Genomic DNA, 115,343 nt, shown 5'->3' with positions numbered 1-115,343 from the left:
GTAGAACTCGGTAACAATACCGTCGAAGGGCGCTTCGATGGTGTATTCCATCTTCATCGCTTCCATCACCAGTAGTCCTTGTCCCGCCTTCACCTCTGCACCGACTTCCACTAAGTGGGTCACAACTGTGCCGTTCATCGGCGCTTTGAGCTTATCTTCATTGCTGGATTCGGCCTCAACCACTTGGGTTTTAACCGCCCTGAAGTGATAACTGCCTGAGGGTAAAAACAGCGTAAAATCATCGCCCTGGGCGCTAACGGGCACTTTGCTCTTATGGCCGTTGATTTCGGCTAACAGTAAATCCTGCTTAAGCTCACCACTAAGGGACTTGCTGATATGACCTTCTTCCGTTGGCAGAGATAACTGATAGTGGTCGCCAAAGTCTAATAGCACCAATTGTTGTAACTCGTGGGCATCGTCGAGCAGGGCAATGGTATGCTGACTGACGCTGTTGAGTCTAAAGCCACTGACTTGGCCCCAAGGCGAGTAAGGATCGGCGCTATTAATTGCCTGTGCCTTGGCGGCTTCTTTACGGGCAAGCACTTGATACAGCGCGGCAAAAGCGATAGCCGTATCGGTTTCGCTCGAAGCACTGCCAATCAGCGCATCGCCGTAACGGTTGATAAAGTCAGTGCTAAAATCCGCCTTGGCGAAGGCGGGATGCTCAGCAATATTGGCCAAAAATTCAATATTGTGCTTAAGCCCGCTGATTTGATAGGACTCGAGGGCATGCACTAGGCGTTGCAGCGCGCGTGGACGCGATTCATCCCACACAATCAGTTTGGCGATCATAGGATCGTAGAAATTACTGATCACATCGTTTTCACGGATGCCGGAGTCGATACGCACGTATTTGCTTTGCTCGGGCTCGCGCAGAAAGTTGAGCTTACCGCTGGCGGGTAAAAACTCATTTTGCGGATCTTCGGCGTAAATACGCACCTCAAAGGCGTGGCCGTGGATACGCACTTCGTTCTGTTTGAGCGGTAAAGGCTGACCACTGGCGACCATTAACTGCCATCTGACTAAGTCTTGGCCCGTCACCATTTCGGTCACCGGATGCTCTACCTGTAGGCGAGTATTCATCTCCATAAAGTAGAAGCTATTGTCGGTATCTAACAGGAATTCAACGGTTCCCGCGCCAACATAATCGATGGCCTTGGCGGCGGCCACGGCGGCTTCACCCATTTGGGCGCGCAGTTCATCACTTAAACCGGGTGCTGGCGCTTCTTCGACCACTTTTTGATGGCGGCGCTGAATCGAGCAGTCGCGATCCGATAAGTAAATCGCATTGCCAAAGGTATCGGCAAACACTTGCACTTCGACATGGCGGGGCTGGCGTAAATAACGCTCCAGCAATAATTTATCGTTACCGAAGGAGGAGGCCGCTTCACGGCGCGCCGAGTTGATGGCGTCCATGATTTCGCCTTCATGCTCAACGATACGCATACCTTTGCCACCGCCACCGTAGGCGGCTTTAATCAGCATCGGGAAGCCGATTTTTAAGGCTTCGGCCTTGAGGGTGGCATCGGTTTGATCGTCGCCATGGTAGCCCGGCACTAAAGGCACTTGCGCCGCCGTCATAATGGCTTTGGCTGCACTCTTGCTACCCATGGCATAGATGGCATCGCTGCCTGGGCCAACAAACACGATTCCTGCTGCCTCACACTTGCGGGCAAAGTCGGCGTTTTCCGATAAAAAACCATAGCCTGGGTGAATGGCTTGCGCCTGAGCTTTTTTGGCGATTTCAATAATCAAGTCGCCCTTCAGGTAAGAATCCGCTGGGGCGCTGGCACCTAAGTAAAACGATTCGTCGGCCATGGCAACATGGCGGGCGTTTTTATCGGCATCGGAATATAAGGCTACGGTGCGAACGCCCATGGCCTGCGCGGTTTTGATAATGCGGCAGGCAATTTCACCACGGTTAGCAATTAAAAGCTTAGTGAACATGCTGTTAGTCAACATCAAAGAACTCCTTGAGTATCTGTTGGCGTGTGCCAGTTCGGCTGACGTTTTTCAAAAAAGGCGTTTAAACCTTCTTGGCCTTCATCAGATACCCGAATGCGGGCGATGCGCTCGCTGGTGTAATCAATCGTATCTTGGTCTATCACGCCGTCTTCGAGGCGGGCGAGTAGGGTCTTTACCCATGCCATGCCCTGCGGACTGTTGGCGAGCAGTGCGGTGATAATGGGCTGCGCTGCGGTCGCTAAATCGTCGTTTATCTCATGGATAACATTGAGTTTTAGCGCCGTTTGCGCATCAAAACGTTCCGCGGTCAGCATATAGCGGCGTGAGGCGCGATTGCCCATGGCGCGGGCAACGTAGGGGCTAATCACCGCAGGGATCAGCCCGAGTTTAACTTCGCTTAAGCAGAAGCTTGCGCGCTCGGTGGCGATGGCAATATCACTGGCGCAGATTAACCCAAGCGCGCCGCCAAAGGCTGCCCCTTGGACTAAGGCGATAGTGGGTTTTGGAAAGGTATCTAAATCCTGCATCAGCTTGGCCAGCGCCTTGGCGTCATTCAGGTTTTGCTCAAAATCCATCTTGGCTTGTTTGCGCATCCAGTTTAAGTCGGCGCCTGCGCTGAAGTTTTTGCCATTGGCTTTTAATACCAATAGTTTGCAGTCTTTGTGCTCGGCAAAATAACCGAGGACAGCGATCATTTCGCTGATCATCACCTCATCGAAGGCGTTGTGCACTTCTGCTCGGTTAAGGATTAACTCGCCTACGCCGTTATTCAGCGCATAGCTGACGTGCTGCAAATTAGCTAAGGATTGAGTGCTAGTGTTCTGGTGTTGTGTGTCAGTCATTATTATTCCCGTCATAGTAATTCCCTCTATGAGTGATACGTAAGGCATCGCAAGATGCGTTACATACGGAAGACGCCGAAGCGGGTGTCTTCGATAGGGGCATTTAATGCGGCTGACAGGGCAAGGCCCACCACATCACGGGTTTGCGCCGGGTCGATAATGCCGTCATCCCACAGGCGGGCACTGGCATGGTAGGGATGACCCTCTTTATCGTATTGGGCAATAATCGGTGCTTTAAAGGCTTTTTCATCCTCAGCAGACCATTCTTCACCTTTACGGGCTAAACCGTCGCGGCGCACTGTCGCTAATACGCCAGCGGCTTGTTCGCCACCCATCACAGAGATGCGCGCATTGGGCCACATCCACATCATGGTCGGCTCGAACGCGCGGCCACACATACCGTAGTTACCCGCGCCGTAGCTGCCACCGATAATCACAGTGAATTTAGGCACATTGGCGCAGGACACTGCGGTCACCATCTTGGCGCCGTGCTTAGCGATACCTTCGTGTTCGTACTTTTTACCCACCATAAAGCCGGTGATGTTTTGCAGGAACAGCAGCGGGATCTTGCGCTGGCAGCACAGCTCGATAAAGTGCGCGCCTTTTTGCGCCGATTCGGAGAATAAAATGCCGTTGTTGGCCACAATCCCCACGGGATAGCCGTGAATGCGGGCAAAACCACAAACTAGGGTTGCGCCATAGTTGGCCTTAAACTCATCGAAATCCGAGTCGTCGACGATGCGAGCGATCACTTCTTTCACATCGAAGGGCTTTTTCAGATCGGTGCCGACAATGCCGTAGAGTTCGTTGATATCAAACTTCGGTGGCTTAACCGGGCTTAGCAGACTGTTGATTTGTTTTTGATGATTCAGACGCAGCACTGCGCGGCGGGCAAGCTCTAATGCATGCTCATCGTTTTGGGCTAAGTGATCCGCCACACCTGAAATTTTAGTGTGTACATCGGCGCCGCCAAGTTCTTCAGCGCTGACTTCTTCACCGGTCGCGGCTTTCACTAACGGCGGTCCAGCTAGGAAGATAGTGCCTTGTTCTTTAACGATAATCGATTCATCGGCCATGGCAGGAACATAGGCGCCGCCCGCGGTACACAGACCCATCACCACCGCAATTTGTGGAATGCCCTTGGCGGACATTTGCGCTTGATTGTAGAAAATCCGGCCGAAATGGTCGCGGTCTGGAAAAACTTCATCCTGACGGGGCAAGTTAGCACCGCCCGAGTCGACTAAATAGATACAGGGCAGATGGCAGCGACTGGCAATCTCTTGTGCCCTTAAGTGTTTTTTGACTGTGATAGGGTAGTAAGTGCCGCCTTTGACCGTGGCATCGTTGGCGATAATCATGCACTCTACGCCGCTCACGCGGCCAATGCCTGCAATGATGCCTGCGGCGGGCACTTCTTCGTCATAGACTTCAAATGCCGCAAATTGCGACAATTCTAAAAAGGGCGAACCTGCGTCGAGGAGTTTCTCAACCCGTTGACGAGGAAGGAGTTTACCGCGGGCCAAATGGCGCTCTAGGGCAACGGGGCCACCGCCGAGTTCAATTTTGGCGAGCTTGGTTTTGAGATCGGCCACGAGGGCGGCCATATCGTCGGATTTGGCTTTAAATTCATCGCTACGGGCGTTGATACGACTGCTTAATTGCGTCACGTTGATTGTCCTTATAAAGCGGTAACTCAGTATCCGTTGGCTCGGTGGGCGAGGGGCATGAAAGGCTAAAGCTCGTCATGCACCATTCGCCCTGAGCTGCTTATTTCGATTCGTTAAAGAGCTCGCGGCCAATCAGCATACGGCGAATTTCTGAGGTGCCGGCGCCAATCTCATAGAGTTTGGCATCGCGCAGTAAGCGGCCAGTGGCATACTCGTTGACGTAACCGTTACCGCCGAGTAATTGGATGGCATCCAGTGCCATTTTGGTGGCCAGCTCCGCGCTGTAGAGAATGGCGCCCGCGGCGTCTTTGCGGGTGGTTTCACCACGATCGCAGGATTTCGCCACGCTATACACATAGGCCTTAGCGGCGTTCATACCGGTGTACATATCGGCTAATTTGCCTTGTACTAATTGGAATTCACCGATGGATTTACCAAATTGCTCACGCTCGTGGATATAAGGTACGACGATGTCCATACAGGCGTTCATAATCCCAAGCGGGCCGCCTGAGAGCACGACGCGTTCGTAATCTAAGCCGCTCATCAGCACTTTGACACCATTGTTGAGGCCGCCGAGAATGTTTTCCTCTGGCACTTCGACATCTTCAAACACCAGTTCACAGGTGTTTGAACCGCGCATGCCCAGTTTGTCGAGTTTTTGCGCTTGGCTGAAACCTTTAAAGCCACGCTCAACGATAAAGGCGGTGATACCGTGGGCGCCTTTGGTTAAGTCGGTTTTGGCATAAATCACATAGGTATTGGCATCGGGACCGTTGGTGATCCACATTTTGTTGCCGTTGAGGATATAACGATCGCCTTCTTTACGGGCGTGTAGCTTCATTGAAACCACATCTGACCCTGCATTGGGCTCACTCATTGCCAGTGCGCCGATATGCTCACCGCTCACTAGTTTGGGTAAATATTTGGCTTTTTGTGCAGCATTACCGTTACGGTTAATTTGGTTGACGCACAGGTTAGAGTGGGCGCCGTAACTTAAGCCGATAGAGGCCGAGGCGCGGGAAATCTCTTCCATGGCGACCACGTGGGCAAGATAGCCCATATTTGCGCCGCCGTATTCCTCAGGCACAGTCACACCTAAAAGCCCCATCCCACCCAGCACGGGCCAAAGTTCATTGGGAAAGGCATTGTCGTGATCCACTTTCGCAGCAATCGGTGCGATTTCATTCGCGGCAAAATCCTGCACCGCATCGCGCAGCATATCGACATCTTCGCCTAGGCCAAAATTAAGACTGGTGTAGAGTGAGTTCATTGCTTGTGTCCTTTCTGATGTTCTAATTTATATTTTTATGATTATTAGGTGCTTGAGTCTTTAAATCTGTCTTGCTTTGCGTGATGTATCCCTGTCACGCGGTCGTACCAACTGATGTGCTCGTTAATGTTATGCTCGCAAGCCTCGAAGGCATTAGGCCTTAGCCTTGCTTTCTTCTAGGGCGAGGCGGCATTGCTGCTCGGCTGAATTTAGCTCCATCAGGACCACTTTAATGTCGTCCATTTGCTGTTGCAGGGCGGATTTTTTCTCTTCCACTAGGGCGAGCATGGTATTGAGCTGGGTGGTGCTGCTCTTATCGGCGTCGTAAAGTTCGAATAGGCGACGAGTTTCTGCGAGAGAGAACCCAAGGCGCTTGCCGCGCAGGATTAGTTTGAGTCGCACCCTGTCCTTAAGACTGTAAATACGGGTTTGACCGCGACGTTTAGGTTTTAGTAAACCTTGGTCTTCGTAAAAACGAATGCTTCGGGTCGTGATATCAAACTCTTTGGAGAGATCACTGATCGAATAAGTCGTTTGTGGCGTGTTAGTTGCGCTCATTCAGGCACCTTAGTTAATCATTTTTAAGCAAGATATATGAAGTTTACGTAAAGGTAAAGATTGTGGTATGGTTAGTCGATTTTTTTTGTCAATTCTTGTTGCCACTTGGCTCAAGCTGTGTTGTTTAACATGTTGATAAATATTACGTTAGCTTGAACTCAAACAAGTGTTTTTTTAGGTGAGTCCCCCCATATTGCCTTAAGGCTCCACGGGGGAAGAGAACTTATTAAGTGGTGGCGTTAAGGCAGGCGTGTAAGCCGTTATTCCAACGTATTGAGCAAACCATCATCGGCTAACACACTCTCATAGGTTGGGCGATTTAATGCTTCGATAAGTACCGGGTCACGTGTGTATATATCATTGTAAAATTTAATTTTTCCGTTTTTGATGGTCACGGTCCAATACATAATCAAAATATCTAAGGGCTGATCTAAAAACAGGTTTTCTGTTTTTCCCTCTGCAAGTTTGCGATTGAGCGTTTCGCTGGACCAATTCGCATTGGCGCTCAGCAGTTTATCGGCGAGCACGAGAGGATCTTTCACTCGAATACAACCGTGACTGAAGGCTCTATTGGTTTGCTCGAATAGATTTTTCGATGGCGTATCATGCAGATAAATTGAATATTGGTTTGGGAAGATAAATTTAACTAAACCAAGGGAGTTATCTTCCCCTGGCCCCTGCACAAACCAGTAGGGAAAGTTTTTGCGGGTCATACTGTGCCAATCGATGCCGCGAGCATCGACGGGCGTGCCCGAGGCTTCGACGACTTTAAAGTGCTTTTTTTGCAGATAATCGGGATCTTTACGTAAGTGGTTGATGATCTCCGTGGAGATACTGCGGGGCACGGTCCAAGTGGGATTCACAACCACATATTTTAATTTGGATTTAAACAATGGCGTCTTTGCGTCGATTTTGCCGATGATAATGTCGGTGCGCCAGTTTAAGTTATTGTCTTTAAATAGTAATAATTCGTAGCCAGCCAAATTAACCAGCAGATAGTTTGCCGGCAAGTTGGCTGATAGCCAGCGGGCACGCTCGAGGTTAATGCGGATCTGCTCGACCCTTTGTGTATAGGGAACATTTAACGCCGCCATTGTGCCTGCGCCTATCACCCCATCGGCCTTAAGGCTGTGGTCAGTTTGAAATTGACGTACCGCAGCTTCAAGCGTGCTGTCATAAGTTAATGGCTCGTTCACGGCGGCGCTATTCTCCGCTGGCGAGCTTGCTGCTAAGTAACCTAACTCTTTTAGCCGTGTGGCAATGCCTGGTACCGAGGGGGAAGTGCTGCCGGGTTTAATGACTTCCGTATAAGGAATCGTGGTAAAGGGATAGCGAGCGGCCAAGTCTTTGTACTGGGCAAGATACTGTTTAAGCTGGTGATATGGCGCAATCTTAGGCGCTAAGCCTGTAATCGCCTCGGCCACAGTGTGCGCTTTAATGTGTTCTTCAAGCTGTTTTAATGTGGTATCAAAATCCAGATGAGCTTCATCATAGTTCCAAGTTTTGCCGAGCATACTGGGATTGACTTTGCCATTAAGTAAATGAATAGCATAGGTAATAATTCCATCGGTTAGCAGCACTTCAAATACACTACTGCGATACTCATCTTGCCAATTCGATGCTCTCAGTTGTTGGTAAAGTTCGACCAACTTGGGATAGTGGTAATCTTCCTTCGCAAGACCCTCTTCATCGGCACTTTTAATTACATCGAGTAGCGTGCCTGCATAGTCTTTATCCTCCCAGAGTGCTTGATATTGGCGCACTTGATAGACCCGTGAGAGTAACTTAGCGCTGATGATCTGAGTGTTATCTACGTTAGCCCGCTCACCGATAGACAGGGGTTCGAGTAATGCTTCAAGTTGTTGTGTCGAAGCAAAACAAGCGGTACTGACGAGATTGATGAATAGGAGTAGACCGAGTTTGACTTGGCTGAAGCGGCGCATAATGAGTATTTCTTTCCGTGAAAAATCCATTAAAGACATAAGATTATGTGGAAGTCTTCTACACGGCAAGTGTTAGATGGTCTATCTCTTCGGATTTATTTTTTAACCCCAGTATATCCCTTAGTCTAATGGGGGAATAATGCGTGGCAGGTCATAATCAACCTCGGAAGGAAGGGGAGAGTTTCATCTGTGTTGACACGGATGAGTGTCATGATGGGAGGCCTTATGACAGATGTTGGACAACAATTACATCAGACATCTATTGCGAACAAACAGGCATTTTGGCAACAAGCAGCCAAGGCCTTAGATTGGGTTACGCCAAGCAAACAAATATTAGATGAAAGCGAGGCACCATTTTACCATTGGTTTAGCGATGGTGAGTTAAACACGTGTTATAACGCCATAGACCGACATGTGTTAGCGGGACGTGGTGAGCAGATTGCGATTCATTACGTTAGCCCGGTAACCGAAACCGAATACAGTATTACCTATCACGAACTGCAGGCTCAGGTAGCAAGGCTTGCAGGGTATTTGCGTACTATAGGGGTGACAAAGGGTGATCGGGTGGTTATTTACATGCCGATGGTACCCGAAACGGCCTATGCCATGCTTGCCTGCGCGCGCATTGGCGCCATTCATTCGGTGGTATTTGGTGGCTTTGCGGCCAATGAACTTGCCACCCGTATCAATGATGCCAAACCTAAGTTGGTAATGTCTGCCTCCTGCGGGATTGAACCTTCAGGGGTGGTGCCCTATAAGCCCTTACTAGATAAAGCATTAAATGAAGCGGTGCACAAGGTTGAGCATTGCTTGATTTTAAACCGCCCTCAATATGAAGCGCAGATGCAAACTGGTCGAGACGCCGATTGGCAGACCGCGCTTAAAGGATGCGAAAGCGTTGACTGCGTCACGGTAAATGCTACCGATCCTTTATATGTGCTCTATACCTCTGGCACTACAGGCCAACCTAAAGGGGTGGTGCGTGACAATGGCGGTCATGCGGTCGCATTAGCTTGGTCGATGGCCAATATTTATGATATTCATCAAGGCGATGTGTTTTGGGCGGCATCGGATGTGGGTTGGGTTGTTGGTCATTCCTATATTGTTTATGGTCCGTTACTCGTGGGGGCGACCACGCTGTTATATGAAGGCAAACCCGTTGGTACACCCGACCCCGGCGCCTTTTGGCGTACGATTGCCAAGTATCAAGTCAAAAGCTTTTTCACCGCGCCCACGGCGATTCGCGCTATTAAGCGTGAAGATCCCGACGGCGAATTTATTCAAGGTGTTGATTTAAGCTGCTTGAAGAATGTCTTTTTAGCTGGGGAGCGCTGCGATCCCGACACCCTGCATTGGGCTGAAGACAAGTTGCATAAGCCGGTTATTGATCATTGGTGGCAAACTGAAACAGGTTGGCCAGTAGCCGCAAATCTAATGGGGGTGGCGCCGATTGCCGTTAAAGCCGGCTCACCGGGGCGACCCGTGCCTGGATACGAAGTTGATGTCGTCGATGAGCTAGGGGTTAAAGTGGCGGCGAATGTCTCTGGCAATGTGGTGATAAAATTACCCTTGCCACCGGGCACGCTCACAACGCTCTGGCAAAATAATAAACGTTATCAGGATAGTTACTTATCCATGTACCCAGGCTATTACCTTACGGGTGATGCGGGCTACATGGATGAAGAGGGTTATCTCTACATTATGAGCCGCATCGATGACATTATTAACGTTGCGGGTCATCGTCTCTCTACTGGGCGGTTTGAAGAGGTGCTGTGCCAGCATCCCGATGTGGCCGAAGCCGCAGTGATTGGTGTTGATGACAAATTAAAGGGCCAAGTGCCATTAGGCTTAGTGGTACTTAAAAAGGGCGTGACTATTACGGATGAGGAGCTGCATAAGCAGTTAATTGCCCTCGTTCGCCAAGAAATTGGTCCCGTTGCGTCCTTTAGGTTGGTGAGCGCGATTCAAAAGCTGCCGAAAACCCGCTTGGGTAAAATCCTGCGCGGCACTATGCGTAAAATTGCTGATAATCAGCAATATACGGCGCCAGCGACCATTGAAGATCCGCAGACCCTCGATTTAGTCCGCACGACCTTAACCCGCATGGGCTATGCCGATGCTTTAGTGGGCTAGAGTGAGCGGCTCAAGTTAACGACTTAAAAAGTTAAGATCGTCAAACAAAAGAGCAAGCGATAGTCTTTTTAGATTATCGCTTTCTTATTTAGATTTAGACGAATGCTTAGATCACTTGCCCTTATTCGTCACATTTTGGTAGTCTAGCCAGCATTCTTAATAGAGCTTTGCGTCGACAGTGCACTATTAAGGCGCCGGATCTTAAGCGGTACTGCGGACATTCATTATCCTTATTGCTTTTGACCCATTAACATTTCACAACGGCTTAGGGACGACCCTAAATACGCCGATATCAATTTGGGGACGACCCCGTATGGGAGTTCTCTATGAGCTGGTTACTGTTAATTCTTGCTGGACTTTTTGAAATTGGTTGGGCCATCGGACTCAAATACACCGATGGTTTTACTCGCTTGTGGCCGAGTGTGTTTACTTTGCTCTCCATGGCGTTCAGTGTGTTGCTACTGGGCCTCGCCGTTAAGCAATTGCCGATAGGCACGGCTTATGGGGTGTGGGTTGGCATAGGTGCCATGGGCACGGCAATTGCGGGCATTATTCTCTTAGGCGAGGGAGTGAGCTTGCTGAAAATCGCCAGCTTAATCCTCATTTTGCTTGGCGTACTCGGCTTAAAACTCGCTCATTAATCAATTTACTTCCCCAAGGAAGAACTTGCCCAAGATGTATACGATTGGTAAAGATGTTTATGAGATTTGGGAATATTCTCCTGAAAAAACAACACATCTTGATTTGCAATCGAGTTTGCCAATCGTATGCATCGTCTCTTCTCTCTGGTAATTAAGTTACAAAGGCCGATATAATTACTGCTCCAAATTGGTTATTTCTAACCTCTGTGACCCGTGGGAATTATATAATGCAAAACCACAGCAATCTTAATGACATTGGCGTGATAGGCCTTGGCGTAATGGGTAAAAACCTTGCGCTAAACATCGCCGACAATCAATATCGCGTCAGTGCCTTCGATCTCGATCCTGTTAAAGTCAACGGGGTTTTACAACAAGAAAAACAAGAACGTGTAGGACAGGATCTGCGTATTACAGGCTGTGCTAATCTTTCAGAAATGTTAGCCAGCCTCACTCATCCCCGTATTCTCGTGCTATCTGTCCCTGCGGGTGCACCTGTGGATGGGGTATGTCATGCCCTGATTTCTGCTGGTATCGAAGCGGACGACATCGTAATCGATACGGGCAATAGTCTTTGGACTGACACCGTTGAACGCGAAAAGCGTTATCAAGGCAAATTTATCTTCTTCAGCTCAGCCGTTTCGGGCGGTGAGGTTGGTGCCCGTTTTGGGCCTTCATTAATGCCAAGTGGCGATCTTGGTGCATGGCAACATGTTGCGCCGATTTGGAAGGCTATTGCCGCTAAGGTTGACCCTAAAACGGGGCTGCCGATTGAGCGTTTTGAGCCGGGAAATCCGGTGACCGAAGGCGAACCTTGCACGACCTATATTGGGCCTGCGGGTGCTGGGCATTATGTGAAAATGGTGCATAACGGCATTGAATACGCCGATATGCAACTGATTTGCGAAGCCTATCAGTTAATGCACGATGGCTTAGGCATGAGCGCAGCACAGGTAGGTGAGGTGTTTGAACGCTGGAATAAGGGCAGTTTAAACAGTTATCTGATGGGGATCAGCGCCGAGGTGCTCAAACAGGCGGATCCGCTAACGGGTAAACCGTTAGTTGAGATGATCCTCGATAAAGCAGGGCAGAAGGGCACTGGACTTTGGACTGCGGTCAGCAGTTTACAAATAGGTTGTCCGGCTCCCACTATTGCCGAAGCGGTTTATGCGCGCGCGGTGAGCACCCAAAAATCCCTTCGTGTTGAGCTCAGTAAAAAGCTTGCGGGCCCCTTATCTCCTGCGATGGATGAAAACCAAAAAGCCGTCTTAATCGATGCCTTAGAGAGTGCGCTCTATTGCGCTAAGGTCTGTTGCTACGCTCAAGGTTTCCAACTGATGGCGATGACGGCGCAGGAGCAAAAATGGCAACTCGATTTTGCTGAGATCGCGAAAATCTGGCGTGCGGGTTGTATTATTCGTGCCACCTTCTTGCAATCGATAACCCAAGCTTATCAAGCGGATGCTGACTTAAGTTGTTTGTTAATGGCAGACACCTTTGCAACTACCTTATCAGAAAAACAAACAGCGTGGCGCAGTGCTGTGGCGGCGGCGGTTATGCAAGGGATCCCTGTGCCTTGCATTAGCTCGGCACTGGCCTATTACGACAGTTATCGCAGTGAGACCTTGCCAGCTAATTTGCTCCAAGGACAACGGGACTTTTTTGGTGCCCATACTTTTGAGCGTTTAGATAAGCCAGCCGGTGAGAAATACCATTTAGATTGGAGTGCCACAAACAGAGTTTTAATTAAACTCTAGATAGAATAATTTGAATAGCCCCTAGAAATAGGGGCTTTTTTATTGGTCGTATCTGTTTAATAACTCAAACTTGTTTTATAAATGTTAATAACCTGACGCTTTAACCGTTTGCCATTCTATATTTTGGGACGGTTTAATTTTGCTGTTTTAATATTTTTAAAGAATTTGAAGATTCAAAATGTAAAAATTTATGTAATTTAAACGGTTTGTTGTCTTGTAATTTTAAAAAACATATAAATTTATCATGTTTTTGTTTTCAATATGTTTTTTGATGTCTTATTTATTATCAGTCTTTATCTGTTCTTAATTTCATCTGCTGCTAAAATAATCGAATAAACCTATTCAGTCTTTCATTCTGTTTATATTTGTTTTCATAATTATTTCCTTTGTGTTAAATCTTTGCTTCCCATTTGATGCTTGTATTTTATAAGAGTTCATAGGGTATAACTAAAATAACAGAACTTAATGCGGAATAATGTTAATCAACATTATCACGCCAAATTAAGTTGTAATAAGTAATGAGAAGAAGGAATGTCTATTATGCGTATGTCCATTGTTGCATTAAGCATCACGGCGGCCTTATTGGCTGGCTGTGGGAGCGATGATAAGAAGACTCCGGCACCTGTGCCTAAAGTGAATACTGCCCCGACCACAGCGGATATGACTGTTGATGTGTCACAGTCGATTCTTTTTACTGGAAAACTTGAGGGGACGGATGTCGAAGGTGGTTTAACTTATTCTTTAGTGGACCCTGCTGATCTCAAACTCGGCACCTTTACGCTAGTCAATAAAAGCACGGGTGAATTTACCTATGCATCTGATGCCAATGAAGGGACAGAGGTGGTTCGGTTCAAAGTCTCCGATGGCCAATTACAGGCTGAAGCCAATCTGACAATCAATATTAAGCATGGCGATCCACTCTTTACCTACCAATGGCATTTAAAAAATACTGGGCAGAATGCTTTTGCGGCTAACCGCGGTGTTGCCGGTGAAGATATGAATGTGAGCGGTGCAATTTCAGATAATGCTATGGGACAAGGTGTGATTGTCGCGGTGGTCGATAGCGGCTTAGAAATTGCTCACCCAGATCTAACAAATAACACTGTAAATGGTGGTTCATACAATTTAATTACAGGTACTGTTGATCCAACACCTTTCTCTGGGTCTGCTACAGCAGCTCATGGTACAGCAGTAGGAGGGATTATTGCTGCAGAAGGTTGGAACGGTATTGGTGGTCGCGGTGTGGCACCTAAGGCAAAATTAATTGGCTTTAACTTTTTAGATGAAGATCCAACGGGTAAAGTGACAAACGTACAAACATTTGAAAACTTTGCTAAATCCCACGGTGCCAGTGCCTATAGCGATAGTGCACGCGTTTTTAACCAAAGCTATGGTTACAGCGTGCCATTCCCTCATGGGTTTGATGAGGATGAAACCGAAGTTTATCAAGATATTGCAACGCAAAGCTTCGATGGCAAAGGCAGTATTTTCGTTAAGTCCGCGGGTAATGGGTATGACTACTATCGTTTCCGTACTTTCTGGTTACCGGGAGATTACTTCACGGCAACGACGGAAAATCCCGCTAACCACGGCTTACCTTTCCATAATTCCAACATGTCCTCTGACAATGCTAACGTTTATAACTTAGTTGTTAGTGCAATTAATGCTAAGGGTAAACTTTCTAGCTATTCATCCGTGGGCTCGAATATTTTTGTCACAGCACCTGGTGGTGAGTATGGTGATAATGATCCTGCGATTGTTACAACCGACTTTATGGGATGTGTGAAGGGCTCTGCAATCGCAGAAGATAGACCAAGCACGCCATTCCACGGTGGTTTAAACCCGTTAAACCCCAATTGTGATTACACATCGACAATGAATGGTACCTCGTCTGCGGCACCTAACACTTCGGGAGCTGTCGCTGTCATTATGAGTGCTAATCCAGATCTCACTTGGCGTGATATTCGCTATATTTTGGCGAAGACAGCTACCAAAGTTGATGCGGATATTGCGCCTAAAACCGTGACCATTGGTGAGGGTGAAGGTGCGCCAGTGTATGCGGCTATCCCTAGTTGGTTACAAAACGCGGCGGGTTTTTCATTCCATAACCTCTATGGTTTTGGTCGAGTGAATTTAACTGAAGCCGTTAAGCTCGCCAAATCCTATGCACAGGACTTAGGCGACTATGTCGTAACCGAGTGGCAAGCAAGCGCAGCGCTCACCAAAGCGATTCCCGATGCTGATATTAATGGCGTGACGGATACCCAAGTAGTCGCTGACGATTTAGTGATTGAAGCCGTGCAAATTGAGCTGACTGCCGATCACCTGCGTCTACCTGATTTAGCGGTAGAGCTGATTTCGCCTGCAGGTACTAAGAGTGTGTTGATGACACCTTATAACGGTTTAGTTTACCAAGGGGTGATGGATAAGAATGATCCGGATGATCTTGTTAAAGGCTATGATGCAACACCTATGTTATCAAATGCCTTCTATGGCGAATCATCAAAAGGTGAATGGACAATCAAGCTAATTGATGTGAATAGCGGTAGCTATCGATTTGTTAAATACGATCAAGGCTATATCTCAATCCCTAACGAAGCCGATGGCAAACTGAAAGGTTGGTCAATTCGTTTCCATGGCCATGCCGCCAAGTCTGCATCTTAAGGAGTAACCAATGAAAGCGTTAAATTTATCATTAGTAGCTGTTGCACTTTCACTGTCAGTTCAAGCAATGGCACATGACAAGATCGAACTCACTGAACCTCAAGCTGAGTCTAAAGGTGTTCAAGTGAGCCGTGCCGAGTTTCTCGGTTTAGATACACCCTACTTTGTTAAAACTGAGACTGGGATTAAACAGGCTAAGCAATTGGTTAAAGGGCAGAAAGTAGTGACTCAATCGGGTAAACCCTTTGCCGAAATGACCGGAAAGTTAGTGGTTAAACTAAAACCAGGTGTATCAGCCGATGATTTTGCTAAGACTCACGGTTTAAAAGTTGATTGGCAGAATGACAATAACTTATTGCTGCTGGCCGCCGAAGAAGGTACTGATTTAATTGGCTTAATTCAAGCGGTTAAAGCCTCGCCTGAAGTGGAGCGTGCTAAGTTAGATCGCGCACTCGCCAAGCAAGAAATTCAGTAAGCCATTTAGCGAAGTTAAAAGGTGAATAAAGGGCCGCAAGGCCCTTTATTATGAGTTAATTATTAATATGAGCCTATTAATATCAGAGGCTTTATCGTAAAACGACCAATAATATAACCGCTTAGCGCTAAACTATCTGGTTCACCATGGGTTTAGAGATTACAATCTGCTTCTATGCCTTGGGGCCGTGCTTCACTCGGCTTTAGCGCATGATTAACATGGACCATGTTTGCATTATTCCATGTACTTTTCCATACGAGTGGTTGCATTGTTCAGCCCGAAGGTCTCACCAACTCAAGTCTCAATATGAACTACTGGAATAGCGATAACTTTGAAGGATTAAAGTCGATAGGGACTCAGTATTCGGCTCTGAAGGGGTATGAACTTTTTGGCCAATATTGCCTGCAAAAAGAGCAAGGACTAAAGAAGCAAGCGATTGCGACGGTGAACACATTTGTGTCGCACTGCAAGAGCCAATCCTTGACTAAACAAAGGCAAATAGCTGAAGAACTATCATCCTTAGGTTATTGGCAGCGTGAAACACACCAGTTACTCGCTTACCCCCTCACCGTATTGCTCAAAAATGTGCTGGCCCAATGGGCGGTAGATGAGCCCAATAATCCCATTCCCCACAAATGGTTAGGCTATATTGGTGAGGATATCGCCTCCTATGAAAGGGCGCTGACGCTCGAGCCGGCCGATGAAATTTGCCTCACTCAAGTCGCGTTGTCCCATTTAAGCAGTGTCGATTTTCAGACTCACCATCTATCTGAATCTGTGTTGCTGGGGGATATATCGCGGGCAAAAGATTCGTTAGCGTCAGCACACACATTAATCGAGCGATTACAAACGCAGGAGAGTAAATCAAGGCTGCAAAACAGGCATGATTATTACCAGTCAATGATAAATTGCTGGGAGGAGTATTCCACTCATACTGTGGCTGAGTCGTTTCCGGATTGGTGCGCCGCTAAAGGCGAGCAGTTTGATTTTTGGTCAATTATTTATTATCGGCGCTGAGTTAATTGCTAGTTGGATTGCATGACTGAGTAATATGTGAAGCAAATTGCGTCATCGCGGCTGCAAATTACGCGATAAAACAACAATAGGCTTTTACTGAATAAGCATGATGAAAAGCGCATCAGAGTGTCACGCGCATTTATTTAAGTGCTCCTTTAGGCTGAACTGTTAGCTTCTATCAAGGCAGCCAGCCTTCAAAATATGACTGATTAACGAATGTCATATTCAGATTACATATACAGATTACATATACAGATAGTGTGATATCAAAAGAGGTCAATTATCAGCTTGGCTTAACGGCTAGTTGCACTAAATTGTCCCATAGCGCCTGTGCCACAGGGCCTAGTGGTGAGTGGGGCGGCCGCATCACATAGTAATCGAGTTGGATCAGGTTTTGTCTTTCTTGTAGTTCAAGCTGTTGTAAGCTTCCTTCTGCGATGGCTTCTTCGACCATATAATGGGGAAGTTTTCCCCATCCCATCCCTCCTTGAATAAGCATTTTCTTCGTATAAAAATCATTCACATACCAACGGCGCTGCCCAGCTTGCACCCCAAATTCGATATTGGCGGTGCCAGTGCCAGTATCTTGGATCACAATTTGGTACTCGTTCACCAATTGCCTTACATGACTTAGATTGGGATAACGGCTCAGTAAACGGGGGGAAGCAACATCCAATAAACTCCCTGAAAATAAATAACCAAGCTCATAATGGCTTGAGCGAAGCAGCTCAATACCGCCAGCTGAAATCGCAATATCGGCTTTGCCTTGATTTAGGGCTTCGAGTGCCCCAGTTAAATACTCTTGTTTAAGAATAATTTGTGTATGTGGAAACTCATTTTGTGTGCGCTCTAACATCGGCAAGATTCGAGCAAGATTAAAGGAGGCCTCAAAGGCTAAGGTGATACTGGCCTCGTTACCTTTGGCTAAATGCTTGGCCACTTGGCGCATTTCCTGCGCTTCATTCAGTACGCGCTGGGCGTATTGCAATAGCTTTCGTCCCTCTTGGGTCAGTGCTAACCGATAACCTTGGCGGTCGAACAACACTACATCTAGCTGGGATTCCAATTGTTTAATGCTCTGACTGATCGCAGGCTGGGTCTTATGGAGTTTGTCACTGGCGGCCTTTAGCGAGCCAGCGAGGGCGACGGTATTGAACATCAGCAGCTGTTCTAAGGTCATGGCAATACTCTTAAACAGATAAAGAATTATTTTAAAAGATGTTAGATATTATTCCATATTTATTTATTTTTTGTGGGCGCATAATCTCGCCATATGACAGTAGTGAGCACAAAATACGAGCCCACTACTTTGCGTTTAGAGTACTGTTTAACCTGAACTCGGGATAACGAGTGTCGAAAAATCTAAATTTAACAAACAAAATCAATGCTATAAATGATTTCTTTGAAAAGAGGAATCTTTTTTCTGACTGAATGCGCAGATTTTTGCGCATATCAAGGCGCTCTGTCGTATGCCATAGCGAGCTATGGTTAGACAGAGCAACGCAGAGAGGCCCGAAAAGATGCCTATTCAGCGGCTCTACTTATCCCGAGCTCAGGTTGTTTAGCAAGAGTTTATACGGAATTAGGTCTAAAAGTGATGAGCAATGAGGTCGTTATGTCTATCAATCAATTATGTTTTGCCAAAAGTGAAAACAAAACCGCGGCTGAGGCTGACCCTCAAAAACTCTTTGTCTGTGCCAATACCTTAAATCGTGCGGCGGCTTTGGTAACGCTCGCCATGAGCATAGTGTTTTTATTCTCGGGCATGGGTAAGTTACTCAGCGTGCCGTTTTTCCATGCGCCCTTTAGCGTGATGAATTTACCAACGGGTTTTGGCTACTTTATCGGTGTGATTGAAGTGCTGGGCGCCATTGGTATTGGCTGGCGTGAATCTCGAGTCCTGTCGGCAACAGCATTACTGTCGGTGATGATGGGAGCCATTTATTACCACTTTAATTTTGAAGCTACCCTTAACGCGCTACCCGCATTGTTATTATCTGCCTTGCTTTTTTTAATCATCAAGTTAGATGAAACCGTCGATAGATTAGTGCGTTTTCAACGTCAGCTGGTGGACATAAAAGCGGTTTTCTGATTTTGGCCGCCGCGCAGACAAGTTTCAATTTACAAGTGACAACTCACTGTTTAATCAAGAGACATTTACTATGACGTACGCGAACTCGGCTCAAATGCCAGTGCTGTTTGTTCCCCATGGTGGCGGGCCTTTACCATTACTCAATGATGCAAATCATCGGGAATTACGGTCATATTTATCCAAGGTGGCAGAGACTATTCCCACGCCCAAGGCGATTGTTTTAGTTACCGCCCACTGGGAAGAGGCGCAGGTGACAGTGTCGAGCCATTCTCATCCTGGTATGCTGTTCGATTACTATGGTTTTCCCCCTGAGGCTTATACGCTTTCTTATCCTGCACCCGGTGAGCCGCAGCTTGCCGAAACCATTGCCAGTTTACTTAAGGCAAGCGGCATTGAGGTACGGTTGGATAATCAACGTGCCTTCGATCACGGCACCTTTGTGCCACTTAAGTTGATGTATCCTGAGGCCAACATTCCTGTGGTGCAAATGTCCTTAGTGCAGCATCTAGACTCGAGTGCCCATATTGCTATCGGTGAAGCATTGGCATCATTACGTACCCAAGGGGTGCTGATTGTGGGGTCTGGCATGTCGTTTCACAATATGCGCGCGTTTTTCTCCGGCGATCCTAAGGTGTTGCCTCGCAGCCAAGCGTTTGATACTTGGTTAACCGATGTAGTGACATCAGGCGATAACCACGCCAAGGCACAATTAATCGATTGGCAATCGGCGCCAGAGGCGCGTTTTAGTCACCCAAGGGAAGAGCATTTAATTCCTTTACATGTGTGTTTTGGGGCGGCGCATTTACAGACGCCAAAAGCCACGCATCAATTTAGTGGCGTGTTATTTAACACGGCAATCTCGGCTTATCTCTGGTCTTAATTTGTCCCTAAAAGCAAAAGGTTCATCATGTTGTGCGTTTGGCGCATCATGACGAACCTTTTTGTACTTTAACCTAGCTAATTGGTGGCTGGCTCTTACTCAGTAATGGGGACAACTCTGAGATGTTGGTATTCCAGCTTAAGCGGTAAACACCAGTCCCACACTGAATAGGGTACTGAAAATCATAGTAAGTTTTGCTGTGCGTCCCAATAGTGGATTAAGCGCCTCACCCGATACAGCATAGAAATCGCTACTGAGTTTACGGGCGATAAGCAGAGATAAACCCGCCAACAATACCGGTAATCCAGGCAGAATGCCCAGTAAGAATCCCGCGATCACTAAACCAAAGGGTAAGTAAATTAAGGCTTGATACAAGACTTTGGCCTGTGCCTCGCCAATCCTCACGGCTAGGGTATGTTTGCCCGCTTGGGTGTCGGTGCGAATATCGCGGGTGTTGTTAACTAACATAATGGCGGCGTTAAATAAGCCAATCGCACAGCCAAGTAGCCACGCATTCAAATTAGTATCACCTGCCTGCAAATAATAACTGCCGACCACAGCCACTAAGCCAAAAAACACAAAGGCGGCAACTTCGCCTAGCCCGTGTGAGGCTAAAGGATAAGGTCCGCCGCTGTAGCCGAGGGCGCCTAAAATCGCCGCCGCCGCTAAAATCGCTATTGGCCAACCACCGTGCCAAATCAAATAGGAACCTACTGTTAACGCGAGTAATAAGCAGAAGATCATCGCATTACGTACTTTATAGGCTGGGATCATCCCGCTTTGCGTCACGCGAACTGGGCCAATACGTTCGGCAGTATCGATACCATTTTTAAAATCAAAATAGTCATTGGCGAGGTTGACAGCGATCTGCAATAAAATCGCGCACAACATCGATGTCACGGCAATTAACCAACTGAAACGCTCAAGGTGCAGCGCCAGAATATTACCAATTAACAGGGGACCGATTGCCGCGGGTAAGGTGCGAGGTCTGATGGCTAAAATCCAAGGATTCATGATGTCTAGTCGTTATCTAAAAAGGAATGAGTAGTGAACAGCGCCATAGCATAACAAGAAATTACCCTAAAGTGAGTACTATCTAATACACGCATGTAATAGAGTTTGAATTGGCGCACAGATGTTTCGCGGTTAGGGAAAAGATTTGCCGCCAATGTCAAAGAAAATCCACATTGTCTGTGCTTTTATAGTTTATGCCGTTTACCCGTATGTCATTGGTAAAGCCAGTAACTTAACGCTGATAGAGCTTTGAGTGTAAGGCAAGTCATCGGGCTTAGCTGCCGGAGAATGAGCACGTCACCTTTATGTCAATGATAAGGATTCGATAGGATGCGTTTCGATAACCAAGTGGCGTTGATCACCGGAGCTGGCGCTGGGCTTGGGAGAGCCTATGCCATTATGTTGGCAGAGCGGGGCGCCAAAGTGGTGCTTGTCGACCAACCTAAGGTGTCCTCTAAACGCCCAAAACACCCAGATGCTGACTATAGCAATGATGAATTGCGCCAAACCCATGAGACGATTTTAAAACTCGGGGCCGAGTGCCTTTGCTTTGAGGTGGATGTCAGTCAACAGATGGATGTTAAGACTATGGTGAATAGCTTGCTTCAATGTTGGCAGGGCGTGGATATATTAATCAATAATGCCGGTGTTTATGGTGCTCGTCCTTTTGAGCATATTCAACAAGCTGAGTGGCAGCGGCAGTTTGACGTTGATGTTAATGGCAGTTTTTATCTGACTCAAGCAATATGGCCAGCGATGAAAGCACAGGGTTATGGCCGCATTTTGATGACAACGGGGGTTTCGGCACTCTTTGGTGATTTACACCAAGTCGCATTCAGTGCCGCCAAGATGGCTTTAGTGGGAATAGTAAACAGCCTATCGATAGAGGGCGAGCAATATAACATTTATATCAATAGCTTATGCCCTCAGGCATTAACGGCTATGACTCGAAAGCATTTAGCTCCTGCGATTCAACCGCTATTTTGCTTTGATACGCTGACTGCGACCGTGGCGTTTTTAGTGAGTCCAAAGGCCCCTAATGGTCAGCATTTATTGGCGGGCGCTGGCAGTGTCAGCCACGGCAGATTCGCTGAGTTTCAGTCTATCTACTTTAGTGAGGGACAATGTACGCCCGATAAACTCGTGAAATATTGGTCAGAACTTCACAATGCCTTTCCGGTTAATTTACATTCCTGTGGTGAGGATAAAGTGTTGGCTTGGTCAAAGCAGAGCGCTCTTGAGCATCATATAAAAATTGAGTAGTTCGGCGTGCGTTTTGTTAAATCGTTAACAAACACCATGCCAAGTGACTCCCTACTGGTCAGCCCTAGTCGAACTGGGTTACCCTTGGGTATTCATTGCTAATTTTCCGTAGGATCCCATGAGTCAGGTATTAGACGATCTCTTATCATTATTATCCCTTGAGCAAATCGAAATCGGGCTGTTTCGCGGTCAAAGTCAAGACCTAGGATTTGGGCATGTGTTTGGTGGGCAAGTCATGGGACAGGCCTTGAGCGCGGCTAAGCAAACCGTACTAGCAGAGCGGCAAGTGCATTCGCTCCACTCTTATTTTTTACGCGCAGGCGATGAGAAGTTACCCATAGTGTATGAAGTTGAAAATATGCGCGATGGAGGCAGCTTTAGTGCTAGGCGGGTGAGTGCAATACAAAAGGGACGGCCGATTTTTCATATGACCTGTTCCTTCCAAGAACCCGAGGTGGGTTTTGAACATCAAGCACAGATGCCGCAGGTGCCTGGCCCTGAAGGTTTATTAAATCAAAATGAGTTGGCTATGACCTTAAGGGATAAAGTCCCTGCAAGGATCCTTGAAAAGTTTATGGAAGACGCGCCAATTGAGATGCGCTTAGTCAACCCTCTGCATCCCTTCGCACCTAAAGAAACTGAGCCATATCGCTATGTGTGGTTAAGGGCGAATGGTGCAATGCCAACAGATAGTCATATCCATGAATATTTACTAGCCTATGCTTCCGACTTTAATTTTTTAGTCACGGCGGCTCAGCCCCATGGCGTGTCGTTTTTAACCCCGGGCATCCGCATGGCAACCATAGATCATGCGATGTGGTTCCACCGACCCATTAATATGGGAGAATGGTTGCTCTATAGTATCGATAGCCCAAATGCCAGTGGTGGGCGTGGGTATGTCCGAGGACAATTTTTTAATCAGCAGGGCGAGCTTGTCGCATCGACGACCCAAGAGGGGCTGATCCGTATGGTAAAAGGAAGCTAATATGTTACTGAAATTAAAAATATTTATTCTATTCTGTTTAAGCTCATTGACGATGACTGGTTGCGTAACGGTACAACCTGAACCTCCCATTATCATCAATGGTGCGGCGGGTTATTTAGAGAAAATTATCTTGCCACAAGGCAGTGAAATTACTATTGCCATTATCGATTTGAATACTCCGGGGGCCATTATTGCTCAAAAAAGCTTTAATATCGCCCGAGCACCTGTGCCATTTAAGTTCTTATTACCCGCGCAATCAATCGATAAACGTATTAATTATGGCGTAGTGGCTATGATCAAGTACCAGGACAAGGTGATTTTCCAGACCTATGATCGTTTCCCTGTGATTAATAATGGTAAATACACCACTGAAGTATTGATGAAGGCGGTGATGATTAATCAGTAAAGCATGTGTTATTTTAAAAAGCCCTTTTCGTAAGGGCTTTTTGTTTGGTAAATCGCGATTATTTTTTATTTCCTATCTCGAGCTTAATATCATTCATCTTGTTTGGTGTAGGGGTATTCGGTAACGTTGATGGCATAATGCGATTATTTATTGCGTTTATCATATGTAATTTTTAGCTATTTGAAATTATTTCATCTATAAATTTAAGTTGTTTTCTTATCTTTTAATCAGAATGCGTAACCGTTAATTCTCTCTTGATTCTCTATGCTACTTAATGGCGATAGATAACTTGTCTTTTATTTTTAAGTAGTTGCTAAAATTCCTTTTGTTTAAGTAAACAGTTTACCATTCGCTTATGTTTTAAAAATCGATTTTTTATTGAGTATGGCATGCTTATTAACTGTTTTTATGGGTAATTGTTCCGTTAATAAGGTGTTTCAATATGTATCACTCCGTGTTAAAACGCTGAGCTGAAGTTCTATTGGTAACAGAAATTTAATCGATTCCTGTACTGAATAAATATTAAAAATTGAACTTTATAGAAATAAATCGATATAGCGAAGGAAGCGACAATGAAAACAAAAATTGCACTAGCAGTGTCTATGGCACTGTTGTCATCTGCAGCAAATGCACAGACAGTATTATCTCCAACGGGTGAAACAATACAGTTAGATATTCCAGCCGAATTATCAAATGACTCAACTCGAGGCAGATTAACCGCAGTTAATAACCAAGATGTAAAATTTATTCCTGAACCAGAATTTGCCGAAGGTGAGCATACTTATATTGTTCGCTTACGTGACAGTGCTGTCGCGAATTATCAAGGGGAGATTCCTGGCTTCAAAGCAACTAGCCCACAACATATACAGTCGACCTCACAGGCAAAAGGCACAGGAAAGACTGGCAATGTTAAACTTAACGCCGCGGCTCCTGAGGTGAAAAACTACGTTAGTTTCCTTAAGGTTAAGCAAGAGCGCTTTTTGACGAGTGCCAGCGCAGCGATTGGTACACCGCTAGAGCCATTAACCACCTACCAATATGCACTCAATGGTATCGCTGTGCGTATGACGCAGGCGCAAGCGATAAAAATGGCTGAACTACCAGAGGTGATTTATATCGAACGTGAGCGTATTGAGCAGCTTGAGACCGATGTGAGTCAGGCACTGATCGGCTCCCCAAAGGTGTGGGACGGTAGTGCTACTGGTACCAAGGCAATGGGTGAGGGCGTGGTTGTGGCGATCATCGACTCAGGGATTAACTCTGATCATGCCTCGTTTGCCGATATTGGCGGGGATGGTTATGACCATACAAACCCCTTAGGCCAAGGGATTTATATTGGTGATTGTAAAACCGATTTTGCCAGCATGTGTAACGATAAGCTGATTGGTGTGCGTAGTTACCCCGAAATCACCGATATCTATGACGACGAAAAGATTTTTGGTGCGACGCCTCCCGCTAAAAATGGTGAAGACTACGGTGGTCATGGCTCGCATGTGGCCAGCACCGCGGCAGGGAATATCTTGCTTGATGTGCCTTATGTTGATGGAGAGGTTGGTAAGCTAGAAGGTGATGGTATCGCAACTGGCTTAAAGTTTGCGCAAATCTCTGGTGTGGCTCCCCATGCAAACATTATTGCATATCAAATCTGTAGACCTGGGGATGCGGGTGACAAGTATTCAGGTTGCCCGACTGTACCGATTCTGAAAGCCATAGATGATGCGATTAAAGATGGCGTGGATGTGATTAACTTCTCCATCAGTGGTGGCGGTAATCCATGGAATAGCGCCACTGAGCAGGGGTTTTTAGCGGCGCGTAATGCGGGCATTTTTGCTGCAGTCGCTGCTGGGAATACTCGTCCAGCAACCGCAACCAGTGCCGCAATCACCCAGTCACCTTATTCGACTCCCAAAAATGCCCCATGGTATACCTCGGTGGCTAACTCGACTCACAATCGTGAAGTGGTACATGAGCTGGAATTTAATGGTAAGACATTTGAATTCACCCCTGGCTCTGGCCCTGTGCAAACCGAAGTGGTTAAAGGACTTCCAGTGTTTGCTGGCTCTGTCGATGCGACCAATGTGGAAGGTTGTAAAGTCTTCCCCGCCGATGCCTTTAAAGACAAAATAGCGGTCATTAAACGGGGAACATGCGATTTTGCGACTAAAGTATCGGGTGCGTTAACTGCGGGTGCTAAAGCGGTGATCGTGTATAACCGTGATGGTGAAGGTAATGCGCGTTTTACCATGTCAGCATTAGAGAAATTAAATGTACCTGCGGTATTTATTGGTAACACCGATGGCGTAGCCTTAATCGAGGCCATGGCCGCCAATCCTGCTGTAGAGTTAACTTTAACCCCGACACCGCAAGCGATTAGCCGTGAGGCCGATGTGTTATCGGCTGGCTCACTGATTGGCCCAAATGCGACCAATGATGTGATTGTGCCTTCGGTGGCCGCGCCTGGTTCGGATATTTACGCTGCTTATTCTGATCAACAATTTGGTCACGATAAATCGGGCACAAATCCTGCCGACTTTACCCTCATGTCGGGCACTTCAATGGCAAGTCCCCATGTTGCGGGTGCTGGCGCACTGTTAAAGTCGCTGCATAAAGATTGGACGCCGGACAATATCCGCTCCGCATTAATGCTGACTGCAACGACCGCTCAGGCGATGAAAAAAGCCGATGCTAAAACCGTTGCCGATCCGTTTGACGTGGGCGCTGGCCGAATTCGCGTGGATTTAGCCGCTAAAGCCGGTTTAGTGATGGATGAAAGCGCACTGAACTATGAAATTGCAAATCCCTTATTGAACGGCGATCCTCGTAAGCTCAACGTGCCTAGTATGGCTGATTCTCGTTGTGTGAATACCTGTACTTGGACCCGTACCGTAACCGCAACCCAAGATGGTAGCTGGACGGCGAAGGGCCAAGCGGTGACTGATAAGCTGGCACTAACGGTATCGCCTGAAAGCTTTACCCTGAAAAAAGGTGCGAGCCAAACCATTACTGTCACCGCCGATGTAACGCAAGTGGGCGCAGATTGGGGCTTTGGCAACTTAGTGCTCGAGTCAGCTAACTACCCTACGGCGACTATGCCGATTGCGGCTAAGATTGGTAAGCGTAACCTGCCAAACTTGGTGAGCATTCAAGCGACTCGTAATGCGGATGAGATCACTCTTGAAGGCTTAAAGGCGGTGGATTTTGCTAGCGTTGGCGCCGAAGTGACAGGCCTCAAGCTAAGCCAAATCATGGAGTCAAGCGTGAAGCAAGACTCGAATAATGCTTCATATACAGATGATCTTGAAGATGGCGTCAAAGTGTTTAAGTTTGACGTTAATGAAAATGCACTGTATTTCCGAACCTCAATTAGCTACACCACATCGCCCGATCTTGATATGTATGTGCTACTCGATAAAAACGATGGCAGCAAACTTGCGCGAGCGGGCTCATCAGCCAGAGATGGTTCACAGGAAAGTGTCTTACTCAATAATCCGGTTAAGGGCACTTATTACGTCATTGTACAAAACTATACTGCTTCAACAGCCACGGCTGATGATGTGTTTGGTTTAAAACAATTGACCCTCTATGACACGGCTGAGGATAACCTCACTGCGACGCTTTCTGGCGATACCAATGACTTTGACGTTAAGCTGACGTGGAAGGATGCGCTCAAAGTCGGTGACGATGGTTTAGCTATGCTGACCTTCACCACTGGCGATGACAAAGTGGCACCAGTGAAGCTCCCCGTCGTCTTTGAACGTGTCGGTGATGATGTGCTGTCGCCTCTGGGCAATACGCTGAGCGGTCAGTTAACACCGGGCGTGGCTAAGATGATGAAAACCCGTATCGAAGCCAATAAAACCCAAGTAACACGTGTTTATAACTTAGAAGCTATGCTGCCTGAAGGCCATGAAGTGGCTAACATCAGCCATGACGGTAAGCAAGATGGCAATAAGATCACTTGGACGATCGAGATGCCATCGGGCGCTGAAGCGAAAGACATCAGTTTTGAGCTGGTTCCACGTAAGGCAGGTGTTGATAATGAGTTAAGCCTGTCGAACAAGGTCAATAACGCGTCGTCAGAAACCTTGACTCAGAGCTATCAGTTTGATGTTGCGGAAGTGGCGCCTGTGGCTAAGGTTGAAGCGCCAACCGCAGTCCAAGAAGGTAAGCCGCTGTTTATCGATGCCAGTAAATCATCGGATGCGAATAATGATCCGCTGACCTACAAGTGGACTCAGTTAGGTGGCGCAAGCTTTAATTTTGACCCCGCAGCGGCCAAATTAAACTTAGTGGCGCCAAGTGTGAATGGCGCGGCACAAACCGTATCATTCCAACTGACGGTATCCGATAACCACGGCAATAGCGATTCGAGCTTAGTATCTGTCTCTATTACCGATACTCCGCCGAAGAAGGATGACGGTGGTGCTTTAGGCTGGTTAAGTTTATTACTGCTGCCATTTGCCTTTGGTCGCCGTAAACTGCGCTAAGTGGTTCGAGCTGAAACCGGTTAACCTTAGCATGTTTAAGGGTTAACCTTGATGAGGGCCGAGATTATCGGCCCTTTTTTATTGCCCGTTTATTATCGATTTTTCATTAAAAATTCCACAAAGGCGCGGTCGGCTTGGCTGACGGGGCGCTGTTTTTTCCACGCAATATGCAGATTTAAAAACACTGGCGGATCAAAGGGTTTCGCGAGGATGTCATCCTTAGGACTGATAGCCATTTCGAGTACGCTAGTGATACCAAATCCCTGTGACACAATTTGTTTGATCAAGTTAATCAGATTGGTCTCAAAGGCAATATTGGGCTTTTTACCCAAGTCTTTTGCCTGAGAGAGGATCCACTCGCGGTGAAAATAGCCGGTTTTGAACATTACCAGTTCATGGTCAAAGAAGTCGTTTAAGCTCACGGCAGAATGCTCGGCAAGTGGATGCTCGGCGCCCATGGCTATCACCATCTGCTCACGGATCAGTAATTGGCTATCAAAATCACTCTGCAGATCTTGGGCAGTAATGATAGCAATATCCACTTCTTCCTGTTGTAACATCCGCAGTGCGTCACGGGTACCGCCTTCGAACAGTGACAGCTTTAACTCGGGATATTGATGACGAAACGCCATAAGGCGTGAGGGCAGATAGAAGGAGCCCAGCATACCCGGCACCGCAATCCGAACTTCCCCCAAAGTGAGATTCGCCATGGCACGGATTTGTGCTTCCGCCTGCTTGATTTGTTTTAGGATCAACGTGGCATGTTGATGCAGCACTAAGCCTTCGGCGGTGAGCGCGAGGTGCTTGTCATTCTTATTACTGGTGCGATTAATCAGTGTCACTCCAAGTGACTGCTCAAGCCGTTTAATACTTTGACTCAGGGCAGGCTGCGCCATATTGAGCTTCTTGGCCGCGGCGGTAAAACTGCCAGTATTTGCAAGTGCATCTAAGTGTTTAAGTTGGCGTATATCCATGGTGTGAGCCTTTTGCTTGTGATGCACGCTTACGCGCGACAATTTGCGATAACCATGTCAGTTATAAAAATTTGCCATAACAAAAATCAATAATGTCGATATAAATTATCTATTATTGTTATGTTATGCCCAGTGCTAACCTTTGTCTATTCTTAGAGTGAGGCGTTATCGAGGCTAAAAGTGCAAGCCGTGTTAGACACTATTATCGACAATAAACAACGTGATACCCGACTGATGTGGGCACTGTGTGTGGCTTCCGTGGTGGTATATATCAATCTGTATTTGATGCAGGGCATGTTACCGCTGATCGCTGAGCATTTTGCCGTATCGGGATCGCAGGCTACGCTCATTCTCTCTGTGACCAGTTTTTCATTGGCATTTTCCCTATTAATTTATGCGGTTGTGTCCGACAGAATTGGCCGGCATACGCCGATTGTGGTGAGTCTTTGGTTATTGGCATTGTCGAACCTGCTGCTGATTTGGGCTGGGGACTTTAATGCGCTTGTGTATGTGCGTTTTTTACAAGGCGTATTGCTCGCTGCGGTGCCTGCCATTGCCATGGCTTATTTTAAGGAGCAACTCTCGCCAAGCACTATGCTCAAAGCCGCGGGCATTTACATTATGGCCAATAGTATCGGCGGGATTGTTGGGCGTCTGCTGGGCGGGTTGATGTCGCAGTTTTTATCTTGGCAGGAGTCCATGTGGCTGCTGTTTTTAGTGACCCTAGCAGGTGTTGCCTTGACCAGTTTTTTATTGCCATCTGGCGCGGATGCTAAGGCGATATCTGGCGGGCAAACCTCGGCGCCTTCAGTCTCAAAACGGGCTCGGTTACTTCAAGATTTTTACGGCTTTAGTCACCATCTAACCGATCCACAAATGCGGTTAGCCTATGCCATCGGTGGGATCACTTTTATGATGATGGTGAATCAATTTAGCTTTATTCAACTGCATTTGATGGCCTCGCCCTACGAGTGGAGCCGCTTTCAAGCGACCTTGATTTTTTTGTGTTACTCCAGTGGTACTGTGGCCTCCTATTTTACCGCTAAGTGGCTGGCAAAATTTGGTCAGCACAAGTTATATCAATGGTCTTGGTGTTTGATGCTGTTGGGCAGTTTATTGACCCTGTTTGATACCACCGCCACCATTTGCATGGGCTTTTTGATGACGGCATGTGGATTCTTCTTAACCCACAGTTGTTGCAACTCTTTTGTGGCGATGCGCGCAAGCCGCGATCGCGCCAAGGCCACTTCGCTGTATCTGTGTTGCTATTACTTAGGCGCCGCTTTGGGCGGACCTTACTTGATGTTATTTTGGCATAAAGCCGAATGGCAAGGGGTGGTGATGGGGTCGTTAACGCTGCTTGCGTTAATTGCATTGTCAATCAGTCGTCTGCGTTATCACCAAACGAAGATGAGCCCAATTGCGGCATAAGCTGCTTTAGTGCTTGACCTAAATACCCATAGATGACTATAAAAGCAAAGGCCAACAATTCAGTGTTGGCCTTTGCTTTTGCAATTAATAAGGTAAAACACCCCCATGACCCAAGCTAAGTTTGTTGAAGGTTCAATTCTTCGCCATATTCTCGTGATGAGTTCAACCGCTGCGGTGGGGATTTCTGCGTTATTTGTAGTCGATTTACTGGATATATTTTTCTTAAGCTTATTGGGCGAACATGAATTAGCCGCGGCTGTAGGTTATGCGGGCAGTATTTCATTTTTTACCACATCAATTGGCATAGGTCTCTCCATTGCGCTCGGGGCCTTGGTGTCTCGCTCTATCGGCGCTAAGGATATCGAATTAGCGAAACGCCTATTACTTAACAGTGCGGTGGTGACCACGATCATTAGTGTGTTGGTCAGCATTGTGGTCACGACTTTTATTCCTGAGTTAGTCACGCTTGTGGGGGCCAGCGGTCATACTGCCGAGCTTGCAGAGAGTTATCTGTATATTTTGGTGCCGTCGCTGCCGTTCATCTGTCTCGCAATGGCCCTTGGCGGTGCGCTGCGTGCCGTGGGAGATGCAAAACTTTCGATGATGTCGACCTTAGCGGGGGGCGGCGTGAATGCTGTGCTGGATCCTATTTTTATTTTCCTGTTTGCGATGGGGATTGAAGGGGCTGCACTGGCATCTGTATTGGCTCGTATTGCGGTATTTATCATCGCGGGTCGGGGTGTTGTGGTCAAACATCAACTCCTTGGCAGGTTTAATCTTCACTATTTTAAAGCCGATCTTAAACCGATTTTCGCCATTGCAGGACCAGCCATACTGACCAACATTGCCACACCAATTGGTAATGCGTTTGTGACCCGGGCAATTGCGGATTTTGGTGATGCTTATGTTGCGGGTTGGGCGGTACTCGGCAGGTTAGTGCCTGTCACTTTTGGGATGATTTTTGCCTTATCCGGCGCTATTGGGCCTATTGTTGGGCAAAACTTTGGAGCAGGACGATTCGATCGGGTGCGCGAAAGTTTAACGAAGGCGATTCAATTTTGTACCTTGTATGTGGTGGTGATGTCGTTACTTTTGTTTTTACTTAAAGCGCAGATCGTCAGTTTGTTTGATATGAAGGGCGATAGTGCGGCACTTATTGAATTTTTCTGCAGCTATATTGCGGTGTTTTTTATCTTCTCTGGGATTTTATTTGTCGCAAACGCCTCCTTTAATAATTTGGGTAAGGCCAAATATTCCACCTTATTTAATGTGGGCAAGGCGACTTTAGGCACTGTTCCCTTTGTGTATATGGGCGCGCAGTGGGGCGGGGTTTATGGGGTACTTATCGGCCAAGTAATAGGCTCAATTCTTTTTGGTGTTTTAGGGGTTTGGGTTGCCTATCGTTTAGTTGATAAGGTCGCGTTGACATCGACCGGACATGGTGTTGCTGGCTTAGCAGCCGATGTGGACGAATTGATGACGAATGAGGTGGCACAGAATCTACCGAGTGCAACTAGCCCTCTTTCATCCTCCTGCGCGCAGATGGCACAATTGACGGAAGAGCAAGAAATGGAGCCTGTTATACCCTTTATTGAGCAACAGGATAATGCTAAGCGTTAATGTATGTAGTGACTAGGGCGTGTTGATGTTTCGAGATTAGATTTTGTTCGTTCTGGCAAGCACGTGCTCGCGAAACGAGGAATGATGTATAGTTATTCTACTCAAATGACGAGTGACAAAGAGCAAGGGCTTGCCAGACGAACCCTTCGGGCAGCATTTGGCTGGCTTTTCTGCCGCGTTATCGTCCGTTTATGTAGAATAACTACACTGCACGGACTTTGCCTTGCATAAAAGCCAGCCACATTGCTGCAAAAATAACCCTGAAACGTCAACAGGCCCTAATAACTGACTATTTAAAATAAAAATGCCACAGTCTGGTGTGGCATTACATATTGGTCTTATTAGCGCATAAGTTTGTTTTTATTAAACAATATTATTGCTCAGTTGTTGCCTCTTGTGGCTCACTTGCTGCTGATTCTATTTCTGCAGCCGCAGCAAGTGCTGCGATCTTGGCGCGTTCAGCCTTAGAGATATAGCCAGATTTTGCGGGTGCGCCAATGGTGGCTGGATCGACTTTATTCAGTCTGGCTTTAGCACGTTTCGCAATTTTTTTGATGATCTTTTGTTTCTTGTTCATAAAGTCTCTAATGTCGTTCGCACCCGCTAAGCGCAGGAATATGAGGCCAATGGCTCAATTGAGGTCGAATTCTAACTTAAATCGCGCAAACTGACCATGTTTTGCTGTATTTTGTGCCGTACTATCGGCATTTTGACTGGATAAATAGAGGGATTAACCTTGTTAACTGACATCACTTTTTTTGAACGCTTTGAACACGATATTTTGATGGGCAAGAAAACGATTACGTTACGTAATGAAGCTGAATCCCATGTGATACCAGGGCAAATCCTCCCTGTGTCGACCTTTGAAACTCATCGTTGGTTTTGTGACATCCAAGTGTTGGAGGTAATGCCAATAACATTGTCTGGACTCACAACACTGCACGCCCAACAAGAAAATATGACCTTACCCGAACTGCACCAGGTGATTGCCGAGATTTATCCCGGCCTTGAACAGTTATATATGATCCGTTTTAAGGTGCTAACAAAATAATAAAGGCTGCGATGCAGCCTTTTTAATGAGTGATGTCAAGCTATCCCGTCATATCATGCTTTGGCTGTCCACGGTAAGAGTTTTTGGGCGATACGATTCGATTCGCCAAGTCGGACTGCGGCGCGGTAACGCATTCTATAGAGGAGTTGATAACACAATGGCACCAAATATAGGCTAGTTACGGTTGAGAAAGACAAGCCGCCAATAATGGCAATTGCCATCGGATAATATGGCGGGCCGCCGCCACCAATTTGGGTATCGCCCATCGCCAGTGGCACTAAACCTAGTACGGTTGTTCCTACTGTCATCAGTACCGGGCGCAAACGGGTAATACACACTTCGCGAATGGTGTCCGACAGCTTATCGAGATCGGGTGTCATTTGGTTGATTTGATCGACCAAGACGATACCGTTATTTACCACGATGCCCATTAAAATCAGGATACCGATCATCGCCATGACCGACATAGGCGTGCCTGTGAGCAGCAACGCCCAAAACACACCCGTTATCGAGAAGAGGATTGAGGTAATAATGGCCGTCGGTAATAACAAGGACTCAAATAGTGCCGCCATCACGATGTAAATCATAGCGATAGCAAGTAACATATTGATTGCCATGATACTTTGGTCTTCATCTTGGCGTTCAAAACCGCCCCGTAGCGAATAGTTATAGCCATCAGGAAAACGCACATTCTCCATCACTTGTTTGATCTTAGTTTGGGCTTCCTCTGTGGTGAGATTATCTAAGTTCGCCCCGATAGAAAGCGAAGTTTGGCGATTATAGTGCTTGATGGTATCGAACCTAGGTTGGATCTCGATACTGGCAAGGTTATCAAGGGTATACAAACGTTGGTCGATACGCACGATCGGCAGTTGTTTTAGCTTCTCGAGGGATTTTTGCCATTCCTTCTCATAGGCCATTTCGATACGCAGTTCCCCATTAGGATCGTGCCTAAATGAGCGTAGCGGTGAGCCGCGCAATGCCATTGAGATGCTAGAAGCTACTTCGTTGAGTTTTAAATCCAGTCGTGCCGCCATCTGACGATTTATGCGGATCACGACTTCCTGCTGCGCGCCGTTTACTTCGGAGCGCACATCCACTAACCCTTTAATATTGGAGAGTAAGGGTAATACTTGCTCACTCAAATGGATAAGCTCTGAAGTGGAGCGACCAGTGAGCGTGACGCGTACGCCCGAGTTATCATTGCCCCAGCCAAATTGAGGCTTAGCAATAGAGAATTTAGGAAAACCGCTGCGGATTTTCTTCTTTAATTCATCCAGTGGCATGGGCAAGTCTTTTTTCAGCAAAATCACCGAAGAGGCATCGTCGGGCGCATAGTAGCTATACACTGAGTCGATATGGAATTCCTCTTTATTATTATAAAGATACTCTTCCATTTGGCTCACCATTGCCTCGGTCACATTGAGGTTATGGCGACCCTCCACTTGGTAGTTGACGTAAATGCGCTCCTTGCTTTGGCTGTCCTCCTGATCCTGCTTAACCATCGATAGCGGCAGGGCGGTGGATACTAAAATCGCCACCGAAATTAGACCTGAACGCCAAGGACGCAGTAGCACCCAATTGAGGCTACGGTTGTAGAAGTTTTGCAACTTACCTGGCGCTTTCTCTGGCGTGATATCGAAGTGGAACTTAGTTAACATCAATGGAATTAATGTTTTAGCCACTAACAGTGAGGCCGCCAGCGAAATACAAATCGCAATCGCCACATGCTCAAGGAAGATGGTGAGCTCGACTTTAACCCCAAAGATGTTGGGTAAAAATACGATAGCCGTGGTCATAGTGCCCGCAAGTACGGCAAGACTGACCTTATCGACCCCTGTCATGACCGCATTTTCATTGTCTTGAACACTCTTAGTATTTTTGCCTTGTTTCTCCTGCAGCACACTCTCGGTGACCACGACCGCATTATCGATAAGCATACCGACCGCCAATAACAGTCCCATCATCGACAGAATGTTTAAGCTGTAACCCAGCAGATACATGGCGGCCAGTGTCATACCTATCGAAATCGGCACAGATGACACCACAATCAAGGTCATCTTGAAGTTTCTCAGGAATAAATACAGGACGATAAAAGACAGCAAGGCGCCGATTAATCCCGACAGCAGCAGATCCGAGAGAGAGGATTTTACCCCAGAGGCTTGATCTTCCATGATAAACAAGCGGATACCTTGGAATTGTTGATCTTGCTTGGCAAGCTCAATCACCTTTAATACCCGATCAGACACTTCCACTAAGTTGGCGCCGGATTCTTTAAACACATCCAGACCCACGGCGTAATGCTTATCTAAGTGACGACCTTCGACCCGTTCAGGTAGCGCAAATTGCACATCGGCAACGTCACCTAAGGTCAGCCCTGGTAATAATACTAGGGCTTTAATGTCCTCTAAATTACGAAATTCGCCCTTAGGAGACACCTGATAAACCAGATTACTTTCCCTTAAGGTGCCAGCGCTGAGTACAAAGTTTTCGCGGCCGAGACGTGTCTGTAACTCGGTTGCCGAATAACCACTAGCGGCAAGACGGTTGGCATTGATCCTGACCTCAATCTGCTTTTGCTCAACCCCATAGAGATTGACTTTAGACACCCCTTCGACCCGCTCCAGCGGGCGCTTAAGCTGCTTATCAAGCAAGTCGAATGCGCCAGAAAGCTCGCGGTCGCTCGAAATCCGTATGGTCAATACTGGCATATCGGCGGTGGAGAATTGGCGGATAAACACCCGCTCAACATCCTTGGGCAATAAGTGCCGCACCGCATCGATTTTTTCCCGCGCTTCTAAGCTCTTAGTGGCAACGTTTTCGCCCCATTTCATATTGATTTCGATTTCCGCCCCCTCTTGGGAGGATTCGGATTCGAGCTCATCGATACCGCCCATAGTGGCGAGGGACTCTTCGAGCACCTTAGTGATATCGCGCTCGACTTCCGCTGGGGTTGAGCCTTTGTAAGGCACTTGCACTACGATTTGCGGAATATCGATGCCAGGGAACATTTCGAGCGGCAGTAGGCGGCTAGAAGCCAGACCAAACAGCAAGATAGCAAAGAAAAACATGCTGGTGGTGACTGGGCGTTTTATCGCTAAACGGGTGAGGTTCATAGGCGAGCCTCCGCGGTTTCTGCCGTGTTGTCTTGCGCTGTGGCGGTATGTTCAAACTTTTTACGGTCAAACAGGGCGTAGAGCACTGGGATAACAATCAGGGTCAACAGGGTCGAGAGGCTCAGACCAAAGATCACGGTAATCGCCATCGGTGCACGGACTTCTGAGCCATCGCCTAGCCCTAATGCCATAGGGAGCAGACCTAGTACAGTGGTGAGCGTTGTCATCATAATCGGGCGAAGACGGGATTTCGCTGCGACTTTTATGGCTTCAAGCTTCTGCACGCCCTCAGCACGTAGTTGATTTATTCTATCCACTAATACAATGGCATTATTGACGACGATCCCCGCCAGCATGATAAGGCCAATAAAGACCACCACGCTTAGATGGGTTTGGGTGATATAAAGACCAAGCACACTTCCAGCCAGTGCCATTGGTACAGCGAATAAAATGAGCAATGGATGCAGCAGTGACTCAAATTGGCTTGCCATCACGAGGTATACCAAGAACACAGCTAGGATCAATGCAATTTTTAGTGATTGGAATGAATGCTCCATTTCCTCATTCTGGCCACCGAAACGGGCTTGCACCGACGCTGGCAATACCTGCGTAGACAGGATTTGCTGTGCCTGGGCTACGGCATCACTTAAGTCGCCGTAGGCAAGGTTTGCCGATACCAAGGCCACCCTTTGTTGACTGATACGGTTAATCGCCGATGGGCCTAATTGCAGTGATACTTCTGCTACTGCACTAAGGGCTATGGGTTGGGAGCTGTCAGGGTTGATAATTAACCTCAGATCTGGTTAAGCCAGCACTAAATTAGAGCTATCTAACAGTTCAAGCTCCTGAGCTGTTAGATTTAACGATGGCTTTTCTTCTTTTAAACAATATGCAATCAATCCACCAAGTAGATTGAGCATGAACCCATGCTCGCTGCGGTGTCTTGAGTGTTCAATATAGGAAATGTTCTTCAATTGGTCATTCACTGTTTCAATGATGAATCGCTTTTTTAAGATTGCTCTATCCCATAGAGAAATAAACTTTTTCTTCATGTTCTTACGAACTGTGGTGATTAACTCAACGCCCTTTTCCAAAAGCTCACCTGTTAGGGCTTGGCTAATATAGCCTTTATCACCATAAAGCTTACCAAAAAGAGACTCAGCCATTTCACTGACAGGTTGCCTGTCATCGACATTACCTTTCGTCAGTTTTAACGCTACAATTTCACCCAAGTGATTGATAATAAGATGCAGTTTAAATCCAAACGACCAGCCCATAGTTCCCTTTCCATGTTCGGCAATGCCTTCAAAAACCTTATTTCGCTTCGCTCGAATAATATGACAGACTTCAATTTTAGTGGAGTCGACAAACTGAATTCCCGTTGGCTTTCCAAGCTTTGAAGTCAGATAGCTACACATAGGGACAACGACGCTAGGCATTAATGCAAGGAAACGAGTGTAGCTCAACAACTCTGGAAAATAGGGTTTTAGCTGGCGACAAACATAGTGCAGATAATAATTTTTGAAATCTCGGTAATGTGATTGATGGAAATGAATGATAATGGTCATCACTTCTGCGGGAGAAAGGCGACAAGGTCTATTACGCTTCATTTCACCATTATCAAGCAATAAGCGTTGCCAATGTGGGATAAATAACTGACAGAAATCATCGACATCACAGTAAGTTTCAACTAGTTTGTTCATGCTCGTTCCTTTTTCTAATCACTCTTGGTCGAATGATCGGATCAGGGAACGAGCATTTAGTTCCTTTTGGGAGCTAAATTCTTATCCGAAGCTCAGGTTAATTAAGGTATCGATGTCGCTAATTTGATCCCGCTCATCCAGTTGACTCCGAACGAGAATATCAATCTTGCGATCACGAACCGTATATTGACTGGCGACAGTGCCACCAACACGTTGGGCAATGCGATTGGCAACCGTCGGGGCATCCATTCCTAATGCGGCTAAACGAGCATGATCGAAACGGATGCTCAATTCTGGCTGACCATCACGCAGGCTAGTATTTACATCGGCAAAGCGATCAGATGCTGACAACGCCTTAACAAGGTTATCGGCACTGCGTTTTAGTAAGGTTAAATCGTAGCCTGTTAGCTCAATCTCCAATGGCGTCTTAAAGCTAAAGAGTTCAGGTTGCTCGATTTTTGCCTCAAGCTCGGGGATGCGGCGCGCCGTGTCTCGTAGCACTTGCGTCACCTGATGATAGGCGTTGTGATCTCCAAGTACGACCTGTAATCTGCCCCAGTTTTCGCCGCCACGAGCGGTATCTGAGGTCATTAACCCTCCGCTGCCCGCTTGGCTGTAGGCATGTTTCACTTCTGGTCTGTCTTTAATCGACATCGCCAGTTGTTGCAAAACCCTATCGGTTTCACCCACAGCTGTGCCAGGTGGTAGCAGTATTTCAACATAGAATTCCCCTTGGTTCATCGGTGGAATTAATTCCATTCCTAAACGGGGAAGCAAGCTAATACAGGCACCCGTGATCCCAATCGTCAGTAGTAACGTCATGATTTGCTTACGCAGCGCCAAAGCCAGTAGCTTATGGTAAATAGACTCGATACTATGGTACACAACATTAAAGCCATTGCTCAGCGGGCGCATCACTAAGCCAAACAACCACGAAAAGAAGCGGCCAATAATCAACACTAAGGTGAGTAAGGCACTCGGCAAGTAACTAAATAGCAACACAATCGGGAAGGAGAACACCGTCGCACTATAGTGTTTTAATTTGCCAAGTTTAGTGGTCGGTTTTTCCTTCGGCGTTTTATTCATGAGCTCCGGCAAAGCTTTAAATCCTTCCCGTGAGGCCAGCATCGGAATCGAGGTTAAGGCAACTAGCAAGGAGGCCAAGAGCGCAAAGGTCACCGTTAAGGCTTGATCTGAAAAGAGGGCGCCAGCAATCCCATCGACAAAAACTAAGGGAACAAACACCGCGAGCGTCGTCATTGTCGAGGCGAAAATCGCGCCAGCGACCTCCTTAGTACCCGTGACCGCAGCATCCAATTTACTCATGCCTTCACTGCGACAGCGGTCGATGTTTTCGAGTACCACAATCGCGTTGTCAACCAACAGACCAATCGCCAGCGCAATACCACCTAATGACATGATGTTTAAGCTGATATCGGCAAAGTACATCATGTTAAAGGTAGCGATCACCGAGAAGGGGATTGAGATAGAGATAATCAGCGTCGGGATAATATTGCGCAGGAACAGATAAATCACCAGCATGGACAAAATGCTGCCTATTAACGCTGAAGAGGTCACTTCACTGACGGCACTTTCGATAAATTCTGATTGATCGTAAATCACTTCCAGTTTGTTCTGCTGAGGATCTTTGTTGATCTTCAATAGCTCATCGCGCAATTTTTTGGCAACGGCGACCGTGTTTGCATCACCTTCCTTATAAATAGCCAGTTCTATCGATTCTTGGCTACCGATACGGGTGATATCGCTGCGCTCTTTAAAGGCATCGGTAATCGTAGCGACTTCAAATAGACGTACTAAGGTTTGTGCGTCGCGATAGACGATCACATGCCCTAGTTCTTCCAATGAATTGAATTGGTTAAGGGTTCGTACCAGATATTCGCGGTCGCCTTGGATCACTTTGCCCGCAGATAAGTTGATGTTTTCCTCGTTGATGCGACGCTTAATGTCATCGGCATTTAAATTGAGTTGGGATAATTTTTCCTGATTGAGCTGAATATGCACTTCCTGTTCTAAACCGCCGGATAAACGCACAGCGGCAACCCCAGAAAGAGCCTCTAGGCGGCGCTTAAGCTCTTCTTCTGCGTAGGTGCGCATCTGTTTGAGCTCTGTCTCAGTGGCATTTGGTACAGACAGCGCTAGGCGCATGATAGGATCAAGGTTGGGGTTAAAGCGCAGTAGTAATGGCTTTTTAACATCAAGCGGCAGGGCGATAGTGTCGAGTTTTTCACGCACATCGAGACTTGCCATATCCATAGTAGTGCCCCATTCAAACTCGAGTACCACATCGGACATGCCTGAGCGAGAAATAGAGCTGATCTTACGTAAGCCTTTCACCACACCGACGGCTTCTTCAATGGGTTTTGAGACCAGCTGCTCCACTTCAACGGGCGCAGCACCGTCGTACATGGTGCGGATCGTCAGGGTAGGATAGCTTAAATCGGGCAGGAGTTTTACCGCTAAGCGCGAAAACCCGACCATACCGAATAACATAATGGCCAGCATGAACATCCATACCGTGACTGGCCGTTTAACTGAGGTGCTAATGATTGACATGAAAGACTCCTATCAGTTCTTCGCTGAGGCCAAATCGAGTGGGGTAATGACTTCAACTAAGGACTGGTCTTTCAAATTTTGCTGACCACGGGTAACGACGAGTTCGCCAGGCTTGATACCAGAAACAATTTCAATTAAATCACCTTCGCGGTATCCGATTTGAACTTCGCGACGGTTAGCATTGGTGCCGTCAATGACGTACAAGGCTTGCTTATTATCTTGATTGATTAAGGCGCTGTAGGGCACGGTAATCACATTTTCATGGGTGTCATATTTTAATTCGACCCGAGTGAACATCCCCGCTTTTAGGCGGGCGTCTTGATTTGGTACGGCCAAGGTGACTTTAAATGTGCCGCTTTGTGGATCCACCACAGGGCTGATACGTAGCACAGTTGCATGGATAGCATTTTTACTCTGTTGATTGCTAAATACTTGAGCCTCTTGGCCTAAGCGCAAACTGGTTAATTGCTGCTCTGGTAGATGCACAATGCCGTGCAATTCATCTTGGTTAACGATATAAAACAATTCGCCATACTCTTTAGCCATATTGCCCGCTTTTACATACCGCTTGGCAATAATGCCATCAATGGGCGAAACCACATGGCTTTCCTTCACTTGTAGTTCGGCAAGATCCCGTCTAGCAATAGCTGCTTGCAAGTTGTATTCAAGCTTGGCCATAGAGTCAGCGCTAACAAATTCTTTATTATTCATTTTCTTTAAGCGGTTTAACTCTTGCTCAATGATTTTAACTTCCGCTTCGGAACGATCTAAATCATATTGCTGACGTTTGGCATCAATAACCGCTAGTATTTGTCCTTTTTTAACGCGGTCGCCTTCTTCCACATTAATGGCTTCGATTAGGCCAGCGATTCGACTGACAACATTCGCCTCCTGTGGGGCTTCAAGGGTGGCCGTAGTACTGTAAAAAGAAGAGACATTACCCTGAATCACGGTCGTCGTTTCAACGGGAATAGCATATTTTTCTTCTTTTTTAGCTACTTCCTCTTCACCACAAGCCGCCAACATTGACACTAATAAAACGGGTAGGGCGAACTTAATCATTTTAGACTTTTCCATAAGAACTGTTACCTATTGTTTGAATATAATGATGCTAATAAGCATAAAACGTGCCATTTATTAAGTTACTGTTTTTATTTGTTAATTATTATTTTTGACGATTTTGCGCTAAGATGAATACGCCAGATGTAGCTAAAAAGTTTAAAAAGTGATGAAAAATGCTAAATAAGTTTTCATCGTGGGGCAAGAAGCATGTCATCGGGTGAGGGGCTACTGACTTAGTAGAACATGCCTAGAGTTAGAGTGAGATAAATGGCAATAAAAAAGCGCCCTTGAGGGCGCTTTGAATCGATAAATGCAGTGTTTAGCGTTTATCTAGGTCGATGAAGTCACGCGCAGTCTCGCCAGTATAAAGCTGACGTGGACGGCTGATCTTGTGACCAGGTTGATCCAACATTTCTTTCCAGTGAGCAATCCAACCCACAGTACGCGCTAATGCGAACAGTACAGTGAACATGCTGGTAGGAATACCAATGGCTTTCATGATGATGCCTGAGTAGAAGTCGACGTTTGGATAGAGTTTCTTCGAAATGAAGTACTCATCTTCCAGCGCAATACGCTCAAGTTCCATGGCGACATCTAATAATGGATCTTGTACTTTTAGCTCTTTTAACACTTCGTGACAGGTTTCACGCATCACTTTGGCACGTGGGTCAAAGTTTTTGTAAACACGGTGACCAAAGCCCATCAGACGGAATGGGTCGTTCTTGTCTTTCGCACGGGCAATGAATTCAGGAATACGGTCTACTGAACCGATTTCCTCTAACATTTGTAGACAAGCTTCGTTCGCGCCGCCGTGTGCAGGGCCCCATAGAGAAGCAATACCCGCAGCGATACACGCGAATGGATTCGCGCCTGAAGAACCGGCTAAACGTACGGTTGACGTTGACGCGTTTTGTTCGTGATCCGCATGAAGAATGAAGATACGGTCCATAGCACGTTCAACAATTGGGTTTACCTTGTACTCTTCACAAGGAACGGCAAACATCATGCTTAAGAAGTTGCCTGCATAGCTTAAGTCATTACGTGGATAAACGAATGGCTGGCCTGAAGAGTACTTGTAGCACATAGCAGCAATCGTTGGCATTTTGGAGACTAGGCGATAAGCGGCGATTTCGCGGTGGCGAGGATCGTTGACATCGAGTGAGTCTTGATAAAATGCAGACAATGCACCAGTAACACCACACAACATCGCCATAGGATGAGCATCACGACGGAAGCCTCTAAAGAAGAAGGCGATTTGCTCATGCACCATAGTGTGGGTTTTGACTGTGTGTACAAATTCAGCATATTGCTCTTTTGTCGGCAGTTCACCGTAAAGCAGCAGATAACACAGGTCTAGGTAATCGGAGTCAACGGCAAGTTGCTCGATTGGATAGCCGCGGTGTAACAATATACCTTGATCACCATCAATATAGGTAATTGCAGATTCGCAGGAGGCTGTCGCAAGAAAACCCGGATCAAAGGTGAAGTAACCTTTGCTGCCAAGTTTACTGATGTCGATTACGTCAAAACCAGCGGATCCTTGCTTTACTGGCAACTCTATCGAGTCATTCCCTGGTAATTCTAATTTGGCTTTTAAATCAGCCATACCCCGTTCTCCTTACTTCGTTCTTATCTGTGAGTGCGGCATGTCAAACCGCCATTACTTTACAGCCATTGTAGATCACATTTCAATTTAAATAAGCGTTTAAATTTGTTAGACCATGGTATAAAACGCTTTACTTTCCTTGCTACAGCTGGCACTTACGCGAAAATTTTCCTAAAAAAACAAAATTTGCATTCTGTGATGTTTGTATTTGACATTTCCCGCGAGTATACTTGCCTCCGCCTAATAATGGCTGCAAACGATGATGTTAAAGCACCCTTTGTTTACATGTTAAATGAGTGAGTGTTCAAATAGTTATCTGTTTGTTTAAACTTTGCTTTTGTGTTTACTTTTGCGGTGATTAATCACTCAGTTTAAAGTTTGTACAAAAGCGGTTCACATAACAAAAAAAATGCTCAATGGAGCTGAGTGAGCAGAACGTGAAAAAGCAAAGACCTGTCCATTTAGATCTGCAGACCATTCGCTTTCCTGCAACAGCGATTGTGTCAATTCTTCACCGTGTATCCGGTGTCATCATGCTGTTCGCTGTTGGCATTCTTATTTGGTTGCTAAATTCATCTTTAGCCTCCGCTGAAAGTTTCGCAGGCGTTCAATCTCTGTTTGATAACTTTGTTGTGAAGTTCATCATTTGGGGCATTTTGACTGCTTTGACCTTCCATTTATTCGGTGGCCTGCGCCACTTAGTGATGGATACTGGTCGTTGGGAAGAGTTGGCTTCGGGCACCGCCTCAGCGAAAGCTGTATTTGTGTTAACGGTAGCCTTTTCAATTTTAGCGGGGTTATGGGTATGGTAACCAATGCAGCAAGTTTTGGACGCAGTGGTGTTCATGACTTTATTCTACTACGCGCTAGTGCAGTAATCCTCGCCTGTTACACCATTTTCATGGTTGGCTTTATTGCATGTAGTTCCCCTCTCACCTATGACGTGTGGCATGGCCTCTTCAGTGCTCTGCCAATGAAAGTGTTTACACTGCTCGCGTTAGTTGCATTGCTTGTTCACGCTTGGATTGGTGTATGGCAAGTATTGACGGATTACGTCAAGTGCACATCGTTACGCGGTGTTTTACAGTTCACCTTTGTCGTTACCGTTTTCTGCTATTTAGCGGCCGGCATTGTTATTGTGTGGGGTGTCTAAGTGAGTATTCCAGTACGCGAATTTGATGCTGTAGTGATAGGCGCCGGTGGTGCAGGTATGCGTGCAGCACTACAGATTTCTAAAGAAGGTAAGAGCTGTGCGCTTTTATCTAAAGTATTCCCAACCCGTTCTCATACTGTGTCTGCGCAGGGTGGTATCACCGTTGCGCTGGGTAACGCCCATGAAGACCATTGGGAACAACACATGTACGATACCGTAAAAGGTTCCGACTTTATCGGCGACCAAGACGCTATCGAATTTATGTGTCAAACCGGCCCAGAAGCCATTATTGAACTTGAGCACATGGGGTTACCATTCTCTCGTTTCGAAAATGGTAAGATTTACCAACGTCCTTTTGGTGGTCAATCTAAAAACTTCGGTGGTGAACAAGCGGCTCGTACCGCAGCAGCGGCAGACCGTACCGGTCACGCACTGCTTCACTGCTTATACCAACAGAACGTAAAACACAAAACCCAAGTGTTCTCTGAATGGTATGCCCTCGATTTAGTGAAGAACCAAGACGGTGCCATCGTAGGTTGTACTGCGATTGAAATCGAAACTGGTGAAATCGTTTACTTCAAAGCCAAAGCCACTGTATTAGCTACAGGTGGTGCTGGTCGTATCTACGCTTCTACCACTAACGCTCACATTAACACTGGTGACGGTGTCGGTATGGCAATGCGTGCTGGCGTTCAGATGCAAGATATGGAAATGTGGCAATTCCACCCAACTGGTATCGCTGGTGCGGGTGTACTTGTGACAGAAGGTTGTCGTGGTGAAGGTGGTTACCTGCTAAACAAAGACGGTGAGCGTTTTATGGAGCGTTATGCACCAAACGCGAAGGATTTGGCATCTCGTGACGTAGTTGCACGTTCTATGATGACCGAAATCCGTGAAGGCCGTGGTTTAGATGGTCCATTAGGCCCACACTGCTTACTGAAACTCGATCACTTAGGTAAAGAGACTTTAGAAGCCCGTCTACCTGGCGTGTGTGAATTATCTCGTACCTTCGCTCACATCGATCCGGCTGATGGTCCGATCCCTGTTCTGCCAACTTGTCATTATATGATGGGGGGTCTGCCAACTAAGGTGAGCGGTCAGGTTATTCGTAAGAATGCTGACGGCACTGAGCAAGACGTAGTGGGTCTGTTTGCTGTAGGTGAGATTGCCTGTGTGTCTGTACATGGCGCGAACCGCTTAGGCGGTAACTCATTGCTAGATTTAGTGGTCTTTGGCCGTGCAGCAGGTCAACACTTAGGCAAAGCGCTCGATGAGACTGCCGATCCTAAGGATGCGACTGATGCTGATATTCAAGCTTCTCTGGCACGTTTACAACGCTGGGAAAACAATAAAGATGGCGAAGATCCTGTGCAAATCCGTAAGGATTTACAACTTTGCATGCAATTAAACTTCTCTGTATTCCGTCGTGGCGATGCCATGGCTGAAGGTTTAGAGCAGTTAAAAGCCATCCGTAAGCGTTTAGAAAATGCTAAATTGTCTGATAACTCTCGTGAGTTTAACACCCAACGTATCGAGTGTTTAGAATTAGACAACTTGATGGCGACGGCGATTGCTACCGCTTATGCTGCTAACTTCCGTACAGAGAGCCGTGGTGCTCACTCACGTGAAGACTATTTAGAGCGTGACGATGAAAACTGGCTATGCCACAGTTTGTTTGACCCTGTGACTGAAACCATGGACCGTCGTGCTGTGAATATGGCGCCTAAGTTGCGTGAAGCTTTCCCGCCGAAGAAACGTACCTACTAGTAGGAGTTGCAAAGATGAAATTGGAATTTGCAGTTTATCGCTACAATCCTGATGTAGATACAAAGCCTTACATGCAGGATTACAGCCTTGAAGTGGCTGCTGGCACTGACATGATGGTGCTCGATGCACTGATCAAGTTAAAAGAACAAGACCCAACCTTAGTGTTCCGTCGCTCTTGCCGCGAAGGTGTTTGTGGCAGCGATGGCCTGAACATGAACGGTAAAAACGGTCTGGCTTGTATTACCCCAATCTCTACTTTTAAAGGTAAGAAGTTGGAAATCCGTCCACTGCCAGGTATGCCAGTTGTACGTGATTTAGTGGTTGATTTAACTCAGTTCTACAAGCAATACGAGAAGATTAAACCCTTCCTTATCAACGATGATAAGCAGCCTGCTCGTGAACATTTACAGTCACCTGAACAACGTGCCCATTTAGATGGTCTTTATGAATGTATCATGTGTGCCTGTTGTTCAACGGCTTGTCCATCATTCTGGTGGAATCCTGATAAGTTTATCGGTCCTAGCGGTCTGCTGCATGCTTACCGTTTCTTGATCGACAGTCGCGATACAGCAACAGAAGAACGTCTTTCTGAGCTGGACGACGCCTACAGCGTATTCCGTTGCCACGGCATCATGAACTGCGTTGACGTTTGTCCAAAAGGACTTAATCCGACCAAAGCAATCGGTCATATTAAGTCAATGCTGCTTAAGAGAGCGGTGTAATGCGAGAACCTGAGCTGAAATCAATAATAATATAGCTCTCAAAGAGTCACTTTCTGGGCATAGAAGGTGGCTCTTTTGTGTATGTAATGGAAGACAACGCGCCGTGAAATCTGGATATTCTAGGGGCGGCAGAAATTATGTATCAAAGGTCCTGACCTGAGATCACATAAAAAAACTATGGCTAAGCACGTGTATAAAGTTTGAAAGGAATAGAAATGCACCAAGGCATCATGAAAGCCTGGCTCGAATCATCTCACTTAAGTGGTGCAAATTCGACCTACGTAGAAGAGATGTATGAAGCCTATCAAGAAGACCCTCAGTCAGTTTCTGACGATTGGCGTGCGGTTTTTGATAATCTCCCTCCGGTGAACGGTGCCTCTAAAGACGCGCCAGAAGCGGCCCACTCAAAAGTACGTGATTATTTTCGCAGTTTAGCGATGGAAGGACGTCATAAGAGCGCAGCTCGTGTGACCGATCCTGAGTTGGATGCTAAGCAAGTTAAAGTGCTACAGCTAATCAACGCCCACCGTTTCCGTGGTCACCAAGGTGCTAACCTTGATCCATTAGGTTTGTGGAAACGTGAACCTGTCGCAGATTTAGATCCCGCATTCCACGGTTTAACCAAAGAAGACATGGAGCGTGAGTTCAATACTGGCTCATTCGCCCATGGCGGCGAAACCATGAAGTTGGCTGATTTAGTCAAAGCGCTAAAAGCCACTTACTGTGGTTCTATCGGCGCCGAATACATGCATATTACCGACACCGATGAAAAGCGTTGGATCCAACAACGTCTCGAACCGTCCTTAGGTAAAGCTAACTACGATAAAAACGTTAAGACCCGCATTCTTGAAGGCCTAAATGCTGCTGAAGGCATTGAAAAATACTTAGGTGCTAAATTCCCTGGTGCGAAACGTTTCTCGTTAGAAGGCGGTGATGCACTAGTACCTATGATGCGCGAAATTATTTATCGTGCAGGTGAAGCGGGCACTAAAGAAATCGTCGTCGGTATGGCTCACCGTGGTCGTTTGAACGTCCTTGTGAACGTATTAGGTAAGCGTCCTGCTGAACTGTTTGATGAGTTTGCGGGTAAGCATGCTGATACTCATGGTTCTGGTGACGTGAAATACCACCAAGGTTTTTCATCTGACTTTGAAACACCGGGTGGCAATGTGCATTTAGCGCTGGCCTTTAACCCGTCTCACCTTGAAATCGTTAACCCTGTGGTTATGGGGTCTGTACGTGCTCGTCAAGACCGCCGCGGTTGTAAAGATGGTTTACAGGTGATGCCAATCACTATCCACGGTGACTCTGCCATTACTGGTCAAGGTATCGTACAAGAGACATTCAACATGTCTCAGACCCGTGGCTTTAAAGTGGGTGGTAGTATCCGCATCGTTGTCAACAATCAAGTGGGCTTTACCACTTCAAATCACCACGATGTGCGTTCAACTGAATACTGTACTGACATCGCTAAGATGGTACAGGCGCCGATTTTCCACGTAAATTCAGACGATCCAGAAGCGGTTGCCTTCGTTGCGCAGTTGGCCGTTGATTACCGTAACGAATTTAAACGTGATGTGGTGATTGATTTAGTGTGTTACCGCCGTCATGGCCACAACGAAGCTGATGAGCCAAGTGCAACTCAGCCACTGATGTATGCCAAGATCAAGAAACACCCAACGCCACGTAAGATTTACGCTGACAAACTGATCGCAGAAAACACCATTGCTGCCGATGATGTGACTAGCATGATCAACACTTATCGTGATGCCTTAGATCAAGGTGATTGCGTAGTGAAAGAATGGCGTCCAATGACACTGCACACCGTGGATTGGACTCCTTACATTGGTCGCGAATGGGATGAAGCCTATGACGCTTCACTGCCTATCGAACGTTTGCAGAAACTAGCCGATAAATTGAGCTACGTGCCTGAAAGCCATTCACTGCAATCCCGTGTTGCTAAGATTTATAGTGACCGCGTCGCGATGGCAAAAGGTGAGAAGTTACTCGACTGGGGCTTTGCTGAAACCTTAGCTTACGCAACGATTCTTGAAGATAAACAACGTGTTCGTATTACTGGTCAAGACTCTGGTCGTGGAACCTTCTTCCACCGTCATGCGGTTCTGCACAACCAAAACGATGCGACTACGTATTTACCACTGCGTAATATTGCCGAAAACCAAGGCCCAATCGACATCACTGACTCAGTATTGTCTGAAGCGTCAGTACTCGCCTTCGAATACGGTTATGCAACAGCGGAACCCGGCGGTCTGGCGATTTGGGAAGCTCAATTCGGTGACTTTGCCAACTGTGCGCAAGTGGTTATCGACCAGTTCTTGTCCTCTGGTGAGCAGAAGTGGGGCCGTTTATGCGGTCTTACCATGTTGTTGCCTCACGGCTACGAAGGCCAAGGTCCAGAACACTCAAGCGCCCGTTTAGAGCGTTTCTTGCAGTTATGTGCTAACCACAATATGCAAGTGTGTGTGCCATCAACACCAGCTCAGGTTTACCATATGCTGCGTCGCCAAGTGGTGCGCCCAATGCGTCGTCCACTGGTGGTTATGTCACCTAAATCATTGCTACGTCACCCATTAGCGGTTTCTAGCATGGAAGAATTGGCTAATGGCAGCTTCCAAAACGTGATCGGTGAAATCGATACGTTAGAGGCGAGCAAGGTCGATCGCGTGGTGTTCTGTAGCGGTAAGGTATACTTCGAGCTGCTGGAAAAACGCCGTAAAGAAAATATCAATAACGTCGCAATAATCCGTGTCGAACAGTTATATCCGTTCCCGCATGAAGAAATGGTTGCAGCCTTAGCTGATTACCAACATGTGAAGGATTTTGTATGGTGTCAGGAAGAGCCGCAAAACCAAGGTGCTTGGTACTCTAGCCAACATCACTTCTGGGCTGCTATCCCTGCGGGTGCAAAACTGACCTATGCTGGCCGTGAAGCGTCTGCTGCACCAGCTTGTGGTTACCCAGAGCTGCATGCTCACCAACAAGAATCTTTAGTGAACAGTGCGTTAAAGCTCTAATTGATAAGACTGTAGTCATAGACATTTTATAAAAAGGATCGTTTTTCATGAGTATCGAAATCAAGGTACCCGTACTGCCAGAATCTGTTGCCGACGCAACTATCGCCACTTGGCACGTAAAAGTGGGTGAACAAGTTTCTCGTGATCAAAATCTGGTTGATATTGAAACTGACAAAGTGGTGCTAGAAGTGGTTGCACCAGAAGATGGTCATATTGGTGAATTTCTATTCCACGAAGGCGACACCGTTCTGGGCGAGCAAGTGATTGCTAAGTTCATTGCTGGCGCGGTTTCTGGACAAGAAGTGACTAAAGCGCAAGCTGAAGCTGCTGCACCTGCTGCTGCGACAGAAGAGTCTAACGATGCGTTAAGCCCATCAGTACGCCGTTTACTGGCTGAACACAATGTTGATGCTAGCAAAGTGAAGGGCACTGGTGTGGGTGGACGTATCACTAAAGAAGACGTTGAAGCCTTTATCAAGTCTGCACCTAAAGCGGCAGTAGCACCTGCGGCTCCTGCGGTACAACCTTTAGCGGCGGGTCGCAGCGAGAAACGTGTACCAATGACACGTTTACGTAAGACTATCGCTAACCGTTTATTAGAAGCGAAAAACTCTACCGCAATGCTCACGACCTTCAACGAAGTGAACATGAAGCCCATCATGGATATCCGTAAGCAGTATCAAGATATCTTTGAAAAGCGCCACGGTATCCGTTTAGGTTTCATGTCTTTCTACGTTAAAGCGGTAACTGAAGCCTTGAAACGCTTCCCTGAAGTGAACGCGTCAATCGACGGTGACGACATCGTTTATCACAACTATTTTGATGTGAGCATCGCAGTATCTACACCACGTGGTCTGGTAACACCAGTGCTGCGTGACACCGATACCATGAGCTTGGCTGATATCGAAAAAGCAGTACGCGATCTGGCGATTAAAGGCCGTGATGGCAAGCTGACTGTGGCGGATATGACTGGCGGTAACTTCACTGTGACTAACGGTGGTGTATTTGGCTCGTTAATGTCTACCCCAATTTTAAACCTGCCACAAAGCGCGATTTTAGGCATGCACGCCATTAAAGATCGCCCAATGGCAGTCAATGGTCAGGTTGAAATCCTGCCCATGATGTACCTAGCTCTCTCATATGACCATCGTATTATTGATGGCCGTGAGTCAGTTGGCTTCTTAGTCGCCATTAAAGACTTCTTGGAAGACCCAACTCGTCTGCTGCTTGATCTGTAATCCAACTCAATAAACGATTCAGTTTAAAGAGTTTATTAAAGACAAAAGTAAGACATACCCTCGTGACTGGTCCAAACGGGCCAGTTGGATTTGATTAGAAGTATACGGATAGATCATCATGAATTTGCATGAGTATCAGGCAAAATCCTTATTTGCCGAATATGGTTTACCAGTGTCAGAAGGTTTTGCTTGTGATACAGCCCAAGAAGCTGTAGAAGCAGCTGGCCGTATTGGCGGAAATTTATGGGTTGTTAAGTGTCAAGTACACGCAGGCGGCCGCGGTAAAGCGGGTGGCGTTAAAGTCACTGGCGATAAAGAAGAAATCAGAGCCTTTGCCGAACACTGGTTAGGCAAAAATCTGGTGACTTATCAAACAGATGAGAAAGGTCAGCCAGTTGCTAAAATTTTAGTAGAAAGCTGCACCGACATCGCTAACGAACTGTACTTAGGTGCAGTAGTTGACCGTAGCACCCGTCGTGTGGTGTTTATGGCATCAACTGAAGGCGGTGTTGAGATTGAGAAAGTGGCCGAAGAAACGCCAGAACTCATTCACAAAGCGATCATCGATCCCCTGACGGGTCCTCAGCCATACCAAGCGCGTGATCTTGGCTTCAAACTGGGCTTAAACCCAACTCAAATGAAGCAATTCACCAAGATTTTCATGGGTCTGGCAACGATGTTCGTTGATCACGATTTCGCACTGCTGGAAATCAACCCACTGGTTATCACCACTGAAGGTAACCTGCACTGCTTAGACGGCAAAATTGGTATTGATGGCAACGCACTGTTCCGTCAACCAAAAATCAAAGCAATGCACGATCCATCACAGGATGACGCCCGTGAAGCTCACGCTGCAATGTTCGAACTGAACTATGTTGCGTTGGACGGAAACGTAGGTTGTATGGTGAACGGTGCTGGTCTGGCGATGGGTACGATGGACATCGTTAACCTGCACGGTGGCAAGCCAGCTAACTTCCTCGACGTAGGTGGTGGCGCGACGAAAGAACGTGTTGCTGAAGCATTCAAGATCATTCTGTCTGATAGCAATGTGAAAGCCGTTCTGGTTAACATCTTCGGTGGTATCGTACGTTGTGACATGATCGCAGAAGGTATCATTGGCGCGGTTAAAGAAGTTGGCGTTAAAGTTCCAGTTGTAGTGCGTTTAGAAGGTACTAACGCTGAATTAGGCCGTGAAGTATTAGCTAAATCAGGTCTTGATATCATTGCAGCTAACAGTCTGACTGATGCGGCTGAGCAAGTAGTTAAAGCTGCGGAGGGCAAATAATGTCTGTATTAATTAACAAAGATACCAAGGTAATTTGCCAAGGCTTTACCGGTGGTCAAGGTACTTTCCACTCTCAACAAGCTATCGATTACGGTACGCAAATGGTCGGTGGTGTATCTCCAGGTAAAGGCGGCAGCGAGCACTTAGGTCTGCCAGTGTTCAACACTGTGAAAGACGCTGTGGCTGCGACTGGCGCAACGGCTTCTGTTATCTACGTTCCAGCGCCTTTCTGTAAAGACGCTATCCTCGAAGCTATCGACGGTGGTATTGAGCTTATCGTTTGTATCACTGAAGGTATCCCAACACTGGATATGCTGGAAGTGAAAGTGAAGCTAGAAGAAACTGGCGTTCGCATGATCGGTCCAAACTGCCCAGGTGTTATCACCCCAGGTGAATGTAAGATTGGTATTATGCCAGGTCACATCCACTTAAAAGGTAAAGTGGGTATCGTTTCTCGTTCTGGTACGCTGACCTATGAAGCGGTTAAGCAAACCACTGACGAAGGTTTCGGCCAATCTACTTGCGTAGGTATTGGTGGTGACCCAATCCCAGGCACTAACTTCATCGACGTATTGGAAATGTTCCAAAACGATCCACAGACTGAAGCCATCGTAATGATTGGTGAAATCGGTGGTACTGCTGAAGAAGAAGCGGCGGCATACATCAAAGCTAACGTGACTAAACCAGTTGTTTCTTACATCGCGGGTGTTACTGCTCCTGCGGGTAAGCGTATGGGTCACGCGGGTGCAATTATCGCTGGCGGTAAAGGTACTGCTGCTGACAAATTTGCTGCATTAGAAGCAGCGGGCGTGACCACTGTCCGCTCGTTAGCGGATATCGGCAAAGCGCTGCGTGCTAAAACCGGTTGGTAATCTAACCGTTAACACACGAAAAGGCGCCTAAGGCGCCTTTTTTATTGTGCATCTGTTAGCCAGTGCTCTGGTGGAAGTGTGAGAATGGACAAAGCTAACACCATGCAGGCTAGCATTTTAGTTGGCAAAGGGTTAGATTGGGGTTCTCTACTGGGCGTCATAATCTGATTGACGTGCAAATGTATCCGTAGAGCCACAACCCTAAGCCTTACGCTTATGGCACCATGGCTGTTCAGCTATAAATCTTGTACTTAATTATCACACGATTGCGGCATTAAGCTGCGAGCGTATTTTTTATTGGCTTATCCCATTGGGGGAGGATAAGCCCAGAGCAGATGGCTAACCCTAAGGGGCATCTATTTACATGAGGGAAAGACTGTGAAAACGCCAAAGATTATTATTTCAGAAATCGATTTAGAAAGACTCGAGCGTCTGCTGGAGTCATTACCTGCGAATGCATTTCCGGGACGTGCAGCATTGGAGGCGGAACTCGACCGAGCAGACATTGTGCCCGCAGCGCAGATGCCCGCTAATGTGGTGACGATGAATTCTGAAGTGAAATTTAGTGTGTCATCCAGTAACGACACTTTTTGTTTGCGTTTAGTTTATCCTAAGGATGCGACGGGTGAGGGCACCATTTCCATACTCGCTCCCGTAGGCAGCGCCTTATTGGGCTTATCACAAGGTGATGAAATCGAGTGGCCAGGCCCTGGGGGCTCAATGGTCAAAGTCCGTATTGAAGAAATTGTTTATCAGCCAGAGCGTAACGGTGATTTTCATCGTTAGTCGCTTAGCTGGACATGAGTGAGTATATAGAGGGCAATATGAAGGAAGCCAATATGATTATACAGACAGAGCGTTTAATTCTTAGACCTTTTACCGAGCAGGATATCGATGCCCTCTATTTGATGAACAGTAACTCTGCGATGTTGAAATATATTCCAACCGAGCCTTTTACTGAGCGTGAGCAAGCTCGTGAACTGTTCCACAATGTGATCCTTCAGGATTACCAACAGCGGGGATTTGGCCGCTGGGCTGTTGAGCATAAGGCTGATAGCAAGGTGATTGGTTTTTGTGGGCCAAAATTTATTCCTGAGTTTAACGAAGTCGAAATTGGCTATCGTTATTTTCCTGAATATTGGGGCAAAGGCATCGGTACCGAAGCTGCTCAAGCAGCAATCAGCGTGTTCCCGCAGTTTGGTATTACGCAAATCATCGCTTTGATCTTAGAGGGGAATTTAGGTTCTGAAACAGTGGCTAAACGCATAGGAATGCATTGGCGTGAACCTAGCGAGTTTATGGGGTATAAAGTCAACGTCTACGCAAAAACTTTATAACTAACCATTTGTATTTTAATAAAAAACCAGCCGATGGCTGGTTTTTTATGATATAGCTTACAGCTAAGACACTATTGAAATATGCCTTCGAGCGAACTTATTCGTCGTTATGATCACAGGTGTCATTTGTGCAATGGCCGTACAAATATAAACTGTGGTTTGTCAGCTTAATATTATGTTTACTAGCCAATTCTTCTTGACGACGTTCGATCACTTCATCTGAAAATTCAATTACTTTACCGCAAGACAGGCAAACTAAGTGATCGTGGTGATGCTGAGTCGATAACTCGAACACGGCTTTACCACTTTCAAAGTGGTGACGACTGACTATGCCGGCATCATCAAACTGGTTTAATACACGGTAAACTGTCGCTAGACCAATTTCTTCGCCTAAATCGAGTAGTTTCTTATATAAGTCTTCTGCACTGATATGTTGGTTTTCAGGTCCTTGCATCAGTTCTAGGATCTTGACTCGTGGCAGGGTGATTTTCAAACCGGCTTTTTTTAGCGCTTGATTTCCATCTGTCATTGCTAATCTCTTGATTGCAGAACCAATAGGTTCATCCGTGGATAGTGATTGCCATTATAGAGGCTCAAATTAAAAACTTAAACCTTTGTTCTAGCTTTATGGGGCTATATGCAGATAAATTGTGTTACTGAGCGTGAAATCGCAATAAATTGCGGCAATTCAAGCATAGTTTTTGTAAGGTTATACCAAGGAATAATGTTCAGGATGCGAAAAATTCGGGACAATAAATAGAATAATTACAATAAAAGGAAACAGTATGTACAAACATATTGTGGTATTAACTGGCGCGGGTATTTCTGCCGAGTCGGGATTACGAACTTTTCGCGATCAAGATGGATTGTGGGAGGAGCATCATATTGAAGATGTAGCCACCCCCGAAGGTTATGCCCGAGATGCCGAGCTTGTTGAACGTTTCTATAACAGCCGTTGGGAGCAGTTACACAGTGGTACTGTGATGCCTAATGCGGCTCATGAAGCGTTAGCCAAGTTAGAGGCTGAGTTTTCTGGACAGTTATTGGTTGTCACCCAAAATATTGATAATTTACATGAGCGGGCTGGATCGCGTCGCTTACTGCATATGCATGGGGAATTATCTAAAGGCCGCTGTCCTCGCTCCCGTCAGACCTTTTTATTAAGAGAACCCTTTGGGGTAAACAACTGTTGTACGTGTTGTATTCCTGCACAAAGGTTACGTCCCCATGTGGTGTGGTTTGGTGAAATGCCGTTAGGCATGGATAGAATTCACGATGCGCTCGATAATTGTGATTTATTTATCGCCATTGGTACCTCGGGCACGGTATATCCCGCAGCGGGTTTTGTTGACACGGCCAATCATCATGGGGCGCAAACTGTCGAGGTTAATTTACAATCGCCCGATAGACACAGCCAGTTTCAATATCATTTAACCGGTAAGGCAGGGGAGTTGGTGCCTAAATTAGTCGATACTATACTCTCAGGCAAAGTGATTGGCTCCGATTTAGCCGAGTCTGATTTAAAAGAATGAGCAACGAGCCCATGGCGCAAAAACTGGCGATTATCATGCGTGGCTTGCCGGGCTGCGGTAAATCCTATTGGGTTGAACAGTTTGTCGCTAATCTGCCGTTAGAATATGCGCTGCGCGTCCGTCAAGGTGGTATTTTCTCGACCGACAGTTTTTTCTACGAGGGAGAGGTGTATCGATTCGATGCGAAAAAACTTTCCGAATACCATCAACGTAATTTAACTGCATTTATTCAAGCACTCAGCAATGCCCAGCCTGTGGTGATTTGTGATAATACTAATCTCTGCCGCTGGGAGTACATGGCTTACGAGGCCGCAGCCAAAGCCCTTGGCTATCAAGTGCGAATTATACTTGTTGGTAATCCATCAGATCCTGTTCATCAAAAACTGTGTGCTGAACGTAATCGTCACGGTGTGCTGTTAACTCAAATTCGCAGGATGGCAAAACAATTTGAGGATTGTTAACTTTCCTTTGTTTGTCATCTTTTGGTGTTATCTTCGATTCAAAATTAATGTCCAAGCCCCTGAGTAAGAGTTTCATAAGCTTGATCTTAATGACAGTTTCCCTTTTATTTGTCGATTATACTACGGCGAGTTAGTTCCTCTGGAGTGTACCTTGTTAACAAAACTGCTGCTCACCCTCGCCGTCATCATTATGGCGATTTTGCTGCTCGCTAAACGTAAGCCTGGTGTGGTTCAAGCGTCATTACAAAATACGCCTGTGTTACCGAGTCTATTGCGGCGCTACGCTTTGAGTGGGGTATTTTTACTGCTGGGGCTTTGTGTTTTAAGCTACAGTGTGTGGTATTGGCACGATCAGCATAAAGTGGTGACCGTGACAATTGTATCCCCATCGGGTGACAGTTTCGGTGTTTATCATGCCCGTAAAGGCGATATCTCAGAAGCAAAGATGGTCACGGTTGAGGGGGTACATATTCGTTTTTCAAATGCTGAGCGACTAGAGATCCTCGAAGACTAAGGCATATTTATTTTACGAATTTATCTCTCCCGCCTTTTCATTGCGAAGTTATGCGTTAAACTAGCGACAATTTTTTAGCCTGCACTTAAGTGGACTTTTTAGCTTAAGTTTTTTTCAGGAGGACACATGATTACTGCCTACGTCTATAAAAACCGTCAGTTGACGGTGACAGAGATTAACACTCAGGACAGTATTCCGGCGTCGACCATATGGTTGGATCTTTATAAACCTGATGATGCAGAGCGAGAGTGGTTAAGTCATTTTTCAGTTGAAGAAGTGCCAGACGAAGAAGATATCAACGAGATTGAGGCGTCGGCACGTTTTTATCAAAATAGCGACGGGCTGCATATCAATTCCTTATTCCCACAACGGGTGGGGCAAGATGTGCGTGGGGTGAACGTTTCCTTTAACCTGCGTACTAATTTTCTACTGACTATCCGCGAAGAGGATGTCGGACTTATCCGCCTATTACGAAACTATCTGCGGTTAGGTCGGCTAGAAGTATCAACCCCTCAGGAATTGTTTCTCGAACTATTTAATTTAAAAGTGGATTATCTCTCTGACTTGATCGAAGACGTGTATACCGTGCTTGAAAATGTCGGTGAGCAGGTTTTTGACAGTGAAGAGCTTGATGATGTGTTTAAGCTGATCACATTGCAAGAAGACTCCAATGGTAAGATTCGCTTAAGTTTACTCGATACCCAGCGCTCACTACGTTATATGCAGCGATATTACCGCGGGCAATTATCCGATGAACACTTAAAAGACTTACGTGAAATGCTCTCGGACATTGAGTCTTTAATGCCTCACAGCCAGTTTATCTTCGACAAGTTAAACTTCTTGCTGGATGCTGCGATGGGTTTTAGTGGATTACAGCAGAATAAGATCATCAAAATTTTCTCGGTCGCTGCCGTTGTCTTTCTGCCTCCGACACTGATCGCGAGTAGCTACGGAATGAACTTTAATGGTATGCCAGAGCTAGAATGGCAATATGGTTATCCGATGGCGATTCTAATGATGCTTGCGAGCGCTGCGGGGACTTACTTTTTCTTTAAGCGTAAGCATTGGCTGTAATTGGTCAATTTGATTTAATCGCAAAGTATTCGCAAAAAGCCGGAGTTTCTCCGGCTTTTTAATGGGGATTATTTGCGGCTATCGCCACCAAAGTAATAACTGACGCGTTCCCGAGGGTTGAGATATTCGTGAACTTTTTCAGGTAGTGCCGCGGGAGGAAGGCAGCGGACGATACTGATCCCTTCGATTTCAAGATCAACGATAGGCGCTTGATCTTTTGGCACTAATGCATCGTAAACGAGGATTTTAGGGCAAAGTAGCTTTTGCAGATTGACCGACATCACCATCGCGTATTGGCCGCTTGACAATTCCACCACACTTCCGGGGGGATAAATGCCAAGCATCTTGATCATTTTGCCAATATATTCCTGATTTAATTTCGTTTTATATTGTTTATACAAGTGTCCCAACGCGGCGTATGGCATACGAGCTTTACCTTGATTACCTGGGTAACACAGGGAGTCATATTCATTCACCACTGCTAATAGCTGGGACATCTTATCAAGATCCGTTTCCTGCAATCCCTTGGGGTAACCAGTGCCATCAAGAAACTCATGGTGATTGGTGATAGCAGGGAAGGCAGCCTCAGGGAAATTCTCAGCCAGTTTGAGTAAATCAATCCCAAGAAGGGGATGTTGCTTAATAAAATTAAGCTCAGGCGCAGACCAAGGTGTGGTCTTTTTCAAAATCTGCGGTGGCACTTTGAGTTTACCCACATCATGAAATAGCGCACTTAAACCGATTAATTCAATTTCACTTCGGTCCCATTCCATCTCTTTAGCAATCAGCATGGCGAGTATGGCAACGTTTAATGAATGGTAGTAAATACTCTCATCCTGTTTGGCGTCACTCATTAAGTGCAGTACTAGATTATCGGAAGTTAACAGCTGTTCCACCATACTGTGGACTAACACCTTAGCATCATCAACGGCATTCAATGGTCGATTGCGTAGTTTAGAAATCATACTGCGCATCATGGCCACTGAACGGGTGAAGTTTTGTTCCGTTTTATGAATATCTCGGCGGAGTTTTTTCTGGACTTCGATTTGCTCAGCCTTATAGACATCCATATCATTTTTAAGATCGTGCAGTTCTGGACTCGGTGGCAGCTTGATAGGGTTAATGGCCTCAGGATTTAGCGGTGCGGTTTCACTGCGCTCTAAATCGACAATTACGTGTTCAATACCGAGATTTTTAATTAATTCAATTTGCGCAGCCTGTTTTATGTGAAAGCTACTGAATAAAAAAGGATGATCTTTCCAAGCAACGGGTAAACGCACAAAATTACCCACTTGTAATTGATGAATTGATACTTTACAGCTTTTTTTCATATTTTTGTTATCGTGAAGCCAATGGCGTTATTTTATATCAATGGTGCAGCTTTACAATTACTTAACTAACATGTCAGCATAGTAAGATTGGAAAATAACCGAAGCATTGAGCCTATATGGATTTTATCGAAGTATACCCTAATGCGATACCTGAAGACCTATGTGATCGTCTCATTCTTGCGTTCGAAAACCACTCAGGTGTGGTTGATGGGCAAACCGGTAATGGGGTCGATCTTGAAAAAAAGATCAGTCGAGATCTTACACTAGATAATTTCATAGATTTACAGCCACTTAAGAATGAGTTGTTATCTTATACCCTTAAGGGGACCGCTGATTATTTTACTCAATATTCGATGGCGTTGATGGGAGCTGTGGCGGTTTCTGTTAGTGATGAACAAGGTCAAGCTGTGACTCTAACGCCAACGAATTTTGAGCGTCTTGGTAAACCGAGAGCCGAAGCATTGGTCAAATATTTATACCGCAGTGGTAGTATTAATATTCAGAAATATCAAAAGAATAAAGGTGGATATCCCCACTGGCATTCAGAGCAATTTCCTCAGCTTAACCACAACGAGGCCTTACACCGTGTGGTGCTTTACATGTTTTATTTAAATGATGTAGAAGAGGGCGGCGAGACCGAGTTTTATTATCAGCAGCGTAAAATCGCACCTAAAAAAGGCACAATGGTGATTGCGCCAGCAGGTTTTACTCATTCCCATCGTGGCAATATGCCTATCAGTAATGATAAGTACATTGCCACCTCTTGGGTGATGTTTAATCGCGCCGAGCAGCTTTATGCTGTTTATGCATAGGATAGTTAGGTTGGGATGGTAATTCTGAATCGCGCGCCTTCAAGATTGCTTTCTTCAATACTTAGACTTCCGCCATAGCTACTGACAATTTCATCACATACGGCTAAGCCAATCCCTTGTCCTGGCGATTGGCTGTCGGCTCTTACGCCGCGCTGAATAATTTTTTGCCTAAGTTGTTCTTCTACGCCTGGGCCATCATCTTCGACGATCAATTCAAAATCACTCTGCTGATTAAAATGTGCTGTTACCTGTACTTGGCTAATACATAGCCTGAAGGCGTTTTCCATTAAGTTACCGCAGAGTTCCATTAAATCGCCTTTATTACCGGGAAACAATAAATTAGTCGGTATGTTGGCCTTAAATTTCACCTGTTTGTCACGGTAAATTTTAAATAGCATTTGCGCGAGTTGCTCAACAAGTGGGGCAATAGCGGTGTGTTCCTGCTTTAATCCCTGGCGACCTAACATGGCGCGTTTTAGTTGATATTTAACCAGCTGATCCATTTGGCTGATCTGCTCCATGATTTTTTCATTGGCAGATTGCTTTGTCAGACTTGTATCATCGGTAATGGCGTGAACGGCTGCAAGACGAGTTTTTAAGCTGTGCGCCAGATCGTTCATCGCGTTTTGATAGCGTTGTTGTTGGGCGCTCGATTGCTGTAATAGTTGGTTAAGCGCTTGAGTTACGCCTTCAAGCTCAACGGGGTAACCTTCTGAAAGTGACTTAGTCTTACCTTGGTTTATCGACTGCAACTCGTTTTGCATCCTTACGAGTGGACGCATCCCCCAATATGCCGCACTGACCAGCAGAATCAGTGCGAGAGCGAGCACCATGGCCAGACGGATATAGGTGCGTTTACTGAATTTGCTGTATTCCTGCTCGAGCTTAGCTGCATCTTTCATTACAAGCAGGTTGTAATGTACGCCAGCGATTTCTACTGCGAGCAAATACACAAAGTAACCTCTGTCATCGGCCATGGTGAGGTAATAGGGCGGAGAGTCGTTACGGATTTCGTTGAAACGTTCGCAGGTATCGAAGAGGCCACGGTCAACAGCGAGGGATGAGGTCCATACTTGTTTAAACTTCTCATCACAACTTGCGATTACATACCGCTCTTGCTTGTTGTTTTCCTCTAACCAAGCACTGGTATCAGGAATAAGATCATGTTCTCTAAGCTCGGCGGCAACTTGTGGAATTTCGGCGATAAGCTGGGCGGTTTCTTCGTTATAGCTATTTTGCGCATGCAGAATGTTGACCATCCAAGCGAGGCCAAACCCTACTAAGGTGATGATAGATAACGAGGTGAGAAACATCCGGGTAAGCAGACGTTTCTTGAATTTGAGCCTTAGTTGCATGGCAGATTAAATTTATATCCTTGTCCACGGATTGTGGCTATCGGATTATCAATGCCATCGCGGGTGAGTTTTTTACGTAAGCGACTCACCATCACTTCGATAGTATTAGGATCGCCTTCTTTGTCGCCATAAATGACATCTAATAGCCGCTGTTTTGCGACGACTTCATGACAATGGCGCATTAAATATTCGAGGATAAGGTACTCGAAGGCGGTGACTTCCATAATGTCATTGCCTAGCGTTACTTGTTTAGCGGCAAGATCAAGTTTTAACTCACCACTGGTAATGACAGGTTTGACAAAGCCGGCGCTACGTCTGACTAAGGCGTCAAGTCTTGCGACAAGTTCTTCTTTTTGGAAGGGTTTAACTAAATAATCGTCAGCGCCCGCATTGAGGCCTTCAACTTTATCTTGCCAATTCACCCTCGCTGTGAGGATAAGAATGGGGGCTTTAACGCCTTCTTCACGTAATTGTTGGATAAGACTAATACCATCTTGATCGGGTAAACCTAAATCCACAATGGCAACATCTATAGGGTAATTGGTTGCTTGGAAAAAACCTTCTTTGGCAGTGAGGGCCACTTGAACTTGGTTGCCCAAATCGCTTAACTGCACTTTTAGATGATGGGATAAAATAAGATCATCTTCGACAACCAAAATTCTCATAATACTCATGCCTTAACGTCGACTGGACTCAGTGTACGCAAATTATACGTGGGAGCCAAATATTGTCTTATCTTACCCACAAAGAACTTAACCTCGGCTGACCAAGGTTCGTTAGTGGTGAAAATAAGTACTAATCCATTGTCTTTAAAGTCATTATCTTTAATGTATTGTTAATGGCTATTGCCTTTATTTCGCTTTACTCCAGATGCCGTTGCCGCTCCACACTGCTCCTAAACTAAATAGCATTACGCTGCCCATGATGATCGCCAGTCTTAACCAAGGCTCTCCATGAGCGAGCCGTATCTGTACAGCATCGATTGCAGTGGTTCCCCAAACGGTGATAACACTGATAAACAATGCAGCTTGAACTATTCGAATCACAAGTGGTTGTTTAATAAGCAGGAAAAAAGGTGCTATAGCAAAAAGGCTTGTGAATACAAGCTGGTCATACCGTAAAAAATGTGCGCTTAACAGCCAAAAGGCGACAATCATCCAACTCACTCTCCACCACATAATCTTCTCCAACGCCAATATTGATGCAGGCTAATATAGCGATGTTTAAAGGACTATTCTATTTACTTGTTCACAGAATGGTGAGATTGCAGAATAAACAAGCCCAACAATGTTGGGCTTGGGATGATCAACATAAACGATAAATTATAGGGATATTTTTAATCTATTTTATGGACTTGCTCATCAAAGCTTGGGGCAACTTTGCCAGCTTGAGTATTATTAAAGACGGTTTCATTAAATTCGCCTTCTGATTTAGCGATCACGACTGTGGCCACACAATCACCAGTGACGTTTACTGCGGTACGTACCATATCCAGTAGTCGGTCGACACCAATAATTAACGCAATACCTTCAACGGGGAGGCCAACTTGGTTAAGCACCATCGCGAGCATTATGAGGCCAACACCAGGAACGCCTGCAGTACCAATCGAGGCCAGAGTCGCGGTTACAACCACCGCAGCATAATCAGTAAGGGTTAACTCAATGCCAAATACTTGAGCGATAAATACCGTTGCGACACCTTGCATAATAGCCGTGCCATCCATGTTAATGGTGGCACCTAATGGCAGGGTAAAAGAGGCGATTTTATTATCTACACCAAGTCGGTGTTCTGAGGCTTCTATGGTAATAGGTAAGGTAGCGTTAGAGCTGGCGGTGGAAAAGGCAAATAACTGTACATCGCGCATTTTGCGAATAAAGATCAATGGACTTAAACCTGAAAACACCTTAAGTAAAATGGGATATACAATAAAAGCGTGAATAAGCAATACGACGAGTACGACAAAGAAATACTGAACCACGCTGCTGAAAGTTTCTACGCCGAGAGTTAATGCAAGTTTACCCATTAGAGCAAAAACACCGTAAGGCGCAAGCTGCATAATCAGGGTCACTACGCGCATAATCACTTCGTTTAAATCTTCAAACAATACAGCAATACGTTTACCACGCTCGCCAATATGAGCGATAGCAAACCCAAAAATCACTGCAAAAATAATGATTTGCAGCATATTGCCTTCGCTCATGGCTTGCATTGGATTGGTCGGCACTATGCTGATTAATACATCAGCGAGACTAGGCGCTTCTTTTGCAACGTAATGCATTTTCTCTGACGCGAGTGAAGCATTACCCGGGTGGACTATCACTGCACTGATAATAGCTAGTACTAAGGCTATAGCGGTTGTGAATAAATAAAAGGCTAATGTTTTGCCGCCTAATCGCCCTAATTTTGAGGGTTCACTTAAGGAACATGTCCCACAGACTAAGGAAATAAATACAAGTGGAACGACTAACATTTTTAAACTTGAGATGAAAATCGTACCGATAACATGTAAAAAGCCGTTGGTAATATAGTCCTTAATAAATGCACTATCCGGAAAGTAATTACGTAGAAATAGTCCAATTGCAATACCCGTAACCATGCCGATTAAAATTTTACTGGTAAGGCCGAGTTTATGTTGTGATGAGGTTGCCATGGGGGTTCCTGTGTGTTTTTTATACGTTCTAATATTGGCGACGACAAGACTAGCAAGAAAATGCAGAAGTTTAAATGAGTTCTAATGTTAAACTAAGTTCAAAATATGCAAAATAAAATAAGAGAGTAATGGAAAAGTTACGTGAAAATTGTGTAATGTTAGCCTATAACCGTCATTCCGCAGCTAATTCCAGAATTTAAATAGTGTGATCTGGCGATCAGCTTTTCATAAAAACTACGACACCATCTTGACCGCGATCGACAGTTTTGATCTATTACTGCTATTTGACGGTCTCAAAATATGTCTACCCATCCTGTTATCCGACTTTCCGCACCTGATTTAGGAATAAATTTGCCGATACCGTTCGCCTAACACGTCGAGAATGATCTGCTGGTCCACTGTGAGTCCTGTGACTTGAGGTGGCGCCTCTCCCAACTGGTACTCGTGCACCCCGCCAAAGCGTAAAAAAATCCACCGCGCAGTCGGTTTTTGCGTGGGTTTCTTTTTCATGTCCGCCACACTCCGGTTCTGCTCTACTAAGCCCTGCCGGATCCGGTGCTCCAGCGCCGCATAAATCATCAGGCTACAGGTCATCACCATCAGCAACGCTTCGATACGTTCCGGTTTTTTAAGATATAACGAGGAGGTTAAAAATTCGGGACTTTTCAGAAACCTAAAACCACGCTCGACATTCTGCTGGGCTTTATAGGTAGCCAACAGCTCAGCCATGGTGAGCGTTTCACTGTGATCATTGGTCGCGAGGATGAACACCCCTGTCTGGTTGCGCGCCTCAGCCACCCGCGCCAAGCTACTTGCGGCTAACCCCTTGATGTGAAATTGGTAGTTCACCGGCATTTCACCCTTTTGGGGCCTTCCGCGCCCTGCATAGATAGGTTCACTCACGACTTCTGCTTCTAGTTGCAGCAGATTTAAGCTGACAGCAAAACGGGCTAATTCAGCCTGCGCATCGGTCTCGCAGGCAAAACGCTGGGCACATAATTTGTTGAAGGCTTTCAGTTCACGCGTGCTGTCTTTCAGTAGGTTTTTGGCTAATGTTTGCTGCTCACGGTGGCTGGCCTGTTCGCTGCGCACCAGCAACCAACGCTGCGCGACGTCGGCATAATTGGCGCTTTGCCAACAGCCATGATAGCCATTGCCCAGCGCAACCAGCGACTGGGTGCCAATGGTTGCCACGGCTCGCTTGGCTTCATTGAGGGTGACAGGCACACGAGTCACGAACAACTGTTGCTGTTGTGCCAGTAGTTGCAAGGTGTCGGCGCAATACAGCGCCGCATCGCCGACCAGATAACGACTCTCCTGCGCGGCCTTGAGACTGCTCAAGTGGCGCCGTACCGTCTGGGCAAAGGCCTTGGTATCATTAATATTACCACTCAAGGCTTGCATGTAGATGGGCAGGCCGGCCTGATTTTCACAGATAAGCTCCAGGATAACCTGGTTTAGCTCTGGCCGATGGTCGCGGCTATAGCCCCGTACCAATTGCAACTTACCGAGCTGCTCGCCATCGGCTTGGTCATAGGCGCCATCGACGTGGAAGCTGGTGATATCGAGGTGTACTGCAGTACTTTTGAGCCCCAATCGTTCAACGACCTGCTCCGCCATCACCTGATAAAGCGTGCTGACATCGGCCTCAAAGAGGGCATCAAGGCAGCGGCCGAGCACATCATCATTGAGGTCATCGGCACAGATCCCCGGGCCAATCAGGCGTTCTACAGGCTTGTTGGCAAAGAATTGCGGGAACATGTGCAAGGTCGAACTATGAAAGCCAAGACCGTTCAGTATCATCGCCACCAACGCTTCACCATGTGAGACTTTGTAGGGCGGCGTTTTGGGTAGCACCGCATCAATCATGCGAGCAATGCCGAGTTCTTGGCAAAGTGCAGCGACCAAACCAAGGTGGTCGAGGTTACGGATAGAGATAGCGGGAGCGGCCATGATGAATTACCTGCAAAAGAGAGTAATAGATCAGAATGACCGATCGCCGTCAAGTTTTTTAAATCGAAAATTAGGTGCGGAATGACGGGTTATTAAACGCTTAGATCACCTTGGTCTCATTGCCGCCTTTTGTCACGAAATTGGCCTGCCACGGATGATAGATGCCGTTATCCCAAAATATTCTGACCACAATGTTTCTCATGGTGACGCGGTATTGGCCATGCTCCTAAATGGACTTGGCTTTCATAGCAGAACACTGCACATGTTCTCGGACTTTTTTAAGACCAAGCCTGTATCTAAGCTACTCGCCAAAGACATTGAAGCACACCACCTGACTGATGATGTACTAGGCCGCACATTAGATGCTCTATACGAAGCCGATGTCTCAGCGCTCTATCAGGTTATTGCTGAGCGTGTTGTTGATAAACTGGGCTTGACGACCGATTCTGTTCATCTTGATATCACTAGCTTCCACGTTGATGGTGAGTATGCACAAGATGAAAACACCAACGTGATTAAGCTTGTAAGAGGTTATAGTCGGGATCATAGGCCAGAGCTTAACCAAGTCGTGCTTGAACTCATCTGTGAAAACCAAGCAGGTATTCCTGTTTACATGCAAGCACTGAGTGGTAACACCAATGATGCCAAGGCATTCGCTGAAGTCACTAAAAGACACATACATTGCCTAAAAGCCGCGCAAAATAGTCGTTACTTTATCGCTGATGCCGCTTTGTACACCGAAGAAAGCATCTCCTCGCTAGATGAGCAAAATCAAAAATTCATTACCCGTGTCCCCATGACCATCAAGCTCGCAAAACAAGCACTACTTGCGCTAGAGCCAGAGCAATTAAGCACTATCGGTCATGGCTACTCAGGATGTTGGATAGACTCGGATTACGGAAAGGTCAATCAACGTTGGTTGCTCGTTCACAGTGAACAGGCCACCAAGCGGGAAGAAATCACTTTCTTCAAGAACTTAGAGAAAAACATAGCAAAAGAAATCAAAGCGTTGGAAAAGCTAAGTAAAAAACCATTCGCTTGTGAAGTTGACGCAGAATTAGCGTTTAACGATTTCAAGAAACAATGTGACTTACTTGGGTTTGAACAAGGCACTCTCATCAAACAGCCGACTTACTCTCATTCGGGCCGCCCAAAGACAGATGAAGCACCGACAGGATACCAATACTTTATCGAAGCCGCCCCCTTCACCGACCTAGAAAAAGTAAAACTGGCTAAGCTCAAAGTAGGCATGTTTATCCTCGCGACGAATGACACCGACAATGAAGCACTCACCATGGCGGCTCTTCTAGCACATTACAAATCGCAACAAAAAGTCGAGCGCGGCTTCCGTTTTCTAAAAAGCCCTGAGTTTTTAACCTCTTCCATCTTCTTGAAAAAGCCTGAGCGCATTGAAGCGTTGCTAATGATAATGACGTTGAGCTTGCTTGTTTACGCTAGTTTAGAACACAAAATCAGAGAACAACTCGCACAAACCGAAGCGTTCTTCCCAAGTATGGTAAAGAACAAGACGACCTCCAGACCGACGGCACGTTGGGTCTTCTTGCAATTCGAAGGCATAGATACGCTAGAGATTAACGGCCAAAGGTTCATCACTGGACTTCAAGATCACCAAACACAACTACTCAAATTACTCGGTAGATTCTATGAGGTAGTTTATTCCTAAATTAGCTGCGGAATGTCGGCTATAAGTTATAAGCGTCAATCTTAGTATTATCATTAGAATAACAGGGAGCCTGACAATGAAGTCAGCGTATAAGGTTTTTCTCGCAGGACTATGTTCACTTTTTTTGGTTGCATGTGGAGGCGGAGGCAGTATCTCCGATGATGGCTCTGGCACTCCTCCCACTCCCGGTGTTATTACCGTTACGATGGGGATCTCCAATACCAACATTTCAGCAAATACTCCTGCTACTGTTACCGCGAAGGTAGTGGATTCAAAAGTGGGTGCCTTAGCGGGGGAATTGGTCACTTTCAACCTAAGCAATTCAAGTATGGGATCTTTTTTCCCGACTTCGGCCACTGCATTAACAAATAGTGATGGGATTGCCTCTATTATTTTAAATACGGCAACGATTGCTGGTGCAGGGACTGTTACCGGAAAGATTGATACTGGGGAGTCCGGTAAAATTGGTTTTGTCATGGCTGGTGATGGGGGAAATGTTGGGGGAGGGGCTCAAGTTACCTTAAAACTCACTAATACGGCAGGTAATGCAATTGACAGTATTACATCTACGACACCTGGCATTTTAACTGCAACAGTAACTGGATTATCAAAAGCAGCCATTGTTACTTTTGATACAACAATTGGCGATCTACCAGTAAAAACTGCTATTACAGATATCAATGGCAAAGCTAGCGTTAATTTATATGCGGGAAGTCTTCCTGGTGCGGGTACTGCAAAAGCATCGTTGAACACGGGTGAGTTTGGTGAGCAAGTCTTTGTAGTGGGCGCTACCAATGTATTAATGGGAAGTGGCTCGCCCTTCGTGTCAGGCAAAGCAGATGTAAGTGCTACCACATTATCAGCAGGAGGAACTGCAACGATTTCTGTCCTCCTTCAGGATAGTAACGGTAATCCATTTACCGAGCCTGTGGATGTTAAATTTGCTTCAACTTGTTCAAATAAGGCGACACCAGAAGCAGTGTTAAGTACTCCTGTTACCGCTGTCGGCGGCCAAGCAACGAGTACCTATCTCGCAAAAGGATGTGTCGGTGATGATAATATTACTGTTACTGCAGATGTAGGGGGTAAAAACCTTTCCGCTACAGGTATTATTAAAGTGTTGTCAGCAAGTGTAGGTAGTATCGTTTTCGTTGATGCAACACCTCAGAATATTGGTATCAAAGGCACAGGCACTGCAGAATCTGCCACTTTGCGTTTTAGAGTGTTGGATACAAATGGCAATGCTGTAGCGAATAAATCGGTCGATTTTAAGCTTAACAATGATTCTGCTGGATTAAGCTTAACACCTGCAACTGTGACATCGAATAATCAAGGCTACGTACAAACAGTAGTGAATTCTGGTACTGTCGCAACCACGGTGCGTGTGACTGCAACGACTCAAGGGTCCAATGGGGCAATCATTTCAAGCCAATCTAATGTATTAGTCGTTTCAACGGGTAAGCCTGATCAAGACAGCTTTTCACTTTCCGCGTCAGTTTTAAACGTTGAAGGCTGGGATTATGATGGCGCTAAAGTGACTGTAACAGCCCGTTTAGCTGACGCTTTTAACAACCCTGTGCCAGATGGTACTGCTGTAGTGTTCACTGCGGAAGGTGGTTCAATTGAGAGTTCATGCCAAACAAAAAAAGGAGTGTGTTCTGTAGTTTGGACTAGTCAACAACCTCGTCCAGTTGGTGTTGCCGCTAATGGGCCTTTTTTCGATAGCATTGGTAATCGCGTTAAAGATCCTACTGCTTTATTAAAGCAAGAGGTCAATCTCGCTGGTCGAAGCTATTTTGGGAACTATTATGGCCAACCCTATGGTGGACGAGTCACTATTACTGCTACAGCAATTGGTGAAGAGTCTTTCCCTGATCTAAATAGCAACAATATTCTCGATACCGCGAATGAATTTAATTTATTTGTCGGTACCTCAACAAATTGTGGCCGTGATAACAGCGGAGACTGTTATGACTTGACCGAAGCCTACGTTGATCATAACGAAGATGGTATTTATACGCCGAAGTATATGACAGCAAGTACTACGGATACCTCCGGTGCTCGCGAAACCTTCACTGACTTTATTGATCCCGTGAATCCAACAGGACAAGGTGAGTTTAACTTAGCGGATGGAGAGTACAGCGGTGTGTTATGTGACGCTTCAGTTCCAGGGGTAAAATGTAGCCCACAAGCTTCAATTTCGGTTCGGCGCTCGCTTGTTCTTGTAATGTCAAGCAGTGAGGCTTACGCAACCAGTCTTGGAAATGTTGTGATTACTGATAATGTTGCAGGTAACAACCAAATTGATATCGGACTAAAAGGTAGCGCATCTGTTGTGTTTACTATAGCTGATATTAATAATCAGCAAATGCCTGCTGGAACAGTGGTTAACTTTAAAGCTACAGGCGCTACTGTCACGAGTTCAGGTAGTTATACTTGGCCAAGTACAAATTATAATGGTGGTAGACAGTTTGTTGTAAGCTTAAAAGGTGGCGATCAGCCCGACTCTGGTAATTTAATTGTCACAGTTACAACGCCAGGCTTAAGTGATGTTGGACTCGTAGGGACGGCATCTGAGGTGCTTAATATTCCCATCGTGGTTAAATAAGAACTAAAAAAATAAGGTGCCGATGGCACCTTATTTTTTGTTCATAAATACAATACCCGCATTGTTTTCACTGTGCGGGTGGTTGATTACTCAGCAAGTAAACCGCGGCTACGCAACAACGGTTCGATTCCTGCCTCTTTTCCACGAAATTTTTTATACATCAACATAGGGTCGTCACTGCCACCCTTAGACAAGATGTTGTTACGGAAGGCATCTGCGGTTGCTTTATCGAAAATGCCATTTTCTTTAAAGGCTTCGAAGGCATCGGCACCTAAAATATCCGACCAGAGGTAGCTGTAGTAACCGGCTGAATAACCGCCCGCGAAGATATGCGAGAAGTAAGTGCTGCGGTAACGTGGGCTGATCTCATTAATCAATCCCATGGCAGTTAAGGAGTCGGCCTCAAACTTGGCGGCATCCTTAGGCGAGGTATCGGTTAGGGTGTGCCAATCTAAATCGAGCTTTGTGGCGGCCATATATTCAACGGTCGCAAAGCCTTGGTTGAATTTGCTGGCGGCTTGGATTTTTTTCACCAGTTCCTGCGGGATCACTTCACCGGTTTTGTAGTGCTTAGCAAATTGCGCGAGCACTTCGGGCTGAGTCATCCAGTTTTCGTTGACCTGTGAAGGGAACTCCACATAGTCGCGAGGTACTGCCGTTCCGCCCTGTGAGCGATATTCAACATTGGATAACATGCCGTGCAGCGCATGGCCAAACTCATGGAACAGGGTGCTGGCTTCATCGAAGGTGAGCAACGCAGGTTCATTACCCGCTGGGCGAGGGTAGTTCAACACGTTGACTATAATGGGTTTAGAATCGACACCATTCATATGGTATTGCTTGCGGAACGAGTTCATCCAGGCGCCACCGCGTTTGCTATCACGGGTAAAATAGTCACCCATAAAGATGGCCATAAGCTTACCGTCTTTATCATACACTTCCCAGGTACGCACTTCGGGGTTGTATTTGGGTAAGTCGGTACGTTCTTTAAAGGTTAAACCATAGAGGCGATTGGCCGTGTAGAACACGCCTTTTAGGGTGCTGTCGAGGGAGAAGTAAGGACGAGTTTGCTGCTCGTTAAAGCTGTACTTCGCAACACGGATTTTGTCGGCATAGTAATCCCAATCCCAAGCTTGCAGCTTAAACTTGCCGCCTTGGCTGTCGATTAAGGCCTGCATATCTGCAACCTCAGCCTTGGCTTGGGCAAGGGCTGCTGGCCAAACTTTATTGAGTAAGCCGTAGACATTTTCAGGCGTCTTGGCGGTGCGATCTTCTAACACAAAATCCGCATGGGTTTTATAGCCCATGAGCTGCGCACGTTCGGCGCGCAGTGCGGCAATTTTTGCCAGAATGACTTTGTTATCATTGGCATTATTGTTATTACCACGCTCGATATAACCCTTATAGAGTTTTTCGCGTAGTTCGCGATTATCGGCATAAGTTAAAAATGGCGTGATAGACGGGCGTGACGTGGTAAATACCCATTTGCCTTCATGGCCACGTTTTTTCGCGGTTTCGGCGGCGGTGGCAACCACATCGGCCGGTAAACCTGATAAGTCAGCTTGCTTATCAATCACTAGCTCGAAGGCATTGGTTTCGGCTAACAGATTGTCACCAAAGGCTAAGTTAAGTTTGCCGATTTCTTCATTCAGGGCGCGCAGCTTGGTTTTATCCTGCTCGCTGAGGTTAGCACCGCCACGGGTAAATGATTTATAGGTGTCTTCCAGTAATTTGGCCTGAGCCGTGTTGAGCTTTAGGCTGTCTTTGCTGTTATAAACGGCTTTAACGCGTTGAAACAGCTTATCGTTCAATAAGATATCGTCTTCGGCCGACGATAACATTGGCGAGACTTCTTTGGAAATCGCTTGCAGCTCTGGAGTGGTATCCGCGCCAGTTAAGTTAAAGAAGACGTTGGATACGCGGGTCACGAGACCGCCCGAAAACTCCATCGCTTCAATGGTGTTGGCGAAGGTCGGCTTGTCTTTATTATCGACAATCGCTTGGATTTCTTCGTGTTGTTGAGCGATACCCGCCTTAAATGCTGGGAGGAAGTGCTCGGGCTTAATCTTATCGAAGGCCGGAATTTCCATAAAAGTATCATAGGGTTTAAAGAATGGGTTGCTGGCATTTTGGCTGATGATCTGTGCCGACATGGCATTCGGTGCGACTGCCGCCTGCGCCGCAGTATCGCTATGCTGCGCACTGCAACCGCTTAAGGCTAGGGCGAGCGTGATAGCGCTAAAGGTCAGTGTGATTGCGTGTGGTTTGAGTGTTCGCGCGTTAAGGGCCTGTGATTTTAGGCTTAGTCCCTTCATGTCAATTCCCCGTTAGGTGATTATTATTCTGTCGGATTAATGGTGTTAACAACCATTAAGCTTATTTTAAGCTGACTGTTTAGCATGTATTCGCCTAAGGGTTCCATCGATTTTGTGTTTTGTTTGTAACAAATGGTTAGCCTGCGGTTTTTAACGGAAGAACTATGGCAAACTGAGCCGCGCACTAAAGCAATATTCGGCAAAGGATAAAGCCATTGCTTGGGTGCGTTTTTATGTAAGTCCCTCATCATACAAATAATAAATAGGACCTCTATGGAATTGCTTCGGTTTAACTGTACGAGTCTCTGTCGTCGTTTTTCTTATTCCCTATTAGTCGCTGCGCTGTGGACATCGCAAGCAGCAGCGTCATCCACTAGCCTTAGCCAAGATGCGCTTAAGGTGGCCGATTATGCGGTGACCACCTATGACACGCAGATGGTTAAGAGTCTGGCGCATTTAATCAGTTTTAATACCCAAGCGGTTGAGGGGCAAACACCCGATACCAACCCCGCTTTTATTGGTTTTAAGTCGAGTTTAAAAAGCTTGAGCCAAGAACTCGGGCTCGATTATGCCGACCACGGTTATGTTGTATTGATTGGCCTCGATGCCAATGTTGTCGATGCCCAACGCTCACAGGTTGAGAAATTAGGAATCGTTACCCACGGCGATGTGCAACCCGCCAATCCCGCGCTCTGGGCCAAGAGCCCCTATGTGCTGGATACCGAGTCTGAACCTGGCAAGCTGATAGGTCGCGGCACTGAAGATGATAAAGGCGCGATTGTCACCGCCATGTATGCGATGAAGGCCATCAAAGATAAACAACTCGAACGGGAAAAACGCATTGAGCTGTTGGTGTATTTAGCCGAAGAGTCCGATTGGGATCCACTAAAAGCCTTTTTAGCCCATTACACCCTAGCGCAGATAAATATCACTATAGATGCCGAGTATCCAGTCGTCACCGCCGAAAAGGGTTGGAGTAAGATTGGCTTTACTGTGCCGAATATCGAGTCAACGCAGGAGCAGGGCGCGGCAACGAATGTTCCGAGCCTAACTGCATTTTCCGGCGGCTATTTTGCTAGCCAAGTGCCACAGCAAGCCGAGGCGCAAATTCATGCCATCACCCCAAGCTTGTTTGAACAATTACAGGCGAGCGCCGCAAAGCAGCAGGGGATGAAGTATCGATTCGAGCGTACTTGCGAGCAGGCCGTGTGCGACTTGCATATTTTTGCCGACGGTAAGGCGGCCCATTCCTCAACACCAGAAGATGGGGTGAATGCCGTGACGCATTTGGCCTCGCTACTTCAGCCATACACTTGGCCTAAAACCACTGCGGCTTTGACGGTCGCCGCCATGAATGAGTTAGTAGGGGTGGGGATTTATGCCGAGCAGTTTGGCGAACTGGCCTATAAAGATGATTTTATGGGCGCTTTAACGCTGGCCCCCACTGTTGTTGCGCAAACGAGTAAAGGGACGGAAGTCACCATTAATTTACGTCGCCCAGTGGGCAAAACGCCTGAGTTACTCTCAGCCCAAGCCAAGGACGCGCTGAACAAATGGCAAGCTGAGCATCAAGTGACACTCATCGACGTGGAAAGTTATTGGGGCGAGCCTATGGTGATGAAGGATGCACCGCATCAGCAGACTTTACTCGATGTATTTGCTCACTTTACTGGCATAGCATCACCCAAACCCGTGGCCATTGGCGGCTCAACCAACAGTAAATTATTCCCCAACGCTTTAAGTTTTGGCCCCGCCATGCCGGGCGTGGAATACACTGGCCACACCGAGAAAGAATTTATTACCCATAAACAGTTTATGCTGAATCTGAAAATGTACACCGCCGCTTTTATTGAGTTAACCGCCGCAAAATAGTGTGCTTTTTAATGGGCTTGATTAATTAAAGCGATGGGTAAAATACAACATAGGGTGAAAGGCGCTGATTTCACGCCAAAACTCATCGGTTTATAAGATAATGGCGGCTAATCCAAAATAGCCGCCATTGCATTGAATCGTTAAAACAAGATAACAACTGTTCATCTGGCGAAAAGCTTTTGCCCCAAAACGAGTTAACAAGTTTTCGGTGGAACAATAATGAACGACTTTCTGGCCTAGTAATATTCATCGTTATATCCCGTGTGATGTAATTCACTACTAACCATCAAAAAACGGGATAAGTATACCGTTGTATTCAAATTATAAGGATTGTGAACGATTTTCATCCTGCATTTGTGCGTGCTTTCTAATTTTTAAATAAATATCTTTAAAATTAATCGCTTATACTTACCAGTTCATAGATAATATGTTTTAAAAACGCGCATGTGCGTTTTTCTAGGTGGTGTATTTGAAGCAAAGCCGATAACTTCGCTGCAATACAATCAGTTAACCATGTGCAGTAATGTTATACCAATAAGGGGTGAAGGTTGAGCGAGTATTTCGAAATCGCGTATGCAGCGACATCAAGTAGATTGTGCTTATTCACTGGAACGGGATTTTCGAAATCTGTATCAGATAACCAAGCCCCTAGCTGGCAAGGACTTTTGGAGTCACTGTGTGAACTTCTTGCAAATGGAAATGATTTAAAGGCCAGCCTATTTCCAAAAGACGGTAAAAATACACTCGGATTAGAGGAGGCGGCTCAGGTTATTTCTATTGAACTGCAAAAAGTAGGTAAGAGCATCCACGAAGAAATTGCAAAGGAAATCAGTTCCATAAAGTTGATGGGGAACAATGCATCAATAGAAGATTTTCTATCAAAATGCTCTTGTCGTGTTGTTACAACCAACTATGACAAGCTTGTCGAAGAGCTAGTAGGATTTGAAGCATGTCACTCCTTGACGCCTGGCCTGCCGATTCCTAGATCGTCAGCCAGGGTCAAAGTCTATCATGTTCATGGGTCGATAGACTCTCCAGAAAATATGGTTGTTACGTCAGATGACTACTTTAAGTTTATTCATAGCGAATCGTATTTTTCGAGGAAACTAAGCACGGTGTTACATGAAAATACCGTGGTTATCTTGGGCTACTCTCTTGGAGATGCAAATCTAAAATCAATAATCAGTGATTATAAAGGGTTTTCTAAAAACCACGTTATAGGCTCGAATATATTTTTGGTGTCGCGATCAAAAGTCGATCAACCGGTTAAGGATTACTATGCGCACTGTTACGGTATTCGAGTGATTGATGAAACAGAGTGCCATGATTTTTTTAAAAAGCTAAATTCGGAAATCCCGAATGCAGAAAAGTGTGCAGAATCATCAGTAGCAAATATTAAAAAAGTGGTTTTTAATAATCATCAATTCACGAAAGGTTTTTTAAGTATTGAAAATGCATTTTACGAAATCGTATCTTCGATTGCGGCTGTCGGCGTAAGTATAAATGATAAAAAAGTGGTTAAAGCACTTGGTCAAATTATTGAATTCAAAACGGATTTGACGAATGGGTATAATGCGTGGGAGCAGTATGAACATATGGCGCGATGGTTAATATATATTGCGAGCATATTGGAGATCAGAGGAACATCAATAGAAAAGGTGTTCTTAGACGCTACTCTCAGATCTATGAACTCTATGCGTAAAGAGCTTTACATAGGTTATTCATGGCACGCTTATAACTCTTGGAATCAGCGCTGGCCGGGAATTATTGCATCAAATAGGGTTTTAATTAGAGATTATATCGTGGAGAACACCACATGGCCTGACGCTTTGCAGGTTGTAAATAGAAATTAGGTATAACAATTCGTTGCAGCCGGACAACTTTTCCGCTGTGCAACAAAGTTGCCTCAGAGTGCGGCGTTAATCCATTGAAATCTTAATCCGGAACCAACTGATTAGACTAAAAAACTAACGTGCTATTGTCCCTTAGCTTTTTACGTACATATTGCAAAATGGGTAGTTAAAATTGGCATTGGGGCACCAGTGACCGTTGGCGACATGGATGTCGCCGTCGAGCCTATAGGGATATATTCACGGCGAGTCACTGGGGAAACAATGACAATACTCCATAAATAGATATAAAGATCAATTGCTTCTGTCCCATAGTGAGTCAAGTAATAAAAGTGGACACCCAGCCTTAATAGCGCGGTAGTAAACCTCCGACTATGCTTTGGTTAAGCATTAAACAAGGAGGTTTGTATGCCGCGCCCTCGTAGAACTCAGATAAGTCTTGAAGACACTCCCTATTACCATTGCTGTAGCCGCGTTGTTCGGCGGGCTTTTTTATGTGGCGATGATAGTTACTCGGGTAAAAACTATGACCATCGCCGTGCTTGGGTGGAGTCATTATTATTTGAACTTGAAGCGGTTTTTGCTATTGATGTGGCAGCGTTTGCGGTGATGTCGAATCATCTGCATTTGGTGCTGCGGGTGGATATCGACAGTGCCAATCGTTGGACTGACCGCGAAGTGCTTGAGCAATGGCATAAGTTGTTTAAAGGCGATGAATTAACGCACAAATTCGCTAAAGGTGAGTTGGTTGAAGCGCATGAGGTGAACAGATTAAAGCATTCAATCGCTCTTTATCGCAGCCGTTTGTGTGATATTTCATGGTTTATGCGCTGCTTAAATGAACCGATTGCAAGGCAAGCAAATCAAGAAGATAACTGCACAGGTCGTTTCTGGGAAGGTCGGTTTAAATCCCAAGCATTACTCGATGAAGCCGCAGTATTAGCCTGCATGACTTACGTTGATTTAAATCCGATTAGAGCACAACTCGCTGATACACCTGAACAATCCGACCATACCAGTATTCAACTACGTATTCGGGCTGCATTAAAAGGTGAGCAGCCGAGCAATCTCCTGCCTTTTATTGGCAACGAGTGCGACAACCAACCCAATGGCATTGCGTTTGCCTTAACCGATTACCTTCAATTGGTGGATGATACCGGCCGAATCATTCGCAATGATAAACGTGGAAGCATCAGTGAAAGTAGCGCCAAGATACTGAACAGATTAAATATTCCCCATGACAATTGGCTCAAGCTGACAACCGAGTTTGGCAAACTATTTCACGGGCCAGTGGGCACGCTGCAAGAACTGAGCGATTACTGCGAACATCTCGAAAAGCGACGACGGCACTTTGCGGCAAGCTGCCAGCACTTGCGCTGCAACTGACAACGACTTATATAACTTCGAAAGTAACCCTTGCTGAGTATCCCCTAAGAACTGGGATGATTTATCTCGTCTGAAATGCCCGATTTTTTAAGGGATTAGCGCAATTTATTGCCTCAGATGCTGTCCCTATAACTTTTGATGGTTCTTTTTTAACAATGTTAACTTTTACAAGTTGTAGGCAAACTGAAAGTGCATTATGTTGTTGATTTAAAATGGGTGGCTTGATTTATCTTGGCTTGATTTATCGTTATGTTGTTGATTTAAAATGGGTGGCTTGATTTATCGTTTGATTTATCGTTAATAAAATCAGGCCGATCAGCCCAAGCAATCCAAAGATAGATGAGTACATGGATGCTGCTCGCCTTTACTTGGGAGGTAAATAATGAAGTCTATACCATATCGTGAGGGATCTTTGTTTGCGGTTCCTCTTCGAAATAATGGGTTTGCAGTAGGCGTTGTTGCGCGCATGGCAAAAAAAGGAAAAATTATCCTTGCTTATTTCTTTGGTAAGAAATTTGAAACGATTCCTTCGTTTACAGAAATTTCGATAATGCGGTCAACTGATGCGATTAAATGTCTTCGAATTGGTGACTTAGGGTTGATTAATGGCGAGTGGCTGATTCTGGGAGATATGCCTTCATGGTCGCATAAAGATTGGCCGGTGCCAACTTTTATAAGACAGGATGAGCTTACTGGGCGAGCTTGGCGCGTTATCTATTCTGATGCTGATCCAAGCAAGCTAGATAAGGAGGAATCAATCCCATATGACACAAAAGGCCTCGAAGAATCAGATCTTTATGGTTATGGTGCAGTCGAGTTGGTAATGACTAAGTTGCTAGGATAGAAATGGAGTCTTAGAAGATATCGTGTTTTATGTTTTTGGCACCTTGGCTGCATTTCCGCTGTATTTATTTGCTGGAAAAAACTTAAGCTAAAACGATTTGGTTTATATACGGTTTTATCTTCTTTTCAAATAGTTATTTTGATTGCTTTTAAGTATATATTGATGAATAGCCTAGTATAGAGTAATAGACAACAAAGCCCACGAGTGTGGGTTTTGTTTTCTCTGGAGTCAGGTAGCCAGTCCATGCTCAGTCTGTTTGCTGATTTCCTGCGCCTTCTCATGCTCTGCCTTCTGTTAGGCAAGGTATTTACTGGCCTGGGAGATAGAGTGGACATTCAAAATAGAGTTGTATATTCGCCCCAATCTATAGAGGGCTCTTTCTTGCCTGAAACTAGGCAATTTTGCCAGCGCTCAGGGCAGTCGTGACAGGTAGAAGTGGGCAGTCTTTAACAGCAATGTGCGCAACTTGGTGCAGCGCCGCCATTAAAATTGGTACTGGCACAATTGATCGCTTCTGCTGTCTATGAGTGATCGCTTCTACTGTTTTGAGCTGCTCAGTCTGCTGTGAGTTTTGACCAAATGAGTTTTTGGAGATCATTCGCTTAAGTTCATGCAACGAAAATGGATGACTTGTTTATCGGGTTTAATACTAACGTTCAATAATCGCCTTACAAATATTAATCCAAAACCAATTAATTAGAGTAAAAAATCTAACGCGCTTTTAGCCCAAAGGGAATCAGTTTCTTCTTTAAGATTAACATCCGAAATGACAGTTGAAACCAACACAAATTCAACTGTCTCTTGAAGAGTTCTTCTGGCGAAACAACTCATTGCGATAATATTTTCGCTCTAAATTAACTGTTGGAATAAATCCTGATCAGTTAACTGTATTAACTAGAGCTTGTGACTATTCCAGGGGGATGCTCGGGGTTGTAATATCAGCTTTTAGCACTAAGACAATCAAGAAAATAACGCCTAATAACGGGAATAATCCCAGTATCGCGCCTAGCATCCCTGTGAGCTTAGGATGTGTCGTTTTTTTGCGACCGAGTGAATAACTCAATATGCCGAAAAACATCATGCTAGCGAAGAGCAACAGCAAAATCAGCAAGAACATTGACACAATAAATTCCTTTTTAATTCATATGTTAGAGCTGGATAATATAGAGTGAGTGAATGCTAAGTCAATCTTATTCATAAGGATTGAACGCATGGCGGTAAGCAATAGGTGAGTTTCATCTATTGCTGAGTGAATCCTAAAGGCCCGTAAAACAGAGAGTATCGAATAAGATCTTGATGGCGATCTAGCTAGCCATGCTACATAAACCAACATTGAGGCCCGCCTTCAGCATGTGATGTTCCCAGCATTTTACGAATTTCAGAGTGTAAATGTAATGAGAATTGTTATCAATTGTGTGTATTGATAATTATTTTCAATTAAAATGCATCTCTCAAACAACAATGATGGGGAATCATGATGCAAAAAACGCTGTTAGCTACACTCATTGCGAGTTTTTTATTCGCACCAAGCACCTACGCAAGTGAAGACAAGTCCGCGACTAATATTGAGGTCATTAGTATCAAGGGAAGTCGTTTAGATAAGGCCGCAACGGCAACAGGGTTACCTTTAACTCTGCGGGAAACGCCACAATCCGTTACCATTATCGATCAAGAGTTTATTCAAAGTTTCTCACTTAATAGTGTTGCGGACTTAATGTTTTTAACCCCTGGCATTTATGCTCAAAAAGCTGAGACCAACCGCTATTTCTTTAGCTCTCGCGGTAATCCCATTACTAATTTCCAGTTTGATGGTGTGCCCGTTAACTATTCGAGTTTCTTTAATGACGCCTCAACTGACACTATATTATTTGACCGCGTAGAAGTGGTCCGTGGAGCAACGGGACTCTTAACAGGAGCGGGCGAACCATCGGCGGCAATTAACCTTATCCGCAAACGTCCTAAAGCGACACCTGGCGGCTATGTCAGCGCAAAAGTCGGTTCATGGGATAGCTACCGCGTTGAAGGCGATGCCTCTGTTGATGTGACGGACAGTGGTGCTGTGCAGGCTCGTTTTGCCGCTGCCTATGAGAAATCAGATAGTTATATTGACCTTGCCAAAGATGAAAATCTCCAAGTTTATGGCGTGATCACGGCAAAACTCAGTGACAGTACCTTATTTACCCTAGGTGCTGATTACAGTGACCGTGATCCAAAAGGCTCAACTTGGGGTGGTCTTCCTCTATTTTATGCTGATGGCAGTTTGGCCAATGATCTACCTCGCTCGACCACAACCGCAGCCTCTTGGTCGAGTTGGCAACGTAATGGCGCGAATGTTTTTGCCACGCTTGAACATGATTTTGATAATAATTGGGACCTTAAATTTGACGTCGAACATCGTGAAGATGAGATGGACGGACACTTGCTTTATCTTTATGGCGCGCCGGATAAAACGACAGGGTTAGGAATGGGGGCATCGGCGATGATCTATCAATCGACCCGTAAACAAGATGCTGCGCGACTATTTGCTTCAGGGCCATTTGAGCTCTTTGGCCGCGAGCATAAATTGACTGCGGGTTTATTGTATTCTAAGCAAGACACAACCGCAGATTCCTATTACCCATTGAATAGCATAAGTATTGGTAACTTTTTCGAATGGGATGGCTCAGTTGCCGAACCTAATTATCCGTCGACGCCAATCTATCAAGAAGGTGAGGATATTCAAAAAGGGGCCTATCTCGCGACCCAAATTAATTTACATGATCAATGGATGTTGTTACTGGGTGGCCGCATTAGCCAATATAAGTTTGAATCAAACGCGGCGGCTGACTACAACAATAGCGATGTTTTTACGCCCTACGCGGGCCTTATATACAACCTGAACGATAGCATCTCGATTTACACCAGTTATACCGAAATTTTCCAGCCACAGGATGCAAAAGACGCGAACAATAAGCGCTTAGATCCCATGACCGGAAATAATATAGAACTGGGTGCGAAAGGGGATTTCTTCGATGAGAAACTGACCGCCAGTATTGCCGTATTTAAAGTGCAAAAGGAAAATGTGGCAGAACGTGACCCAAATTATCCCACACCTCTACCAGATGGTAGCTATCCAATGCGTGGAGTGGACGGAACCAGTAACCAAGGTTATGAAGTTGAGTTAAACGGTAGACCAGTAGAAGATTGGGATCTGTTTTTCAGCTATACCCATAGTACATCGGAAGATCAAGACGGGGCAGCCTTTAGCACTCATCTACCGAAGGATCTGATTCGTTTATCCTCGCTTTATCACTTTGATGGTGCACTCGCGGATTTAACCGTTGGCGGTAACTTAAGCTGGCAGAGTAAAATTTACAAAGATGACGCAGGTCCCAATGGCGAGCGTTCCGAGCAAGATAGCTATTATCTAGTCAATCTGATGACAAGCTATCAACTGACAGACGATGCTAAAGTTCAACTAAATATCAATAACTTATTTGATAAAAAATATTACTCCAGCATTGATTTTTACAACCAAGGTTTCTTCGGTGAACCACGGAATATTGAGTTAAACCTAAGCTATAACTTTTAAATAATCATTCCTGTAAGTTAGAGCTGTAAATGCCGTGTCTATTACGACACGGCATTCACATCACTAAGTGATAGGAGATTAGCGAAAGTAAAGCCTGACATTTGCTAGTAATAATCTGCTTTTGTCGTTTGCTTGACTCTTGCTGAGAGTCATTATCGCGGCTTAGCTTGAATGCTCAATATCCAGCAGCTTTGCGCTTAGCCTTATCGCTCCAATCCATGGCTTCCTTGCCTTTTTACATATCACTTGTATGCCAATCAGCGATTAGTAACCGACGGCTTCGCTACCTGAATGACGGGGATCGGTGGCGCCAAATATCCCTTGGTCTGTCACCATAATGGATTGAGTGCTACCCATGGCCGATTGCACACTCACCTTATGGCCTTTGGCTTCGAGTAATGAAATGGTATCGCGGTTCAGGCTGGTCTCGACCCGCAGTTCATCGGGGAGCCATTGGTGATGTACCCGCGCAGCATTGCTGGCTTCGGCAATGTTTAAGCCGTGGTCAATTACGTTCATAATGATTTGCAGCGTGGTGGTAATGATGCGTGAACCGCCTGGGCTGCCCGTTACTAAGAAGGGTTTGCCGTCTTTCATCACTATGGTGGGGCTCATTGAACTTAATGGACGCTTGTTACCTTCTACCGCGTTGGCATCGCCACCGACTAAGCCATAACCGTTAGGGGTGCCTGGTTTTGCGGAAAAATCATCCATTTCGTTATTGAGTAAAATCCCCGTGCCTTTGGCGACTAAGCCCGAGCCGTAGCTGAAGTTTAAGGTATAAGTGTTGGACACCGCATTACCCCATTTATCGACCACCGAGAAGTGCGTGGTTTGGTCACTCTCATAGGGCGCTAGATTACCGGGTTTGATTTCTTCGCTTGGCGTTGTTTTGTTCAGGGCAATTTGGCTGGCAATTTTTTGGGCGTAGTCCTTATCCGTTAGTTGCTTGACGGGCACTTTATAAAAATCGGGATCGCCTAAGTATTCGCTGCGATCGGCGTAGGCATGCTTCATGATTTCAGCCATCACATGGATAGTTTGCGCCGTATTGTGACCGAATTTATCGATAGGGAATTGCTGCAACACATTAAGCATTTCAATAATATGCACACCACCTGAAGATGGCGGTGGCATCGAAACCACCTCATATCCTCGGTATTGACCACGAACGGGTTCACGCTCAACAGCTTTGTAGTGTTTTAGATCTTCTAAGGTCATGATACCGCCAGCTTCTTGCACGGCCTTAACCAGCTTTTCTGCGGTTTCACCTTCGTAGAACCCTTTGGTGCCTTTCTCGGCGATGAGTTGCAGGGAGTGGGCGAGTTCTGGCTGCTTTAAAATATCATCCACTTGGAAGTCGCTACCGTCGGCCTTATAGAAGATGGCTGCCGTGCTTGGCCATTGACTCATGCGGCGCTTTAAGCCTGCAAGGGATACAGCCAAATCTGGGCTAACGCTAATCCCTTCTTGTGCCATTTTGATGGCGGGCGCAGTGACCTGTGCCATGGTCATAGTGCCATATTTTTCAAGGGCTAAACTCATGCCCATTACGGTGCCAGGTACACCGACAGCAAGGCCATGTTCACGGCTTAATTTAGTCACCGCATCGCCATTCTCATCGAGGAAAATGTCTTTTTTCGCCTTTGATGGCGCCATTTCCCGATAATCGATAGCGATAGTTTTATTTTCTTTGGCCAGATGAACGAGCATAAAGCCACCGCCGCCAATATTGCCAGCACGGGGTAAGGTAACCGCTAAACTGAATGCCACCGCCACCGCAGCATCGACGGCATTACCGCCTTGTTTCAAGATTTCAACCCCTGTGCGACTGGCCAAGGTTTCTTGGCTGGCGACCATGCCATGTTTTGCCCATACGGGTTGTGCCGTGGCCATTTGGCTGAAAATCGAAGGCTCTTCAGCATGGAGAGTGGGCGAAGACAATAAAGGCAGTGCCATGGCGATGGCGAGAATTAGAGGTCTAAAAGGTACTGCGCGGTGCATATTCAATCCTGAATTTATTTTCATTATGACTATGCAATGTGCCGAGTATTAGGCTTAATTGCAACCTTGGATCTTGGCTTAGTGTGTTTAACGGATAAGAATTCAACTCATGAGACAACTGATTTTGGCCTTTGCCAGCGCGGTGCAGAGTATTGACGCCGATAATTGGGATAGCTTGATGGGGAGGGATAATCCCTTTGTCCGACATGCCTATTTACTGAGCTTAGAGGAGAGTTTGTCTGCCTGCGCCGCCACGGGGTGGCGTCCACATCATCTGTGTGTTTTCGACGCCACCGGCAGTGAATTTGCACAAGAATTAGCGCCTGATACTGTAATCATTAGTCCAAAAGATGCCGCAGATTTTATGACTTTACCGCTGCTAGCATTGATGCCGCTTTATCAAAAATCCCACTCCTATGGCGAATATGTGTTTGATTGGGCGTGGGCGCAGGCCTATGAGCGTCATGGCCTTGAATATTATCCTAAATTATTAAATGCCATACCGTTTACCCCAGTGCAAGGGCGGCGGATGGGGCTGTCGCCTACGCTTTTGGCAGAGGAGGCGCAGCAGCTAAGTCTTGCCGTATTGTCTTGTTTAAATGGGCAATTAGCGAATGCGGATACGCCTATGTCCTCTTGGCATAGTTTATTTGTCTCGTCTTCGCAGCAAGCACTATTTACTGAGGCATCGAATTACACCGCCCTTCGGCGTCTAAGCACTCAGTTTCATTGGCATAACCGTGGCTATAAAGATTTTGCAACCTTTTTAGCGGCGCTCACTTCCCGTAAGCGCAAAAATATCCTTAAGGAGCGCGCCCAATTACAGCCCTATGGTTTGCAATATGAGTTTGTTGCGGGAGCGGAGATTAGCAGTCAGCAATGGCAGCATTTTATTGAATGTTATCAACTAACCTACCTTAAACGATCCGGCCATCGCGGCTACTTAACCCCGACATTTTTTTACATGATCGCCGAGCGTTTGGCCGAACAGATTGTGCTGTTGGTGGTAAGTGATGCAAAAGGGCAGATGATTGCGGGCGCGCTGTATTTTACGGGCCGCAACGAGCAAGGGCAGACGTGCCTGTTTGGCCGTTACTGGGGCAGTATTGTCGAGCTTGAGGGATTGCACTTTGAGGCCTGTTATTATCAGGGCATCGAATATTGCATCGCCCATAACATTGGTCTATTTGATGCAGGCGCGCAGGGCGAACATAAAGTACTGCGAGGGTTCGAGCCTGTGGCGCTCTATTCCTACCACAATATTGCCCATCCTGAATTTAAGCGGGCGATTGCGCATTTTACCGATGAGGAAGCTGCGCAAATGGAAGTGTATATGCAGCAGATGCGTGAGGTATTGCCCTATAAAAAAGGCCAATAGCCACCATAAACGTAAAACATCGCGTCAACAAATCCGTTGGCGCGACGCGAATGATGCTATACAAAAAGTGATGTGCTAAGCACATATGACTCAAGACGGCATGTTTGATTAGCTCATCGCTAACCAGATCCCAACACCAATCATTAGGCTGCCGGCGATACGATTTAGCCAACGAATGTTATCGCCGCGACTTAAAAAGATCCGCAAACTTTTGCCACCACTAGCGTAGGCCAACATAGAAGTAAACTCTGTCACCATAATAATACTCAGTAGAGCAAGGAGTTGCGGCGCGACTTCGCGCTCGGCATTAATAAAGGGCGGCAGGAGCGACACCATAAACGCCCAACCCTTAGGGTTGGCAATGGCGGTAATAAAGCCCTGTGAAATTAAGGTAAAGTTACTGGCTCTTGGATTAGTGTCATCATCGCTGAGCATCGCCATCTTGCCTCGAGCACGCCACATCTGCACACCGATATAGCCTAAGTAAATGCCGCCCACCCATTTAAATATCTGAAAAACCTCAGGGTAGTTAAGCATAATGCTGGCCACGCCCATGACTGCCGCCGTAGCGACCAAGGCAACTCCCATAAGCTCGCCGAGCATCATCCACAGGGTGCGGCGCACACCAATGCTCATCCCGAGTGTCATGGCGAGTGTCATACACATACCCGGGGTGATAGAAACAAAAAAGAACGTCGGAATAAAAACAGCGAGTAAGGCAAAGTCTGGCATGGTCTAAGCGGTCTATATGAAATTAACTGGAACGCTAGTGTAATGAAAATGCTTAAGTTAGCCAACGTAGACAGGATGATGTTTCTTTTTCTATGGCTGAATGGGGTTACTTACCGCTAACTCTCTGTTTCGAATGAGGGAGGAGTAAGCCATCAGGATGATTACCAAGAGCTAAATAGCTGTTCCAAATAGTAGATCAAAGGAAGGGAACTCAGTCCTGTTTGAGCGATCTGATCTATCGCCAAACAAACCCACCACTCGCCGAGGACTGAGAATGGCCATCTTACCACCACTTTGTCGCGCAGAGCGCAAACAACTACAGAAATTGATCCATAAAACCAAGGATAAACACTTCGCTCGACGCCTTATCGCTATGCTGATGCTGCATCAAGGGCTGTCGATTACTGACGTTCATCATGCTACTGGTGCAGCACGCTCCAGTATTGGTCGTTGGTTAGGCTGGTATACCGAAAGCGGCGTTGATGGGCTTAAATCTCTGCCGCTGGGACGGCCGGCAAGCTTGCCCATAGACCCCATATTGCTCTGTCTATCTTTGCTTATTCAGCTATGCCCACAGGACTCTGGTTACCAACGTAGCCGCTGGAGCAGTGAACTGCTTGCCATGGTGATTAATGCACAGCTTAAGCTCAACATCGCTGCATCCACCGTCCGCCGATTACTACCTAAAGCAGGAATGGTCTGGCGCCGCTCGGCTCCGACATTGCGTATCAAAGACCCACACAAAGAGGAGAAAATGGCCGCGATAAATCAGGCACTTGAGCAGTGTTGCGTCGAGCATCCGGTTTTCTATGAAGATGAAGTAGACATCGACTTGAACCCAAAAATCGGGGCAGATTGGATGCCAAAAGGACAACAAAAACGCGTTGTCACCCCAGGCAACAACCGTAAGCATTACATAGCTGGAGCCCTGCATGCCAGCACCGGAAAAGTGCTTTATGTAAGCAGCGATAGCAAAGCGTCAGAGCTGTTTATTGCCATGTTGGAGAAGCTTAAGCGTCATTACCGCAAAGCCAAAACCATCACGCTCATCCTGGACAATTACATTATTCATAAGAGCCGTAAGACCGTAGCTTGGCTCAAGCATAATCCCAAATTCAGATTACTATTTCAGCCGGTATACTCGCCGTGGGTCAACAAGATAGAACGCTTATGGCTCGCACTGCATGAAACGGTAACCCGCAATCACGCTTGCAGGAACATACGGGAACTGCTTGGCATGGTATGGCATTTTATGGGAACCGTTTCCCCATTTCCTGGCAGTGGGCATGGCACGGCGAAAATGTAGCAGTATTCGGATCAGCTATTTAGTAGTCCAATTTACGAAAAGAACGGTTATGGCTTGTTTAAATAGGATTTCCTGTAAACAAGTCTCTTGTAATCGTATCGTTTAAAGATGAGCAGGCTATGCTCGCGTTTTTACATGTGATTAACCGTGAACCCAATTAGGCTGATATTGAAATAAGACTTTTAAAACAGTGCTTTTAAAATAATCAATTATGTTTAAATGAGCAATTGTGTAACTTCAGGTTCGCATTCGGTATCAATTAAATATACGCATTCTTGGCTAACAATATAATAACTGTATAACTGAGTGTAAATGTGTTTGCCTAGCTCACCATAACAATCAAGCCGGGTATTTTTTACCGACTTCCATATCGGCCATGGCAACCTAAAATATTCACTGCTTTTTGCGCTGATGTTTAGGTCTTCATCTAACGGAAAGGTAATATTACGATTACCAACATGACTCAAATAAGTCTGATAGCTTGATTCATCAACTACCTGTAATCCCGCAATGGTATCGAAATGGATTGTCATGGTCACAGAGTCTTGCTGCCAACTAAGTGTTAATGAAAGATTATCTAGTTGGCAATGAACTAGTGGATAGGGCTTTAGCGGAGTATTAAGTGGAAACCAAGGCTGATACATGGATTTTTCCTCATTTTTTGAATAGAAAGCAGCTGAATAGAAAGCAGCCTAAGCATTAAAGGTCATATTAAGTGTCATTGCAGTTTTATGGCCGCGAGATACGGTAAATTATGTTGATGTGATTTAGTGATTAATTTGCAGCATAACTTATTCAATTAAAAAATACCTTAAGAGATTATCTAATAATTTTTGAAACTAATATCAATAAAGCGTGACTTATCAAACTAAGAACTCAGGTTATGCTTGTTCACAATTCTATTTCTATAGTGAGTGAATACGATGATACAAGGATTTTCTACTGCTTATTTGTTTCAATTGTCTCTTATAACCAGTGCTATGTTATTAAGTCCGGCAAGCATGAGTGCGCAAGATGAGCCCATTAAAACGACTTCATTAGATAGCGCTACAACGTTTAGCTTGCAGAGTAATTTAACACCTAATGCCTCTATTCCGGCCGATTATTATTGGAATCAATTTGGTTGTTCGGGTGCCAATCTGGCTCCAAAGTTAACCTGGGAACACGCCCCAAAAGGTACTCAAAGTTTTGCGGTCACTTTTTATGATAAAGATGCCCCCACTGGTAGTGGTTTCTGGCATCGAGTAGTTTACAACATTCCATCACAAATCAATCAATTGGAAGGTGGGGTAAATGGAGGAACATTACCCGCTGAGGCGATTGAGGCCAATACGGATTTAGGTAAGCCAGGATTTTTTGGCCCTTGCCCACCTAAGGGACGTGAACACCGATATGTATGGACAGTGCATGCCTTGGATGTTGCGAAGTTACCGATTGACGCCAATGCTAGTCCCGCCTTAGTGGGTTTTTATCTATGGCAACATCGCCTAGCTGAAGCAAACTTGACTGTATTAGCGGGTTCAAAATAGGAGCAAGCTTATGAAATTTAATTCTTATCACCCCCTCATCGCTTCGCTCGTCATGTTAACAGGCCAAGCATTTATCTCACCTAACCTGATGGCTCAGCAAGCGGCAATACCACAGGCGCAACCTGAGGTTTATGCCACGCTTGATGGTGCTGTTGGCGGCATTAGTTTTACCTCAACCGATAGGCTTATCTTTAGTTATCACCCTTTTTATCAACCTAAAGTCAAGGTGGGTGAATTGTTGGCAGATGGCAAAGTAAACCCATTTCCTAATTCAGATTGGCAACAATGTCATGATCCTCAAGGAAAACCGAAAGATCCTAATACTTGTTTAAATTGGGTTTTAGGTTTGCGAACCGACGATCGGGACCGAGTATGGTTGCTCGATTCTGGCCAAGCTGAACCCAGAATTGAGCCTAAGTTGGTGGCATGGGATACCCGTAAAAATCAATTAGACCGGATTATTCCGTTGCCATTCCCTGTGTCTATTCCTGAATCGCAGCACAATGACTTTGTTATTTCAAACCGTCATCAAGCGATTGTGATTGCTGATGAAGGTATTGCAACGGGTCCTGTTGGTGATAAGGCTGCCTTAGTTGTCGTGGATTTAACCACGGGTAAGAGTCGGCGTGTATTACAGGGGGATACTAGCGTGATGCCTGATCTGAAGCGACCGCTGATTATTGATAGTACCAGTGCCAATCCAAAGCGTATTGACGTGTTTGTTGGCGCCGATGGTATTGCCTTAGACAATGCCCAACATTGGCTTTATTTTGCGCCGATGAATAAGGACAAAGTCTATCGTGTCGCGATGGCAGATCTACTTAACCCGGATCTCAGCCCGAAGGCGCTGTCCGCCAAGGTTGAAGAATACGCGGATAAGCCAAATAACGGCGGGTTAAGCATTGATTCAGTAGATAATCTTTATCTAACCGATGTGGGTGAGCGCGCTATCGGCATTATCCCTGCCACGGGTCGCCAATATCAAACCTATGTGCATGACGAGCGCATGGTGTGGCCTGATGGTGTGAGCTTTGGCAAAGAGGGCTACCTGTATACTGGCGCTGCCCAACTGCCGCTGTCCGCTGCATTAAACAATGGCAAAGCAGAAAATCGTCCACCTTATTATATCTTCCGCTTTAAGCCATTAGCTGCCGGCGTTCCGGGTAACTAACTGTTAAAACCAGGAGTAAATCACATGAATATTGTTGGATTAGACCACTTTACGATCCGTACCCCGATATTGGCTGAAACGGTTCAGTTTTATCAAGTCATCCTTGGCTTAACGCAAGGTTGGCGGCCACGGTTTGGTTTTCCTGGTCATTGGCTTTATGCGCAAGAGAAACCTATTTTGCATTTAGTGGAAGTTGGCAGTCGAGCGTTAGATGCTTATTTGGGCGAGAGCAGTGCACTGTTTGGTTCGGGTCGGGTTGATCACCTTTCTTTTCGGGGGACGAATTTGGCCCAAATGCAGCAGCATCTATGCCGACAACAATGCCCATTTAGGGAGCGAATTGTCCCAGAGATTGGAGAGCATCAATTATTTATTGAAGATCCCAATGGCATTACGGTGGAAATGATTTTTCCCTATGCAAGAGATAACGCCATCGTGGGTGTCGCGATGGAAAGACTGGCAATTTTGCCTGAGGGATCAGCCTAAATGTCGCAAGGCGATCTCGCACGATAGCACAATTGATAACCGTGGGCGTGTTGCCTCATCTAGCTTGTTTTCCCTTGGAGCGATAGCAATGAACTTAATCGATGATCTTCAACAAAAACAATTATGTAATGACCAACATGCCCATCATCACACAATGCCAATTCGTTTAGGTGTAACGGATTTAAGCTTTCATCGGGTAACGGCGGCAGTTGTTGCCCAAGTAATGCGACGGATGGGCAAACAAGTTGAGCTAAGTTATGCCCTGCATGAGGCCAATTTTAATCGGCTCAAGCTTGGGCAGATAGATTTGCTTTGCTCGGCTTGGTTACCTCACAGTCATGGCGTGTATCGGCAGGAGGTTGAGACTCAAGCCGCAACGCGTGAATTAGGGCTACATTATGAGCCTTACGCACTTTGGGGTATACCAGATTATGTGCCTGAAGATGCGGTTTCACGTATTGAAGACTTGCTTAAACCTGAGGTAAAACAACGGATGCGGCCGATTATTCAAGGTATTGGTGAGGGGGCTGGTATCACCCGTTTTTCTAAAAATATCATGGCGCAATATGGATTAACTGCGGCAGGTTATCAGTTTAGAACGGGTACTCAGGCCGATTGTGTGGCGGCATTTGAATCGGCAGTGTCAGTACGGGACTGGGTCATTGTGCCATTGTGGCATCCGCAATTTTTACACCATCAATATGGTATTCGTGATCTTCAGGACTCAAAAGGGTTACTCGGGGGAAAAGATAAAGCGGTTTTGCTGGCCCGTGAACGCGAGTTAGTGATTAATTTCTCGCCGGCGCAAATTCAAGTACTTGATAGCATAGTGTTATCGAATCAAATTGTTGCAGAACTCGATTATGCGGTTAATCGACAAGGAATGACGGAAGATGAGGCCGCTGCGAACTGGCTGGAAGCCAATCCTTCGCATTTGACGACGTGGTTAGCTCCGCTGCTTAATCCTACTAATACCTCTTCTTCGGAGATGACATTATGATGAACACTCCCGAATCGCGGTTAGTGGCTGCTGGGCTTGAATTACCTGAAGTTGCAGCGGCGCTTGGAAATTACGAACCTTATTCAATTGTTGGTAGCCAATTAATGACTTCGGGTCAGTTTCCCTATTTACAGGGAAAGCTTAAGTATCAAGGACAATTGGGCGCAGATCATACTGTTGGTGAAGGTTACGCGGCCTGTCGTCTTGCTACCCTAAATGCCATAGCGCAATTGAAACAGGCTTGTGGTGAGCTGTCGCGAATAAAACAAATTTACCGCTTAGAAGGGGTGCTAAATGTTCATCAATCTTGCTTTGAACATCCTAAAGCACTCGATGGCGCTTCGGATTTATTGCTCGAGATTTTCGGCGAAGCTGGGCGCCACAGCCGAATGATTTGGACTAACCCCGTCATGCCGTTAAACAGTTTATGTTTGGTCTATTTATTTGCCGAGTTACATGAGGATTCTCAACTCGCGCAGCAGACGGCATAAACCTAACCCATGTTTGCGGTTAAAAAGCTTAGCGATAAAAATGCCGCTCGCAGTAAAGCGAGCGGCATCATTCAATCTATCTCACTCACTGTTGTTACAGTACGCCGCGGCGCATTTGATCGCGCTCAATCGATTGGAACAGGGCAGTAAAGTTACCTTCACCAAAACCTAAGTTGTTCTTACGTTGAATGATTTCGATAAAGATTGGGCCGAACAGGTTCTTAGTGAAGATCTGCAATAAATAGCCTGATTCGTCACCGTCCACCAGAATTTGGTGATGCTTGATACGTTCACGGTTTTCGGTCACTTGCGGGACTTTATCGAAAATGGTGTCGTAATATTCGGGAATAATATCTAAGCATTGAATCGAGCTACCTTCCATTGCATCCAGAGATTTAACGATATCGCGGCTTCTAAAGGCTAAGTGTTGTACACCTGGACCATTGTATTCCTTCAGGTATTCATCGATTTGGTTCTTATCGTTGCCTTTACCTTCGTTAATCGGAATACAGAAACTGCCATCGGGTGAACGCAGGGCGTAGGACACCAGTGCGGTTTGTACGCCGCTGATGTCGAAGTAACGTACTTCAGTAAACCCAAAGATGTTTTTGTAGAAGTTCGCCCAATGCTCCATGGTGCCTTTATAGACGTTATTGGTTAAGTGATCGACTTCGATAAAGCCTTTCTCTTGGGTGATGACTTGCTCGCTTAAGTCTTCAAAGTCAGTGGCATAGATATTGTTGTCGGCACCGAAGGTGTCGATAAAATAAATTAAGCTATCGCCAATACCATAAATTGCAGGATAGGGCAGATCCTTGGCCGAATCGGCTACGGCTTTGGCGCCGCGCTCTACCGCCACACGGTGAGCAAAGCTTGCATCTTCCACACGCCAGCCCATAGAGCAAATTGCAGGACCGTGGGATTTGGCAAATTCTGCCGAAAACCCTTCGCGCTCGTTGTTAAGCAGGAAGTTAATATCATTTTGTTTGTAGTACAAAATGTCTTTATTCTTGGCTTTTTTCAGCAGTGAAAAACCAAAGTCGATAAACACTTTGTGCATAAAATCGCTGTCGGGGCTGGCGAATTCGGTAAATTCGATACCGAGTAGGCCCAATGGATTAAGTTCGCTTGCCATGATCTGTTCCTCTTGATTAATTCAACACGCAGTCACTCTTTTTGCCTTGTTTGCGGTGGTGACTTACGGCTAGTTGCTTAGTTAATAAACCTTTCACTAGTTCTGCCGAGCAGATTTAGTTTTCTAGCCAGGAGCGGTTGTAGTCTTTACTCATGCAATTTTGCACATGTTCGGTTAATTTCAGTGGGGCGAAGGTGTCCACCATCACTGCATATTCATAGGTTTCTTTTTTGCCAATAGAGGCTTCGGTGCGGCCGGGCTGCGGGCCGTGCGCTACGCCTTTTTGGTGTAGAGTAATGTAGCCAGCTTCAATCCCGGTGCGGCTCATAAAGTCGCCATCGACGTAGTACAGTACTTCGTCACTATCGATGTTGTTGTGGTAGTAAGGCGCGGGGATGGCACGCTCATGGAAGTCATAGGGGCGCGGCACAAAGTTACATACCACAAAGTTGTGGGCGGTAAACACTAAGTGATCTGACGGCGGCAAGTGAATTTTGCCAACTTTAGGCGCGTATTCGGTGATGTTAAATGCCCAGGGGTAAACACAACCGTCCCAACCTACAAGGTCAAAGGGATGCCATTCTAGCGTTGTAAGCTGGTACTTATCGCCAAATTTACACACCAGCGGGAAGGCGCCGCGTTCAACTACGGCAGCTTGCAATACTGGCGTGCGTAGATCGCGCTCACAGTAGGGCGCTGATTCAAGTAACTGGCCGTATTCATTACGGAAATGCTTAGGCACTTCCACCATTGAAAAGGCTTCAATCACGAATAAACGTACATTGTTGTAATCGTTAAATTTGAGCTGATGCGTAGTGCCGCGTGGGATCACTAAGTAGTCCCATTTTTTAATCTCTAGGGTGCCATATTCACTGTAGAGCGTGCCTTCACCTTCGTGTACAAACACTACTTCATCGGCGTAGGCATTACGGTAAAACTCCGGCGTGTCTTGGGTGACTTTTGCGGTGTAAAGTGCCACATCATTGTTATAAAAGATTTTGTTGCGGGCGCTAAAGAAGTTGCCTTCACGATCGGCTGTGCGCGAATCCAGTTTATAGTTTTGGACTAATGAATCTTCCCATTGGGCACCGTGACCGAGGTGGTAGGGCGCGACTTCCAATGCCTTCGTCGGCATATTGTGGTGATATTTATTCGAGTAAATATTGGAAAAACCATGGGTTGAAAACAGCTCCTCACGGTATAGCTCGCCGTTTTCCTTCTCAAATGCGATATGGCGCTTATGGGGTACTTGGCCTTGTTTCACATAAAATGGCATGGTGGATCCTTGAGTTTTATGCGCTGTGAGCTGTGCCTACAGCGCTTATTGTTATGTTGCAAGTTGCATTACTGTGATCTTCTTATCAATTTAGTTGCTTAGATGAACAAAAAAAAGAATAATAAATCTGTCATCTCAATCTAAAAAATAGATGGTATTAACTACTTTACGCTTCGTAGCGATTGCGTGACATTTTTATTCGGCTAAGGAGTCCCCATGCGCATCGATATTGATGCTTTTAATGTGCTGCAAGTGCTGGTGGAAGAGGGTAGTTTTGCTAAGGCTGCCGAGCGTTTGCATAAGGCGCAATCGGCGGTGAGCTATCAGGTTAAAAAGCTAGAGGAACATTTAGGTGTGCAGCTTTTTAGCCGTGACCAATACCGAGCAGAGTTGACAAGTGAAGGGCGGGTGATCTTGGCTGAAGGTCAAAGATTGCTGCAACACCTTGCCAATATTGAACATCTAGCCAGTCGTTTTAGTGAAGGTTGGGAGCCAAAACTTGAGTTAGTGATCGATGGCGCCTTGCCGATGGAGCCGATTATGACGGCGCTGAAACGAATGGCTGAGCATCAAATCCCGACAAAAATTCAGCTTAATATGGAGTTTTTGGGCGGTGTGCAGCATAGATTCGAACGTGATAATGCGGATCTGATGTTGGTTAAAGACTACCGCACCGGCCCCTATTATCACCCACAGCCGCTGCCAGCGATTACTAGCGTACTGGTGACTAGCGCGTCACATCCGTTGGCGCAATTAAACAAAATCAGTTTATCCGAGTTACAGCAGCACGTTGAGTTGACTATCGAAGATTCCTCTCCCAATAAAACCTATCGAGATGAGCTGCAATTCGGCGGCGATAAAGTGTTTTATCTTTCTGGTTTTATTATGAAAAAGAATGCGTTATTAAAAGGACTCGGCTTTGGCTGGCTGCCAGACTTTTTAGTGCAAGAGGAACTTTTGAGCGGTGAGTTGGTGGAGGTCGACTTTGTCGGTGGCAGTCGTTATACCTTTATCCCCCAATTAGTGTCGACCCTTGAGCGGCCCCTAGGGCGTGCGGGTAAGCTATTTACGGAGTTGATTTTAGAGGAATTTGCTAAAGCAGAGCAGTTTAATGGCGTTGGATTAGGATAAACCTCATATTACGAAATGATTTGAAACAACGAGAACAATAAAAATAATCGCCTTTTGACATTTTATGTCATAAAGTAACTCACAGAAGTGGGCGATGTGGATGTAGTACGCCCAGTCAATAAGGACCGACAGAATAAAGGGGAATCGTATGTCTAGACGTTGTCATGAAGTGGATTATGAAATCATCGGCCACAGTATGCAGTTGGTTGAGGTAGAACTTGATCCCAACGAAACCGTAATAGCCGAAGCGGGGGCAATGAATTATCTGGAGCAGGACATTAGCTTCGAGGCTAAGATGGGCGATGGCTCCGAGCCAGAGTCAGGCTTTTTTGGCAAATTAATGGGTGCGGGTAAGCGGGCGTTGAGTGGGGAGAGCATCTTTATGACGCACTTTACGAACCTCGGACATCAAAAACGCAAAGTCGCCTTTGCCGCGCCTTATCCTGGTACGATTTTAGCTATCGATCTCGCCCAATATGGTGGCGAGCTGGTTTGTCAGAAAGACAGTTTTCTTGCCGCCGCACTCGGAACTCGCGTTAGCATGAAGTTTAACCGCCGCTTAGGTACAGGCTTTTTTGGTGGTGAAGGGTTTATTTTGCAGAGTTTACAAGGCGATGGCATGGCGTTTATCCATGCGGGTGGCACGCTGATTAAAAAGGAACTAAAAGGTGAGACCTTAAGGGTCGATACCGGTTGTCTCGTCGGTTTTACCCCAGGCATTGACTATGATATTGAGCGTGCAGGCTCATTAAAATCGATGTTTTTTGGTGGCGAGGGGTTATTTTTAGCGACCTTAAAGGGCCATGGCACGGTATGGTTGCAGAGCCTGCCGTTCTCGCGGATGGCCGATCGTATTATTGCTCACGCCCCTTCTGCTGGCGGTAGCGACCGCGGTGAAGGTTCAGTCCTCGGCGGTCTTGGTCGTATGATTGATGGCCGTTAAGATATCGGTCAAATCGACATAAACTGCACACTCGAGTAATCGCGCTTTCTATTGGTCAGGCATCCCAAACTAGCTTATGGGATGCCTTTTTATTGTCGTTTTTGGTTTACTAAAGCGGGTTTTATTTGTGTTTAAGACCTTGCTGAATGCGCTTTTCAACCTGTCTCGATATCAAATACATCATTAAATAACCTGTGCCTAAGGCCAAAATCACCGCCACAACATTTTCTGTATACAATCGATAAGCGTAGAAAGTGCCAATCAGTACGACGATACCACTAAGGCGTATGAGTAGGCTTTGGGTAAAATAGCCATGGGCTTTGAGATTGGCTAACTGATAGCCATTAAGCATCATAAAGATAAAGAACATGGAGAAATGCATTAATACCGGAGCGGCTTTAAGGTATTGCTCAGGAAATAACCAAGCCACCAATGGCTTACTTGCGAATAACATCATCACGAAAAATATTCCGCTGACCCACAACGAAACTTTTGTCAGCCATGATTTGATTTGCTGAACCTCTTCAAAGCGTTTTTCTCGCACGCACACTGCGACTTCGGGTAGTACAAAACGGTAAATGGGGAAGACAAAAAGCAGGGTGAGGTATGTGATCATCGGCCGCACTACCACTTGGAAATCACCCAATTCGTCTATGCTGAAATAAGCAATAGTCAGTAGTACTGTAATGTAAATCATCAAGATACTGGCACCCGCTTCCATCGAGGCGGTCAGACTTTTCTTCATAAAACTGCGCAACCCCGGATCAAAATGCACCGCAGTTAAGGGCGGAGTGGCGATATCCTTGCGCCGTTTGAAGTACATATAGAAGGCAACGATGAGTGATGACAGTGTCATACTGTAAAAGAGTGATGCAATAGCAGTTTGTTGTAACCCATAAAAACAGAATAAAAAGCTGGTGACTTGCGCGAGTGGCTCTAACCAAGTGACTCGATTGGAGATAGCATATAGCCTGTACATGGCAATTTGATTGGTAAAATAGACCTTGAGCCCCATACTCAAAATAATCCCAACCAATTGAAAATATTCTACATTAAGCTGGAGTTTGTGTTTGATATAAGGCAACACAACGCCCCATGCAAGCAGTACCATTGCAATTAAGCTGTAGCGGAATATATTAGTGATATCCACATCTTGCTTGGTTTGAGAGTAGGTTACTACCATAGAAGAGCGAAACCCTGTCATCAGGATCAGTGATAACGAAATGATATCGATAACAGTGTGATAGAGTGCAAGATCAGCTTTGACTACCCATTGTGCTAACCAAAGTTTAAATAGAAAACCCACGACAATACTGGCCAGCGATGCCCAAAAACCTGCAACAATCGCTTGCTTAACCCGTTGAAGTGAAGTTTGTTCCATATTCAAAATCCAGCGTTAGTTTGCGATCATTATGTGGATGGAATGCATGCAATTCGCTTATGCTTCAAGCGCATCACCCGATTAGATTGGCGACACAATGGCTTTTTTGATGCTTGTTATATTGAGTTGAAGCTGTGTTGTACGCGAAGGTTTTAAGATGCTTAGCATCGATACGGCTTCAGTTATTGCGAGCCTCGGCAGCCGTTTCATCTTATATTTATGCGCCGCTTCATAGTTGCAGAGTCTAACATCCTACCGATTTACAACCAAACAGCAGAGCGTAAAGATATGATAAATATCAGCATGTTGCTTAGATGTAACACTTGTTATTAATGTGCCGATAACGATGTAGTCATCGGAATCAACTTAAGGTGAGATAAAAGCATTGGCTAAAATGTTGGCACTCTCAAAAATAGTTGAGCGTGCCAACGAATGATCTGCACTAATCAGTAATGATATTGACGATATCGAGGATCTTGCGACTCTTTTCATCCAATTTAATAATTGCACCCTCGACTTGGATACTGATCCTTCCCTCTCTATCTAAGGGCACAACAATACGTCCGCGGTCATAAATATCGTAATCTAAGATATCACCACGGTGCAGTTTTTTCTGCCATCCTGGAGGGAGAGGCTGACCCTTATCTACTTTCTTCTGTAGGCCGGGAGGTAAGCCAGTATCTCTCTTGTCATGTTCAGGTTTCGCCAAAGTGACCGACGGGGCTAGCAGACTGAGCACGACCCCACCCATTAGTGTTGCAGTTAATTTATTCATACTTATTACCTTGGGTATTGCATTGTTAGGGTCAATCTAGCTTAGCTTAAATGAACATTGACTGAATATGCGCCATTAATGCTTGAGCATCAGTACGGCTTGCCATTGCTCTGCGGTAACAGGTTGAATACTCAGCCTTGAACCTTTAGACACTAAGTACATATCAGCTAACTGCGGCAAGCTTTTAATTAAGCTGAGAGGAATGATTTCTTTGAATTGTTCCACAAAGCGAATATCGACCCTTAGCCATCTTGGGTTGCTAGGATCTGACTTAGGATCAAAATACTTTGATTCTGGATCAAAGGCCGTACTATCCGGGTAGGCGCTCGTGACGACTTCGGCAATGCCGACAATACCGGGTACTTTGCAGCTTGAATGATAGAAGAAGACCTGATCGCCTATTTGCATGGCATCGCGCATAAAGTTACGTGCTTGGTAGTTACGGATCCCAAACCAAGCTTCGGTTTGATTAGGCCTTGCTTTAAGATCTTCGATACTAAATTCGTCGGGTTCCGATTTCATAAGCCAGTAATTCATTTTGTGTCCTTTTACTGAAATAACAGTCTTATCGCGTTAATTCCTTGAGTTTATCTTAGTTTTTACTGACCACCCAGTTAACTGTATTGATGGCTGCGTGTTTTGAACCGTTAAGTCAGTGTTCAGTTAACACCGCTTACCCTGTCATCACTATAGAGTCTGGTAAGACTGATGCTGCAATTGCTGCAATTGCAGCAATGCAATATCACAACTCAATACAAGCAAAGTTGACGAGTTTAGGTTAAACCCAAGCGAGTTTTTCAATCCCTGACTTATAACAAAAGTAATGTTGAAATCAGTGAGGTGTGCTATGGAAGCTTCAACAATGATGACAGACTGTGGTTTATACACTAAATATCTTAAGGATTTCACCGCAGGTGATGCGAGTTTACACCGTGATCGCATGTTGGAATTTATTAGCGATTTAACCGCTCAGGGCTGGTTACTTGCTAATTTTACTTGGGATTATTGGTATAATAACAGTTACTTGGTGGATAAGCCTGCTTATATCCGTGATGCCAGTGTGGCCCAATGCCGCCTATTATTGACCGCAATGACACGTTTAGAGGTTTTTAGCCCAGGGGTGTTAGAGAATATGCGCCGCCAAGGAGTACTACTGGCGATTATGGAGCGTCTGCAGTGTCTAGAGGCATCAACATCCAATAACCAGGATGTATTTATGAGCCGTTAATCGGGCTTTAGGGAAAGGGGATGACCTTACTCTTTAGTCTAATACTGGATTTTTTTACTTGTGACATGTTCCGTGGATTGGTTAGTTTGGACCACGCTAACCATAATAAAAAGCACGGAGGCCTTAATGTCTGCTTCAAAGACTCAAGCAATAAATCAATCCACTAGTCCACTAAAATATAGTGAGTTTCGGGGAGCTAACGCCCCAAAACTTGTTGAAAAAACCATAGGACAATACCTTAACGATATCGCTAACAGCTATCCCGAACAGTTAGCCGTTGTCGTTAACCATCAAAATATTCGCTGGAATTACCGTCAATATCTTGCACAAATCGACGCGCTTGCAACAGGTTTACTCAAATTAGGCATAGGTCCAGGGGACCGCGTCGGTATTTGGTCACCCAATAATATTGAGTGGTGTTTAACCCAATTTGCTACTGCCAAAATTGGCGCCATCATGGTGTGTATTAACCCCGCTTACCGCCCTGAAGAATTACAATATGCCTTGACTAATGTGGGTTGTCGCGCGGTGATCTGCGCTGATAAATTCAAGTCCAGTAACTACTTGCAGATGCTCTACGAGCTTGCACCTGAACTTAAGCAGTGCGCTGCGGGTCAATTGCAGGCTAAGGCATTACCAGAGTTGCAATTTGTGATCCGCATGGGAGCTGAAAAGTCTCCCGGCATGTTGAACTTCGATGACTTATTAGTCGAGGTGAGCGAAGATGATAAAGCAATGCTTGCGCGTATTGCCAATGAACTCAGCCCCTATGATGCGATTAATATCCAATTTACCTCTGGTACAACGGGTAGCCCAAAGGGGGCGACCTTATCGCACCATAACATCTTGAATAACGGTTATTTAGTGGCCGAGGCAATGAGGTTTACCTGTGATGATAAGCTCTGTATCCCCGTACCTTTATACCATTGTTTTGGTATGGTGCTAGGTAATCTCGTTTGCTTGGCTAAGGGCGCAGCAGCCATATTTCCGGGGGATTCTTTCGATCCTCTCACTACCTTAGAAGTGATTGAGCGTGAGCGCTGCACCGCACTGCACGGTGTTCCCACCATGTTTATTGCCGAGTTAGAACATCCTGAATTTAAACGTTTTGATCTCAGTTCGTTGCGTACGGGCGTGATGGCGGGGGCGACTTGTCCTGAAGAAGTTATGCGCCGTGTACAACAGCTAATGTATATGCAGGAAGTGTTAATTGGGTATGGCCAAACCGAGTGCAGTCCGTTAAATCACATTACCGAAATCGATTCTCCTGTGGAGAAGCGTGTTCTCACCGTCGGCCGTGCGTTGCCCCATACCGAAGTGAAAATTGTCGATGAATTTGGCGAAGTGCTGCCGATTAATCAGCCCGGTGAAGTCTGTAGCCGAGGGTATTGCATCATGCAGTGCTACTGGAATGATCCTGAAAAAACCGCGGCTACGATTGACCGCGAAGGTTGGTTACATTCTGGCGATATTGGCCAAATGGATGAGCAAGGTTACGTGCAAATTGTGGGGCGGATTAAGGATATGATTATTCGCGGGGGCGAGAATATCTATCCCCGAGAAATTGAAGAAAAACTCTATACCCACAAAGATGTGCAGGATGCCGCGGTGTTTGGCGTCCACAGTGATAAATATGGTGAGGAAGTCTGTGCGTGGATTAAAGTCCGCTCAGGGGCGTCGATTACTGAGGAGGATATTCGTCATTTCCTTACCGAAAAGTTCGCCTATTTTAAAGTGCCACGTTATATCAAATTTGTGGACCAATACCCGATGACCGTTACGGGTAAAATCCAAAAATTTAAAATGCGCGAGCTGATGTATCAAGAGCTGTACGAAGATATTAATGCCTAAAAGGCATAAACTTTCAAACCGACCCAAGCCCGAACGCTTGGGTTTATTTTTATATGGCCATCTGTGCTTAAGGAAAACATTGTCGCATGACCATCAGGTTTTCCTTCAGTCTTCCCCTTGTCGTAAAGATGTCGTTTTTGGCGGCGATAGTTCTGCCTACTCCGAGCATTGCTGTCTTAGCGTGGTTCTACAAGGCTAAACAGATAACAAATATTCGCTGTACCTATAGGTATGGCTGATTATACTGAATAGAGTTAAACCGATGAGCTATTTGTTTTTTTAGCGATTAATAGATGAGTCTTTGATGGAGGCATTATGATCCGCTGGTGCCCACTGATGTTTAGTTGCCTATTAACCGTGGCAAATACGACATTTGCAGACACGCTGAAGCTAACGTCATTACTTTGGCCGCCGTATTCCGGCTATCAACTCCAGCACCAAGGCGCGAGTGTTGCGGTGGCTAAGGCGGCGTTTGAGCAAATGGAACAACAACTTATCGTGGATTTTTACCCTTGGAGCCGCGCGATTAAATTAGCCGTTATGCCGGGCTCTGACTACATTGGCTATTTTCCAGAATATTATTTTGAAACCGATAAGTTTATTTTTTCTAAACCGATTGGTATTGGCCCATTAGGTATTGTTGAGCAAAAATCCCGTCCCATTAGTTGGCATCATTTAGCCGATTTGAATCGTTATACTTTAGGTATTGTGCAGGATTATGTGAATACCGACTCGTTGGATGTAATGATTGCTTCAGGGAGTCAACCTGTCGAAGCGGCAACATCCGATGAGCAAAATATCAAAAAGGTGGCGGCTGGTCGTATTGACGGCGCTGTGATTGATATTAATGTGCTGCATTATCTACTTAAACAACCCCACCTTCAGCCGCTCGCAGATAAGTTACAGGTCAATCGACAACTTATTGCCAATAAACAACTTTATGTCGCGTTTCGTAATACAGAAGAGGGACGGCGTTGGCGGGATATTTTTGATCAAGGTTTAGCGAAGCTCGATATTGATAGCATTATGGGCGATTTGTTATTTCAGCCAGAAGCCTTAAGTCAGTAATGCTATTTTGCACCTAACCAAAGCTGTGAGATGACATGTTTTGTCATCATTTTGTCTAACACTGCGAGTAATCAGTTGTGGGCGGCATTTCGTTATCACTGCTCAGCATGTTTGTGTGTGCCAGTGAGTATTTTGTCAGGTGATCGCGATGGGTTAATCAAGATCCAAACCAGCAGGGCATTGGTACAATATTTTAAGGTCGACTTAGTTGTGTTGGCCTATGATGGTCATGACATCACCATAGATGCGCCAGCTAAACTGGCGCATTATCTCTTTGAAATCATCAGCTCACCGGAGCAGGATGCGGGTGAGCAGTTTGCTGATAGCGCTGATTTACTCAATGAATAAAGGGATTATTACGAAGCAGAATTAGTGCAATCGCTGCCGAACTATGCATCAGCACTACCCACCAATGCTGAGTAGTGCTGAGTAGTGCTGAGTGATATGCCTTACGCCTTGGCGATCATGGTTATTACGCTTTCGCTACTGTGGTTATTACGCTTTCGCTACTGTGGTTATTACGCTTTCGCTACTATGGTTTGCCCAATCGGCGTTAGGCTTAACAGCGCCAGCTTAAGATGTTGGATCCCGAAAGGGATACCGATAATCGTCACAAAGCAAGCAAGAGCATGGGCCAAATGACCTATGGCCAACCAAATCCCAAACAGTAAGAACCAAATGATATTGCCCACCATGCCAAAGGCGCCTGTTCCTAAATCTTCACGGCCAGTTAAATGACGGCGATTCATTTGTTCTTGTCCAAAGGGCCAGAAGGTCAATTCACCAATCACAAAGCAGGCGCGACCAAAGGGAATACCGATAATACTGATAAAACACAGAATCCCCGCAAGCCACCAGGCTAGGCCCATCACAAATCCACCAAGGACAAACCAAGCAATATTGAAAATTAACCGTAGTAATGACATTGAAAACTCCTTATCGAATCCAAAATCTGTGCGACAGAAACAACATCCACACTCGAAATTATTAATTGATGCTTAAATGTCATAAGCGAGAATTATGCCAAAATATTTTTCATTAATAATCAATGGCATATTATAGTTTATACCTCTACGGATTGTGAGTTAAGCTAATATTTCGTGAATTTCCTTAATTCTTAGGAAGAATTTAGCCAAGCCCGCGTTACACTAAACACCTTATCTCCCCTTGAGTAAATAAATGCTAGTTAATAGTCCCGTCGAATCATTTTCTTTTGCAGGCAGAGAGATCTTTCTTAAAAGAGATGATTTATTACATCCTGCTTTTAGTGGTAATAAGGCGCGTAAGTTTGCCTACTTTCTAGACCATGATTTTGCTGGTGTGACTAAGGTGATTGGTCATGGCTCCGCGCAGGCTAATTCACTGTATTCGCTGTCGGCGCTCGCCAAACTGAAAGGCTGGCAGTGTGATTTTTATGTGGACCATATTGCTAGCCACGTACTGACTTTACCGACAGGGAACTATGCCGCAGCTATCGCCAATGGTACACAGGTTATTGATTTATCAAGCCTGATAGCAGCTAATCCTTTTCTTCTGCGTGAGTTTAAGTGGACTTGCCATGACTATATTGAGCATCAAGTTTTGGCTGCTGAGCCTGACACTTTGTTTATTCCGGAAGGCGGGCGCTGCCAGTATGCGGAGTATGGTGTCAGTCTGTTAGCCGTTGAAATTGAAACGTGGGCAATGCAACAGGGACTGACTGAACTGAAAGTGTTTTTACCCGCGGGAACGGGAACCACGGCATTATTTTTAAACCAATATTTTGTGCGTAAGCAAAGTCACATTCGAGTGCTTACCTGCGCAGTGGTGGGCGGCGATGAGTATTTAGCGCAGCAGTTTTATGAGTTAAATCCTAACGCTGCTGAGCATCCACAGATTTTGAATGTGGGGAAGAAATACCACTTTGGTAAACTCTATCCTGAGTTTTATGCCATGTGGCAGCGGATTTGCGCCTCAGGTATTCAATTTGAATTACTCTACGATCCCTTAGGTTTTATGGTGTTAGAAAAATATTTACCGCAGTGGGGCGCAAGCCCTGTGATGTATATCCATCAAGGTGGTTTGCTTGGAAATGAAACCATGTTGCCACGTTATTTGCGTAAATTTGGTAAAAGTCGTACGACCCTATAGAGCAGATGATTTACTTAGTGGCGCTAAGACATAATATGTTTGAAGCGACGTAATCTCTAAGTTAAGCTTATGATGTCGAACGATGGAAAATACTCATGACAGAAGCGGAATATCTCGCCAATTACGATCCTAAGGCTTTTAAGACTGTGTTACTGACAGTGGATGCAGTATTGTTTACCTACCATGATCAGCAGCTTAAAGTACTTTTAGTGCAACGCTCAAATCATCCTTTTTTAGGTTTTTGGGGATTACCTGGAGGCTTTATTGATGAATATTGCGATCAATCCCTAGAGGAAGCAGTGTTACGCAAATTGCAGGAGAAAACTGCAATAGTGCCACCTTATATTGAGCAGCTTTGCACCATGGGTAATAGTCGTCGCGATGTCAGAGGCTGGTCGGTGACCGTGTGTTATACCGCGTTGATGGGTTATCAAGCCTGCCAAGTCCAGATTGATTCAGTGAGTGATGTTAAGTGGTGGCCATTAGAGGATGTGCTACAGATGCCCTTGGCATTTGATCATCTGCAATTAATTGAGCAAGCGCGGGAACGCTTAACACAGAAAGCCTTATATTCTTTAGTGCCAGGCTTTGCGCTGGCTGAACCTTTTACCTTGCCAGAACTGCAACATGTGCATGAAGTCTTACTGGGTAAGCCTATCCAAAGTAAATCTTTTCGTCGCCGGGTTGAACAGGCCGATTTATTGATCGATACCGGATTGAAGCGTACTGAACGTGGGCGTCCTGCTAATTTATATCGCTTGAAACCTGATACGGCATCGTATCGATTCTTAAGAAATCTAGAATGTTAGTCAAAGTGTTTGCCGCTTAAAGTGGTTGCCCATAGCAATAATAGTGACAGATTATACGGTACATACAGTTAGCTTGAGTTATCAGGGTTTATGTAGCCGTCGATGTTGTCGTAATACGTCCATTCTTTACTTTTCGATATCCATTTCCCCATTATCATAGCTAAATTGCACTTAGTGTCTTAAGGACAATATATGCAATTTAGGTATATTCCTTAGTATTATCCGATAAAAAATAGTCTAAAAATCAACTTTACATATTAGTGTCTATAAGACACTATTGCTTGCAGACAACAAGATTGCTGTATATCACAGCGATCTTGCACAGACAGGAGGTGAATATGTCTCTAGGTATTCAAATGCATCAAGGCACAGTTAACTCACCACATCAGCAAGCTGATTTTTATCGACTTCCCGCCGCTAGCGATGAGGCTAATTACCGTTTATTTCAATTTGGTGCGGGGGAGAATCATGTTCAACTGCGGGTTCCTCCAGCGAAACGCGTCACAGTTTTTTTCGGTTATCGTGGCGATCAATCCATCATGCAACTCTTATTGTTAACTGATGCATTACACCGCAGCGGTGCAGAGCAGATCGATCTGTTACTGCCTTATATGCCGGGCGCCCGCCAAGATAGAGTCTGTAATGTGGGCGAGGCCTTATCGGTAAAAGTCTATGCCAGCCTGATTAATCAGCAGCAATATGCTTCAGTCAGTATTTTTGACCCGCACAGCGATGTCACCGCGGCATTATTAGACCGAGTGCAAGTTATTGACAACCACAGCTTTGTCGCCGCGATTGCAGCTCAATTGACCGGTGATCTAGTGTTAGTTTCGCCTGATGCGGGGGCGAATAAGAAAGTATTCGGCTTAGCTAAGGCGTTACAGGGAATGCCGGTGATCAGGGCCGATAAACATCGTGATGTGGTCAATGGTCATATTATCGCTACTGAAGTGTTTTGTGATGATTTATCGGGTAAAACCTGCTTAATCGTCGATGATATTTGTGCTGGTGGCAGAACCTTTATCGAACTTGCCATCAAGTTAAAGCAAAAAGGGGCCCAAAGCGTCATTTTGATCGTGTCACATTATGAAGATAAGGCCTGCGAATCGGCTCTGCGTGAGGCGGGCATAGACAAATTATTTTGTACCGATAGTTTAGGTGTCCCCACACATATTTCGAGCGAGTTCTGTCATTGCCACGCTGTTTTGCGTTTTATGAATCATTAAGGAAAATATGATGTACTTGAATCCCGTTACCGCCATTGATGGCTACAAAGTCGACCACCGTCGTCAATATCCTGATAATACTCAAGTGATTTTTAGTAACTTGACCGCCCGTAAATCCCGTCGTGGTTATACTGAGCAGATGGTATTTTTTGGTCTGCAATATTTTATCAAGCATTACTTAATTGACAGTTGGAACCGTGATTTCTTTCAACAGCCCAAAGAGCAAGTGATTCGCCAATTCTCCCGCCGCATTAATAACTATCTTGGACCAAATAATGTGGGTACTCAGCATATTGAGGCGTTACATGATTTAGGCTATTTACCCATTAAAATCATGGCATTGCCGGAAGGTTCAGTATATCCCTTAAAAGTGCCTTGCTTGGTTTTGTACAATACCGATGAGCGGTTCTTTTGGTTGACTAATTATCTCGAAACCATTCTTTCAGCCAATGTGTGGGGAATGTGTACTAGCGCCACTACCGCGCTGCAATACCGCAAAATATTTGAGACTTACGCGCTAGAAACCGATGGCAACATAGGTTTTGTTGATTGGCAGGGCCACGATTTTAGTTTCCGCGGCATGTATGGCGTAGAGGCTGCGGTAATGAGCGGCGCCGCCCATCTACTCAGTTTTACGGGCACAGATACCATTCCCGCGATTGATTTTCTTGAACAATATTATCTTGCAGACAGTGATAAGGAACTCGTTGGCGGCAGTGTGGCCGCAACGGAGCACAGTGTGATGTGTGCGGGTGGCATGGAGAATGAGTTAGAGACGTTCCGCCGTTTGATTGAAGATATTTATCCTAGCGGCATTGTCAGTATCGTTTCTGATTCTTGGGATTTTTGGCAGGTGATGACAGAGTTCACCGTTGCCTTAAAAGACCGTATTCTTACCCGTGAGGGCAAAGTGGTGTTTAGGCCTGATATGGGTTGTCCGGTGAAGATCATTTGTGGCGATCCACAAGCAGCTGTGGGGAGTCCTGAGTATAAAGGCGCTATCGAGTGTTTGTGGGATGTCTTTGGGGGCAGCACAACTGCCAAAGGTTACAAATTACTCGATAGCCATGTCGGACTGATTTATGGCGATTCAATCACCATTGAACGGGCTGAAGCCATTTGCGCCGGTTTGAAGGCTAAAGGTTTTGCATCAACCAATATTGTGTTTGGAATTGGCAGTTTTACCTATCAACACGTGACCCGAGATACTGACGGGTACGCGGTGAAAGCAACCTTTGCGAAAGTGGATGGTAAAGACAGAGAAATATTTAAAGATCCTAAAACCGATGATGGCACTAAAAAATCCGCTAAGGGATTAGTGGCGGTATTTAAAGATGCGCAAGGTCAATTTTATCTTAAAGATCAAGCAAGCTGGCAAGATGTTAACCATTGCGAATTTGTCCCCGTATTTGCCGATGGTGAATTATTAACTGAATATTCTTTGGCAGATATTCGCGCAAGATTGGCAGCGTCTCGTTGTTAACGATGTAAATCCCTTTCTACAATGAGATAGAAATTAGGCTGGCAATGCGGTTTTTATGTGAATACGCTTGCCAGTCAACTTAAATCATACTGGCTGTCATGACGGCTGTTATTGCTAAATGCGCGAGTCACATAATAAAACGGTGAGAACAAAAGGCTAAGAGACTAGCTGGTTTCGTTTAAGAATTTTATAGGTGCGACGGCCAATGTTTTCGAGGTTTTTTAAATCTTTTAGGCTGGGTACCGCATCGGAATATTGCCAATAGCGGATTTCTGCATCGAGCATTTCAAGCATTTTTTTCGAACAACCTAAACATTCGCCTTGGCACATTTGTGCTTCATCTAAATTCAGCGGAATTGTTTGCTGGATTTGCGCGATAAGCTGTTGCATAGCGGTTTTGGTATTCGGTTTTGACATAAAAATACTTCACAGTCAGAAAGTGTGAACATATTAGCAGAAGCAAAATTGATAGAATTGATCTAGATTAATACACATTTGGTTCAGCGTGTATCCATGTGAGCTAGATACTGGCTGAACCAAACGAGTTCGTCATATCGACGTGAAGGGATAGCAAATCGTGATATTTGGCTATCGATAAAGGCGAGTTGATTTCGGTATGGCGAGGAAAATGGGACCGAATAAACCAACATGCCATTATATGTACTCGATGAGTACTTAATTCAGACTTATTTATTTGACGACAAAAGCCATTTCATAAAGTTTAAGGCTTCGGTACGTTTTGAAAACGTCTGCCTGTTTTTACCTTGTCTATCGGTAAAAGCAATTGAAGTTTTGTTGACTGAAATTGAATCTACAGGGAAGTTCACTGTGATTTCATGTCCGTTAATTTTGTATGACATAGGCCACACTCCTTTTAATTAAATTCACCCTTAGGTGAGCAAGTAATAACGATAAAATATCCTTAGCATAATTGCGAAAGATGATACTAATGAGTCTTGAGGTTACCCATTCCACCATAATTAATCAAGAGATGCTGTATTGATAACTAATGCAAATCAGCGATTGTGTCAATGGAATATCCCAATTAGACCAGTTAAACATAGTCAAGTGACAGTACTATGACATTGGCCGAATTAAAGAGTTCACTTTTTTGAGTTAATGTTGAAAATCACTAACTCATTATTTTTGCAGGACTTACTTGTAGTAGGCTTTCTTTGTGAGGATCAAGTTTGATACAAGTCAAACTGATATAAAAAGGGTAACAACAAGATACTTCTCAAAACGTGGTGCAGTATAACAGTAAATTACCCGCTGGCAAGTGTAATTTTTGCTCAGCGAGTAATGTTTTTATATTGTTTCTTTTGTTGCTATTTTGTGGGTTGGTTTTTAGCTATTTTTCACTATTCGATGCATAACTGACTTTAGTAAATCAGCTCACCAATAGGGTTTAATAATTTGCTTAATCCCTTAGTGAAATAGAGCGGTGCGTCCAACACTGTGTAACATAAACATCCCGTTTGAGTTGTGGGAGAATGCTGTGTATTACCATCTAAGATAATAAAGTCGCCAGGAACATAATTACCTGATGAGTCCGAAAATTCGCCCGCCAATAATAACGTCAACTCAATCCCTTTATGGGTATGCTGTGGGATTTCACCTAGCGCTTCAATATGCAATAAACTGGCGCGAGTATTTTTTTCATCTAGGTCGAATCGCATCCGACTGACTTTACCAATTTGTTGCCATGGCTGTGCAATATGCTGCCGAAACACCCTAGGCAGTTCGTAGCGGATATTTTTATGGTTAACACTCACTGAGGATTCTATGTAAGGTTCATGCATAGTGCTTTCGGGAAGCGCCATAATGTTCGATAACATTTGTTGCCAGGGATCATTATCGACGACATCAATCTCATTTGACGCGTTGTGTTGAACCGTATTATCACTGGGGGAAACAAAAGCGAGTTTGGCCGCTTCTTCAGTCAATTTAGCTACTTGAGTTTGGCATTCTTGACATAAGGCACAATGCGCAGCAACAGCGATAGACATCGACAAAGGTAGCTGACCTTGAGCATGGGCCTGAAGTAATTCTGCATGGGGGTGATGTTTAATCATGTTGTGTCTCCAAAAAGCTTTTAAGCTTTTCTAACCCCAATCTGAGTCGCGATTTAATGGTGCCAATGGGGACTTTTAAGGCATCAGCCAATTCTTGCTGGGTGAGTTCTTGCATATAAATGCCTTGTACTACTTGACGTTGAGCAAGGGGCAGGGCATCTAAATGAGCGAGTAACTTGGCGGTCAATTTATGGTCAGGGTTGTTATCTTGGCTAACCGCAACGTCATACAGTGGCCAGATATCATCGCCAAATGCATCTTCACGATTGTGCTGTACTCGTCTAAGCATATCGAAGCATTGGTTACGCATAATGGTAAATACCCATGTTGCGACAGAACCTTTATCTGCATTGTATAAATGAGATTTAGTCCAAACGATGGTCATCGTTTCTTGAACTAAATCCATGGCGAGGCCTTGTTGATTTAATCGTTGCAGACCAAATGCCCGAATTTTGGGCATAAAGTGACTGAACAAATAGCCAAATGCCGCTTTGTCCCGTTGATTAGCAACTTTGATGATGGCGCTCACTAAGGGATCTGCATCCGTTTTATGCTCATCGGCAATCAAATTATGGTTATCGGTTTCCATAGCTATTTCGATAGGGGGCGATAACTGCCTATCATAGCGATTTTGCGCTGAATGTGATTGAAAATTTTCCATTATTGAGCTCTTCATTTAAGGTTCAATCCCGTTCGAACATGGCTTCAAATCCTGCTTCGCTGTCAATGTTCGATAAGCATGCACACCAATACGCAGTGCCCTAGAAATTGGATCACTGAAAATTATTTTATAACGGTTCTTAATAAATCCAGTGTGAGCTGGTGGTCGAGCGCATTAATGCAGGTGTACTTTTCGGCTGAACGTATGGGTAAAATTTCAAGCCAGCGTTGGCAAACCCATGCAATATCATCAAATTGTGCCGCTTGATATTGTTGTAAGTGCTTTGGGTACTCTTTCAGAATATTTTGCAGCATATCACTGAGATAACGCTCATTTTTTTGAATCTTTGCCGCTGGCCAGTTATCGATTAGACTGATTTGCGCGCGCTTTAAACCATCGGACTCCACATTGATGTCGCCGAGAGTAAATCGTTGTTTCCCTTCAATGCTGACACCTAACATGCCATCAGGTAAGGTCTCAAAGTCAATGATATGCACTAGAGTACCAATTGGATAAAGCGTGCTATTTTCCTCTGAGGTCATACACAGGCCAAAACCATCGCCTGATTTAAGTGATTCAGCCACCAAACGTTTATATCGAGGTTCAAAAATTCGTAATTGAGTATATCCCTCAGGTAATAAACAGATGGGTAATGGAAAAAGAGGTAATTTCATAGTGGCCTCGGGTGAACTTAAGTTTCTATCATTACGTACCATCATCAGAATTTGATCAGTGTTTCAAGCAACAGCCTACTCATTTAAGGGGATATGATGAAGTTAAATCCATTCGAGAAAAAGCTGGTTCAGCATCCGCTGCGTTTTTGGTTGCAAAACCATATTGAAGCACCATTATTGACCTCAATGATGCCTAAACCGCTTGTGTATATTCAACAGGCGCTCGAAATTGGTTGTGGTTTTGGCAATGGTATTCATTTGATCCGTGAGCATTTTGGTGCCGAGCATGTTACCGCGGTGGATCTGGACCCTGAGATGGTGAGTGCTGCTAAGGCCCGCTGGCAGTCTTCAGCCCATGGGCTCGAACAGCTCGACTTTAGTGTTGCCGATGCAACCGCATTACCTTTTAAGGATGCACAGTTTGACATCGTGTTTAATTTTGCGGTGTTCCACCATATTCCTGACTGGCAATCCGCGATTGTTGAGGTTGCCAGGGTATTAAAGCCGAACGGGTATTTTGTGATAGAAGATCTTTACCGTGCCGCGATTTGTAATCCACTGAGTCGCCGGTTGTTTGAGCATCCGCAGCAGAATCGATTTGACCATCAGCAATTATTGCATATGCTTCGCCAAGCGGGGTTTAAGATTGTATGTGACAGGAATCTGTTTAATTTGAGCGGTATGGTGCTGGCTCAAAAGGTTTTTTCTTAAACCTTAAGGTCTTTATATCGCTGAATATTGAATTGAGCATGGGTTGATTGTTTGTTCTGTAAACTGCTTGCCCGAGAAATGAGCCGTTTTCGCATCAGAGTGATTGTAATTTTTAGATAAAATCGACATATCACATGGTTCTCATTGCGAGTTTGCCGCTATAATTTAGCTTAATCCTTAGCAGCTGAGGGAAGTTCTTCCTCCCCAGAGTAGAGAAGTCGCATTATGGCAAATGTCTTGGCAACGGTAGATCAACGCACCAATCTCGTCGGTGAAAATCGGCTTGAACTGCTGCTGTTTCGCATTAATTCGATGCAGCTATTTGCGATTAACGTCTTTAAAGTTAAAGAAGTCGTTAAACTACCACACCTTAACGCTATGCCTGGGAGCCATCCGCATATTTCTGGTGTAGCTAATATTCGGGGAATGTCTATTCCGGTGATTGACTTGCGTTCGGCCATTGGTTTCAAACCTGTGCCGCCAGATGATAATGCCAATATGATCATCACTGAATATAACCGCAGTGTGCAGGGATTTTTAGTCGGTAAAGTCGAGCATATTATCAATATGACGTGGAGTGATATTATGCCGCCGCCGAAAACAGCGGGTCGGAATAATTATCTTACCGCAATCACCCGAATCGAGTATCAAGGCCAGTCGCAATTGGTTTCAATTATCGATGTGGAGAAGGTGCTGGCTGAAATTGTCCATTACGATATTAGCCTATCTGAAGGTGTGTTAGATGAGAGCTTGTTAGACAAAATGCCCGGCCGAAAAATATTGATTGTAGACGATTCATCGACCGCAAGGCGACAAGTGCGTGAAACGCTTGGCCAATTGGGTATTGAAATTATCGAAGCCTCCGATGGGTTGCAGGCGTTACATTTACTGCAAAAATGGCGCGATGAAGGTAAGAATGTCGCCAAAGAACTGCTCATGATGATCACCGATGCCGAAATGCCTGAAATGGATGGTTACAAACTGACCTATGAAGTCCGTAATGATAAGGCTATGGCGGACTTATTTATCACGCTAAATACTTCGCTGAGTGGTAGCTTTAACAATGCGATGGTGGAGAAGGTGGGCTGTGATCGTTTTATTTCTAAATTCCAACCTGATTTACTGGTTGAAGTCGTACAGGACAGATTAAAACAAGTTCTCGGTAAATAACTTCATCTAAACGAGTCGGCTGCCTTTACAAACATAAGGTTTTAGTTTGGTGGCTACTCGCTTAATTCTGCTTTGACATCGGCTAACACTTGGCGCTTCATTTCTTTCGCCGCGGCAATGTGGATACGTGCAAGCCTGAGTGCGTAGCTAAATCGATGTTTACCAACGAGCCTAAGTAATTCTGCAAAAAAGGCTGAATCTAAGCAAAATTGTTTGCTGTAGTAGTGAATGGCGGCAGGCAATGATGAATAGCTTACGCCATCGAACTCAAACTGAATACTGTCTTGTTGACATTCGAGGTCAACCCCTTCAAGCAGAATGGGCCATCCGGGAAAGTTGATCCTGTCGCGGGCAATTTGATACATCATCCAAGCACTTTTTTTAAAGCCTTCAAACACTTTGCAGGAAAACTCAGACTCGGCGAGTTCCACTTCTGTCCAATTAATGCCAATGGCTAAATGTTTAGCGTAAAGGGCCATTAAGGCATCTTTAACCGCCATTCGGCAGTCCCAAATTGAGGTTAAGGGATGTTGTTTCGCCAGTTTTAAGCATTCGCTGCAGCAAGGCACGGCAAGGGAAGGATGGGGCGCATGCGGCGTTGCATGATATTCAAAAAAATCTTTACAAGGTTCACCACAAAACCAGCAAAGGTGTCGCTTATCGAAGGGAATATCGATACAAGTAATAGGCAACATCAAGGCCAGAGTTCCTCTGGCCTTGATGTGTTAAGCATGACGCTGAGAAAATTAAGCTTCTTCAACATCAACTAAATTTTTGGCAAGTACGATAGGATCGAGTTCTAAACATTCTTCATCGCTTTGCCAATCAACGCCAATGAGCACGCCATCATCATTTAAATCGAATACCCAGTATTCAAGAAATTCTTCAAGGCTAATCGCAACGGCTTGGTAGTCTTTCCATTCTTCGGTACAGTGGGATTTTGCCTGCGCTTCGCTTGACCACAAAGGCATTACATCAGTGTCTTCGAACTCGCCTGAGTCACAAACCACCCAGCCTTCGCCTGTTTCATCCATCAAACCCCACAGTGTTTGATGCTCTTTTACGTTTTCGATAAAGCCAGCTAAAGCCGCGTTGATTTCAGTCA

At 45.5% G+C, this 115,343-nt stretch carries 95 protein-coding genes and 1 pseudogene (2 of these 96 running past the window's edge); 56 read left to right on the top strand and 40 right to left on the bottom strand.

Annotated features, from left to right (window positions below):
* From FJD32_RS13790 to FJD32_RS13765, 6 genes are all read right to left on the bottom strand, one after another.
* Positions 1-1,962: the 5' portion of an acetyl/propionyl/methylcrotonyl-CoA carboxylase subunit alpha gene (locus FJD32_RS13790; RefSeq protein WP_088585742.1), read on the bottom strand. Its footprint begins 78 nt before the window's first position; 1,962 of the gene's 2,040 nt are visible here — the first part of the coding sequence; it begins with the start codon at positions 1,960-1,962; the stop codon falls past the left edge of the window.
* The gene (locus FJD32_RS13785) at positions 1,962-2,807 is read right to left on the bottom strand and encodes an enoyl-CoA hydratase-related protein (protein WP_088585741.1); all 846 of its coding nucleotides are present in this window, start codon (positions 2,805-2,807) and stop codon (positions 1,962-1,964) included. Before FJD32_RS13785 ends, FJD32_RS13790 begins: the two co-directional genes overlap by 1 nt.
* A gap of 59 nt (positions 2,808-2,866) precedes the next feature.
* Entirely contained in the window at positions 2,867-4,474 is a 1,608-nt protein-coding gene (locus FJD32_RS13780) for a carboxyl transferase domain-containing protein (RefSeq protein WP_011623084.1), read from the bottom strand.
* 100 nt (positions 4,475-4,574) lie between these two features.
* Entirely contained in the window at positions 4,575-5,744 is a 1,170-nt protein-coding gene (locus FJD32_RS13775; protein WP_037425664.1) for an isovaleryl-CoA dehydrogenase, read from the bottom strand.
* A 153-nt stretch (positions 5,745-5,897) separates the two neighbouring features.
* On the bottom strand, positions 5,898-6,302 hold the full coding sequence (locus tag FJD32_RS13770; protein ID WP_011623082.1) for a MerR family DNA-binding transcriptional regulator: 405 nt from the start codon (positions 6,300-6,302) through the stop codon (positions 5,898-5,900).
* 260 nt (positions 6,303-6,562) lie between these two features.
* Positions 6,563-8,245: a L,D-transpeptidase family protein gene (locus FJD32_RS13765; protein ID WP_069454756.1), complete on the bottom strand. Its 1,683-nt coding sequence runs from the start codon at positions 8,243-8,245 to the stop codon at positions 6,563-6,565.
* Between the two features lie 225 nt (positions 8,246-8,470).
* Between FJD32_RS13765 and FJD32_RS13760 the strand changes: the two genes are divergently transcribed.
* From FJD32_RS13760 to FJD32_RS13735, 6 genes are all read left to right on the top strand, one after another.
* A complete protein-coding gene (locus tag FJD32_RS13760; protein WP_088586956.1) occupies positions 8,471-10,378 on the top strand; it encodes a propionyl-CoA synthetase in 1,908 nt (635 codons plus the stop codon).
* A 326-nt stretch (positions 10,379-10,704) separates the two neighbouring features.
* On the top strand, positions 10,705-11,019 hold the full coding sequence (gene sugE / locus FJD32_RS13755) for a quaternary ammonium compound efflux SMR transporter SugE (protein ID WP_037425659.1): 315 nt from the start codon (positions 10,705-10,707) through the stop codon (positions 11,017-11,019).
* Between the two features lie 227 nt (positions 11,020-11,246).
* Positions 11,247-12,773, top strand: a complete 1,527-nt coding sequence (gndA, locus tag FJD32_RS13750) for an NADP-dependent phosphogluconate dehydrogenase (protein ID WP_088585740.1) — start codon at positions 11,247-11,249, stop codon at positions 12,771-12,773.
* A gap of 540 nt (positions 12,774-13,313) precedes the next feature.
* Complete coding sequence (locus FJD32_RS13745; RefSeq protein WP_088585739.1) at positions 13,314-15,437, top strand: S8 family serine peptidase; 2,124 nt, start codon at positions 13,314-13,316, stop codon at positions 15,435-15,437.
* 10 nt (positions 15,438-15,447) lie between these two features.
* Entirely contained in the window at positions 15,448-15,912 is a 465-nt protein-coding gene (locus FJD32_RS13740; RefSeq protein WP_037425650.1) for a hypothetical protein, read from the top strand.
* A gap of 306 nt (positions 15,913-16,218) precedes the next feature.
* Complete coding sequence (locus FJD32_RS13735) at positions 16,219-16,929, top strand: hypothetical protein (RefSeq protein ID WP_088586955.1); 711 nt, start codon at positions 16,219-16,221, stop codon at positions 16,927-16,929.
* 283 nt (positions 16,930-17,212) lie between these two features.
* Here FJD32_RS13735 and FJD32_RS13730 read toward each other — a convergent pair whose 3' ends face one another.
* Positions 17,213-18,109 (bottom strand): LysR family transcriptional regulator, encoded by an 897-nt coding sequence (locus FJD32_RS13730; RefSeq protein WP_088585738.1) that lies wholly within the window; start codon positions 18,107-18,109, stop codon positions 17,213-17,215.
* Between the two features lie 435 nt (positions 18,110-18,544).
* On the opposite strand from FJD32_RS13730, the gene FJD32_RS13725 reads away from it, so the two are divergent.
* Both FJD32_RS13725 and FJD32_RS13720 read left to right on the top strand, forming a co-directional pair.
* The gene (locus FJD32_RS13725; RefSeq protein WP_088585737.1) at positions 18,545-19,021 is read left to right on the top strand and encodes a DoxX family protein; all 477 of its coding nucleotides are present in this window, start codon (positions 18,545-18,547) and stop codon (positions 19,019-19,021) included.
* A gap of 70 nt (positions 19,022-19,091) precedes the next feature.
* Positions 19,092-19,901 carry a class III extradiol ring-cleavage dioxygenase gene (locus FJD32_RS13720; RefSeq protein ID WP_088585736.1) on the top strand — a complete coding sequence of 270 codons (810 nt, stop codon included), beginning with the start codon at positions 19,092-19,094 and terminating at the stop codon, positions 19,899-19,901.
* Between the two features lie 138 nt (positions 19,902-20,039).
* Here the strand turns inward: FJD32_RS13720 and FJD32_RS13715 are convergent, their stop codons facing one another.
* Positions 20,040-20,915: a 1,4-dihydroxy-2-naphthoate polyprenyltransferase gene (locus tag FJD32_RS13715; RefSeq protein WP_037425645.1), complete on the bottom strand. Its 876-nt coding sequence runs from the start codon at positions 20,913-20,915 to the stop codon at positions 20,040-20,042.
* 330 nt (positions 20,916-21,245) lie between these two features.
* Here FJD32_RS13715 and FJD32_RS13710 point away from each other — a divergent pair, with 330 nt between their 5' ends.
* The 4 genes from FJD32_RS13710 to FJD32_RS13695 all read left to right on the top strand — a co-directional run bounded on the left by FJD32_RS13710 (position 21,246) and on the right by FJD32_RS13695 (position 28,056).
* Positions 21,246-22,178, top strand: a complete 933-nt coding sequence (locus FJD32_RS13710) for an SDR family NAD(P)-dependent oxidoreductase (protein WP_088585735.1) — start codon at positions 21,246-21,248, stop codon at positions 22,176-22,178.
* A 118-nt stretch (positions 22,179-22,296) separates the two neighbouring features.
* Positions 22,297-23,163: an acyl-CoA thioesterase II gene (tesB, locus tag FJD32_RS13705; RefSeq protein ID WP_088585734.1), complete on the top strand. Its 867-nt coding sequence runs from the start codon at positions 22,297-22,299 to the stop codon at positions 23,161-23,163.
* 1 nt (position 23,164) lies between these two features.
* Positions 23,165-23,569, top strand: coding sequence for a YbaY family lipoprotein (locus tag FJD32_RS13700; protein WP_047537248.1), 405 nt, complete (start codon positions 23,165-23,167; stop codon positions 23,567-23,569).
* 572 nt (positions 23,570-24,141) lie between these two features.
* Positions 24,142-28,056 (top strand): S8 family serine peptidase, encoded by a 3,915-nt coding sequence (locus FJD32_RS13695; RefSeq protein ID WP_088585733.1) that lies wholly within the window; start codon positions 24,142-24,144, stop codon positions 28,054-28,056.
* A 92-nt stretch (positions 28,057-28,148) separates the two neighbouring features.
* Here FJD32_RS13695 and FJD32_RS13690 read toward each other — a convergent pair whose 3' ends face one another.
* A complete protein-coding gene (locus FJD32_RS13690) occupies positions 28,149-29,030 on the bottom strand; it encodes a LysR family transcriptional regulator (RefSeq protein WP_088585732.1) in 882 nt (293 codons plus the stop codon).
* A 180-nt stretch (positions 29,031-29,210) separates the two neighbouring features.
* Here FJD32_RS13690 and FJD32_RS13685 point away from each other — a divergent pair, with 180 nt between their 5' ends.
* Both FJD32_RS13685 and FJD32_RS13680 read left to right on the top strand, forming a co-directional pair.
* The gene (locus tag FJD32_RS13685; protein WP_088585731.1) at positions 29,211-30,461 is read left to right on the top strand and encodes an MFS transporter; all 1,251 of its coding nucleotides are present in this window, start codon (positions 29,211-29,213) and stop codon (positions 30,459-30,461) included.
* A gap of 105 nt (positions 30,462-30,566) precedes the next feature.
* Positions 30,567-32,081, top strand: a complete 1,515-nt coding sequence (locus FJD32_RS13680; RefSeq protein ID WP_069454763.1) for an MATE family efflux transporter — start codon at positions 30,567-30,569, stop codon at positions 32,079-32,081.
* A gap of 373 nt (positions 32,082-32,454) precedes the next feature.
* Here FJD32_RS13680 and FJD32_RS13675 read toward each other — a convergent pair whose 3' ends face one another.
* A complete protein-coding gene (locus tag FJD32_RS13675) occupies positions 32,455-32,658 on the bottom strand; it encodes a DUF2986 domain-containing protein (protein WP_037425629.1) in 204 nt (67 codons plus the stop codon).
* A gap of 159 nt (positions 32,659-32,817) precedes the next feature.
* Here FJD32_RS13675 and yqfB point away from each other — a divergent pair, with 159 nt between their 5' ends.
* Positions 32,818-33,132: a N(4)-acetylcytidine aminohydrolase gene (gene yqfB / locus FJD32_RS13670; protein ID WP_082389657.1), complete on the top strand. Its 315-nt coding sequence runs from the start codon at positions 32,818-32,820 to the stop codon at positions 33,130-33,132.
* Between the two features lie 53 nt (positions 33,133-33,185).
* Here the strand turns inward: yqfB and FJD32_RS13665 are convergent, their stop codons facing one another.
* The 6 genes and pseudogenes from FJD32_RS13665 to FJD32_RS13640 all read right to left on the bottom strand — a co-directional run bounded on the left by FJD32_RS13665 (position 33,186) and on the right by FJD32_RS13640 (position 43,193).
* A complete protein-coding gene (locus FJD32_RS13665) occupies positions 33,186-36,248 on the bottom strand; it encodes an efflux RND transporter permease subunit (RefSeq protein ID WP_088585730.1) in 3,063 nt (1,020 codons plus the stop codon).
* Positions 36,245-37,033, bottom strand: a complete 789-nt coding sequence (locus tag FJD32_RS13660) for an efflux RND transporter permease subunit (protein ID WP_258195971.1) — start codon at positions 37,031-37,033, stop codon at positions 36,245-36,247. Before FJD32_RS13660 ends, FJD32_RS13665 begins: the two co-directional genes overlap by 4 nt.
* 18 nt (positions 37,034-37,051) lie before the next feature.
* A complete protein-coding gene (locus tag FJD32_RS13655; protein ID WP_088585327.1) occupies positions 37,052-37,951 on the bottom strand; it encodes an IS982 family transposase in 900 nt (299 codons plus the stop codon).
* Between the two features lie 99 nt (positions 37,952-38,050).
* Positions 38,051-40,525 (bottom strand): annotated as a pseudogene (locus FJD32_RS13650) (efflux RND transporter permease subunit); the annotation flags it as partial.
* Between the two features lie 12 nt (positions 40,526-40,537).
* On the bottom strand, positions 40,538-41,602 hold the full coding sequence (locus tag FJD32_RS13645) for an efflux RND transporter periplasmic adaptor subunit (protein WP_037417471.1): 1,065 nt from the start codon (positions 41,600-41,602) through the stop codon (positions 40,538-40,540).
* Positions 41,603-41,906: 304 nt separating this feature from the next.
* Positions 41,907-43,193, bottom strand: coding sequence for a citrate synthase (locus tag FJD32_RS13640; protein WP_088585728.1), 1,287 nt, complete (start codon positions 43,191-43,193; stop codon positions 41,907-41,909).
* 416 nt (positions 43,194-43,609) lie between these two features.
* Here FJD32_RS13640 and sdhC point away from each other — a divergent pair, with 416 nt between their 5' ends.
* From sdhC to FJD32_RS13590, 10 genes are all read left to right on the top strand, one after another.
* On the top strand, positions 43,610-44,005 hold the full coding sequence (gene sdhC, locus FJD32_RS13635; protein ID WP_037417467.1) for a succinate dehydrogenase, cytochrome b556 subunit: 396 nt from the start codon (positions 43,610-43,612) through the stop codon (positions 44,003-44,005).
* Positions 43,999-44,346 carry a succinate dehydrogenase, hydrophobic membrane anchor protein gene (gene sdhD, locus FJD32_RS13630; protein ID WP_011622411.1) on the top strand — a complete coding sequence of 116 codons (348 nt, stop codon included), beginning with the start codon at positions 43,999-44,001 and terminating at the stop codon, positions 44,344-44,346. The genes sdhC and sdhD overlap by 7 nt, the downstream gene beginning before the upstream one ends.
* Positions 44,347-46,113 carry a succinate dehydrogenase flavoprotein subunit gene (gene sdhA / locus FJD32_RS13625; RefSeq protein ID WP_047536607.1) on the top strand — a complete coding sequence of 589 codons (1,767 nt, stop codon included), beginning with the start codon at positions 44,347-44,349 and terminating at the stop codon, positions 46,111-46,113.
* Positions 46,114-46,127: 14 nt separating this feature from the next.
* The gene (locus tag FJD32_RS13620) at positions 46,128-46,835 is read left to right on the top strand and encodes a succinate dehydrogenase iron-sulfur subunit (protein ID WP_037417461.1); all 708 of its coding nucleotides are present in this window, start codon (positions 46,128-46,130) and stop codon (positions 46,833-46,835) included.
* A gap of 215 nt (positions 46,836-47,050) precedes the next feature.
* On the top strand, positions 47,051-49,870 hold the full coding sequence (sucA, locus tag FJD32_RS13615; RefSeq protein WP_037417459.1) for a 2-oxoglutarate dehydrogenase E1 component: 2,820 nt from the start codon (positions 47,051-47,053) through the stop codon (positions 49,868-49,870).
* A gap of 47 nt (positions 49,871-49,917) precedes the next feature.
* A complete protein-coding gene (odhB, locus tag FJD32_RS13610) occupies positions 49,918-51,108 on the top strand; it encodes a 2-oxoglutarate dehydrogenase complex dihydrolipoyllysine-residue succinyltransferase (RefSeq protein WP_037425611.1) in 1,191 nt (396 codons plus the stop codon).
* Positions 51,109-51,226: 118 nt separating this feature from the next.
* The gene (sucC, locus tag FJD32_RS13605; protein WP_037417455.1) at positions 51,227-52,393 is read left to right on the top strand and encodes an ADP-forming succinate--CoA ligase subunit beta; all 1,167 of its coding nucleotides are present in this window, start codon (positions 51,227-51,229) and stop codon (positions 52,391-52,393) included.
* Complete coding sequence (sucD, locus tag FJD32_RS13600) at positions 52,393-53,265, top strand: succinate--CoA ligase subunit alpha (protein ID WP_037417452.1); 873 nt, start codon at positions 52,393-52,395, stop codon at positions 53,263-53,265. Before sucC ends, sucD begins: the two co-directional genes overlap by 1 nt.
* Before the next feature lie 378 nt (positions 53,266-53,643).
* Complete coding sequence (gene rnk, locus FJD32_RS13595; RefSeq protein WP_037425608.1) at positions 53,644-54,051, top strand: nucleoside diphosphate kinase regulator; 408 nt, start codon at positions 53,644-53,646, stop codon at positions 54,049-54,051.
* A 53-nt stretch (positions 54,052-54,104) separates the two neighbouring features.
* Positions 54,105-54,602 carry a GNAT family N-acetyltransferase gene (locus FJD32_RS13590; RefSeq protein WP_037425716.1) on the top strand — a complete coding sequence of 166 codons (498 nt, stop codon included), beginning with the start codon at positions 54,105-54,107 and terminating at the stop codon, positions 54,600-54,602.
* Between the two features lie 97 nt (positions 54,603-54,699).
* On the opposite strand, the gene fur is transcribed toward FJD32_RS13590, so the two are convergent.
* A complete protein-coding gene (fur, locus tag FJD32_RS13585; RefSeq protein ID WP_037417447.1) occupies positions 54,700-55,131 on the bottom strand; it encodes a ferric iron uptake transcriptional regulator in 432 nt (143 codons plus the stop codon).
* A gap of 256 nt (positions 55,132-55,387) precedes the next feature.
* Between fur and cobB the strand changes: the two genes are divergently transcribed.
* The 4 genes from cobB (at position 55,388) to corA (ending at position 58,183) form a co-directional block, all read left to right on the top strand.
* Positions 55,388-56,134: a Sir2 family NAD+-dependent deacetylase gene (gene cobB / locus FJD32_RS13580; RefSeq protein WP_037425606.1), complete on the top strand. Its 747-nt coding sequence runs from the start codon at positions 55,388-55,390 to the stop codon at positions 56,132-56,134.
* Positions 56,135-56,145: 11 nt separating this feature from the next.
* A complete protein-coding gene (locus tag FJD32_RS13575) occupies positions 56,146-56,595 on the top strand; it encodes an ATP-binding protein (RefSeq protein ID WP_037425713.1) in 450 nt (149 codons plus the stop codon).
* A gap of 151 nt (positions 56,596-56,746) precedes the next feature.
* On the top strand, positions 56,747-57,109 hold the full coding sequence (locus tag FJD32_RS13570; protein WP_069454771.1) for a hypothetical protein: 363 nt from the start codon (positions 56,747-56,749) through the stop codon (positions 57,107-57,109).
* A 126-nt stretch (positions 57,110-57,235) separates the two neighbouring features.
* A complete protein-coding gene (corA, locus tag FJD32_RS13565; protein WP_037417441.1) occupies positions 57,236-58,183 on the top strand; it encodes a magnesium/cobalt transporter CorA in 948 nt (315 codons plus the stop codon).
* Positions 58,184-58,251: 68 nt separating this feature from the next.
* Here corA and FJD32_RS13560 read toward each other — a convergent pair whose 3' ends face one another.
* Positions 58,252-59,514, bottom strand: coding sequence for a DUF3391 domain-containing protein (locus FJD32_RS13560; protein ID WP_037417439.1), 1,263 nt, complete (start codon positions 59,512-59,514; stop codon positions 58,252-58,254).
* A 116-nt stretch (positions 59,515-59,630) separates the two neighbouring features.
* On the opposite strand from FJD32_RS13560, the gene FJD32_RS13555 reads away from it, so the two are divergent.
* Positions 59,631-60,326 (top strand): 2OG-Fe(II) oxygenase, encoded by a 696-nt coding sequence (locus FJD32_RS13555; protein WP_037417437.1) that lies wholly within the window; start codon positions 59,631-59,633, stop codon positions 60,324-60,326.
* Positions 60,327-60,331: 5 nt separating this feature from the next.
* Here FJD32_RS13555 and FJD32_RS13550 read toward each other — a convergent pair whose 3' ends face one another.
* From FJD32_RS13550 to FJD32_RS13530, 5 genes are all read right to left on the bottom strand, one after another.
* Positions 60,332-61,681, bottom strand: a complete 1,350-nt coding sequence (locus tag FJD32_RS13550) for a sensor histidine kinase (RefSeq protein WP_037425600.1) — start codon at positions 61,679-61,681, stop codon at positions 60,332-60,334.
* A complete protein-coding gene (locus tag FJD32_RS13545) occupies positions 61,672-62,346 on the bottom strand; it encodes a response regulator (protein ID WP_011072043.1) in 675 nt (224 codons plus the stop codon). The genes FJD32_RS13550 and FJD32_RS13545 overlap by 10 nt, the downstream gene beginning before the upstream one ends.
* A gap of 186 nt (positions 62,347-62,532) precedes the next feature.
* On the bottom strand, positions 62,533-62,859 hold the full coding sequence (locus FJD32_RS13540) for a hypothetical protein (RefSeq protein ID WP_037425597.1): 327 nt from the start codon (positions 62,857-62,859) through the stop codon (positions 62,533-62,535).
* Positions 62,860-63,017: 158 nt separating this feature from the next.
* Positions 63,018-64,331 (bottom strand): dicarboxylate/amino acid:cation symporter, encoded by a 1,314-nt coding sequence (locus FJD32_RS13535; protein WP_037417427.1) that lies wholly within the window; start codon positions 64,329-64,331, stop codon positions 63,018-63,020.
* A gap of 339 nt (positions 64,332-64,670) precedes the next feature.
* Positions 64,671-66,284, bottom strand: a complete 1,614-nt coding sequence (locus FJD32_RS13530) for an IS1634-like element ISShes12 family transposase (RefSeq protein ID WP_011715680.1) — start codon at positions 66,282-66,284, stop codon at positions 64,671-64,673.
* A 91-nt stretch (positions 66,285-66,375) separates the two neighbouring features.
* On the opposite strand from FJD32_RS13530, the gene FJD32_RS13525 reads away from it, so the two are divergent.
* Positions 66,376-67,968 carry an IS1634-like element ISSpu7 family transposase gene (locus FJD32_RS13525; RefSeq protein ID WP_205403057.1) on the top strand — a complete coding sequence of 531 codons (1,593 nt, stop codon included), beginning with the start codon at positions 66,376-66,378 and terminating at the stop codon, positions 67,966-67,968.
* 76 nt (positions 67,969-68,044) lie between these two features.
* A complete protein-coding gene (locus tag FJD32_RS13520) occupies positions 68,045-70,576 on the top strand; it encodes a hypothetical protein (protein ID WP_037425594.1) in 2,532 nt (843 codons plus the stop codon).
* An 86-nt stretch (positions 70,577-70,662) separates the two neighbouring features.
* On the opposite strand, the gene FJD32_RS13515 is transcribed toward FJD32_RS13520, so the two are convergent.
* Complete coding sequence (locus FJD32_RS13515; RefSeq protein ID WP_037425591.1) at positions 70,663-72,891, bottom strand: M3 family metallopeptidase; 2,229 nt, start codon at positions 72,889-72,891, stop codon at positions 70,663-70,665.
* 273 nt (positions 72,892-73,164) lie between these two features.
* Between FJD32_RS13515 and FJD32_RS13510 the strand changes: the two genes are divergently transcribed.
* From FJD32_RS13510 to FJD32_RS13490, 5 genes are all read left to right on the top strand, one after another.
* Complete coding sequence (locus tag FJD32_RS13510; RefSeq protein ID WP_037425589.1) at positions 73,165-74,763, top strand: dipeptidase; 1,599 nt, start codon at positions 73,165-73,167, stop codon at positions 74,761-74,763.
* A 548-nt stretch (positions 74,764-75,311) separates the two neighbouring features.
* Positions 75,312-76,616, top strand: coding sequence for an SIR2 family protein (locus tag FJD32_RS13505; RefSeq protein ID WP_037425586.1), 1,305 nt, complete (start codon positions 75,312-75,314; stop codon positions 76,614-76,616).
* Between the two features lie 405 nt (positions 76,617-77,021).
* Entirely contained in the window at positions 77,022-77,999 is a 978-nt protein-coding gene (locus tag FJD32_RS13500) for a hypothetical protein (RefSeq protein ID WP_037431476.1), read from the top strand.
* A 382-nt stretch (positions 78,000-78,381) separates the two neighbouring features.
* A complete protein-coding gene (locus tag FJD32_RS13495; protein ID WP_037431474.1) occupies positions 78,382-78,843 on the top strand; it encodes an Imm26 family immunity protein in 462 nt (153 codons plus the stop codon).
* Positions 78,844-80,320: 1,477 nt separating this feature from the next.
* Entirely contained in the window at positions 80,321-82,414 is a 2,094-nt protein-coding gene (locus FJD32_RS13490; RefSeq protein WP_088585726.1) for a TonB-dependent siderophore receptor, read from the top strand.
* Positions 82,415-82,678: 264 nt separating this feature from the next.
* Here FJD32_RS13490 and ggt read toward each other — a convergent pair whose 3' ends face one another.
* On the bottom strand, positions 82,679-84,418 hold the full coding sequence (gene ggt / locus FJD32_RS13485) for a gamma-glutamyltransferase (RefSeq protein WP_037425373.1): 1,740 nt from the start codon (positions 84,416-84,418) through the stop codon (positions 82,679-82,681).
* Positions 84,419-84,527: 109 nt separating this feature from the next.
* Between ggt and FJD32_RS13480 the strand changes: the two genes are divergently transcribed.
* Entirely contained in the window at positions 84,528-85,796 is a 1,269-nt protein-coding gene (locus tag FJD32_RS13480) for a GNAT family N-acetyltransferase (RefSeq protein WP_037425369.1), read from the top strand.
* Between the two features lie 108 nt (positions 85,797-85,904).
* On the opposite strand, the gene FJD32_RS13475 is transcribed toward FJD32_RS13480, so the two are convergent.
* Positions 85,905-86,528 (bottom strand): LysE family translocator, encoded by a 624-nt coding sequence (locus tag FJD32_RS13475; protein ID WP_037425366.1) that lies wholly within the window; start codon positions 86,526-86,528, stop codon positions 85,905-85,907.
* Positions 86,529-86,802: 274 nt separating this feature from the next.
* Here FJD32_RS13475 and FJD32_RS13470 point away from each other — a divergent pair, with 274 nt between their 5' ends.
* Complete coding sequence (locus FJD32_RS13470; protein ID WP_037425363.1) at positions 86,803-87,834, top strand: IS630 family transposase; 1,032 nt, start codon at positions 86,803-86,805, stop codon at positions 87,832-87,834.
* A gap of 215 nt (positions 87,835-88,049) precedes the next feature.
* On the opposite strand, the gene FJD32_RS13465 is transcribed toward FJD32_RS13470, so the two are convergent.
* Complete coding sequence (locus FJD32_RS13465) at positions 88,050-88,478, bottom strand: hypothetical protein (protein ID WP_037425360.1); 429 nt, start codon at positions 88,476-88,478, stop codon at positions 88,050-88,052.
* 357 nt (positions 88,479-88,835) lie between these two features.
* Between FJD32_RS13465 and FJD32_RS13460 the strand changes: the two genes are divergently transcribed.
* The 5 genes from FJD32_RS13460 (at position 88,836) to FJD32_RS13440 (ending at position 92,511) form a co-directional block, all read left to right on the top strand.
* The gene (locus tag FJD32_RS13460) at positions 88,836-89,363 is read left to right on the top strand and encodes a YbhB/YbcL family Raf kinase inhibitor-like protein (RefSeq protein WP_239642726.1); all 528 of its coding nucleotides are present in this window, start codon (positions 88,836-88,838) and stop codon (positions 89,361-89,363) included.
* Between the two features lie 10 nt (positions 89,364-89,373).
* Positions 89,374-90,534 (top strand): L-dopachrome tautomerase-related protein, encoded by a 1,161-nt coding sequence (locus FJD32_RS13455; protein WP_050991290.1) that lies wholly within the window; start codon positions 89,374-89,376, stop codon positions 90,532-90,534.
* Positions 90,535-90,558: 24 nt separating this feature from the next.
* Positions 90,559-91,020 (top strand): VOC family protein, encoded by a 462-nt coding sequence (locus tag FJD32_RS13450; RefSeq protein ID WP_037417625.1) that lies wholly within the window; start codon positions 90,559-90,561, stop codon positions 91,018-91,020.
* Between the two features lie 88 nt (positions 91,021-91,108).
* Positions 91,109-92,020, top strand: coding sequence for a glycine betaine ABC transporter substrate-binding protein (locus tag FJD32_RS13445; RefSeq protein ID WP_088585725.1), 912 nt, complete (start codon positions 91,109-91,111; stop codon positions 92,018-92,020).
* Positions 92,017-92,511: an Atu1372/SO_1960 family protein gene (locus FJD32_RS13440; RefSeq protein WP_037425353.1), complete on the top strand. Its 495-nt coding sequence runs from the start codon at positions 92,017-92,019 to the stop codon at positions 92,509-92,511. Before FJD32_RS13445 ends, FJD32_RS13440 begins: the two co-directional genes overlap by 4 nt.
* A gap of 94 nt (positions 92,512-92,605) precedes the next feature.
* Here FJD32_RS13440 and hppD read toward each other — a convergent pair whose 3' ends face one another.
* Both hppD and FJD32_RS13430 read right to left on the bottom strand, forming a co-directional pair.
* Complete coding sequence (gene hppD / locus FJD32_RS13435; protein WP_088585724.1) at positions 92,606-93,646, bottom strand: 4-hydroxyphenylpyruvate dioxygenase; 1,041 nt, start codon at positions 93,644-93,646, stop codon at positions 92,606-92,608.
* Positions 93,647-93,761: 115 nt separating this feature from the next.
* The gene (locus FJD32_RS13430) at positions 93,762-94,922 is read right to left on the bottom strand and encodes a homogentisate 1,2-dioxygenase (RefSeq protein WP_037425347.1); all 1,161 of its coding nucleotides are present in this window, start codon (positions 94,920-94,922) and stop codon (positions 93,762-93,764) included.
* A gap of 216 nt (positions 94,923-95,138) precedes the next feature.
* On the opposite strand from FJD32_RS13430, the gene FJD32_RS13425 reads away from it, so the two are divergent.
* Positions 95,139-96,053 carry a LysR family transcriptional regulator gene (locus FJD32_RS13425; RefSeq protein ID WP_037417642.1) on the top strand — a complete coding sequence of 305 codons (915 nt, stop codon included), beginning with the start codon at positions 95,139-95,141 and terminating at the stop codon, positions 96,051-96,053.
* Between the two features lie 148 nt (positions 96,054-96,201).
* On the top strand, positions 96,202-96,996 hold the full coding sequence (locus FJD32_RS13420) for a TIGR00266 family protein (protein WP_140906875.1): 795 nt from the start codon (positions 96,202-96,204) through the stop codon (positions 96,994-96,996).
* A gap of 121 nt (positions 96,997-97,117) precedes the next feature.
* On the opposite strand, the gene FJD32_RS13415 is transcribed toward FJD32_RS13420, so the two are convergent.
* The 3 genes from FJD32_RS13415 to FJD32_RS13405 all read right to left on the bottom strand — a co-directional run bounded on the left by FJD32_RS13415 (position 97,118) and on the right by FJD32_RS13405 (position 99,689).
* Positions 97,118-98,377 carry a hypothetical protein gene (locus FJD32_RS13415; protein ID WP_055647552.1) on the bottom strand — a complete coding sequence of 420 codons (1,260 nt, stop codon included), beginning with the start codon at positions 98,375-98,377 and terminating at the stop codon, positions 97,118-97,120.
* A gap of 442 nt (positions 98,378-98,819) precedes the next feature.
* Positions 98,820-99,152, bottom strand: a complete 333-nt coding sequence (locus FJD32_RS13410) for a hypothetical protein (protein WP_037425338.1) — start codon at positions 99,150-99,152, stop codon at positions 98,820-98,822.
* 75 nt (positions 99,153-99,227) lie between these two features.
* Positions 99,228-99,689, bottom strand: coding sequence for an EVE domain-containing protein (locus tag FJD32_RS13405; protein WP_055647551.1), 462 nt, complete (start codon positions 99,687-99,689; stop codon positions 99,228-99,230).
* Between the two features lie 310 nt (positions 99,690-99,999).
* Here FJD32_RS13405 and FJD32_RS13400 point away from each other — a divergent pair, with 310 nt between their 5' ends.
* The 4 genes from FJD32_RS13400 to FJD32_RS13385 all read left to right on the top strand — a co-directional run bounded on the left by FJD32_RS13400 (position 100,000) and on the right by FJD32_RS13385 (position 103,647).
* The gene (locus FJD32_RS13400; RefSeq protein WP_055647550.1) at positions 100,000-100,380 is read left to right on the top strand and encodes a DUF6508 domain-containing protein; all 381 of its coding nucleotides are present in this window, start codon (positions 100,000-100,002) and stop codon (positions 100,378-100,380) included.
* A gap of 126 nt (positions 100,381-100,506) precedes the next feature.
* Entirely contained in the window at positions 100,507-102,231 is a 1,725-nt protein-coding gene (locus FJD32_RS13395; protein ID WP_055647549.1) for an AMP-binding protein, read from the top strand.
* Between the two features lie 315 nt (positions 102,232-102,546).
* The gene (locus tag FJD32_RS13390; RefSeq protein ID WP_037417661.1) at positions 102,547-103,299 is read left to right on the top strand and encodes a transporter substrate-binding domain-containing protein; all 753 of its coding nucleotides are present in this window, start codon (positions 102,547-102,549) and stop codon (positions 103,297-103,299) included.
* A gap of 30 nt (positions 103,300-103,329) precedes the next feature.
* Positions 103,330-103,647: a hypothetical protein gene (locus FJD32_RS13385; RefSeq protein WP_240199962.1), complete on the top strand. Its 318-nt coding sequence runs from the start codon at positions 103,330-103,332 to the stop codon at positions 103,645-103,647.
* Positions 103,648-103,817: 170 nt separating this feature from the next.
* Here FJD32_RS13385 and FJD32_RS13380 read toward each other — a convergent pair whose 3' ends face one another.
* Complete coding sequence (locus FJD32_RS13380; RefSeq protein ID WP_011072069.1) at positions 103,818-104,225, bottom strand: YccF domain-containing protein; 408 nt, start codon at positions 104,223-104,225, stop codon at positions 103,818-103,820.
* Between the two features lie 253 nt (positions 104,226-104,478).
* Between FJD32_RS13380 and FJD32_RS13375 the strand changes: the two genes are divergently transcribed.
* From FJD32_RS13375 to FJD32_RS13360, 4 genes are all read left to right on the top strand, one after another.
* Positions 104,479-105,429: a pyridoxal-phosphate dependent enzyme gene (locus FJD32_RS13375; protein ID WP_088585721.1), complete on the top strand. Its 951-nt coding sequence runs from the start codon at positions 104,479-104,481 to the stop codon at positions 105,427-105,429.
* A 95-nt stretch (positions 105,430-105,524) separates the two neighbouring features.
* Complete coding sequence (locus FJD32_RS13370; RefSeq protein ID WP_088585720.1) at positions 105,525-106,238, top strand: NUDIX domain-containing protein; 714 nt, start codon at positions 105,525-105,527, stop codon at positions 106,236-106,238.
* A gap of 338 nt (positions 106,239-106,576) precedes the next feature.
* Positions 106,577-107,464 (top strand): ribose-phosphate diphosphokinase, encoded by an 888-nt coding sequence (prs, locus tag FJD32_RS13365; protein ID WP_140906874.1) that lies wholly within the window; start codon positions 106,577-106,579, stop codon positions 107,462-107,464.
* 7 nt (positions 107,465-107,471) lie between these two features.
* Entirely contained in the window at positions 107,472-108,947 is a 1,476-nt protein-coding gene (locus FJD32_RS13360; protein WP_240199961.1) for a nicotinate phosphoribosyltransferase, read from the top strand.
* A gap of 156 nt (positions 108,948-109,103) precedes the next feature.
* Here FJD32_RS13360 and FJD32_RS13355 read toward each other — a convergent pair whose 3' ends face one another.
* From FJD32_RS13355 to FJD32_RS13335, 5 genes are all read right to left on the bottom strand, one after another.
* Positions 109,104-109,364: a hypothetical protein gene (locus tag FJD32_RS13355; protein WP_037425313.1), complete on the bottom strand. Its 261-nt coding sequence runs from the start codon at positions 109,362-109,364 to the stop codon at positions 109,104-109,106.
* Positions 109,365-109,633: 269 nt separating this feature from the next.
* Positions 109,634-109,807, bottom strand: a complete 174-nt coding sequence (locus FJD32_RS13350; RefSeq protein WP_011072074.1) for a hypothetical protein — start codon at positions 109,805-109,807, stop codon at positions 109,634-109,636.
* A 522-nt stretch (positions 109,808-110,329) separates the two neighbouring features.
* The gene (locus tag FJD32_RS13345) at positions 110,330-111,022 is read right to left on the bottom strand and encodes a ChrR family anti-sigma-E factor (protein ID WP_037425311.1); all 693 of its coding nucleotides are present in this window, start codon (positions 111,020-111,022) and stop codon (positions 110,330-110,332) included.
* Positions 111,015-111,683: a sigma-70 family RNA polymerase sigma factor gene (locus tag FJD32_RS13340; protein WP_037425309.1), complete on the bottom strand. Its 669-nt coding sequence runs from the start codon at positions 111,681-111,683 to the stop codon at positions 111,015-111,017. Before FJD32_RS13340 ends, FJD32_RS13345 begins: the two co-directional genes overlap by 8 nt.
* A 122-nt stretch (positions 111,684-111,805) precedes the next feature.
* Positions 111,806-112,357, bottom strand: a complete 552-nt coding sequence (locus FJD32_RS13335) for an LON peptidase substrate-binding domain-containing protein (RefSeq protein WP_037425390.1) — start codon at positions 112,355-112,357, stop codon at positions 111,806-111,808.
* 96 nt (positions 112,358-112,453) lie between these two features.
* On the opposite strand from FJD32_RS13335, the gene FJD32_RS13330 reads away from it, so the two are divergent.
* Positions 112,454-113,068 (top strand): class I SAM-dependent methyltransferase, encoded by a 615-nt coding sequence (locus FJD32_RS13330; protein WP_037425307.1) that lies wholly within the window; start codon positions 112,454-112,456, stop codon positions 113,066-113,068.
* 225 nt (positions 113,069-113,293) lie between these two features.
* Entirely contained in the window at positions 113,294-114,238 is a 945-nt protein-coding gene (locus FJD32_RS13325; protein ID WP_037417686.1) for a chemotaxis protein CheV, read from the top strand.
* 53 nt (positions 114,239-114,291) lie between these two features.
* Here the strand turns inward: FJD32_RS13325 and FJD32_RS13320 are convergent, their stop codons facing one another.
* Together FJD32_RS13320 and FJD32_RS13315 are read right to left on the bottom strand one after the other, a co-directional pair.
* A complete protein-coding gene (locus FJD32_RS13320) occupies positions 114,292-114,933 on the bottom strand; it encodes a hypothetical protein (protein WP_037425305.1) in 642 nt (213 codons plus the stop codon).
* Between the two features lie 51 nt (positions 114,934-114,984).
* Positions 114,985-115,343: the 3' portion of a DUF2750 domain-containing protein gene (locus FJD32_RS13315; RefSeq protein ID WP_037425300.1), read on the bottom strand. It continues 1 nt past the right edge of the window; 359 of the gene's 360 nt are visible here — the last part of the coding sequence; the start codon is cut by the window's right edge — 2 of its three bases fall inside, at positions 115,342-115,343; it ends in the stop codon at positions 114,985-114,987.

Source organism: Shewanella sp. LC6 (assembly GCF_006385735.2).
In the GTDB taxonomy this organism is placed as follows: Bacteria; Pseudomonadota; Gammaproteobacteria; order Enterobacterales; family Shewanellaceae; genus Shewanella; species Shewanella xiamenensis.
This window is presented reverse-complemented; position numbering and strand designations above follow the sequence as displayed.

Bases quoted from the DNA above. Each gene is read 5' to 3' on its own strand.
- FJD32_RS13785 (WP_088585741.1), bottom strand. From the start codon at position 2,807: ATGACTGACACACAACACCAGAACACTAGCACTCAATCCTTAGCTAAT.
- FJD32_RS13775 (WP_037425664.1), bottom strand. From the start codon at position 5,744: ATGAACTCACTCTACACCAGTCTTAATTTTGGCCTAGGCGAAGATGTC.
- FJD32_RS13770 (WP_011623082.1), bottom strand. From the start codon at position 6,302: ATGAGCGCAACTAACACGCCACAAACGACTTATTCGATCAGTGATCTC.
- FJD32_RS13765 (WP_069454756.1), bottom strand. From the start codon at position 8,245: ATGCGCCGCTTCAGCCAAGTCAAACTCGGTCTACTCCTATTCATCAAT.
- FJD32_RS13760 (WP_088586956.1), top strand. From the start codon at position 8,471: ATGACAGATGTTGGACAACAATTACATCAGACATCTATTGCGAACAAA.
- sugE (WP_037425659.1), top strand. From the start codon at position 10,705: ATGAGCTGGTTACTGTTAATTCTTGCTGGACTTTTTGAAATTGGTTGG.
- gndA (WP_088585740.1), top strand. From the start codon at position 11,247: ATGCAAAACCACAGCAATCTTAATGACATTGGCGTGATAGGCCTTGGC.
- FJD32_RS13745 (WP_088585739.1), top strand. From the start codon at position 13,314: ATGCGTATGTCCATTGTTGCATTAAGCATCACGGCGGCCTTATTGGCT.
- FJD32_RS13740 (WP_037425650.1), top strand. From the start codon at position 15,448: ATGAAAGCGTTAAATTTATCATTAGTAGCTGTTGCACTTTCACTGTCA.
- FJD32_RS13735 (WP_088586955.1), top strand. From the start codon at position 16,219: ATGAACTACTGGAATAGCGATAACTTTGAAGGATTAAAGTCGATAGGG.
- FJD32_RS13730 (WP_088585738.1), bottom strand. From the start codon at position 18,109: ATGACCTTAGAACAGCTGCTGATGTTCAATACCGTCGCCCTCGCTGGC.
- FJD32_RS13725 (WP_088585737.1), top strand. From the start codon at position 18,545: ATGTCTATCAATCAATTATGTTTTGCCAAAAGTGAAAACAAAACCGCG.
- FJD32_RS13720 (WP_088585736.1), top strand. From the start codon at position 19,092: ATGACGTACGCGAACTCGGCTCAAATGCCAGTGCTGTTTGTTCCCCAT.
- FJD32_RS13715 (WP_037425645.1), bottom strand. From the start codon at position 20,915: ATGAATCCTTGGATTTTAGCCATCAGACCTCGCACCTTACCCGCGGCA.
- FJD32_RS13710 (WP_088585735.1), top strand. From the start codon at position 21,246: ATGCGTTTCGATAACCAAGTGGCGTTGATCACCGGAGCTGGCGCTGGG.
- tesB (WP_088585734.1), top strand. From the start codon at position 22,297: ATGAGTCAGGTATTAGACGATCTCTTATCATTATTATCCCTTGAGCAA.
- FJD32_RS13700 (WP_047537248.1), top strand. From the start codon at position 23,165: ATGTTACTGAAATTAAAAATATTTATTCTATTCTGTTTAAGCTCATTG.
- FJD32_RS13695 (WP_088585733.1), top strand. From the start codon at position 24,142: ATGAAAACAAAAATTGCACTAGCAGTGTCTATGGCACTGTTGTCATCT.
- FJD32_RS13690 (WP_088585732.1), bottom strand. From the start codon at position 29,030: ATGGATATACGCCAACTTAAACACTTAGATGCACTTGCAAATACTGGC.
- FJD32_RS13680 (WP_069454763.1), top strand. From the start codon at position 30,567: ATGACCCAAGCTAAGTTTGTTGAAGGTTCAATTCTTCGCCATATTCTC.
- FJD32_RS13675 (WP_037425629.1), bottom strand. From the start codon at position 32,658: ATGAACAAGAAACAAAAGATCATCAAAAAAATTGCGAAACGTGCTAAA.
- FJD32_RS13665 (WP_088585730.1), bottom strand. From the start codon at position 36,248: ATGAACCTCACCCGTTTAGCGATAAAACGCCCAGTCACCACCAGCATG.
- FJD32_RS13655 (WP_088585327.1), bottom strand. From the start codon at position 37,951: ATGAACAAACTAGTTGAAACTTACTGTGATGTCGATGATTTCTGTCAG.
- FJD32_RS13645 (WP_037417471.1), bottom strand. From the start codon at position 41,602: ATGGAAAAGTCTAAAATGATTAAGTTCGCCCTACCCGTTTTATTAGTG.
- FJD32_RS13640 (WP_088585728.1), bottom strand. From the start codon at position 43,193: ATGGCTGATTTAAAAGCCAAATTAGAATTACCAGGGAATGACTCGATA.
- sdhC (WP_037417467.1), top strand. From the start codon at position 43,610: ATGGAGCTGAGTGAGCAGAACGTGAAAAAGCAAAGACCTGTCCATTTA.
- sdhD (WP_011622411.1), top strand. From the start codon at position 43,999: ATGGTAACCAATGCAGCAAGTTTTGGACGCAGTGGTGTTCATGACTTT.
- FJD32_RS13620 (WP_037417461.1), top strand. From the start codon at position 46,128: ATGAAATTGGAATTTGCAGTTTATCGCTACAATCCTGATGTAGATACA.
- sucA (WP_037417459.1), top strand. From the start codon at position 47,051: ATGCACCAAGGCATCATGAAAGCCTGGCTCGAATCATCTCACTTAAGT.
- odhB (WP_037425611.1), top strand. From the start codon at position 49,918: ATGAGTATCGAAATCAAGGTACCCGTACTGCCAGAATCTGTTGCCGAC.
- sucC (WP_037417455.1), top strand. From the start codon at position 51,227: ATGAATTTGCATGAGTATCAGGCAAAATCCTTATTTGCCGAATATGGT.
- sucD (WP_037417452.1), top strand. From the start codon at position 52,393: ATGTCTGTATTAATTAACAAAGATACCAAGGTAATTTGCCAAGGCTTT.
- FJD32_RS13590 (WP_037425716.1), top strand. From the start codon at position 54,105: ATGATTATACAGACAGAGCGTTTAATTCTTAGACCTTTTACCGAGCAG.
- fur (WP_037417447.1), bottom strand. From the start codon at position 55,131: ATGACAGATGGAAATCAAGCGCTAAAAAAAGCCGGTTTGAAAATCACC.
- cobB (WP_037425606.1), top strand. From the start codon at position 55,388: ATGTACAAACATATTGTGGTATTAACTGGCGCGGGTATTTCTGCCGAG.
- FJD32_RS13575 (WP_037425713.1), top strand. From the start codon at position 56,146: ATGGCGCAAAAACTGGCGATTATCATGCGTGGCTTGCCGGGCTGCGGT.
- corA (WP_037417441.1), top strand. From the start codon at position 57,236: ATGATTACTGCCTACGTCTATAAAAACCGTCAGTTGACGGTGACAGAG.
- FJD32_RS13560 (WP_037417439.1), bottom strand. From the start codon at position 59,514: ATGAAAAAAAGCTGTAAAGTATCAATTCATCAATTACAAGTGGGTAAT.
- FJD32_RS13555 (WP_037417437.1), top strand. From the start codon at position 59,631: ATGGATTTTATCGAAGTATACCCTAATGCGATACCTGAAGACCTATGT.
- FJD32_RS13550 (WP_037425600.1), bottom strand. From the start codon at position 61,681: ATGCAACTAAGGCTCAAATTCAAGAAACGTCTGCTTACCCGGATGTTT.
- FJD32_RS13545 (WP_011072043.1), bottom strand. From the start codon at position 62,346: ATGAGAATTTTGGTTGTCGAAGATGATCTTATTTTATCCCATCATCTA.
- FJD32_RS13540 (WP_037425597.1), bottom strand. From the start codon at position 62,859: ATGTGGTGGAGAGTGAGTTGGATGATTGTCGCCTTTTGGCTGTTAAGC.
- FJD32_RS13535 (WP_037417427.1), bottom strand. From the start codon at position 64,331: ATGGCAACCTCATCACAACATAAACTCGGCCTTACCAGTAAAATTTTA.
- FJD32_RS13530 (WP_011715680.1), bottom strand. From the start codon at position 66,284: ATGGCCGCTCCCGCTATCTCTATCCGTAACCTCGACCACCTTGGTTTG.
- FJD32_RS13520 (WP_037425594.1), top strand. From the start codon at position 68,045: ATGAAGTCAGCGTATAAGGTTTTTCTCGCAGGACTATGTTCACTTTTT.
- FJD32_RS13515 (WP_037425591.1), bottom strand. From the start codon at position 72,891: ATGAAGGGACTAAGCCTAAAATCACAGGCCCTTAACGCGCGAACACTC.
- FJD32_RS13510 (WP_037425589.1), top strand. From the start codon at position 73,165: ATGGAATTGCTTCGGTTTAACTGTACGAGTCTCTGTCGTCGTTTTTCT.
- FJD32_RS13500 (WP_037431476.1), top strand. From the start codon at position 77,022: ATGCCGCGCCCTCGTAGAACTCAGATAAGTCTTGAAGACACTCCCTAT.
- FJD32_RS13495 (WP_037431474.1), top strand. From the start codon at position 78,382: ATGAAGTCTATACCATATCGTGAGGGATCTTTGTTTGCGGTTCCTCTT.
- FJD32_RS13490 (WP_088585726.1), top strand. From the start codon at position 80,321: ATGCAAAAAACGCTGTTAGCTACACTCATTGCGAGTTTTTTATTCGCA.
- ggt (WP_037425373.1), bottom strand. From the start codon at position 84,418: ATGCACCGCGCAGTACCTTTTAGACCTCTAATTCTCGCCATCGCCATG.
- FJD32_RS13480 (WP_037425369.1), top strand. From the start codon at position 84,528: ATGAGACAACTGATTTTGGCCTTTGCCAGCGCGGTGCAGAGTATTGAC.
- FJD32_RS13475 (WP_037425366.1), bottom strand. From the start codon at position 86,528: ATGCCAGACTTTGCCTTACTCGCTGTTTTTATTCCGACGTTCTTTTTT.
- FJD32_RS13470 (WP_037425363.1), top strand. From the start codon at position 86,803: ATGGCCATCTTACCACCACTTTGTCGCGCAGAGCGCAAACAACTACAG.
- FJD32_RS13465 (WP_037425360.1), bottom strand. From the start codon at position 88,478: ATGTATCAGCCTTGGTTTCCACTTAATACTCCGCTAAAGCCCTATCCA.
- FJD32_RS13460 (WP_239642726.1), top strand. From the start codon at position 88,836: ATGAGTGCGCAAGATGAGCCCATTAAAACGACTTCATTAGATAGCGCT.
- FJD32_RS13455 (WP_050991290.1), top strand. From the start codon at position 89,374: ATGAAATTTAATTCTTATCACCCCCTCATCGCTTCGCTCGTCATGTTA.
- FJD32_RS13450 (WP_037417625.1), top strand. From the start codon at position 90,559: ATGAATATTGTTGGATTAGACCACTTTACGATCCGTACCCCGATATTG.
- FJD32_RS13445 (WP_088585725.1), top strand. From the start codon at position 91,109: ATGAACTTAATCGATGATCTTCAACAAAAACAATTATGTAATGACCAA.
- FJD32_RS13440 (WP_037425353.1), top strand. From the start codon at position 92,017: ATGATGAACACTCCCGAATCGCGGTTAGTGGCTGCTGGGCTTGAATTA.
- hppD (WP_088585724.1), bottom strand. From the start codon at position 93,646: ATGGCAAGCGAACTTAATCCATTGGGCCTACTCGGTATCGAATTTACC.
- FJD32_RS13430 (WP_037425347.1), bottom strand. From the start codon at position 94,922: ATGCCATTTTATGTGAAACAAGGCCAAGTACCCCATAAGCGCCATATC.
- FJD32_RS13425 (WP_037417642.1), top strand. From the start codon at position 95,139: ATGCGCATCGATATTGATGCTTTTAATGTGCTGCAAGTGCTGGTGGAA.
- FJD32_RS13420 (WP_140906875.1), top strand. From the start codon at position 96,202: ATGTCTAGACGTTGTCATGAAGTGGATTATGAAATCATCGGCCACAGT.
- FJD32_RS13415 (WP_055647552.1), bottom strand. From the start codon at position 98,377: ATGGAACAAACTTCACTTCAACGGGTTAAGCAAGCGATTGTTGCAGGT.
- FJD32_RS13410 (WP_037425338.1), bottom strand. From the start codon at position 99,152: ATGAATAAATTAACTGCAACACTAATGGGTGGGGTCGTGCTCAGTCTG.
- FJD32_RS13405 (WP_055647551.1), bottom strand. From the start codon at position 99,689: ATGAATTACTGGCTTATGAAATCGGAACCCGACGAATTTAGTATCGAA.
- FJD32_RS13400 (WP_055647550.1), top strand. From the start codon at position 100,000: ATGGAAGCTTCAACAATGATGACAGACTGTGGTTTATACACTAAATAT.
- FJD32_RS13395 (WP_055647549.1), top strand. From the start codon at position 100,507: ATGTCTGCTTCAAAGACTCAAGCAATAAATCAATCCACTAGTCCACTA.
- FJD32_RS13390 (WP_037417661.1), top strand. From the start codon at position 102,547: ATGATCCGCTGGTGCCCACTGATGTTTAGTTGCCTATTAACCGTGGCA.
- FJD32_RS13385 (WP_240199962.1), top strand. From the start codon at position 103,330: ATGACATGTTTTGTCATCATTTTGTCTAACACTGCGAGTAATCAGTTG.
- FJD32_RS13380 (WP_011072069.1), bottom strand. From the start codon at position 104,225: ATGTCATTACTACGGTTAATTTTCAATATTGCTTGGTTTGTCCTTGGT.
- FJD32_RS13375 (WP_088585721.1), top strand. From the start codon at position 104,479: ATGCTAGTTAATAGTCCCGTCGAATCATTTTCTTTTGCAGGCAGAGAG.
- FJD32_RS13370 (WP_088585720.1), top strand. From the start codon at position 105,525: ATGACAGAAGCGGAATATCTCGCCAATTACGATCCTAAGGCTTTTAAG.
- prs (WP_140906874.1), top strand. From the start codon at position 106,577: ATGTCTCTAGGTATTCAAATGCATCAAGGCACAGTTAACTCACCACAT.
- FJD32_RS13360 (WP_240199961.1), top strand. From the start codon at position 107,472: ATGATGTACTTGAATCCCGTTACCGCCATTGATGGCTACAAAGTCGAC.
- FJD32_RS13355 (WP_037425313.1), bottom strand. From the start codon at position 109,364: ATGTCAAAACCGAATACCAAAACCGCTATGCAACAGCTTATCGCGCAA.
- FJD32_RS13350 (WP_011072074.1), bottom strand. From the start codon at position 109,807: ATGTCATACAAAATTAACGGACATGAAATCACAGTGAACTTCCCTGTA.
- FJD32_RS13345 (WP_037425311.1), bottom strand. From the start codon at position 111,022: ATGATTAAACATCACCCCCATGCAGAATTACTTCAGGCCCATGCTCAA.
- FJD32_RS13340 (WP_037425309.1), bottom strand. From the start codon at position 111,683: ATGGAAAATTTTCAATCACATTCAGCGCAAAATCGCTATGATAGGCAG.
- FJD32_RS13335 (WP_037425390.1), bottom strand. From the start codon at position 112,357: ATGAAATTACCTCTTTTTCCATTACCCATCTGTTTATTACCTGAGGGA.
- FJD32_RS13330 (WP_037425307.1), top strand. From the start codon at position 112,454: ATGAAGTTAAATCCATTCGAGAAAAAGCTGGTTCAGCATCCGCTGCGT.
- FJD32_RS13325 (WP_037417686.1), top strand. From the start codon at position 113,294: ATGGCAAATGTCTTGGCAACGGTAGATCAACGCACCAATCTCGTCGGT.
- FJD32_RS13320 (WP_037425305.1), bottom strand. From the start codon at position 114,933: ATGTTGCCTATTACTTGTATCGATATTCCCTTCGATAAGCGACACCTT.